This is a genomic window from Peribacillus deserti, from assembly GCF_002863585.1.
GTDB lineage: Bacteria > Bacillota > Bacilli > Bacillales > DSM-1321 > Paraperibacillus > Paraperibacillus deserti_A.
Genome location: NZ_PGUY01000062.1, coordinates 115,344 through 196,112 on the forward strand (window position 1 = coordinate 115,344; position 80,769 = coordinate 196,112).

The 80,769-nt window shown below is 41.3% G+C and carries 72 protein-coding genes, 1 other RNA gene, 2 pseudogenes and 1 riboswitch (1 of these 76 cut by a window edge); of the genes and pseudogenes, 63 read left to right on the plus strand and 12 right to left on the minus strand.

Going from position 1 to position 80,769, the window contains the following annotated elements; genetic code table 11:
* From bshA to CUU66_RS19285, 14 genes are all read left to right on the plus strand, one after another.
* Window positions 1-976: the 3' portion of an N-acetyl-alpha-D-glucosaminyl L-malate synthase BshA gene (gene bshA, locus CUU66_RS19220; RefSeq protein ID WP_101645019.1), read on the plus strand. Its footprint begins 164 nt before the window's first position; only the last 976 of its 1,140 coding nucleotides appear in the window; the start codon falls outside the window, past its left edge; the stop codon is at window positions 974-976.
* Window positions 977-991: 15 nt separating this feature from the next.
* Entirely contained in the window at window positions 992-2,191 is a 1,200-nt protein-coding gene (locus tag CUU66_RS19225; protein WP_101645020.1) for a CCA tRNA nucleotidyltransferase, read from the plus strand.
* A complete protein-coding gene (locus tag CUU66_RS19230) occupies window positions 2,176-3,153 on the plus strand; it encodes a biotin--[acetyl-CoA-carboxylase] ligase (protein ID WP_101645021.1) in 978 nt (325 codons plus the stop codon). The genes CUU66_RS19225 and CUU66_RS19230 overlap by 16 nt, the downstream gene beginning before the upstream one ends.
* Before the next feature lie 364 nt (window positions 3,154-3,517).
* Window positions 3,518-4,354: a 3-methyl-2-oxobutanoate hydroxymethyltransferase gene (gene panB, locus CUU66_RS19235; RefSeq protein WP_101645022.1), complete on the plus strand. Its 837-nt coding sequence runs from the start codon at window positions 3,518-3,520 to the stop codon at window positions 4,352-4,354.
* Window positions 4,351-5,196 carry a pantoate--beta-alanine ligase gene (gene panC / locus CUU66_RS19240; protein ID WP_101645023.1) on the plus strand — a complete coding sequence of 282 codons (846 nt, stop codon included), beginning with the start codon at window positions 4,351-4,353 and terminating at the stop codon, window positions 5,194-5,196. The genes panB and panC overlap by 4 nt, the downstream gene beginning before the upstream one ends.
* Before the next feature lie 26 nt (window positions 5,197-5,222).
* Window positions 5,223-5,606 carry an aspartate 1-decarboxylase gene (gene panD, locus CUU66_RS19245; RefSeq protein WP_101645024.1) on the plus strand — a complete coding sequence of 128 codons (384 nt, stop codon included), beginning with the start codon at window positions 5,223-5,225 and terminating at the stop codon, window positions 5,604-5,606.
* Window positions 5,607-6,171: 565 nt separating this feature from the next.
* Window positions 6,172-8,976, plus strand: a complete 2,805-nt coding sequence (gene dinG, locus CUU66_RS19250) for an ATP-dependent DNA helicase DinG (RefSeq protein WP_101645025.1) — start codon at window positions 6,172-6,174, stop codon at window positions 8,974-8,976.
* A 406-nt stretch (window positions 8,977-9,382) separates the two neighbouring features.
* Window positions 9,383-9,553 carry a YpmA family protein gene (locus CUU66_RS19255; protein WP_101645026.1) on the plus strand — a complete coding sequence of 57 codons (171 nt, stop codon included), beginning with the start codon at window positions 9,383-9,385 and terminating at the stop codon, window positions 9,551-9,553.
* 16 nt (window positions 9,554-9,569) lie between these two features.
* Complete coding sequence (locus tag CUU66_RS19260) at window positions 9,570-10,043, plus strand: cell wall elongation regulator TseB-like domain-containing protein (protein WP_101645027.1); 474 nt, start codon at window positions 9,570-9,572, stop codon at window positions 10,041-10,043.
* Between the two features lie 17 nt (window positions 10,044-10,060).
* Window positions 10,061-11,245: a pyridoxal phosphate-dependent aminotransferase gene (locus tag CUU66_RS19265; protein WP_101645028.1), complete on the plus strand. Its 1,185-nt coding sequence runs from the start codon at window positions 10,061-10,063 to the stop codon at window positions 11,243-11,245.
* A 210-nt stretch (window positions 11,246-11,455) separates the two neighbouring features.
* On the plus strand, window positions 11,456-12,739 hold the full coding sequence (gene asnS, locus CUU66_RS19270; RefSeq protein ID WP_374703016.1) for an asparagine--tRNA ligase: 1,284 nt from the start codon (window positions 11,456-11,458) through the stop codon (window positions 12,737-12,739).
* Window positions 12,740-13,186: 447 nt separating this feature from the next.
* Window positions 13,187-13,888, plus strand: coding sequence for a DnaD domain-containing protein (locus CUU66_RS19275; protein WP_101645030.1), 702 nt, complete (start codon window positions 13,187-13,189; stop codon window positions 13,886-13,888).
* Between the two features lie 51 nt (window positions 13,889-13,939).
* Entirely contained in the window at window positions 13,940-14,596 is a 657-nt protein-coding gene (gene nth / locus CUU66_RS19280) for an endonuclease III (RefSeq protein ID WP_101645031.1), read from the plus strand.
* Window positions 14,593-15,120: a YpoC family protein gene (locus tag CUU66_RS19285; protein WP_101645032.1), complete on the plus strand. Its 528-nt coding sequence runs from the start codon at window positions 14,593-14,595 to the stop codon at window positions 15,118-15,120. The genes nth and CUU66_RS19285 overlap by 4 nt, the downstream gene beginning before the upstream one ends.
* Window positions 15,121-15,219: 99 nt before the next feature.
* Here the strand turns inward: CUU66_RS19285 and CUU66_RS19290 are convergent, their stop codons facing one another.
* Both CUU66_RS19290 and recU read right to left on the minus strand, forming a co-directional pair.
* Entirely contained in the window at window positions 15,220-17,928 is a 2,709-nt protein-coding gene (locus CUU66_RS19290; RefSeq protein ID WP_101645033.1) for a PBP1A family penicillin-binding protein, read from the minus strand.
* A 32-nt stretch (window positions 17,929-17,960) separates the two neighbouring features.
* On the minus strand, window positions 17,961-18,572 hold the full coding sequence (gene recU / locus CUU66_RS19295) for a Holliday junction resolvase RecU (protein WP_101645034.1): 612 nt from the start codon (window positions 18,570-18,572) through the stop codon (window positions 17,961-17,963).
* 119 nt (window positions 18,573-18,691) lie between these two features.
* Here recU and CUU66_RS19300 point away from each other — a divergent pair, with 119 nt between their 5' ends.
* On the plus strand, window positions 18,692-19,675 hold the full coding sequence (locus tag CUU66_RS19300; RefSeq protein ID WP_101645035.1) for a DUF2515 family protein: 984 nt from the start codon (window positions 18,692-18,694) through the stop codon (window positions 19,673-19,675).
* Between the two features lie 70 nt (window positions 19,676-19,745).
* On the opposite strand, the gene CUU66_RS24600 is transcribed toward CUU66_RS19300, so the two are convergent.
* Window positions 19,746-19,850, minus strand: coding sequence for a spore protein (locus CUU66_RS24600; protein ID WP_219622801.1), 105 nt, complete (start codon window positions 19,848-19,850; stop codon window positions 19,746-19,748).
* Window positions 19,851-20,034: 184 nt separating this feature from the next.
* Between CUU66_RS24600 and CUU66_RS19305 the strand changes: the two genes are divergently transcribed.
* From CUU66_RS19305 to CUU66_RS19315, 3 genes are all read left to right on the plus strand, one after another.
* Entirely contained in the window at window positions 20,035-20,304 is a 270-nt protein-coding gene (locus CUU66_RS19305; RefSeq protein WP_101645036.1) for a hypothetical protein, read from the plus strand.
* A gap of 91 nt (window positions 20,305-20,395) precedes the next feature.
* On the plus strand, window positions 20,396-20,764 hold the full coding sequence (locus CUU66_RS19310; protein ID WP_101645037.1) for a YppE family protein: 369 nt from the start codon (window positions 20,396-20,398) through the stop codon (window positions 20,762-20,764).
* Window positions 20,765-20,846: 82 nt separating this feature from the next.
* On the plus strand, window positions 20,847-21,485 hold the full coding sequence (locus tag CUU66_RS19315; RefSeq protein ID WP_257968067.1) for a YppG family protein: 639 nt from the start codon (window positions 20,847-20,849) through the stop codon (window positions 21,483-21,485).
* Window positions 21,486-21,716: 231 nt separating this feature from the next.
* Here the strand turns inward: CUU66_RS19315 and CUU66_RS19320 are convergent, their stop codons facing one another.
* Window positions 21,717-22,187, minus strand: a complete 471-nt coding sequence (locus tag CUU66_RS19320) for an Hsp20/alpha crystallin family protein (RefSeq protein WP_101645038.1) — start codon at window positions 22,185-22,187, stop codon at window positions 21,717-21,719.
* A gap of 166 nt (window positions 22,188-22,353) precedes the next feature.
* Here CUU66_RS19320 and CUU66_RS19325 point away from each other — a divergent pair, with 166 nt between their 5' ends.
* From CUU66_RS19325 to CUU66_RS19395, 16 genes are all read left to right on the plus strand, one after another.
* Window positions 22,354-23,154: an alpha/beta fold hydrolase gene (locus tag CUU66_RS19325; RefSeq protein WP_101645039.1), complete on the plus strand. Its 801-nt coding sequence runs from the start codon at window positions 22,354-22,356 to the stop codon at window positions 23,152-23,154.
* Between the two features lie 323 nt (window positions 23,155-23,477).
* Window positions 23,478-23,621, plus strand: a complete 144-nt coding sequence (locus CUU66_RS24380; protein ID WP_180955356.1) for a hypothetical protein — start codon at window positions 23,478-23,480, stop codon at window positions 23,619-23,621.
* A gap of 1,099 nt (window positions 23,622-24,720) precedes the next feature.
* Window positions 24,721-26,970, plus strand: a complete 2,250-nt coding sequence (locus tag CUU66_RS19330) for a DEAD/DEAH box helicase (protein WP_101645040.1) — start codon at window positions 24,721-24,723, stop codon at window positions 26,968-26,970.
* Between the two features lie 154 nt (window positions 26,971-27,124).
* Window positions 27,125-28,384, plus strand: a complete 1,260-nt coding sequence (locus CUU66_RS19335; protein WP_101645041.1) for a ribonuclease H-like domain-containing protein — start codon at window positions 27,125-27,127, stop codon at window positions 28,382-28,384.
* 290 nt (window positions 28,385-28,674) lie between these two features.
* Complete coding sequence (locus CUU66_RS25050; RefSeq protein ID WP_180955357.1) at window positions 28,675-29,247, plus strand: CotD family spore coat protein; 573 nt, start codon at window positions 28,675-28,677, stop codon at window positions 29,245-29,247.
* A 61-nt stretch (window positions 29,248-29,308) separates the two neighbouring features.
* Window positions 29,309-29,854 (plus strand): DUF1273 domain-containing protein, encoded by a 546-nt coding sequence (locus tag CUU66_RS19345; protein WP_101645093.1) that lies wholly within the window; start codon window positions 29,309-29,311, stop codon window positions 29,852-29,854.
* Window positions 29,855-29,941: 87 nt separating this feature from the next.
* Window positions 29,942-30,253 carry a cell division regulator GpsB gene (gene gpsB / locus CUU66_RS19350; RefSeq protein ID WP_101645042.1) on the plus strand — a complete coding sequence of 104 codons (312 nt, stop codon included), beginning with the start codon at window positions 29,942-29,944 and terminating at the stop codon, window positions 30,251-30,253.
* A 62-nt stretch (window positions 30,254-30,315) separates the two neighbouring features.
* Window positions 30,316-30,718, plus strand: an RNA gene (gene rnpB / locus CUU66_RS19355) — RNase P RNA component class B.
* 240 nt (window positions 30,719-30,958) lie between these two features.
* Window positions 30,959-32,095, plus strand: coding sequence for a THUMP domain-containing class I SAM-dependent RNA methyltransferase (locus CUU66_RS19360; protein ID WP_101645043.1), 1,137 nt, complete (start codon window positions 30,959-30,961; stop codon window positions 32,093-32,095).
* A 77-nt stretch (window positions 32,096-32,172) separates the two neighbouring features.
* Entirely contained in the window at window positions 32,173-32,340 is a 168-nt protein-coding gene (locus tag CUU66_RS24390; RefSeq protein WP_180955358.1) for a hypothetical protein, read from the plus strand.
* Between the two features lie 101 nt (window positions 32,341-32,441).
* Window positions 32,442-34,355: an ATP-dependent DNA helicase gene (locus CUU66_RS19365; RefSeq protein ID WP_101645044.1), complete on the plus strand. Its 1,914-nt coding sequence runs from the start codon at window positions 32,442-32,444 to the stop codon at window positions 34,353-34,355.
* A 1,065-nt stretch (window positions 34,356-35,420) separates the two neighbouring features.
* Window positions 35,421-36,941, plus strand: coding sequence for a carboxypeptidase M32 (locus CUU66_RS19375; RefSeq protein ID WP_101645046.1), 1,521 nt, complete (start codon window positions 35,421-35,423; stop codon window positions 36,939-36,941).
* A gap of 123 nt (window positions 36,942-37,064) precedes the next feature.
* The gene (locus CUU66_RS19380) at window positions 37,065-37,979 is read left to right on the plus strand and encodes a DMT family transporter (protein WP_101645047.1); all 915 of its coding nucleotides are present in this window, start codon (window positions 37,065-37,067) and stop codon (window positions 37,977-37,979) included.
* 728 nt (window positions 37,980-38,707) lie between these two features.
* Window positions 38,708-38,809, plus strand: a riboswitch (purine riboswitch).
* A 305-nt stretch (window positions 38,810-39,114) separates the two neighbouring features.
* Complete coding sequence (locus CUU66_RS19385) at window positions 39,115-39,714, plus strand: xanthine phosphoribosyltransferase (protein ID WP_101645048.1); 600 nt, start codon at window positions 39,115-39,117, stop codon at window positions 39,712-39,714.
* Window positions 39,707-41,020: a nucleobase:cation symporter-2 family protein gene (locus tag CUU66_RS19390; protein WP_101645049.1), complete on the plus strand. Its 1,314-nt coding sequence runs from the start codon at window positions 39,707-39,709 to the stop codon at window positions 41,018-41,020. The genes CUU66_RS19385 and CUU66_RS19390 overlap by 8 nt, the downstream gene beginning before the upstream one ends.
* 132 nt (window positions 41,021-41,152) lie before the next feature.
* A complete protein-coding gene (locus CUU66_RS19395) occupies window positions 41,153-42,367 on the plus strand; it encodes an ISL3 family transposase (protein WP_101645094.1) in 1,215 nt (404 codons plus the stop codon).
* 40 nt (window positions 42,368-42,407) lie between these two features.
* Here CUU66_RS19395 and CUU66_RS19400 read toward each other — a convergent pair whose 3' ends face one another.
* Window positions 42,408-42,833, minus strand: a complete 426-nt coding sequence (locus tag CUU66_RS19400) for a nucleotide excision repair endonuclease (RefSeq protein WP_374703014.1) — start codon at window positions 42,831-42,833, stop codon at window positions 42,408-42,410.
* Window positions 42,834-43,467: 634 nt separating this feature from the next.
* Between CUU66_RS19400 and CUU66_RS19405 the strand changes: the two are divergent.
* The 7 genes and pseudogenes from CUU66_RS19405 to CUU66_RS19430 all read left to right on the plus strand — a co-directional run bounded on the left by CUU66_RS19405 (window position 43,468) and on the right by CUU66_RS19430 (window position 52,366).
* Window positions 43,468-44,240 (plus strand): annotated as a pseudogene (locus tag CUU66_RS19405) (SDR family NAD(P)-dependent oxidoreductase).
* Window positions 44,241-44,384: 144 nt separating this feature from the next.
* Window positions 44,385-45,473 (plus strand): type III polyketide synthase, encoded by a 1,089-nt coding sequence (locus CUU66_RS19410; protein ID WP_101645051.1) that lies wholly within the window; start codon window positions 44,385-44,387, stop codon window positions 45,471-45,473.
* Complete coding sequence (locus CUU66_RS19415; protein ID WP_374703015.1) at window positions 45,470-46,030, plus strand: isoprenylcysteine carboxyl methyltransferase family protein; 561 nt, start codon at window positions 45,470-45,472, stop codon at window positions 46,028-46,030. Before CUU66_RS19410 ends, CUU66_RS19415 begins: the two co-directional genes overlap by 4 nt.
* Window positions 46,031-46,143: 113 nt before the next feature.
* Entirely contained in the window at window positions 46,144-46,302 is a 159-nt protein-coding gene (locus CUU66_RS24395; RefSeq protein WP_180955359.1) for a hypothetical protein, read from the plus strand.
* A gap of 374 nt (window positions 46,303-46,676) precedes the next feature.
* On the plus strand, window positions 46,677-50,360 hold the full coding sequence (locus CUU66_RS19420) for a dynamin family protein (RefSeq protein ID WP_101645053.1): 3,684 nt from the start codon (window positions 46,677-46,679) through the stop codon (window positions 50,358-50,360).
* A 17-nt stretch (window positions 50,361-50,377) separates the two neighbouring features.
* Complete coding sequence (locus CUU66_RS19425) at window positions 50,378-51,214, plus strand: sulfurtransferase (RefSeq protein WP_101645054.1); 837 nt, start codon at window positions 50,378-50,380, stop codon at window positions 51,212-51,214.
* A gap of 252 nt (window positions 51,215-51,466) precedes the next feature.
* Window positions 51,467-52,366: a 5'-3' exonuclease gene (locus CUU66_RS19430; protein ID WP_101645055.1), complete on the plus strand. Its 900-nt coding sequence runs from the start codon at window positions 51,467-51,469 to the stop codon at window positions 52,364-52,366.
* A 44-nt stretch (window positions 52,367-52,410) separates the two neighbouring features.
* On the opposite strand, the gene sspL is transcribed toward CUU66_RS19430, so the two are convergent.
* Entirely contained in the window at window positions 52,411-52,548 is a 138-nt protein-coding gene (sspL, locus tag CUU66_RS19435; protein WP_101645056.1) for a small, acid-soluble spore protein L, read from the minus strand.
* A 98-nt stretch (window positions 52,549-52,646) separates the two neighbouring features.
* Here sspL and CUU66_RS19440 point away from each other — a divergent pair, with 98 nt between their 5' ends.
* Window positions 52,647-52,910, plus strand: coding sequence for a DUF6123 family protein (locus tag CUU66_RS19440; RefSeq protein ID WP_101645057.1), 264 nt, complete (start codon window positions 52,647-52,649; stop codon window positions 52,908-52,910).
* Between the two features lie 704 nt (window positions 52,911-53,614).
* Here the strand turns inward: CUU66_RS19440 and CUU66_RS19450 are convergent.
* Both CUU66_RS19450 and CUU66_RS19455 read right to left on the minus strand, forming a co-directional pair.
* Window positions 53,615-54,559 carry a DMT family transporter gene (locus CUU66_RS19450; protein WP_101645059.1) on the minus strand — a complete coding sequence of 315 codons (945 nt, stop codon included), beginning with the start codon at window positions 54,557-54,559 and terminating at the stop codon, window positions 53,615-53,617.
* Window positions 54,560-54,571: 12 nt separating this feature from the next.
* Complete coding sequence (locus tag CUU66_RS19455; protein WP_101645060.1) at window positions 54,572-54,955, minus strand: reverse transcriptase-like protein; 384 nt, start codon at window positions 54,953-54,955, stop codon at window positions 54,572-54,574.
* Between the two features lie 176 nt (window positions 54,956-55,131).
* On the opposite strand from CUU66_RS19455, the gene CUU66_RS19460 reads away from it, so the two are divergent.
* Window positions 55,132-55,788 carry a ribonuclease H family protein gene (locus CUU66_RS19460; RefSeq protein ID WP_101645061.1) on the plus strand — a complete coding sequence of 219 codons (657 nt, stop codon included), beginning with the start codon at window positions 55,132-55,134 and terminating at the stop codon, window positions 55,786-55,788.
* Between the two features lie 14 nt (window positions 55,789-55,802).
* The gene (locus CUU66_RS19465; RefSeq protein ID WP_101645062.1) at window positions 55,803-55,985 is read left to right on the plus strand and encodes a zinc-finger domain-containing protein; all 183 of its coding nucleotides are present in this window, start codon (window positions 55,803-55,805) and stop codon (window positions 55,983-55,985) included.
* Window positions 55,986-56,063: 78 nt separating this feature from the next.
* Here the strand turns inward: CUU66_RS19465 and CUU66_RS19470 are convergent, their stop codons facing one another.
* On the minus strand, window positions 56,064-56,912 hold the full coding sequence (locus tag CUU66_RS19470) for an MBL fold metallo-hydrolase (protein WP_101645063.1): 849 nt from the start codon (window positions 56,910-56,912) through the stop codon (window positions 56,064-56,066).
* A gap of 212 nt (window positions 56,913-57,124) precedes the next feature.
* Between CUU66_RS19470 and CUU66_RS19475 the strand changes: the two genes are divergently transcribed.
* The 6 genes from CUU66_RS19475 to CUU66_RS19500 all read left to right on the plus strand — a co-directional run bounded on the left by CUU66_RS19475 (window position 57,125) and on the right by CUU66_RS19500 (window position 64,567).
* Window positions 57,125-58,429, plus strand: a complete 1,305-nt coding sequence (locus CUU66_RS19475; RefSeq protein ID WP_101645064.1) for an ABC transporter substrate-binding protein — start codon at window positions 57,125-57,127, stop codon at window positions 58,427-58,429.
* A gap of 61 nt (window positions 58,430-58,490) precedes the next feature.
* Window positions 58,491-59,561, plus strand: a complete 1,071-nt coding sequence (locus CUU66_RS19480) for a carbohydrate ABC transporter permease (RefSeq protein WP_101645065.1) — start codon at window positions 58,491-58,493, stop codon at window positions 59,559-59,561.
* On the plus strand, window positions 59,558-60,430 hold the full coding sequence (locus CUU66_RS19485; protein WP_101645066.1) for a carbohydrate ABC transporter permease: 873 nt from the start codon (window positions 59,558-59,560) through the stop codon (window positions 60,428-60,430). The genes CUU66_RS19480 and CUU66_RS19485 overlap by 4 nt, the downstream gene beginning before the upstream one ends.
* Before the next feature lie 93 nt (window positions 60,431-60,523).
* Entirely contained in the window at window positions 60,524-62,677 is a 2,154-nt protein-coding gene (locus tag CUU66_RS19490) for a type IA DNA topoisomerase (protein WP_101645067.1), read from the plus strand.
* A 712-nt stretch (window positions 62,678-63,389) separates the two neighbouring features.
* The gene (gene mntR / locus CUU66_RS19495; RefSeq protein ID WP_101645068.1) at window positions 63,390-63,818 is read left to right on the plus strand and encodes a transcriptional regulator MntR; all 429 of its coding nucleotides are present in this window, start codon (window positions 63,390-63,392) and stop codon (window positions 63,816-63,818) included.
* 56 nt (window positions 63,819-63,874) lie between these two features.
* Window positions 63,875-64,567 (plus strand): class I SAM-dependent methyltransferase, encoded by a 693-nt coding sequence (locus CUU66_RS19500; protein ID WP_101645069.1) that lies wholly within the window; start codon window positions 63,875-63,877, stop codon window positions 64,565-64,567.
* Window positions 64,568-64,698: 131 nt separating this feature from the next.
* Here the strand turns inward: CUU66_RS19500 and metA are convergent, their stop codons facing one another.
* Window positions 64,699-65,607 (minus strand): homoserine O-acetyltransferase MetA, encoded by a 909-nt coding sequence (gene metA, locus CUU66_RS19505; protein WP_101645070.1) that lies wholly within the window; start codon window positions 65,605-65,607, stop codon window positions 64,699-64,701.
* Between the two features lie 145 nt (window positions 65,608-65,752).
* Between metA and CUU66_RS19510 the strand changes: the two genes are divergently transcribed.
* The 11 genes and pseudogenes from CUU66_RS19510 (at window position 65,753) to CUU66_RS19560 (ending at window position 78,286) form a co-directional block, all read left to right on the plus strand.
* Window positions 65,753-67,444 carry a formate--tetrahydrofolate ligase gene (locus CUU66_RS19510; protein ID WP_101645071.1) on the plus strand — a complete coding sequence of 564 codons (1,692 nt, stop codon included), beginning with the start codon at window positions 65,753-65,755 and terminating at the stop codon, window positions 67,442-67,444.
* 57 nt (window positions 67,445-67,501) lie between these two features.
* On the plus strand, window positions 67,502-68,047 hold the full coding sequence (locus CUU66_RS19515) for a hypothetical protein (RefSeq protein ID WP_101645072.1): 546 nt from the start codon (window positions 67,502-67,504) through the stop codon (window positions 68,045-68,047).
* Between the two features lie 24 nt (window positions 68,048-68,071).
* Complete coding sequence (locus CUU66_RS19520; protein ID WP_257968068.1) at window positions 68,072-68,551, plus strand: glutathione peroxidase; 480 nt, start codon at window positions 68,072-68,074, stop codon at window positions 68,549-68,551.
* Window positions 68,552-68,590: 39 nt separating this feature from the next.
* Window positions 68,591-69,433, plus strand: coding sequence for a DegV family protein (locus CUU66_RS19525; RefSeq protein WP_101645073.1), 843 nt, complete (start codon window positions 68,591-68,593; stop codon window positions 69,431-69,433).
* Window positions 69,434-69,541: 108 nt separating this feature from the next.
* A complete protein-coding gene (locus tag CUU66_RS19530) occupies window positions 69,542-70,183 on the plus strand; it encodes an HD domain-containing protein (RefSeq protein WP_101645074.1) in 642 nt (213 codons plus the stop codon).
* Window position 70,184: 1 nt separating this feature from the next.
* Entirely contained in the window at window positions 70,185-72,074 is a 1,890-nt protein-coding gene (locus CUU66_RS19535) for an ABC-F family ATP-binding cassette domain-containing protein (protein WP_101645075.1), read from the plus strand.
* A gap of 26 nt (window positions 72,075-72,100) precedes the next feature.
* Window positions 72,101-73,225, plus strand: a complete 1,125-nt coding sequence (locus tag CUU66_RS19540; protein WP_101645076.1) for a conserved virulence factor C family protein — start codon at window positions 72,101-72,103, stop codon at window positions 73,223-73,225.
* Between the two features lie 804 nt (window positions 73,226-74,029).
* A pseudogene (ilvD, locus tag CUU66_RS19545) lies at window positions 74,030-75,752 on the plus strand (dihydroxy-acid dehydratase).
* Window positions 75,753-75,823: 71 nt separating this feature from the next.
* Window positions 75,824-76,261 (plus strand): BrxA/BrxB family bacilliredoxin, encoded by a 438-nt coding sequence (locus CUU66_RS19550; protein ID WP_101645077.1) that lies wholly within the window; start codon window positions 75,824-75,826, stop codon window positions 76,259-76,261.
* Window positions 76,262-76,416: 155 nt separating this feature from the next.
* Window positions 76,417-77,190, plus strand: a complete 774-nt coding sequence (locus CUU66_RS19555) for a class I SAM-dependent methyltransferase (RefSeq protein ID WP_101645078.1) — start codon at window positions 76,417-76,419, stop codon at window positions 77,188-77,190.
* A gap of 499 nt (window positions 77,191-77,689) precedes the next feature.
* On the plus strand, window positions 77,690-78,286 hold the full coding sequence (locus tag CUU66_RS19560; RefSeq protein ID WP_101645079.1) for a YpjP family protein: 597 nt from the start codon (window positions 77,690-77,692) through the stop codon (window positions 78,284-78,286).
* Window positions 78,287-78,366: 80 nt separating this feature from the next.
* Here the strand turns inward: CUU66_RS19560 and CUU66_RS19565 are convergent, their stop codons facing one another.
* A complete protein-coding gene (locus tag CUU66_RS19565) occupies window positions 78,367-78,612 on the minus strand; it encodes a hypothetical protein (RefSeq protein WP_101645080.1) in 246 nt (81 codons plus the stop codon).
* Window positions 78,613-78,773: 161 nt separating this feature from the next.
* Between CUU66_RS19565 and CUU66_RS19570 the strand changes: the two genes are divergently transcribed.
* Both CUU66_RS19570 and CUU66_RS19575 read left to right on the plus strand, forming a co-directional pair.
* Window positions 78,774-79,490: an anthrax toxin lethal factor-related metalloendopeptidase gene (locus CUU66_RS19570; protein WP_101645081.1), complete on the plus strand. Its 717-nt coding sequence runs from the start codon at window positions 78,774-78,776 to the stop codon at window positions 79,488-79,490.
* Window positions 79,491-79,573: 83 nt separating this feature from the next.
* Complete coding sequence (locus CUU66_RS19575; RefSeq protein ID WP_101645082.1) at window positions 79,574-80,530, plus strand: thymidylate synthase; 957 nt, start codon at window positions 79,574-79,576, stop codon at window positions 80,528-80,530.
* Window positions 80,531-80,573: 43 nt separating this feature from the next.
* On the opposite strand, the gene CUU66_RS24610 is transcribed toward CUU66_RS19575, so the two are convergent.
* Window positions 80,574-80,769: hypothetical protein (locus CUU66_RS24610; protein WP_219622802.1), on the minus strand; the 196-nt coding region annotated here is incomplete at its 5' end.

Consider the following 80,769-nt stretch of genomic DNA (forward strand, 5'->3'; position numbering starts at 1 on the left):
TCAGGTAGAAGTAAATCAATACTCCGTTTTCCAATATCCTCCTTACGATCTCGCGCTCGCAAGCAAAATGGCAGAAGTTGCTAAGAGAGAACAGCTTGATATATTGCATGTGCATTATGCGATCCCCCATGCTGTATGTGCGATTCTAGCCAGACAGATGGCTGGTACGGATGTAAAGATTGTAACAACTCTTCACGGGACCGATATAACTGTACTGGGCTATGATCCATCTCTAACAGAGAGTATAAAATTCGGAATTGAAAAATCGGATGTAGTTACGGCCGTATCCAGTGCCCTTGTGGATCAAACCTATGCTCTTATCCAGCCAGATAAAGAAATCCAGACGGTTCATAATTTTATAGATGAACGTGTGTACAGAAAAACGGATTCTGCTTATTTAAAACAGGAATATGGAATCGCTGAAGATGAAAAGGTCATCATCCATGTTTCAAACTTCAGAGGTGTAAAAAGGGTCAGTGATGTAGTCCAATCCTTCTATGAAATTCAGAAGCGGATTCCTTCTAAGCTCATGCTTGTTGGGGACGGACCAGAAATGTCTGTAGTATGTAAACTGGCAAGTGAGCTTGGAATAGAGGATAAAATCCTGACACTTGGAAAACAAGACAATCTAGAAGATTTATATTCCATAAGCGATCTCATGCTGTTATTATCCATGAAGGAAAGCTTTGGCCTTGTTCTGATTGAAGCCATGGCCTGCGGTGTACCTTGTATTGGGACTGATGTGGGCGGCATTCCTGAGGTTATAGAGGATGGAGAAACAGGATTTCTTTGTAAGATTGGAGATTATAAGGAAGCAGCAGACAAGGCGCTTCTCTTATTGACCGACGATCGTAAGCATAGGGAATTTTCCGAGGCTGCCCAAAAGACTGTTCACGAGAAATTCCGTGCCTCTTTAATAGTGCTCCAATACGAAGAGATATATGAACGTCTGCTTGCTGGAAAGGAAATTCACTAAAAAGGGAGGGATTTGATGCACAAACTGTTTAACCAGGCAAAGCCGGTTCTTGAAAAGATAGAAAGAGCCGGATTTCAGGCTTATTTTGTAGGCGGGGCAGTAAGAGACTATCTTCTCAATAAACAGATTAGTGATGTAGATATAGCTTCAAGTGCTGTTCCTGCTGAAATAAAGCAAATCTTTGATAAAACGGTGGATGTCGGGATCGAACATGGTACGATACTTGTGATTTTCAAAGGTGTCCCATATGAAGTCACCACCTTCCGCTCAGAAAGTGAATATGCTGATTTTCGCAGGCCTTCCAAAGTTACATTTATCCGGTCTTTGGAAGAAGATTTAAAACGAAGAGATTTTACCATGAATGCCATTGCTATGGATAAAGATCTAACAATCATAGATCCCTTTTCTGGCAGGATTGCAATTGAAAATCAGTTAATCACAACAGTTGGAAGGCCGGAAGACCGGTTCCAAGAGGATGCGCTCCGTATGATGAGAGCGGTCAGGTTTGTAAGCCAGCTCTCCTTTTCCATTGAGTCCGATACATATCAGGGGTTAAAAGATCATGGACATCTGCTTGAAAAAATAGCGGTAGAACGAATCCTCGCTGAATTTAATAAGCTTCTAGCAGGAGAAAACAAATTACAGGCTTTTAACATATTAAGGGATACTGGTTTAAATGAGTTTTTACCGGGGCTGAAAGGGACCGGAAAGGTTCTGGATGAATGGGGGAAACTGGATGTCAGCAGGCTGAAAAATTTAATGGAGAGCTGGGTCCTTTTTGTCTATTTATTAAATCCGGCAGACATTGATTCTTTTCTTAGATCCTGGAAAATGTCCTCTAAACAGATGAAGGAGATTAAAAGATATTTATTTTACCTCAATCTGCGTTTTAAGGGTCCTTTAACTAAATTGAATTTGTTTCATGCTGGAATGGATACGGCTCTTAGTATTGAAAAAGTGTATGGTGTGCTAAAGGATTGCCAGGATGAAGCAGCTGCCAGCCATACAATTGAAAAAGATTATCGTTCATTGCCGATTCACGATCTGCAAGAATTGGCAGTAGGTGGCCGTGATCTTCTTGAGTGGTCAGCCAAGCAAGCAGGTCCATGGGTTAAGGAAACATTGCTGCATGCCTTAGAGGCTGTTTTGGAGCAGCAGGCACCGAATGAAAAAGAAGCTTTAAGGGAGTGGCTGGGCCGATGCAATCTGATTTGAGGAAAAAATTGCTGGAAACGTTCCATGAAGCCAATGGAGAATTTGTTTCCGGACAGAATCTTGCAGACATCATGGGCTGCACAAGAACGGCAGTCTGGAAGCATATTGAAGAACTCCGTAAGGATGGCTACGACATTGAAGCGGTTAGAAAAAAAGGCTATAGAATCAATAAGAGCCCGGACAAGCTTTCAGGCAATTCGATTTTGCTTGGGCTCGAAACAAAAGAAATAGGAAAAAATATTTCCTATCATGAATCCCTCGCCTCTACTCAGAAGCTTGCGCATAAATTGGCTGACAGCGGTGCGGAAGAAGGAACCCTGGTCATTGCGGATGAGCAGACACAAGGGAAAGGACGCTTGCTGCGAACCTGGCATTCAGCTAAAACAGGCATTTGGATGAGCCTGATTTTAAGGCCTAGGATTCCGATGCAGCAGGCACCTCAGCTTACTCTGTTAGCAGCTGTAGCCATTGTACAGGCTATTGAAGATACAACATCTATCTTTCCAACTATAAAGTGGCCGAATGATATCCTGATTAACGGAAAAAAAGTTACCGGAATATTAACCGAAATGCAGGCTGAAGCGGACAGAATTCACTCAGTTATCATTGGCATCGGCATTAACGTAAATCAGAGTCTGGAGGATTTTCCTGATGACATTAAGGAAACTGCCACTTCCTTGGCATTAGAAGAAGGTGAGCCGATTTCCAGGACCTCTGTGATTCAATCTTTTTTAAAACACTTTGAAATTCTTTACACCCTTTTCTTAAAAGAGGGATTCAAACCGATTAAGCTCCTTTGGGAGAGCTACGCAGTCAGTCTTGGGAAAGAAATCAAAGCATCCACCCTGACAGGCGTGCTTTACGGAAAAGCAATCGGAATAACAGATGATGGTGTGCTTTTACTAAAGGACAGCCTCGGTGAGATTCATTCGATTTATTCTGCAGATATAGAAATAAATTAAATGGATATATTATATCTTGATGGGAACGAATGATCTTCCTTCGTTAAAACACTTGGAAAAGCACTGTTTCGCATAAATGATGAAAAACCTTAGAAATAAAGGATAAGATTATGTATAATGTATGTGGGCGGTATCATGGGAAGGGGAATGTCTGCCTCTCCCTAAAAGGAACTGCACCTGATTCATACGTTAGTATTCTTTTAAAATGCATATCTGCCTTGATCCAATGAGATGGACTGGGACAGAGGGATTAATAACTGACATAACAGGATCCTTCTGCCTTTAGAAGGGTCTTTTTTGATTTTATCCTAAATCATTCTGACCCTCGTGATTTCATCTCCTCTAAAAAAAGGAGGAAGTTACAATGAAGTTTTCTGCCAATTTTACTAGGATGAAACAGCAGGGGGAAAAGATTGCTATGCTGACTGCCTATGATTATCCTTCCGCCAGACTTTCAGAAGAGGCCGGAGTGGATATGATATTAGTAGGTGATTCACTGGGCATGGTTGTCCTCGGATATGACTCGACTCTGCCTGTTACGGTGGAGGACATGATCCACCATACTAAAGCTGTGAAACGAGGGGCGCCAAATACGTTTATTGTTACAGATATGCCCTTTATGAGCTATCATCTGTCACTTGATGAGACCTTGAAAAATGCAGCGAGGATTATGCAGCTGGGAAATGCTGATGCTTTAAAGGTTGAAGGAGCGGATGAAGTTGTGGAAAAAATATCTGCTCTTACTAAGGCTGGTATACCGGTAGTTGCCCATCTTGGTTTAACTCCGCAGTCAGTGGGGGTCCTTGGGGGCTATAAGGTTCAGGGGAAGGATGCAGAGGCCGCAAGCCGTCTGATGGAGGATGCCATTGCATGTGAAAAGGCCGGTGCCATAGCGCTTGTTCTAGAATGTGTACCGTACCAGCTGGCGGAGATGATCACAAACGCCCTTTCCATCCCGACTATCGGGATTGGCGCCGGCCAGTTTACAGATGGACAAGTACTTGTGTACCATGATGTTCTTTCTTATGGTGTAGACCGGCTTCCGAAATTCGTAAAAAAATATGGAAATGCGGGTGAATTGGTTAGAGAAGCTTTGGGCCAATATATAAAAGAAGTAAAGGAACAAGCATTTCCTGAGAGAATACATTCTTTTACGATGGCGGAAGAAGAAGTGGAAGCACTATACGGAGGAAAAAAATGAAGATAGTAAGAGAAATCAGTTCGTTGAGAGAATCCCTGAAAGAGAAGCGAAAAAACGGAGCCACTATAGGTTTCGTTCCAACAATGGGCTTTTTACATGAAGGACATCAATCCCTGCTGAAAAAGGCAAGGGAAGAAAACGACATCGTCGTTCTTAGCGTGTTCGTAAACCCTATTCAATTCGGTCCGAATGAAGACTTTGAAACCTATCCAAGGGATATTGAACGTGATGAAAAAGTGGCTGGTGACGCAGGTGTGGACTTTATTTTTTATCCTGCTGTCGAAGAAATGTACCCTAATGAGGCTGCTGTCTCACTTACCGTAAAGGCAAGAACAAATGTACTTTGCGGTGCGAAAAGACCTGGCCATTTCGACGGAGTGGCAGTTGTGTTAACAAAGCTGTTCAACATTGTCCAGCCTGATAAGGCTTATTTTGGACTTAAAGACGCCCAGCAGGTAGCGGTCATTCACAGCTTGGTTGAGGACTTTAACATACCGGTCAATATAGTACCTGTACCCACTGTCAGAGAAGAAGACGGCCTTGCAAAAAGTTCGCGAAACGTGTACCTGACTGAAGAAGAGAGACAGCAGGCGCCTGCCATCTACAAAAGCCTGCAGCACGCTGAACAATTAATAGAGAATGGTGAAAGAAATCCTGAGAACATTCTAGCAAGCATAAGAGAAGAGCTTACCCGCAGCACAGGCGGAGAAATAGATTATGCTGAACTGCTGTCTTACCCTGAACTGAAGAAGATTGAAAACATTCACGGGAAAATAATTATAGCACTTGCAGTAAAATTCAGCGGCGCAAGACTTATTGATAATTTGATAATAGAGATATAATCCATTGAGGAAGAGGAGGAACCAGTGTGTTTCGGACGATGATGAATGCAAAGATTCACAGAGCTCGTGTAACGGAAGCAAATTTAAATTATGTCGGAAGTATTACTATTGATGAAGATATTCTGGATGCCGTAGGAATGGCAGCCAATGAAAAAGTTCATATCGTGAATAATAACAATGGGGCACGCCTTGAGACATACATTATTCCCGGACCAAGAAACAGCGGAGTGATCTGTCTGAATGGAGCTGCGGCCCGAATGGTCCAGCCCGATGATATTGTCATCATCATTTCCTATGCCATGCTGTCAGAGCAAGAAATGGTGAACCATAACCCGCGCGTTGCTATTATGGATGAAAATAATCGTATCAAAGAATTAATCGCACATGAACCAGCAGCCACCATCATGTAAATAGCCCAGCCGGCCGAAGAAAGAACATCTCGGCCGGCTTTTTTATTCAGACTATATTAAAGTTCGTTTTTGATTTTGCCACTGTGTTAATTGGAGCGGATATGCGAGACTCCTGCGGGATAAGTGGTTAATATTTAGCTCCGAACTGACACCTTCGGCCATAAGCCAATCGTCATCAAAAGGAAATAAGCGCCTTTCGAGCCGCTCGTCTTATGTCTGGCTAACGCATAAGGGCGACTATGCTTCTGTCTTCGCTGACGCTCGTCAATCAGCAAGTCTTCTTTATCAGGTGTCTGACTTTCTCTTTGATGTGACGTTTTAAGGCATTAATCAGAACGGTGCCACTCCATGAAAACAATTGGAACCATCATTGAGTATCAAATGATTAGGATGGTCGGTTTAGTTGAAACCTATATAAGCACACACTACTTGTATTTTCTTTTTACAGAGTGGTATGGTATAAAAAATGAGTGAATCTGGGCACTCTATTGCCAGCGTATTTGTGCCGGCATATTTGCTCATGATTCCATATCATTGTAGTCAATGATTTTGAGGTGTACACAAAATGAGGCAACGATTTGTTGTAGTGGATTTAGAAACCACGGGCAACTCACCAAAAAAGGGAGACTCTATCATCCAATTCGCTTGTACAGTGATTGAAAACAAAAGAATTGTGGATGAGTATTCCACTTACATAAAACCAGAAAAAAGTATTCCCCCTTTTATTGTAGAACTGACTGGCATAAGTGACGATATGGTTAAAGACGCACCTCTATTTAGAGAGGTTGCACCAAAAATAAACTCACTGCTTGCTGATGCTGTGTTTGTAGCGCACAATGTACTTTTTGATTTATCTTTTCTTCAGGAAGAGTTAAATCAAGCAGGCTTTGAGGGATTCTATGGATCGACGATTGATACGGTAGAGCTGTCCAAAATTTTATTGCCGACTTCAGACAGCTATAAGCTGTCACAGCTGGCACAAGAAGAAAATATCGAGCATGAAAGGCCTCACCAGGCAGACAGTGATGCACGTGTAACGGCTCTTCTGCTCTTGAAATTAATAAATAAATTATATGATCTTCCAAAAGTCACCCTTAAACAGCTGTACCGGCTTTCTTTTTCCTTGAAAAGCGAAATCTCCGAGTTAATCGGTGATTGCATAGCCGATAAAGAGAAAAAAGCGCTGGAGCCGCTGCATGGTATCGAAATTTTCAGAGGGCTTGCCTTAAGAATTCAGGACCAGCCAAAAACGCTAAAAAATGAAGAAGATAAATTGTTTGAATACGAATACGACGCTGAGGCAAAGTTTCAAGATTTACAGCATGCCTTTCCACATGCAGAAAGAAGAGCAGGACAGCTTGAAATGATGAACAACATTTATGACACATTCATTCAGCAGAAACACAGTATCATAGAAGCTGGGACAGGTATCGGTAAATCTTTAGGGTATTTGCTGCCCTCTGCTTATTTTTCATCTAAATATAAAAAGCAGGTTATTATCAGTACATACACACTTCACCTTCAGGAACAGCTGTTAAAAAAGGAACTTCCTGCTTTGAGCAAAATAGTGCCTTTTCCTATTGAGGCACAAATGATTAAGGGCACGAATAATTACCTTAGTCTTGCGAAGTTTGAAAGAGTTCTAAGGCAGAAAGATGATAACTATGATACTTCTTTAACAAAGATGCAGATATTAGTGTGGCTGACACATACACAGACTGGTGACCGTGATGAATTGAATCTAACCAGCGGCGGGGCAAGTTTTTGGGAAAAGCTTCAAACTTCAGCAGGTCTGCCTCAAAAGCTGCAGGAACCATGGGATAAAAGGGATTTTTACAAAAAGGCAAAAGAAGCGGCGAATCGTGCTGATATTTTAGTGACCAATCATGCTTATTTGATCGAGAATGTGACGGGCGAGAATCCTGTTTTGTCTAGGGGTGCTATCCTTGTTTTAGACGAAGCCCATCATTTCAGCAAGGCTTTCCAGACTAAACTTGGCTTTAAAATCAGTTATCTCACTATACGGACCATGATTAACCGGCTCGGGACATATAATCAAAAAATGGTTTTATACCGGCTGGAAAAAATGATGAAGGAAAAAAACCTGGAGGTTCCGACTGGTTCAAAAGCAATCGAAAATGCAATTCAGGATTTTTTATACGAAAGTGAACAACTATTTTACCTTCTGGCTAAATATGGGGAAAAACTTGCTTTAAGTCCCGGCCGGCAAAAATTATCCATTCATTATGATTCCAGAGGGCAGTCAAGGGATCAGAATAATATAAAAATGCTGGCAGAACGTGTAATTGACTATCTTAGACAGATTCGGGAAGCTGCAGATGAAAGAGTCGCAAGCCTTATGAGAAATGGAGACTCACTCGGTAAAAGCCACTTGTATTATGTTACGGAAGCAGCCGGTCTGCTTGATGAATTAGGGGAGCTGCAGGGGTATTTGCGGACCTTTTTTCTAAGAAACGAAAAAGATACCGTGTACTGGGCGGACATTATAAAAAGCGGGAAAAATACAGCTGTTACTTTACTCTCTCAGCCCCTGGATGCTGGAGGGAGCATTCTGGAAAATTATTTGGGGGGATTTACTTCCATCGTGATGACTTCAGCTACCTTGACAATAAATGGTTCGTTTTCATTTTTTATGGAGCAGCTAGGCCTGAAGAAAGAAACGTTCATAACAAAGTCTTACCCATCGCCATTTAATTACATGGATGCCGTTAAAATCATGGTTCCAGCCTCCATGCCTGATATAAGCATAATCCCCCTGAGTGAATATGCTAGAAATGTTTCGGAACATATAACCGCTGCAGCAGCAGGGTCTAAGGGGCGGATGATGGTTCTCTTTACTTCCCGTGAATTGCTGCGAATGACATATGAATTTTTAAGGGAAGAACAGCAATTGGTTGATTTCACTTTACTTGCCCAGGGGATTACCGGTGGAAGCAAGTGGAAGTTGTTAAAGAATTTCCAGGGATTCAATAAAGGGATATTGCTTGGGAATGCAAGCTTTTGGGATGGAGTGGATGTCCCGGGAGATAAGTTGTCATGCCTGGTGATAGTGAGGCTGCCTTTTTCGGCGCCAGATGAACCGGTTAACGCGGCCAGGAATAGGCAGTTAACGGCAGAAGGGAAGAACCCCTTTTCTCAGTATTCACTGCCCGAGGCTGTACTTAGATTCAAGCAGGGCTTCGGGAGATTAATCAGAGCGGAAAATGATAAAGGTGTCTTACTTGTATTAGACAAGAGAATACAGAATACTTCGTACGGGCATGCCTTTCTGGATGCCATTCCAAAAGTCAGGGTCGAGACAAATCCGCTTTCCCAATTGGAGGAATCCGTACGTAAATGGCTGTCGTAACTTCCTTAAAAGGAAGGATCAATGGGAATTTGGTACTGAGTGAAATTGCTGCAGGAGTCATACCTCCTTACCTGTAAAAGGGCGTTAAGGGAGGCTCCGGGAACGCCCGGCAATAGAGAGTCACCTGCAGCGAAAATCGATAGCGTTTTGAACGAGCTAACACTTATAAATACAAAAGCAGCAGCTTATGAGAAAAGCTGCTGTAAAAGTGTGTGTGAGGACTAGAAGTGTTATTGTTTTGGTAGTAAAAATAATCATTTTCTTGTGGTTTTTTCACTCTTATATTATCCGAATGAAGTCATTACTGTTATAATGGTGTTTGTAAATCTTTACTTGTACTTTTATTATGGCCCTTGACTGGGATAATATGAGTGCGATATTTTGTTTAATGCTGGAGGAATATGAAATGGAAAGCAAGATAGAAGTAATATCAACAGTAAAAGTACAGAATTCCCCTGATTTATATAAAATTGTTGATTCGCTGAACAGAACACTGAAAGAGAAAGATCTAATGTTTGGCCTTGCACTTGATGATACCAATAAAGATAAAGCGGTTTTTACGATTTACCGTACATAATGGAAGAGTGAAATAAGTGAAAAAATGGATCATATTTTCAAGTTTAGCCATCATTTGCCTGTGTGCCCTTTCAGCAGTTGTATATTTCAAGGCGATGGAGCCTAAGAGGTCCGCCTTCCAAAAGGCAGAAAGTGCAGCCATAAAAAAAGGGCTGGCCCAAGCTGAGAGCTTTTATCTATATAATGGGACCGAAACATACTATGTAGCAGTCGGCAGAGCAAAGGATGGCAAAAAGAGGGTATATTGGATCCCTGAAAAAAAAGGGAAAGAGATTATCGCCATGGATTATTCGAGCGGCAAATCGAAGAACGATATAATCCGTCTTGTTAACCAGGAGCTGAAACCCGATAAGATCATCTCAGTTAAACTGGGAATGGAGAATGATGTTCCTCTGTGGGAAGTGGTCTATCAGAATGGGTCAAAACAAATGAATTATGAATACTTTGATTTTGAATCTGGTGAATGGCTTAAATATTACCGAAGTATATGATTGGAGGATAAAAGAGTATGTTGTTAGCAAAAAGAGTGCAGGCTTTAACCCCTTCTACAACGCTGGCTATTACGGCAAAGGCAAAGGAAATGAAATCACAGGGCATTGATGTAATCGGACTGGGAGCAGGTGAACCTGATTTTAATACTCCTCAGCATATTATTGAAGCAGCTTCCGCATCCATGAATGAAGGGCATACTAAGTATACCCCTTCCGCCGGACTTCCCATGCTGAAATCAGCGATTGCCGAAAAGCTGAAGAAAGATCAGGGGCTGGAGTATAGTGCGTCCCAAATCATGGTAGCATCCGGTGCCAAGCATGCGCTCTACACTCTATTCCAGGCTATTTTGGATGAGGATGATGAAGTCATTATCCCGATTCCATATTGGGTTAGTTACCCTGAACAGGTCAAACTAGCAGATGGCCAGCCTGTGTATGTAGAGGGAAAAGAGGATCATTCTTATAAGATGACTGCAGAACAGCTTGAAAAAGCCATTACACCCAAAACAAAGGCACTGATACTTAATTCTCCAAGCAACCCAACAGGTATGATTTATTCCAGGGAAGAGCTTCAGAAACTTGGTGAAGTATGCTTAAAGCATAATATATTAATCATTTCGGATGAAATTTATGAAAAGCTTGTATACGGAAACAATGAACATATATCAATTGCTGAACTTTCGCCTGAACTGAAGGAAAATACGATTATTATTAACGGTGTCTCGAAATCCCACAGCATGACGGGATGGAGGATTGGATATGCAGCCGGAAATGAGGTAATAATCAAAGCTATGACAAACCTGGCGAGCCACAGCACGTCCAATCCCACCACAACCGCTCAGTATGGCGCTATCGCAGCATACGAAGGGCCGCAGGATGATGTGGAAACCATGAGACAGGCTTTCGAGGGCAGATTGGATACTATCTACGAAAAACTAGTGACAATCCCTGGAATTACATGTATTAAACCTCAGGGTGCCTTTTATTTATATCCTAATGTACGAGAAGCCGCAGAGAAAACTGGGTATGAGGATGTAGATGCTTTTGTAAAAGCACTTCTTGAAGAAGCAAGGGTTGCTGTGATACCGGGTTCAGGGTTTGGTTCCCCTGATAATATAAGGCTGTCCTATGCTACATCGATGGAACAATTGGAAAAGGCAATAGAAAGAATCGAAACGTTCGTTATTAATAAGATAGGCTAAAGATTAAGGAGGCACCCGCCCCTCGCGGAAAGTGGCGCTCCGAGCAGCAGGCAGTTTAAATCAAGCTAAAATTCTTAATAATTCTATTACTTTTTAGTATTTTTTATAAGAGAACTTACGCAGATTGCCTGGGAAATGAGTCAAGGGTATAATAAACATAATAATGTCAGTTTGTGTAGATTTTTGGAGGGAAATAAACTCGTGAAAACAATGATTAAAGATGTTAGTAAATATGCAGGAGAAGAAGTTACAATTGGCGGCTGGCTGGCTAACAAACGATCCAGCGGCAAAATTGCTTTCTTGCAGCTCAGGGACGGCAGCGGATTTATCCAGGGAGTCGTAGTAAAAGAGGATGTTGGGGAAGAGGTATTTGCTAAAGCCAAAGGGTTGACCCAGGAATCATCTCTATATGTAATCGGGACTGTCCAAAAAGATGAACGCTCCCCTTTCGGTTATGAATTGGTCGTAAAAGATCTCGAAGTTATCCAAGAGTCTAAGGATTATCCGATTACCCCTAAAGCGCATGGTACAGAGTTCTTGATGGATAACCGCCATTTATGGCTTCGTTCAAAACGGCAGCATGCGGTCATGCAAATCAGAAATGAAATTATCCGCGCTACGTATGAATTCTTTAATGAAAACGGATTTTCCAAGGTGGATCCTCCTATTTTAACAGGAAGTGCACCAGAAGGAACTTCCGAGTTATTCGCAACTAAATATTTCGATGAAGATGCCTATCTATCACAAAGCGGCCAGCTTTACATGGAGGCAGCGGCCATGGCACTTGGGAAAGTCTTCTCATTCGGTCCGACATTCCGTGCCGAAAAGTCTAAAACACGCCGCCATTTAATTGAATTTTGGATGATTGAGCCTGAAATGGCATTCTACGATTTCGAGGACAACCTGGAGGTTCAGGAGCAGTATGTTTCTCACATCGTTCAGTCGGTTTTGAAAAACTGTACACTTCAATTAAATACACTGGGCCGGGATGTGTCTAAGCTTGAAAATATCAAGGCGCCATTCCCAAGAATTACGTATGATGACGCCATCAAATTCCTTCATGAAAAGGGCTTTGACGATATTCAATGGGGCGATGATTTCGGTGCTCCGCATGAAACAGCCATTGCTGAAAGCTACGATAAGCCTGTTTTCATTACACACTATCCTACAGGCATTAAACCTTTTTATATGCAGCCAGATCCTAATCGAAGCGATGTAGTACTTTGTGCGGATTTAATTGCTCCTGAAGGATATGGAGAAATCATTGGAGGATCCCAGCGTATTCATGATTATGACTTCCTTAAGCAAAGAATAGAAGAACATCAATTAGACCTGGATGCTTATAAGTGGTATCTGGAACTAAGACAATATGGTTCAGTTCCTCATTCCGGCTTTGGGCTTGGCCTTGAAAGAACGGTTGCCTGGATCAGTGGTGTGGAACATGTCCGAGAGACCATTCCATTCCCTCGATTATTAAACCGTCTGTATCCATAAGAACCATATACTATCCCTAGATTTCGTTCAAACGGATATTAAGGCAGGGAAAAAACAGCATGCGAAAGAAAAGCTCAATGAACCGTTGAGCTTTTCTTTTTTTACTAGGCTATGTTAAAGGTCATTGTTGCTTTTTGTACGATGCTGATCTGCACTGCAGGTGCGGGACTCCTGCGAAGAAAAGCGAGGCAAGGGCAGCCATTAACGCCGAGGAGCTCGGGACCGCCCCGTTAAAAAGCGAGTGCCTGCTAGCTGCAATCAACAATCATGTTTAACAGAGCTTTTCACTAAGGAAGAAACATCGTGTCATACGAGAAAGGGAAAAAAAAACAAAATGACCATTTTTATTGCAATAGAGCATAGGACATATATGTAAATTTTACCCCGCAGTTATTTTCTCATTTTGGCTGAATCTTTCATGGTATAATAAAGCACGAGGTGTCCTACATGTTAAAAGATAATTTTCTTGCTTGGATGAAGGAAGGCAATATTTCGATTCCTTCTTTTCTTTTGTCACATTATAAACGAATGGGTCTTAACGAACTAGAATTAATGGTTTTGCTTCATATACAGCATTATAATGAGAAAGGAAATTCCTTTCCGACTCCCGATCAAATTTCAGAGAGAATGAGTGTTGACAGTTCCCAGTGTTCAAGCCTTTTAAGAAGGCTCATTCAAAAAGGGTTTCTGCAGATTAAAGAGGAATACCGGGAAGACTCAATCCTTTTTGAAATGTATACTCTAGATCCTATGTATGATAAGCTGCTGCAGTTCTTTTTGAAAGTTCAAAATGAAACCTCATCAGTGCAAGTTGAATTAGAAACTGAAGAAAGTCTTTATACAGTTTTTGAAAAGGAATTCGGAAGGCCGCTTTCGCCGTTTGAATGTGAAACCCTCGCCATGTGGATGGAAGATGAACATCACTTTACAATGATTAAAGCAGCGTTGAAGGAAGCTGTCATATCTGGTAAGTTGAATTTCAGATACATAGACAGGATTCTTTTTGAATGGAAAAAGAATGGCATACGAACTCCAGAGCAGGCTAAAACCCACGGCCAGAAATTCAGGCTTCAAAATAGAAGAGAGAAGAAGCAGGATATACCTCAGGCTAATAAAACAGTTCCGTTTTATAACTGGCTTGAACAATAAAAGATTTTCATATACCATTCGGAAATACTCAGTTCTAAGGAGTAATAGACCATGCTAAATCAAACTCAGATTAATTATTGTCTAGATACGATTGGAAACATGTTTCCGGATGCCCATTGTGAGCTTAATCATTCAAATCCATTTGAGTTGGTAATTGCGGTTGCACTTTCCGCTCAATGTACGGATGCTTTAGTTAACCGGGTCACGAAAACATTGTTTCAGAAATATAAAACCCCAGAAGATTATCTAAATGTCCCGCTTGAGGAATTACAGGAGGATATTAGATCGATTGGTCTTTATCGGAATAAAGCCAAAAACATTCAAAAGCTCTGTCGGATGCTGCTAGACGAATATGCTGGAGAGCTGCCGGCAGACCGTGATGAATTAACCAAATTTCCCGGGGTGGGGCGAAAGACGGCAAATGTAGTAGTATCCGTTGCTTTTGGCATCCCTGCCATTGCTGTCGACACACACGTCGAAAGAGTCAGTAAAAGGCTGGGAATATGCAGGTGGAAAGATAATGTTCTCGAAGTAGAAAGTACACTGATGAGAAAAGTGCCAAAAGAAAAGTGGTCAGACACACATCATCAACTTATATTCTTTGGCCGGTATCATTGCAAGGCCCAGTCGCCGCAATGTGAAATATGTCCGCTTCTCGAGCTTTGCAGAGAGGGAAAAAAGCGCATGAAAAGGCTTCAGGCCACATGACCAATTTGATCCTGACTACTCCCGATATTTTGATTGACTCTATTTTTTCAGCGGAGAAAATAGAGCTGTCGAGAGCAGAAATCAGTGTTTGGACAAAAGAGCTGTTAGTCCATCATTATTTTCCTTATGATACTTGTTTCTATAATGGTATTGAGTGCTTTACACCATGGAATCATGCTGACAGTGTCATACCTGACCTGATATCGGTATGGGGAAGTGAGCGCAAGACTCTTGATGATTTCTTTTCCAATCGGCAGTCACAGAAAGCCCTGATTCATATGAAGAGAGCCATTTCTTTATGGATATCAGCACTTTTCTGGCTGAACGGACGTCCAGCTGGAATTCAAAATTGGCCTAAGCTAGTTTCAGAGTTAACGCTCTTACCTATAAACGCTGTCGAACGTTTGTCCTTTGTACTGGAAAGGCCGGCTTTATTTCATTCATACAAGCAGCTTACGATCCTTTTTAATGAACTAGAAAAAATGTTTTACAAAGAATTAGCCATAAAAAAACGTCTAAGCTGAGTGCTTAGACGTTTTTTTATGGCTATAAATCATCTAGATCATGGCGTGCGATAAAATGCATGCCATGATTCTAAATTTACCCGATTCTAGTTATTCATACTATTGCTCTGCCCTTTGTGAAGAAGGATTGCTGCTTCTTTGGTTTTCTTGCTGGCCAGTACCATTTCCTCCGCCATTCTGATCAGAAGGAGGGGTGGTCCCGTCGTCAGGTGGTGTACCCGGCTGTTCAGGCTGAGAGGGCTGAGAGGGATCCTCTGTATTGGCATCATCTTCACCATTTTGAGGTACTCCATTTTCCCCGCCTTCACCTTGCTGATCATCGCCTTGCTGGGCGTCTTCTTCACCGGTGTCCTCCTGATTTTGACCATTTTCTTGGTCCTGGTTCTGGTTCGGATCTTCTTGGGTGTTATCTTTATTTTCTTCCCCAGGAACGGCAGGATCTTCTTCTGTTTTTGGTATTTGAACGGTTGTAGACGCTGAATCGCTTCTGCTGTCACCCGATATTGCCGAAACGGTAAATTTATACGTTCCGCCTGCTTGAGGGTTTTCCATCTTTAACCCATTCTCTTTAGTGACAGTAAGAACGGAATCGGCTCCATCATTCAGAGCAACTTTAACCTCAAATTCGGGTTTTTTCTCTTCACCGTCATAATCCCATGTAAGTGAGATTTGATTAGAATCAGGATCATAAGAAGCTTGAAGATTTCCTGGTCCTTTTGGTTTTTCATACTCCTTAGAGACCTCTGTCGGCTGGTGTCCGCGGACAAAGTATTCATAGCTGATATTGCTTTCAGGCGTATAATCGCTGGCAAGCTTAGGAGGGTTCGAGCCTTGCTCGACTTTAACCTGCACAACGCTTTTCGGCTGTTTGAAATCAGGTGTTTCTTTATCCTGTGATACATATCCCATTAAGTCCCTGAACATTTTTTGAGCAATTTTTTGGTATTCATTTTCGGCAGGGATATAGTCTTTCTTGCTGCCATATCCAGTCCAAATTGCAGCAGTATAGTTCGTCGTGTAGCCGGCAAACCATGCATCCGGAACTGCTGATTCAGGAATGCCAGACTGAATTTCCTCTTCAGAATAATTTGTTGTTCCTGTTTTTCCTGCCACTGGCAGGTCTGGAACATTTGCATAGGAACCAGTCCCATAAGGCGATTTTACAACGCTTTTAAGCATATCGGTAACCATAAATGCTGTACTTTCTTTCATAGCTACCTTTGGTTCTGGCGCTGTTTTAATCTCAGTATTGTTAACCACAATCTTCGTTATGGCATGCGGCTTATTATAAATACCGTTATTACCGAACGCACTGTATGCACCAGCTAATTGAAGCGGTGATATTCCGGGACTAATTCCACCGATAGAGGCGGATTCAAAGAACTCATCCTTTTTGAAGGGCATTCCTAGTCCGTTTGCAAACTCTCTCGCTTTATCGAGACCAACTGCTTGAAAGGCTTTTAAAGCAGGGATATTTAATGAACGTCCAAGAGCTTCCCTGATGGTCATTTGGCCTCTGAATTGGTCATTATAATTATTGATAGGAGTTCCATTTGAATATTTATACGGTTCATCCACAACCTGCTCATAAGTGGACCAGTTTAAATATTCAATAGCCGGCCCATAATCGACAATAGGCTTAATGGTGGAACCAGGTTGTCTTTGAATTTGTGTAGCGTAATTATAGTTTCGCTCACCTTTAATGTTACGACCGCCGCCTAATGCACGGATTTCACCTGTTTTTGTATCAAGCAGGGTAATACCCGCCTGGAATTTTTCATCAGGGAAATTAAACTGGTCGGAAGACATCATCTCGTACACATGTTCCTGTGCTTTTGGATCCATGGTTGTATAAATTTCTAGACCATCCGTGTATACATTGTAATCTCCCATGTCTTCTACTTCGTTAATGACATGGTCTATAAAGGCGTTATATGGTTCTGTATTCTTTTCTCTTTGTTCTTCTTTCACTACAAGCGTCTTGACAGGGGAAGCTTTCGCTTTAGTCAATTCAGCATTGCTGATATACCCGTGTCTTTCCATAAGCGTCAGCACGACATTTCTGCGTTTTTCTGCTTGGTCCGGGTTGTCAAATGGTGAATAATTACTTGGACTTTGTGGAAGCCCGACTAGGGTGGCAACCTCTGGCAACGTTAAGTCCTTTAGAGGTTTATTAAAGTACGTTTTAGCTGCTGTCGAAATGCCATATGCACCTTCACCATAGTAGATTTTGTTCACATACATTTCAAAGATTTGTTCTTTTGTGTACTTGCGTTCAATCTGCAGCGAAATCCAAAGTTCCTGAACTTTACGTTTTATCGTTTTTTCAGGAGTTAAAAAGGATCTTTTAACTAACTGCTGTGTGATCGTACTTGCACCCTGGGACCCAAATCCATTGGTTATGTTGGCGACTACCGCACTTCCTAGACGGCGGAGGTCTACGCCATGATGCTCGAAGAAGCGTGCATCTTCTGTAGCGATCGTTGCATCTACGACGGACGGAGGAATTTCATCATATGGGATATATTCCCGATTTTCTTTTCCGATCTCTTTAATCAATTTCTTGTTCTTATCATAGATCTTTGAAGATACTGGATCCTTCAGCATACCCTCGCTGAGCTTAGGTGCTGTAGCAGCAAAATAGGCGAATGTTGCGCCTCCAAGTACCATTCCTGTTATACCTAGTGCTATCAATAAAAGGAATACGCGCTTAAACATCCCAGCAGGCTTTGCCTTGCCTTTCTTTTTATTCTTCGCCTGTGTCTGCTGTTTTCGGCGCTCTTCTCTCGTTTTATAATCTTGAGCCATTATAGCTACCTGCCTTTCTATACGGAAAAAAACTAAAAGTATGATGCATATAGCTGTTCTATTATCTTAATATAGTCAATTCTAGGCTGAAAACCAAGCAGAATACTAGAGGAACATGCTTCCACCTCTGGTTTTGCAATGGATTTCCGGCCGCCGGCCAGCATACGCTCCCAGAATTGAATTAAATCCTCTGCTTTCATTAAAAAGATTTCCTCATTCGCCGTAAAGCGGAGAATGACGAAAGCAATTGCCCCCTGATCCATGACTGCCTGCATATGCTCAATCTGGTGGGAATGAAAATTTTTTAAAGGAAAAGAGGAAGGATTTTGTGTTTCTTTTGCTTCAAAATCGATATATCTCCCTCTATACACACCGTTATAATCAGTTGTTGATGTTTGTTTAAAATACGCTTCCTTAATGACAGCCGCACTTCTTTTCGGGTAGTGAACGTCCACGATTTGTACGGGTGTCGGTTTTTTATGAACAACTGCAATTCCATTGGTTAAATAATATTCATTCGATGCATTGATGTCTTCCTCTAAAGTCATTCCCCGATTGCTAAAATTCATTTTTTTTACGGGTGTTTTCACTCCCGCATCCGGCCTTGAAACAAATTTCCGCCCATTCGGATAATTAAAAGCCAATCTGTCCCCTCCTTAACCACTCATAATATAATAGCAAATATTATCTTAAAGGGGTGAATAAAACGTATAAATTCGCTTAAGCTACATAAAAGAATAGCATTTAATTAGATTTAAGGGGGATGTTCTTGAAATATTTAAATAATCCTCCACTCATCCTAAATGAAGACAACATTTTACATGATATTCGAAGTGTTACCGGCTACAAAAATAGGGATAACATATCTCGTACGGCTGCGTACCAGCAATTTTTCAGGGCATATCCTGAAATTAAGTGGTCGTTTCTAGCCAGTATGGTTTCAAGGAATGCTGGATGGAATATGTGTGACCTCGAAGGCTTCTGGCTCCCGAGGGCATTATCTGATGATTATCGGAAAACGTTATTCTTAACTTACGAACGGGCAAACTGGCTGATTTTTGATGATGCATATCCCCAATTGCTGCTCTATCATTATTCGACGAAAATAGGGAAGCCAATGTTTCATTTATGCAGAAAGTTTAATATTTCTGAATATATAGAAAGAGAATGGTTATTCTTTTGGGAGCATCGGGATCAAGAAAGATTGATGACTGCTCTGATCGTAAATGAACAAAACTTGATTGAACAGCCCGTACTTCAACATCCTTATTATAATAACTGGGTATTTAAATCGTTCAGCTTCTTATTTCAGGACTGGCTGCATTTCAGCACGGTTTTATTTCCAACCATGGATGGCAGGCTTTATGGATTAAGTGCTTATAATTTTAGGAACCTTGATTCTAGAATTGAACTAGGAAAGAAGCTTGGTTCTATTCTTTTTTCTAAGGAGCTATATCCACATTTCCTCCATTTCACAGTTTGTACGGAGCATACGGGATCGAGGAACGACTATGAACAATATTTTCCCTATAAAAAAACAAGGGAGACGCCGTTTCTAAGAACCGTTTATCCTGTTATCAATCATCATAGAAACGGGACAGAGTTATGGGATACACATCGAAAAATTAAAAAAAAATGGCTTATTGAACAAAGTGTAGAAAAGGCAGAATTGACACGCTGGTATAAATCAAAGCAGAAGCAATTGGAAGCAGGTGTAGCCGTTTTCAGCCTATTAATGAGGAAGTAATAAGTTTGAAAGGGTATAAATACAACGTAAAAATCCCTGCCGAAATATGGTCAGGGATTTTTCAGTGATCTTATTCCGAAGGACGGTTTGAACCGGTCAGTTTTTTATCTCCATAGCCTGGAGCGTTTTCTTTTGTTTGATTTCCAGATTTTTTATTGGTTTCTTGCTTTTTCATGCCTAACACCTCCTGTTTTTAGCATTTGCAAGGAGACCGTTTTCATTCTTGGATGTCGAAAAGAGGTTGTTGATAGGGCTTTAACACTTTCTTTGGCGATTCACTTCTAGTTTTGTCACTGATGGAGGAAGTTTATTTTTCATACAGAATATTAGGAGTAAAGATAGCCTGGGAGGAATAAAATATGGCTGAAAAATTGGTTTCAAAAGACAAAATCTTAAAGATGCTATTAGAAATTAATGACCAGCTTGAAGTGTTAGAAGACACGCTGGGAATAACTGCTGATAAAGAGAAAGAGGAAATCTGGAGGGATAGCTCTGAAATCATGGATAATGCTCAGAAAATATATAGCGGGACTGCACAACTTCTGCAGAGGATAAACGGATCTAGCAGCAGGGAGCGAAAAACACTGGAAATAGGCTCTGGCTTGGAACCGTATTTAGTAAGGGGCTGACATTGTAGAAACTGAAGTTTAGATCTGGAATCTTTAAACTTCCTTTGCCAAAAGGTATAGTAATAATAAATGGCCGAAGGAGGGTGTTTTTTTGGAGAATAGACGAAATAGGTTAATACAATCAACAGAAGAGCTGCTAGAGCTGACAGATCAAATCGAAACTATATTTAATCAAGTGAAAGAAGATAAACAGGAAAGAGACTTTTTTGAAGAAGTACGGCCTTTTGCAGAAGCAGCAAAAACTCTTACCGATCAATGGATGGAATTGGCTCTGGAATATGTTCGGGAGGAAAATCCAAAGCATATTTACAAGGAACAAATTGAACAGGCTGGAGAGCTGATTTCAACATGTTCAGTCCAGGCTTTTTTTCCATCAACGAGTTTAAAGAGATTTAAAAATCAGCTTCAATCGATCCGTTATACCCTTCAAGCTATACTGCTTCATATAAAAGACAGATAATTAATCTTGATGAATAAGCACAGGGGTACTTCTTCCTGCATAGTTATATATCAGCTAATACCATGAGAAGGGTGGAGCACTCATGATGATAGGATCTCCTTTCAACTATAACAGTCAAGATCCGGGATATATAAGGAATGCAGTACCCCCTGGAAATTATAGCGTGTCAGCCCAAAATTATCTTCCCGTGATGCCGCATTATAACAACCCGATAATGAATTTCCAGGGGAATGCTTATCAGCCTTATTATCAGCATGCAGACAGCAATTTTGGGCAGCCTTATATGAATGAGCCCTATACAGGCCATATGAACCCTTTATATGGACAGCAGCCATACACGGCAGGGATGCAGCAGAATTTCCCAGTTCTGCCTAATTCTTATCAGAGCCACTATCAAGGGAATGTGAATCAGGCACCTTTTGTGACTTCGGCTCAAGCGGCGGTGAATCCCTTTGAAAACCCGCTGAATGTACAGCAGGGTAACAATTATGGGCCTGCAAAACAAACGGCCCCAATACCGGCCAATCCATACCCGACGCAAAACTTTATGCAAAAGCAGCAGAAGCAGGGGATGTCATCCATCCTAAATCAATTTAAAACCCAAGATGGGTCGCTGGACATTAATAAGATGATGTCCACAGCAGGTCAGATGATGAATACCATGAATCAAGTTTCTTCTATTGTAAAAGGGTTCGGAGGAATGTTTAAGGTTTCAACCTGATATGATTTTATCAGACCTAGAGCTGTGGAGCATCCACGGCTTTTTTGCTGTGCAGGATAAAGGATTGATACCTGGAAAGGCAGCTGGGAACATAAAGAAGCCTGTTTGATAAATCAAACAGGCTCTTGTTATTTGCTGTCAGAGACTTTCGTTAAAGGGTCTAGCTATTTAAAGAATGGTTCCCATGTATTATCGCTATTTCTGTGTGCATGGGCTTTTGATCGGTCCAGCTTACTCATTAATCGAGATTCTTTTCCCTTTAATTTTGGGGATGATTATTACAAGAAGCCCGTCTTTGTGATTGGCTGTAATATCTTTTTCGTTGATCGGTTTATGAAATGAAACAGTTCTAGACAATTTCTTAAGAGACTGTTCACGATGTATACTAGTGGTCTTGTCATTTTTTTTCTCAAGCTCTGCATGATGGGTAACTGTAATAATGAGAGACTGTTTAAGCATTTCAATATCGATCTGCTGGCGCGAAATTCCAGGAAGCTTGGCAGTAACCAAATAGTGTTCATCAGCTTCCTGAACTTCCAGCGGGAAAGAACGTTCAGAAAAAGAAAGTGTAAATAATTCATCCATGGATTGTAAGATGCCTTTTATCGGTTTTTCTGAAAAGAATGCATCAAAAGCACCCCTCAGCTCTGAGAACTTTTCTTTTCCCTGTGGCTTCGGGGATGAGTTTTCCGGCGGTAACATTTATTTTTCTCCTTTCTTAGACAGCATATCTGCTGAAGTTAATCCCAGCATTTCATTTTTATATCAGGCTATGAAGAAACCCCATGTCCTGTGACCAGATATATCTGTTTATAAAAATCATCGGAAGGGAAAAGTATTTCAAAAAACAGAACTGAGGTGCTGGCAAATGTCTGAAACGCAACCCATAAGAAAGAGCGGTTTATCATATATAAAAGAAGGAAAAGGGGATGTACTGATATTCCTTCACGGATTTTGCGGCAGTGCTCATTACTGGGATGAACTTATACCATTATTAAGTGACGATTTTACCGTCATTTGTGTAAATTTAAGGGGGCATGGGGGAAACCAAGCAGAAGACACCGCTTTTGAGATTACAGATATGGCGCGGGATTTGTATCATTTTATCTCTGAAAACAGCTTGGACCAAGTGTATATGTTCGGGCATTCCCTCAGCGGCTATATCTCCCTGGCATTCGCAGAGCTTTTCCCTTCAAAGCTCAAAGGATTCGGACTCATCCATTCAACAGCTTACCCAGATACAGACGAAGCCAAAGAGGCAAGAATTGAAAATATAAATCTTATTGATGAAAGAGGACTCGAAGCCTTCGTTGATCGATTGATCCCTAATCTTTTCTCTAAAGACTCCCTCGCCCAGTTGAAAGACAAGGTAAGCAAAGTAAAAGAAATCGGCTATGCAACAGATGTAAATGGCGCGAAGGGAGCGCTGATGGCTATGAGAAACCGTCCGGATCGAAACTATGTTCTACGCGAAACATCCAGACCGGTTTTACTGGTTGCCGGCGAAAAAGATAAAGTGGCTCCCCCCGAGAAGGTTTTTTCAGTTGAAGACAGCCACATTAAAACAGAGCTGCTGCCTAAAGCCGGTCATATGGGGATGCTGGAGACACCGGAAGAACTGGCTCGTATCATTAAAAATTGGATCAAACTAACTGAGCTTAAGAAATAAAGCAGCATGAACTCCCGATGGATACGGGAGTTTTTTTACAGGAGGGTTAAAGGTCATTTTAGTCGAGTGGCTGGCGTTATGTGTAAATATTCGCACCAGTCGGGGGACCTTCGGGAAATGCAGGGAAAGGGCGACCGCGTAGGCGTGCAGTGTGCCCGGACGAAAAGCGATAGCACTTCGCTGTACCTGACGGCCAAGTTTAATAGCGAAGTGGGAACTCAAAAATTCAGGAGAACCAAGGGACTATGATGAACACAGACACAAACAGTGGAGAAATACGAGTCAATTTGAGGAAATAAGCACATCTAGTAAAAGATAAGCATATGGAAGAAAAGTTAAACATATATGGCTTGAGAGTAGCATTTAGAGAGGAGTTTAGTATAGATGGCATTAGAGAAGAATTTGGACAAAAGTATGGCCTGAGAGAAGCACTTGGAGGCAGACTAAGCATATATGTCATGAGATAAGCTTTGGAGGAAAGTATATATACCAAAGAGAAGCCTCTTAATGAAAGGCTCTTTTCTAAAAGATTGTTGTTTTTTAATAAGTTTTGTTGCATCACCTTTAAATCAGGTTTATTGGAGCGTAAAGATGCTAGACTCCTGCGGGAGCACCGGGACAGGTGAGAGGAGGCTCACCGCCCGCCCCGCGGAAAGCGATCATGCCCTTTCGCTTCAATCGACCTCTTGTACCATAGAAACAAAGTTTGCGAAAACAGCCTAAGAAAAGATAAGCATATATGGCAAGTGAGAAGCATATGGTCGAAAAGAGAAGCATAGGCTGGCAGCACATAAGCATAAAACTACAAAACATAAGCATATAAGTATTAAACACAATCATAAGCATCCTTAACTTAAGCATAAACATTAAAAACATAAGCATAAGGCATTGAGCAAGTCTCTGAATCTAAACAAAATTAAGTTAAATCCTTAAAATCCCTGTAAAATACTCTAGCAAATTAAATGAGAATCCCGAAAAGCGGTGCCTAGAGGACGAAAGCACTGCTTTTTTAGCGTTTTTTCGATAAAAAAGATTCAAAATTTATTAAAATGGAGCTTTTCTTAATCATTATGAATCCAAGGCGGTGTTATAAGCGGGCGGACATGAAAGGCGGTGCATTCCAGATATTAAAAGCCCGATGAAATAGCATTCCGAAGATTGTATGAAGTATGACAAAAAGATTAGAGATCATCGAATTATAAAAAGTCCCTATTACATTACATCTATCTGTTATTCCCCTTGTTTTCCCCCTTATTAAATTCTAGGCTCCCTTTAAATCGTAAATATTTATACCCAAACCGAGCAATTCTAAAGAAAGAGAAATATACTCTAATGAAGCTGAGGTCATCAGAATTACTAAAGCCTATACTTACATTGCAGCCGGACATACAGGAGCGTAAAAGATGACATCATTCTGGATAAGTGTCTTGGTCTTCTGCAGTATGCAGCCTCTTTGTTTTGTACTCTATTAAAGCACCAAACCAATAGTTTCCAATCTTTGTTAATACGAACAGCTAGTCAGCCAAACAAATATTCGGTAAACTATAGGTATAAAGAGGTGGAACGATGTTTAGAAAAAAATCACTTTCCGAATTAATAGAAGGCTTGAGAAAGAATGAAAATATAATTAATTGGCATGAAATAGAGCCTCAGGAAGCAAAAACAAGGGAAATGCCTGAAAAAGTAGATAAAAGAATCAGTGCTGCCCTCCAAAAAAGGGGGATCAATGAGCTGTACAGCCATCAATATACAGCCTTTCAAACCCTTCAACAAGGAGAAAATATTGTTGCAGTGACCCCTACAGCTTCTGGAAAAACTCTGTGTTATAACCTTCCTGTCCTTCAATCCATTGCTGAGAATGACGCCAACCGCGCTTTATACATATTTCCGACAAAAGCTTTAGCCCAAGACCAGAAGAGTGAATTAAATGAAATCATCGACGAGATGGGAATAGATATCAAAAGCTATACCTACGACGGAGATACATCGCCAGCAATAAGGCAGGTGGTCAGAAAGGCTGGACATATCGTTATTACGAACCCTGATATGCTTCATTCGGCCATCCTTCCGCATCATACCAAGTGGGTAAGTTTGTTTGAAAATCTTAAATATGTTGTAATCGACGAATTGCATACGTACCGAGGGGTCTTTGGGAGCCATGTAGCGAATGTGATCAGAAGGCTGAAAAGAATCTGTAAGTTTTATGGGAGCAGTCCTATTTTTATCTGTACTTCCGCAACGATCGCCAATCCAAAGGAATTAGCAGAACAGCTCACAGGTAATCCTATGCGCCTGATTGATGACAATGGGGCACCGAGAGGGCGGAAACATTTTGTGTTTTATAATCCCCCAATTGTCAACAAGCCGCTGAATATAAGAAAAAGTGCAACGGTTGAGGTCAATCAACTGGCCAAAGAATTCCTTAAAAATAAGATACAGACAATCGTATTTGCCAGAAGCAGGGTGAGAGTCGAAATTATACTCAGCCACATACAGGAACTGGTGAAAGACCAGCTGGGGGCAAAATCCATTAGAGGATACAGGGGCGGTTATCTTCCTAAGCAGCGAAGGGAAATAGAACGGGGCTTGCGGGAAGGAGAAATACTAGGAGTAGTCAGTACGAATGCATTGGAATTAGGAGTGGATATTGGCCAGCTGCAGGTCTGTGTGATGACCGGTTACCCAGGCAGCGTGGCAAGTACCTGGCAGCAGGCAGGCCGCGCCGGAAGAAGACATGGTGAAGCTCTCATATTAATGGTAGCCAGTTCGACACCGATTGATCAATATATTGTTCAGAATCCTGAGTACTTTTTCGAACGATCGCCGGAGTCAGCCAGGATCAATCCTGAGAACTTGATCATCTTAGTGGATCACTTGAAATGTGCAGCCTATGAACTTCCATTTAAGGAAAATGAAGAATTTGGCCCGCTGGACGTCAAAGAGATCATGGAATATCTGGTTGAAGAGAGAATCCTTCACCACAATGGAGAAACATTCTATTGGGCAAACCAATCGTTCCCGGCTGGTAATATCAGTCTTCGTTCAGCTTCTCAGGAAAATGTTGTAATCATTGACCAGTCAGAAACAGCAAATGTAAAAATCATTGGTGAAATGGATCGGTTCAGTGCCATGACACTTCTTCATGACGAAGCAATCTACTTGCATGAAGGCGTACAGTACCAAGTGGAAAAGCTGGATTGGGACCACAAAAAAGCTTATGTCAGAGAAGTCGATGTAGAATATTACACAGATGCAAACCTTGCAGTACAGCTTAAGGTTCTAGAAATAGATAAAACCATAAGCCGTCAGAACACCTCTGTTCACTATGGCGATGTCACTATTAATATTTTACCAAGCATTTTCAAAAAAATTAAATTGACTACATTCGAGAACATTGGCTCCGGCCCGATATATCTGCCGGAAGAAGAACTTCATACAAGTGCAGCCTGGATGGAATTAAAGCAATCCGATCCAACGCTCGGTGAAAAGACACTGGAACAGCTGTTAATGGGAATAGCAAATGTACTTCAGCATGTGGTCCCGGTACATGTAATGTGCGACCGAAATGATATTCACGTTGTATCACAAATCAAAGCAAACCACACAGGCCTTCCAACAATATTTTTATATGACCATTACCCTGGAGGCATCGGACTGGCGGAGGATGTTTATAAACGCTTTGAAGATGTTAAGGCTGCTGCAAAAAACCTCATTGAAAAGTGCCGGTGCCAGGATGGCTGCCCTTCCTGCATAGGAACTGAAATTGAAGGGATCAAGGCGAAGAAGAGAAGTATTGAGCTTTTAGACCAATTTTAAAAGATTACTAGTATTCATAAGAATGAGCTGCCATGAAAAAGGCGTACCTCCAGTCAAGGAACAGTTTGCTTATCTTATATTCTAGGTATCCAAGAGATAAAAAATCGACGAGAAGATACCCTGGCGAATAAAGTTTGAAAAGTGAGTGGATTAGATGTCATTAAAAGCTAAACTTGGCCGTTTAAAGGGGCATATGAACCTGCCGCAGGAAGAGCATCCCCTTCCTGTGGCAGAACAGCAAGTCATACAGACAGAACCCCTGGAGATTCCTTTTCTGGAAAAATGGACTGAGAATGATACCCATGTATATAAAATGGAAGATGAGTATTGTTTTATTAGAGAAGTTCACTATGATATGGATCATCAGCACGGGATTTATACATTACACGATGCAAAGAAGGCGGTCGAAGCCTGGAACGAGGTCGATTACAGCCATCCTCTGTCTTCAAAGGGCATCCAGGCAGAGGAAATGTTCTTTTTTGATACCGAAACCACTGGCCTTGGTGGAGGAACGGGAAATACCATTTTTATTCTTGGATACGCCTTTTTCACAGACCGCGGGGTAACGGTAAGGCAGCACATTCTTCCTAACCCAGGTGCGGAAATTCCTCTCTATCAGAGCTTCTTGGAAAAAGTAAATTACAATACACTGGTCACATATAACGGAAAAGCGTTTGATTGGCCTCAGCTTAAGACCAGGCATACGCTGATCAGGGAGCATGTTCCTAAACTGCCCCAGTATGGTCATTTTGATTTATACCACGCCTCACGAAGGCTGTGGAAAAACGACCTGGAGAAAGTTAAATTAATAAACGTGGAGAAAAATATTCTGGGTATTGAGCGGCAGGACGATATGCCTGGATACCTGGCCCCATATATATATTTTGATTATCTAGAGAGAAAAGATCCTAAAGGTTTATTTGGCATTATGAAACATAATGAAATAGATGTGCTTACTCTTATTACTCTATATACCCATCTTTCCGTGCAGCTGCTGCAAAAAGAAGGCTCAGACCTTTCATCCTATGAAGTAGCCAGATGGTATCTAGGACTCGGGGAGAAAGAAACAGCCATCAAAGCGTACAATAAGGTGTTAGAGGCAGACAATGCTGTGCAGCGCATATCAGCCCTCCATGCCCTCGCATTTCAATGGAAGAAAAACAGGGAGGAAGAGAAGGCGCTGAATGCATGGCATAAGGTTGCCGAGGAGGGTATTTTAAAGGAGCAAATCGAAGCTTGTATTGAACTGGCGAAGATCTACGAACATTCACAAAAGAACTATGTCAAGGCTATCCAGGTAACTCAGAATGCGTTGTCTCTTTTTCCTCCAGACCAAAAGGAAAAAAAGGCTGCTGCAGACTTGAAATGGAGACTGGTCAGGCTTTCTAAAAAAGCTGGCCATACTAAGGAATAACCGCATGTAAATATCTTCACAAAATCCCAAAAAGTAATTGTCGCAATTTGTTAAAGTGTGTAAAATATAAACGAAAATATACTCATTCATCAAGCGGGGGCTATCATGTATAAAGCGATCTTAGTTTTGTTTTTTGTTGTTGTTTGTTTAACGGCGGTTGTATTTTCCACTCTGAAGGATAACTTCTACTCATTTTTGCTTTAAAATAGGGCAATTAACCAGTACACGAACGTCCTGTTCATCATAATCTGTAATTGTAAGTTAAACTTTATGATGAAAGGGGAAGCTTTATGGAAAAGAAATATCCGACCCAAGTAAGCCCTGCATACCAGCCGCCCGCTCCAGGACCAATGGGGCCAATGGGACCACAAGGACCGATGGGACCCCCAGGACCAATGGGACCGATGGGGCATATGGGGCCTGCAGGACCAGCGGGATCCCCAGGACCAATGGGGCAAATGGGTCCAATGGGACCACAAGGCCCGATGGGACCAATGGGGCCACAAGGACCACAAGGACCTCCAGGACCGGCAGTGTTACCTGCTCAGGTGAGTCCAGCTCAAGTAGGCCCGACACAAGTGGAAGCTCCAGTTGTCAGCCCGACGCAGCAAAATGTTCAAGAAAATATCATTAACCATATTGTTCCGCATATTCACCCGTCAAATACTACTATTGTGAATACACATGTATTCAAACACCAGCATTTTTTCCCGCATACGACAAATGTCGTGAACCAGGCAGTGAATCAGGAGTTTATCTGCGGACCAGGTCCTGTGGCGCCAGCAATATTGCCGGCATGCCCGCCGCCATGCCCGCCTCCGTGCCCGCCGCCTTGTCCGCCAAGACCTAGATGCTGGTTTTAATAATTAAGGGCTGAAAAGCCCTTAATTTTTTATATTCCCACAAAGAGAAGAGGCTGCTATGATAAAAAATATCTTTATTACTGGCTATAAGGGATTTGAATTGGGGATATTTAAAAGAGAGCATCAAGGCGTCGATTACATAAAAAAAGCAATTAGAAACCATCTGCTGAGTCTAATTGAAGAAGGTCTGGAATGGGTGCTGATTTCAGGACAGCTGGGAACCGAATTATGGGCAGCCGAAGCTGTCTTTGAGCTGCAGGAGGAATATACAAACTTAAAAATTGCGGTGCTGACCCCGTATCTTGATCAAGAGGCGAACTGGAATGAAACCAATAAGGAATACTACGAATCCATATTGGCCCAGTCCGATTTTGTAGACTCTATTTCTAAAAAACCATATGAAAGTCCGCAACAGCTAAAAACAAAAAACCATTTCTGCATAAAAAAAAGTGATGCATTGCTAATATTTTACGACGAGGAACGTGAAGGCTCTCCTAAATTCATTTATGAGGATGCCAGGGCTTATGCTGATTCACATCCATACCCAATTTACCAGATCACTTTTGACGACCTGCAGCAGATTGCTGAAGAGGATCAGTGGGAGTAATTTAAATATTAAAATTGACAAATCCCTATATTTTTGAAAAAATAAAGTAAAATTAAATGCTTCGTGAAAGTTCTGAGGTGAAGTCTTATGCTATCTGATAAGATCAAATTAACAGCAAAAGATATTCTTGAAAAAGATTTTAAAACGGCAATGCGCGGATATAAGCCGGAAGATGTAGATCAATTTCTGGATCTGATTATAAAGGATTACGAAACCTTTCATCATGAAATTGAAGAATTGAGGCAGGAAAACCTGCGGCTGAAAAAACAGACGGAGGATACATCGAGAAGACCTGTTGCACCAGCACCGGCCCCCGGACCTGGTACAACCAACTTTGATATCCTGAAGCGGCTGTCTAATTTAGAAAAACATGTATTTGGGAATAAACTGTTCGATTAAGATTATTTTACCATTGCAGTAGTGACTTATATTGTATATAATAACTATTGTCATGTTCGATGACGTTCGGGTAATCGCTGCAGCAGCTTATGCTACGCTGTAGAGGAAAGTCCATGCTCGCACAGGCTGCGATGCCTGTAGTGTTCGTGCCTAGCGAAGTCATAAGCTAGGGCAGCTGGGTGTATACTCGGCTGACGGCTGGGAAAGCACCTAAGTCAGTTTCCTGATATGGTGCCGGTACCTGTAAAAGTGCCACAGTGACGTAGCCTTTCTAGAAATGGAAAGGGTGGAACGAGGGTAAACCCCACGAGCGAGAAACCCAAATTTAGGTAGGGGAACCTTCTCAATTGGAAATGAACAAAGAGAAGGACGGATATATTTATATCCGTAGATAGATGATTGCCGCCCTGGTACGAGACATTTTTGTCGTTATTAGTACCTAGGAACAAAACATGGCTTACAGAACGTTATCAAACTGCTTTATTTTTTGAATTATAAATGCTGCATACAGAGCTCTCCTGTCTAAGGGAGAGTTTTTTTATGGTACATAGGGAAAGTACATAGAGACCTTTTATTTTAGCTGGAAAGAAGCATATTAATAACCAGGAAGAACATTGGAATTTATGATCTTGGATATTACATGCCCTTCGCAAGAGAAGCGTTGAAAAGGAAGTGCTCTGATTATTATTCTAGGTGGGTGGATCAATGAGTAAATTTACATTAGCTGCCACTGCGGCAATGGGTTTAGAATCCCTCGTAGCGAATGAACTAAAGGATCTTGGCTATGAATGTCAAGCTGAAAATGGACGTGTTCTTTTTAAAGGTGATGAAAAAGCCATCGCGCGAACAAATTTATGGCTTCGCACGGCAGACAGAGTCAAGATAATAGTAGGTGAATTCCCGGCAAAAAGTTTCGAGGAGCTGTTTGAAAACACAAAAAGATTAAATTGGGAAGATTATCTGCCTGAAGACGCAGAATTTCCTGTGTCCGGCAAATCGGTTAAATCTGAATTGTTCAGCGTGTCCGACTGCCAGGCAATTGTAAAAAAAGCAATTGTGGAAAGACTTAAAAGCCGCTATAAGACTGTGTCATGGTTTCAGGAAACAGGACCTCTTTTTAAAATTGAGGTTTCTTTATTGAAAGATAAAGCTACTTTGACCATCGATACCAGCGGTGCAGGCCTTCATCGCAGGGGTTATAGGGCCGGGCAGGGTGAGGCACCTATCAAGGAAACATTGGCTGCTTCTTTGATTAAGCTGACTAACTGGCACCCTGACCGTCCTTTTGTTGATCCATTCTGCGGGTCTGGGACCATCCCGATCGAAGCTGCAATGATCGGCCAAAATATAGCACCGGGCTTCAACCGGGAGTTTGTGTCAGAATCATGGGGATGGATCTCACCAGATATTTGGGAAGACGTACGCATGGAAGCTGAAGATACCGCTAAATATGGTCAACCTCTCGATATAAGTGGTTTCGATATTGATCACAAAATGGTGGAAATCGCGAAGCAAAACAGTATGGAGGCTGGGTTTGGCGAGCTGCTGGAATTCAAGCAGATGCAGGTAAAGGATTTCACGACAAAAAAAGAATATGGCGTTATAGTTGGAAATCCTCCATATGGAGAACGTCTGGGAGATAAACCCGCAGTTGAACACATGTACCGTGAAATGGGAAAAGCATTCAGCAGGCTCGATACCTGGTCCGTGTATATGATCACCTCTCATCCAGACTTCGAGAAACATTACGGGAAACAGGCAACAAAGAAAAGGAAATTGTTCAATGGTTTCATCCGTACAGACTATTATCAATTTTTTGGCCCGAGACCGCCAAGAAAATGAGTTAGAATGGAATAGAGCAGTATCATCCTGCATAAAATGAGAATATCGTTCATTTTACCTGCAGAGGAGTGCTGGCCTTGCAAGAACAATATATTAATTTTGAATTAATATCAAAAGCGATCCAAACCACTTTTGATAAGCTGAAAGAAGAAGAGCCGTACAATCACAGGAGCCTTACTGACTTGATGGAAGCGGAGAGAAATTTAAATCAAGCTTTATCCTTTCATCTTCAAGCAAAAATATAAGTAAGATGAGTGCGCTTTTGGGCGCATTTTTCTTTTGATACAAGTGTTTCATTTACTTGATTTGTGTAACAAACAGAACAGGGAGTAAAAGGAGAGTACTAATGGCACAATCATTTCCATTCGCTATAACGAAGACCGACTCATTCTACGATAAACTGTCAGAGTGGATTGGCGATGTTTTTTACGATATCCTTCCAGAAAAAGGATTTGAGCTGAGGGATGAACAGGTTTTTATGGCCTTTCAGCTTGAGAAAGCTTTTAAAGAGAAAAAAATAATGTTCGCTGAAGCGGGAGTAGGCACTGGTAAAACCATCAGCTATCTTTTATATGCCATCTTTTATGCCCGATATTTTAATAAACCAGCCATCATTTCATGTGCAGACGAAACTCTCATCGAGCAGCTGGTAAAAAAAGAAGGCGATATTTCCAAACTGGAGAAAGCATTGGGGATTGAGGTGGATGTAAGACTAGCAAAATCTCATGAGCAATACTTATGCCTCAATAAGCTCGACCTTGCTGTAAATCATGTAGACTCAGAAGCCATTGACCAGGTATTCGAAGAACTGCCTAAATTTGTTCATCAAGGTTCTTCCATGGCAGCCTACGCTCCATATGGAGACCGTAAAATGTACTCTTATGTGAATGACGAAGAATGGAGCAAGATTAACTGGGACAGCCTCCAAAGCTGTTTTACTTGTGAACAGCGCCACCGTTGCGGCCAAACGCTTTCACGTGATTTCTACCGGAAATCGAGTGACTTAATCATTTGTTCCCATGATTTCTTTATGGAGCATGTCTGGACTAAAGAGTCCAGAAAAAGAGAAGGACAGCTTCCGCTTCTGCCCGAATACAGCTGTGTGGTATTTGATGAAGGGCATTTGCTTGAGTTTTCTGCCCAAAAAGCCCTTACTTATAGAATTGCTGAGAATACCATTTCGTCCGTACTCGACAGACTCTCCGCAAATGATATAAGAGATGAAACTCTCTATGTCATCGATGAGATATTAGAAATTAATCAGAAGTTTTTCAGCGAACTCAACCAGCAGGCAACCGAAGTAAAGGGTTCTAATAGACTGCAGATTGACTTGAATCCATCCATCATTTCTCTAGCCAGCCATTTCAATGAGAAAATACAGGAGCTTGAAGACAATCTAGTATTTGATGCTGAAATGTATACCATTAATGATTATCAGCTTAAAGTAACTGAGGAGTATCTAGAAGGACTTTCCTATTCACTCTCTTTGCTGTTAAAAGAAAGACAGGCTGTTGTCTGGTTTGAGCAGGAAGGGATTTCGAGAACATTGGTAATCATGCCAAGGCTCGTTAAAGATATATTAAGTGAACAGGTATTTTCACAAAAAGTACCATTTATATTTTCTTCGGCTACGCTATCAGACAATAAATCTTTTGATTATATTGCAGAAAGTCTGGGAATCCAAGAATATCTAAGTTTCTCAGTGGCTTCTCCTTTCGACTATGAAGAGGTGATGAAGATTTCAACACCGGTAATTCAGACGAACGAGGAAAAGCTTGTATATACGATGAAAGCTTTAGGAGAATCGGGAGGGTCGTCCCTGGTATTATTTAACTCTAAAGAAGAACTCCTATGGTTTAAGGAAAATGTACACAAAGATCTGCCCTTTAATATCTATTATGAAGGGGATGCTGAGATCAGCGATCTAGTTCGTACCTTTCAGAAAGAGGAAACGTCTGTTCTTTGCTCATTCCATCTCTGGGAAGGACTTGATATTCCAGGACCTTCACTGTCCAATGTTGTGATCTTCTCATTGCCTTATCCTCCAAAAGATCCAGTTTTTGAGGCAAAAAGACAGGCTGTAAAAAATCCATACCTTCAGGTGGATCTTCCTTATATGCTCTTGAGGCTGAGACAGGGGATCGGCAGACTGATAAGGACCACGGATGATAGGGGCACAGTGCATATCCTCCTGCCTGCTGAATTGAATGAAGCTGCAAGGAGCAAGATAGAGGAAATCCTCCCTGTCACCCCAAGTTAAATAAAAGGTAAGGCCAATAATCCGGCAGTAAGGGAGATAAAATAAATATGATTTTATCTCCTTTTTTCTGTCGAGATAATCTCGGCGACTATTTTTCCGGATATAAACAAATCAATACAGCGCTGGCCGATAATCTGCACTGTATAGGCGAGCCCTGCATGGTTTTCTGTAATAGGTCAAAGCGCTGACATTAAAAAGGGGATTCCCGCTCGGCGATAAGCATATTCCTTAAAAGAAAAGCATAAAGACTGCTGGATAAGCATAAAGCACTAAACATAAGCATAGGAAGAAGACAGATAATCATAAACAGTGAAAACATAAGCATAAACCCGCGAAACCTAAGCATAAGTCTTCAATATATAAGCATATCTCCATAGAAGGTAAGCATAAACCCTATTCCGTGGTTCTAAATCCTTTACTTTTAATTAAAACCCCATCCAAAAACCCTGTTTTTCCAGAGCTGGGGAGACAAGCTGCAAAAAAGTTACTTAGATTGATGTTTTATCAGCAAAAATACATATTTATTGGAAAAAACGACCACATTTTCCCCAGTGTTCTGAGTGTTAGTTCAACGGCAGCTGAGTACGCAAAACTGAATAAGAAATACTAAATTCGATTTTAAAAAAAGAATTGTAAACGGTCCATTTATAATCTATTTAATCATGGGTTCTCTTTCCTAAAGAATCAGTTTCAACATAGAATTCCTTTTTTCACAAGCTGGGAGATAAAAATACTATTTTATCTCCTTTTCTTCGTCGCTGCCTTTAAGTTCTGAGCATGTATAACACAGCAACTCTGATTTATTATTGATGACACCATCCAGAAAGCCGTCACGGCAGTATATATTTTTGCCGCAGCTAGAACATCTGCCAGCCAATTCCATAATTCCAGTCTCCTTCGAGTTTTTAGAAAATACATTTTATTCTTACATTACAGTTAAGTATAAAATAAAAATATGATAAAATACATTAGGAACCGATGCGAGGGGAATCGCTCCGCGTAAATGGCTTTACAGCTGCTCGAGTACATATAAAAAAAGAAGCAGCAAATGAAGGGGGAAAAGAAATGACTGAAAGTACACAGAAATTAGAACAGGACTTTCTGGAATATGTAAAAAAAGTATCTGCATATAATGAAGCGCTTGGACTGATCTTTTGGGATTTGCGGACTGGTGCTCCTAAAAAAGCTGTAGAACAGCGTTCACAGGTGATCGGCATTTTATCTTCCGAAGTGTTTGCTATGTCAACAAGTGAGCAGATGGCTGCCTTTATAGCAAGGCTTTCAGAGGCAGAAGTATTTAGATCCTTGAGCACAAGCACACAGAAAATCCTTCTTGAATGCAAAAAGGATTACGAACGAAATAAGAAAATACCGGCAGCGGAATACAAAGAGTATGTTGTCCTTCAATCAAAAGCTGAGTCCGTATGGGAAGAAGCGAAAGCAAAATCTGATTGGGAATTATTTAAGCCATACTTAAAGAAGATTGTAGACTTTAATAGACGTTTTGTTACATATTGGGGATATGAGGGCAATCCATACAATACATTGCTGGATATGTATGAGCCCGGGGTGACAGTGGAGGTTCTGGATCAGGTATTTGGGGAATTGAGAAAAACGATTGTACCGCTTGTTAAGGAAATAGCCGAATCAGATCATAAGCCGGAAACCAACTTCTTATATAACTTCTTTTCAAAAGAAGACCAAAAGGCGTTCAGTCTCGATGTCTTAAGGGAGCTTGGCTATGATTTCGAGGCTGGCCGGCTTGATGAGACCGTTCATCCATTTGCGATTGGCTTGAATCCCGGCGATGTAAGGGTGACAACCAAATATGATGAAAATGATTTTAGAACGGCTATCTTTGGTACCATACATGAGTGCGGACATGCCATATATGAGCAGAATATCTCAAGCGACTTAATTGGCACCCCTCTAGCTGATGGTACATCAATGGGTATTCATGAATCTCAGTCGCTTTTCTTTGAAAGCTTTATTGGCCGAAATTTTTCTTTCTGGAAAAAACAGTACCCGCTTCTTCAAGAATATGCGGAAACTCAATTTAAACATATTGAGCTGGAAGATTTTTATCGTGCGATTCACGAATCCAAGCCTTCCCTAATTAGAATTGAAGCGGATGAGTTAACATACCCGCTTCATATTATGGTGCGTTACGAAATCGAAAAGGCTTTATTCAATAATGAATTAGAAGTAGAGCAGCTTCCAGAAGTGTGGAATCAAAAATACGAAGAATATCTCGGAATACGCCCTGATCAAGATGCCAATGGCGTACTACAGGATGTACATTGGGCAGGAGGAAGTTTCGGTTATTTCCCATCGTACGCTTTAGGATATATGTATGCAGCCCAAATAAAGAATGCCATGCTTAAGGATCTTCCAAACTTTGATGAGCTATTGGAACAGGGTGGAATTCAGCCTATTAAAAATTGGCTCACTGAGAATATCCACCAATATGGAAAAATGAAACAACCATTGGAAATTCTTCAGGATACAACAGGAGAAGGCCTGAACGCAAGCTATTTAATAAATTATTTAACAGAGAAATACGGTAAAGTATATCAGCTGGCCTGAGTCTTTAAACCCTTGAAGCATAAGAAAGAGGAGTATCAGTAACTGCTCCTCTTTTTCATTATTAAAATTGCCGGACCAATGGATACGACCGTCAGCCGAGGGAAGGAGAGGATTAAAATAAGAATGCATCTTGCTTCTATCTCTGTTCTTCTAGCAGGCATACTCTGGGGATTAATCGGCATTTTTGTAAAGGGGCTCCATGGATTGGGTCTATCCGCAATGGATATTGTCGCCGTTCGGTCGGCCGCAGCCTTTTTGATCCTTCTGCTTGGAGAGCTTATGTTCAAGCCGAAAGAACTGCTGATAAGACCCAAAGATATCTATTTATTTATTGGGACGGGTATCTTAAGCATGGTGTTTTTTAACTGGTGTTATTTTACGGCTATGCAGATGCTGGGCATATCCCTTGCGGTGATCCTGCTGTATACGGCGCCGGCATTTGTTCTCCTTTTATCGAGTATCTTTTTAAAAGAAAGCTTTACTAAATCGAAGCTTCTGCTGATTATCGGTACTTTGATCGGCTGTACCCTTGTTGCCGGAGCGAACATAGGCACATCGGACATGTCTATAGCTGGCATTATAATCGGGCTCGGTTCTGGATTAGGGTATGCCCTTTATAGTATCTTCGGCAAATTAGCCTTAAAAAGATACAGCTCATACACGATAAGTCTATACACATTTTTCTTTGCCTCAATCCCCCTGGTACCTCTCACAACATTTTGGACAGATCTTCCGGGAGGACAAATGATCACCTTTTCAATATATACGGCGGGGCTTGGAGCAATTTCGACCGTCCTTGCTTATCTATTGTATACGAACGGCTTAAAAAGGATGGAAAGCAGTAAAGCTTCACTTCTTGCAGCCATCGAACCGGTTACGGCCATGTTTATAGGCCTCTTCCTATTCGGAGAACAAGTAACTTTGTTGCAGATAGCAGGTTCCATGATCATATTGCTTTCGGTTTCTGCGCTGAGTGTCAGCCAGGACAGGTTAAAGCGGGTGGTATCGCGAAGGGAGCCTTTTTTTAAAAAGCTATAAATTTGAGTGGAGATCCTTGTGTCAGAGGATCTTTTTTCTATTCTAGGCCTTTTTCTAATGGCTGTTTTCGCAAACTTTGTTGCTATAGTACAAGGGGTTGATTTCCGCTCCAGGATGCTCGCTTTCCGCGGGGCGGGCGGTGAGCATCCTCGTCTTCGCCTGCGGAGTCTCACCTGTCCCGCTGCTCCCGCAGGAGTCTCGCACCTTACGCTCCAATCAACCTGATTTAACAATAGGTGATGCAACAAAACTTATTAAAAAACAACAATCTTTTAGAAAAGAGCCTTTCTAATAGATTATTGTTTTTTATTAAGTTCTGTGAACCAGTCCTATTGTTAAACAGGCTGATTGGGACGTAAAGAATTTTTCAATAACAATAAAGTTTGAGAGAAACGCCTTTTTTTAGAGTAATTTGTTAAGAAATCTTCGTCTCTAATCCGGAGCTGCTTCTAAATAAGGCCTCTGGCTTTATTATTCCTATTTGGTTAAGGTACTCTTATAGGGATCAGCTTAACTCCCCTGCATAAAACCCAAGTGTGAATTTACTCTATCTCATTGCTTAGATGGTCTATCATCCTTAAGAGAAGGGCTTTTATCTATCCTGCATGTGATCCTCATTCACCATAAAGACCCTCTTATCCGAACGATAATATGAAAAAATAACAAAAGGTTCGCTTTTTTAATAAAAATCCTTGTAATCCTTTCGATAAGTGGTATAATTCAACTATCAATCAAATATGTAACACCCTCATATAATAGCGGGAATATGGCCCGCGAGTCTCTACCAGGTTACCGTAAATGACCTGACTATGAGCGGGCAATACAGATATTTTATCTGGAGCTTATTTATTATGGCTTAAGTGTATTGCTTCACTCTTGTGAAGCAATACACTTAAGCCTTTTTTTTGTTTTTTCGGCTATGTTAAAGTTCGTTGTTGAATTTGGCACTAAGTTGATTGTAGCGGACAAGCGTGACTCCTGCGGGAAAGCGGGTATTGTCTAGCTACGGATTGACACCTTCGGTCATGAGATAATCGCCATCAAAAGGCCAAAAGCGTCATTCGTTGGTGGAAATCAACAGGCAAGTGTAACAGAGCTGTTCTTTAAAAGGAAGTACATCGGGGAGGAACTAATTGTGAAGCTGTTAAAGGAAAAAATGCTCAAGGAAGGGATCGTTTTATCTGATTCCGTGTTAAAAGTGGATTCTTTTTTAAATCATCAAATGGATCCACAGTTAATAAATGAGATCGGCAGAGAGTTTGCCAATAGATTTGAGTCAGAGTCAATAACGAAAGTCCTTACCATTGAGTCTTCGGGAATTGGACCCGGGATTTTGGCAGCAATGTACCTTCAGGTTCCACTTGTTTTCGCAAGAAAAAGGAAATCGCTGACACTTACCGATAACCTTTTGACATCTTCTGTTTATTCGTTTACGAAGCAAGAGAACTACGAAATATCGGTTTCCAATCGATTCTTAAGCTCACAGGACAAAGTGTTGATTATCGACGATTTTCTGGCAAATGGACAGGCTGCACTAGGTTTGATCGACTTGATTCAAAAAGCGGGATCCGATTTAGCGGGCGTGGGGATCGTAATTGAAAAAGGCTTCCAAGACGGTGGAAAAGTGCTCAGGGAGCGGGGCATTAGAGTAGAATCACTGGCGATCATTCATTCGCTGAAAGAAGGAAACATACAATTTGCAGAACAGGCAATGGAGGGAGCTATACATGAATAATTCAGTATTTAAATTAACATCGTTAGGTATTCAGCATGTTCTTGCCATGTATGCCGGTGCAGTTATCGTGCCTCTTATCGTAGGCGGGGCAATGGGGCTTACAGGGAATGATTTAACATATCTTGTTTCTGTTGATATCTTAATGTGCGGATTAGCTACTTTACTGCAGGTCTGGCAGAATCGTTTCTTTGGAATAGGCCTCCCTGTCGTTCTGGGATGTACGTTTACAGCGGTTGGGCCAATGATTGCCATCAGCGGAGAACATGGGTTATCAGCTATTTACGGTGCAGTTATTGCATCTGGATTATTTGTTATATTAATCAGCGGATTTTTTGGAAAGATGGTGAGGTTTTTTCCTCCTGTTGTGACCGGGTCTGTTGTAACAATTATTGGGATCACATTAATTCCTGTTGCGATGAATAATCTTGCTGGCGGTCAGGGAGCAAAAGATTTCGGATCTTTATCAAATATTGCATTAGGATTTGGGACTTTATTTCTTATTATTGTATTGTATAAATTTTTTACAGGGTTTATCAGAGCTATTTCAATTTTAATTGGATTAGTTGTGGGAACGGTGGCTGCCGCTTTAATGGGGAAAGTTAATTTCAGCGCAGTAGAAACGGCTTCCTGGTTTCATGTGGTAGAGCCTTTCCATTTTGCAGCTCCTGTATTTCAATTCACACCGATTCTAACGATGTGCCTTGTGGCTGCCGTAAGCTTAGTCGAATCTTCAGGAACGTATTTTGCTTTGGGCGATATAACCAATACGAAAATATCTGAAGAAAAACTGTCAAAAGGATATAGGGCGGAAGGACTTGCAAGTGTAATTGGCGGAATTTTCAATGCTTTTCCATACACTACATTTTCTCAAAATGTCGGCTTGATTCAAATGTCAGGAATTAAAACAAAAAAAGTGATTTATCTGACTGGTTTTATGCTTATATTCCTTGGACTCGTGCCCAAAATTGGAGCTCTTACAACCATCATTCCTTCTTCCGTACTGGGCGGGGCTATGGTAGCTATGTTTGGAATGGTCATCGCATCAGGAATCAAGATGCTTAGCCGGATTGAATTCGCCAAGCAGGAGAACCTGCTGATCATTGCCTGTTCAATAGGCATGGGAATGGGGGTAACAGCTGTACCGGACCTTTTTGCCCATATGCCTGCAAACGTGAAGATTTTTACAGACAGCGGTATTGTTTCAGGGAGCTTGACGGCGATCCTATTAAATATTATTTTTAACCTGCTGCCTGGTAATCAGAAACATCTGTCAGTTAATGCGTTAAAGGAACAGAAGGCATCATAGATCAAAAAAATCGGCTCTATAATATTTGTTGGGGTCGAGGGAAAATTTCCGGGCATAAAAAAACACGCAAACTTCCATTTCTTTTATACTTGAATTGTCGAGAAACAAGTAAAGGAATGAAGTTGCGTGCAAATGAATTTTATCATGAATATTCCGGGATTAAAAGGGGTTATACCAACTAGATTTGAAGATGTGGGAGGAGTAATCCGGATTTATGTAGAGGTGGAACGGAAGGTGCATCGGTGTCCTAGTTGTCAAAATAGAACAAGTCGTGTCCACGACTACCGTATTCAAAAAATCCATCACTTAAAATGGTTCGAGAGGCAGACCCAAATCTTTTATAAACGTAGGCGTTATGCGTGTAGCTGCGGCAAAAGATTTTCAGAGAAGAATCCAATTGTTCAGCGCTACCAGCGTACTTCCATTGAATGGAATCAGGCTGTAATAATTCGGGCTGTAAAAGGAAAGACCTTTAAGGAAACAGGTGAAAACTATGGTGTATCAGCTACCACGATTGTTCGTCGGTTTGACCAGTTGGCACGATGTGAAATTCGACCTGTGGAAGACTTACCTTCGGTCATTGCCATAGATGAGTACAAAGGGGATACACGCGAAGGAAAGTATCAGCTGATCATTGCAGACGCTGTTACTCGAAAACCGATTGACATTCTTCCTAATCGTTATAAAAAGACGATTAAGCACTATCTTCAAAAACATGGCAGCCAGGTACAGATGGTTGTCATGGATATGAGCCAGTCCTTCAAGGCAGCTGTCCAGTCCGCGTTAGGACGTCCGGTTATCATTGCCGACCGGTTTCACTTCTGCCGATATATCCATTGGGCACTTGATGGAGTAAGGAGACGGTGCCAGCAGTCCTTTCATGATTATGATCGTAAAAAGTGTAAACGGATGAAGCACGTATTCCATAAATCAAGTACCAAGCTCAATGAAGAGGAACGATGGCATTTACAGCGTTATTTAGAGATGTCTGAAGAGCTCAGAAGAGCCTATGAATTAAAAGAAGCCTATCAGACTTGGTTTTCACATGCCAAGGAAAAAGGGACCCACCTAATGGGAGAAGTAAAAGAGGAATTATACGAGTTTTATGAACTGGTAAGAAGATCAGAAATTCCTGAAATGAATAAGGCGATAAAAACCTTGCAGAATTGGCAGACTGAAATCTTGAACAGCTTTATTTATCCCTATTCCAATGGGTTTTTAGAAGGTATAAATAACTCAACTAAGGTGCTGAAACGGAATGCGTTTGGTTTTAGAAGTTTCGACCGTTTTAGGGCTAAAATATTATTAACACATCAGTATAAAGGAATTGGGGTTCACATTGGATAGGGGTGACGACTCAAGTCATCACCCCAACATTTTTTGCTTTTTATCTGAAAAAAGCTTTATCAATATTGTACTTTGACTTCAGCTCATTAATAATGTATGTTTCATAAATTTCCCGGTCTACTGGTTCTTCTACATAACAGATATCAATGGTATACACTTCATCTCTGTGCTGTTTAATTGGAGAAACGGTATCCTCAAAATGCTTCTTGATTCTTTGTCTAAGTTTACGTGCTTTCCCGACGAACAACAGTTCATCATTTATATTATAAAACATAAAGATCCCGCCTTTGTCCCTGGGGATTCGGTGGAAATCCTCAAATCCGTTGATATTGCTCAGTTCGGGATTGGGTTTATTCGGTTTAGTGATAGAAAGATCGGGAGCTGGTATTTCTATTTTAATCACGGTATACACTTCCTTCTTATTATGTAAAGATAAATGGTAACATAAGTTGCAAACAAATTCCATTTAGTTCTGCGATTAGTGTAAGATAGATCTATTTTCCCCAGCTTAGGGATTTTTATGGCCAGGGAATTTTTTATATCAAAAGGAAAAAACTGTGCAACTTCCCAGATGAACTGAATACAATATTATAATTACTCGTATGAAAGATGGGAAGCACTTGAAAAAGCAATATTGCGTTCACTGTAAATCTATCTTTGATGAAGCTGAAGTCTGTAGAAACTGTGGCAATAAAGATCTTAAACCCATCATTATTGAAGTTCAATATCAAAAAGATTCTAAGGAGTAGGGGTCAGGCCTATTACATAATATAGCATGTCCGCTCCTTATTAACCTCATGGAATTTCATGAGGTTTTTATTTTTCGGAAAACAATTTTTCAAGTTTAAAGTTCTTTAGACCATTTTAGACCTAATGTATAACAAGGCTGGGAATGGATAAGTGGCAAGGAAGACCATTTGAGTTTCTCTCACCGATGAGGCTGCTGGAGGCACACGCTAAAAAAGCGAGTGTCTCTGTCAGCGATCAAAAGCGGTAAACAAGTTAAATTTTCTGTATTTAAGAACACTCTTTTTGATAAAAATGTAAATCTATCGTATGGTAAAAATAGAAAAATTTTATATGTAAAAGGGGTCCTAGAAATGTTTTTACCATCGTTTAATCTTGACGGAAAAACGGCTATCGTAACAGGAGCAGGCCGTGGAATCGGCAGAGCCATAGCCATTGGCTTTGCGGAAGCGGGTGCTGATGTAGCTCTTCTAGCCAGAACAAAAGCAGACCTAGAAGATACAGCCGGCATCATCGAAGGCCTGGGGCAGAGAGCTTTGCCCATCGTGACAGATCTTACAGACGCGGAACAGATTAAAAGGGCGGCAGAAATCGTCCATCAGGAAGAAAAAAAATTGATATCTTGGTTAATAACGCTGGAATGAATATCAGGTCCAAGGCGCTTGACGTTACTGAGGAAGAATGGAAGCAAATCATGGATACCAACTTAAAGTCCGCGTTTATGATGTCCAGAGAAATAGGCAAGTATATGGTCCAGGCTGAACAGGGGGGATCCATTATTTCGGTTTCATCTGTAGCAGGTCATGTTGCCTTACGAACCGGAGTTGTTTATGCTGCCACCAAGGCTGCATTAATACAAATGACAAAGGTGCTTGCTTACGAGTGGGGAAAGCATAACATCCGGGTGAACAGCCTAGGGCCATGGTATTTTAAAACACCACTGACGGAGAAGCTTCTACAAGATCAAGAGTATGTTCAAGAAATCTTGAATGTCACACCTTTAAATCGGATTGGGGAACTTGAAGAACTAGTGGGTCCTGCAGTATTTCTTGCTTCAGATGCTTCCAATTACATAACGGGCCAGACTTTGTTCGTGGATGGGGGAATGACCATCCAAGGGTTTTAAAAGAGAAGGAAAAGGGGTAAATCAAAAGGCACTGATGCCTGATGGTTTACCCCCCTTTTACTTTTATGGACCTTGAGCGCAGCATGGAATACTTGTGCCAGGTTTTGGACAAGTTACATACCATGGACTAAGAAAGGTGATACTATGGCCAATATTATATCCGTTTCAGATATTCAGCTTCCTTATGAGATTAATCAGTCTACAGTTATGGACTTTGCACGTGAAATGTTTGGCTCGTCTTTCAGGGATATAGACAGACTCCTGAAAGTCTTTGTTAATGGCCAGATTGAAAAGAGGCATTTTGCCTGCGATTTGGATTGGTTTCGCCAGGAACATACTTTTGAGGAAAAAAATAATACATACATAGAGCAGGCCGTCCGTTTTGGTTCAGAAGCCATTCAGGATTGTTTAAATCAAAAAGAATTCCTAAACCGGACAATCAGTGAAGAAGAAATTGACGCGGTCATATTCATTTCCAGTACTGGACTATCTACACCTTCTATAGATGCAAGAATCATGAATATTCTCCCGTTTGGTTCTCACACGAAGAGGATTCCCATTTGGGGCTTAGGCTGTGCAGGCGGAGCTGCCGGACTTTCCAGAGCCTTTGATTATTGTAAAGCGTACCCAAAGGCTAATGTGCTGGTTTTGTCGATCGAGTTCTGTGGTTTAACCTTCCAAAAAAATGATGTTTCCAAAAGCAATTTAATCGGCACATCCATTTTTGCAGATGGAGTGGCCTGCGCCCTTTTGTGTGGAGATGAATCCAGCCTCCTAAAGGAGAGAAGACTACAGGCTGTTCCACAGATTGAAGCGGTTCAGTCTACCCTGCTTAAAGATTCGCTGAATGTTATGGGCTGGGATGTAAAGAACGACGGCCTGTTTGTTATCTTTTCGAAAGATATTCCGACACTCATCTCTGGGTGGCTTAAGCCGAATGTTGAGGAGTTCTTAACAAATGCTGGATATTCCCTCAGTGACATCACCCACTTCATCGCCCACCCTGGCGGTAAAAAAGTCATAGAAGCTTATGAAGAAGCACTTGGTTTTTCTGATGAGAAAACAGCACTTTCATTGCAGGTATTGAAAGAATATGGCAATATGTCTTCCGCAACAATTCTCTATGTGCTAAAAAGGTTTATGCAGGGAGATGCAGTAAGCGGTGACAGAGGTCTTGCGGCTGCACTTGGGCCAGGTTTTTCCTCCGAGCTTCTATTGATGAGGTGGAAATGATGTATTTTGCCGTATTTATTGTACTGGTAATCTTGCAGCGGCTTGGAGAGCTGGTTATTGCCAAACGAAATGAAGCCTGGATGAAACGGCAGGGAGCAATCGAGTTTGGTGCTTCGCATTATTCCTGGATGGTTGCCATGCATGCTTCATTTTTCGTTTGCATGATATTTGAAGTGACTCTCACTGATAGAGGTGCTAGTGATTTCTGGATCCCTTTATTCATTATCTTTCTGATCCTGCAGGCCGGAAGGATTTGGGCCCTCACCTCACTGGGGAGATTCTGGAATACTAAGATCCTCGTTGTCCCGAAGGCTAGGGTAGTGGAGAGAGGACCTTACAAATATGTAAAACATCCAAACTATATGATTGTCGCGATGGAGCTTGCAGTCATTCCGCTTCTTTTCAATGCCTATTTTACTTTGATATTATTTACGATACTGAATATATTAATGATGTATAAGCGCATACCCGCAGAAGAGGAAGCATTGCAGAAATTCACAGATTATCATGATGTTTTTAAAGCGAAAGCAGCTCCCATCCCTAAAAATATAAAATAATCTGAAAATATGATTGAAAATGATTATCATTCGTGATACACTCTAATTGAGTTTGAAAATTATTCTCATTTAAAGAAGATAATCATACAATCTAATGTGAGGTGCTGACAAGGATGATCTGGTTATTTATTATAGCGATTATATGTACATATTCCCTCGTGATGAAATACGTGCTGAGCAGCATACAAAAACCCTATAAGCAGGGGAAAGCTCCATCGATTGCAACTGAAAAAAACAGCGGTGCTTTTATAGCTGCCCATTCAACCAGGTGAAAATCACCTGGTTTTTTTATTTTAGGCCCAAATTAAAAATCTTTGTTAATTTAGGCAAACGCAAATCACGGTAAGTAAACCTCGCAGGCGAGACGCATAAGTATTCTCGGACTCACCGGGTAATAGCGGGTGCCTCATAAGGTGGCTTGTATGAACCTGTAAGTATGACTATGGTTCTGTCATTTTCGCTAACGCGCTCACCTATTTAGAAGTCTGCTTGTTTTCGGAACATTCTCCGCATTTCCTGCCGAAATCTACAGGCATATTTTAATAGAGCTTTATCAAAATATTGAAATATTGCTTCCTTTCTCGTCGATATCGATTAAAATAATACTGAGTTGTTTGAAAAGCCAAGCTGACAAGGGGAACTAACTATGAATCATACCATTACAGACCAAAAAGGACTTCTTGAGTCGTTAGGTGAATTGTATCTGCGCATATCGGCTTCAAAAGACGAATTACATGCAGGTAAAATAAAAGGATTGATCAATAAGGTTAGGAAGGAAGAAAAATTAATTGCCTTTTGCGGACATTTTTCTGCAGGGAAGTCAAGTATGATTAATGCGCTGCTTGGCCATGATCTGCTTCCATCCAGCCCGATTCCGACCAGTGCCAATATTGTTAAAGTCAAAAAGGGAGAAGAATATGCAAAAGTGTTTTTCCGCGAAGGAAAGCCATATCTGTATCCCGCTCCCTATAATTATGACCTGGTAAAAAGCTTCTGTAAGGATGGTGACAGCATCTCCGGGATAGAGATAAGCACCGGGCGCTTTCCGCTTGAAAATAATTGTGCTGTAATGGATACACCTGGCATCGATTCTGCTGATGACGCGCATCGTATATCGACAGAGGAAGCGCTTCATCTGGCGGATATCGTATTTTACGTGATGGATTACAATCATGTCCAGTCCGAAGTGAACTTTTTGTTTACAAAGGAACTGCAGGCTGCCAATAAAAAATTGTATCTTATTGTAAATCAAATTGATAAACATGATGAAACTGAATTAAAGTTCTCACAATTTAAAGAATCTGTGGAAGAAGGATTTCTTAATTGGGAAGTAAAACCAGAAGATATTTTCTATACATCTGTTAGATATCCTGAGCTGCCGCATAATGACTTTGCAAAAGTGGGACAGATAATTTCTGATTTTTCCAAACTAGATCAGAAGATGTACACAGAATCTGCTTATCATTCCGCGCTGAAGATTTTACATGAGCACTTAAGATGGCAGGAAAACCGAATGGCAGAGGAAAATGGTAAGTATTACAGTTTAATAGAGAGGTATAATCACGAAGACCGGCTGGATATGCTAGCAAAATTAAAGTCCCTGGAGAATGAAAAAAACAGTATTCTTGCATACCCTGAAAAAATGAGGGACTATTTCACTGCGAAATTAGACATGATCTTAAAAAATGCTTATTTAATGCCTGCAGAAACCAGGGATCTCGCCAAAGAGTACCTGGATACAACCAGGCGGGATTTTAAGGTTGGACTGTTGTTTTCGAAAGGCAAAACGGAGCAGGCACGTTCGGAACGGTTTAATAAATTGAAGCAGGATCTGGAAGAAAAGCTGGCATCACAACTGGAACGACATATAAGGGAGCTTTCTATCTCCATATTGAATGAAAGCCAGCTTACTGATGAGTCTCTTGAGGCTGACGTTAGGGGGCTGACTCTGGAACTGCAGGACAGCCAGATTTCGGATATTGTTAAACCACAGGTAAGCATAACTGGTGAGTACGTCCTTAGTTTTACAAATGAATTAGCGGATGTTTTAAGAAAAATTGCCAAAAAAGCCGGATTGGAATTCCTGGAGAAATTCAACGCTAAGCTGTTAGAACGCCAGGAATATCTGCTCTCACAGAGAATCGATGAATTGGAAACTATCACAGCATTTAAAGAGGCTTTACAAAAAATAGAAGCTTCCAAGGTGTTTCTGGAGCGGGAGGAAGCTGATTTAAGCAGGGTTCTGGATGAGAATGCTGGTGCTGGCACTAAGGGAAGCCTTAGAAAGCTTCTCCAGAAATGGGACGGGGAAGAAAATGACTATAAAGTAATCATTTCCGATGATCTAGAAACTATCATAAATGAGGCGGAAAAACAGTCAGAAAATGAACAGAATGCAGTTCAGGCTAAGAAAGAGCGTTCAAGGGAACAAGGCAAGGTTCAAATGAAGGATCAGGCTGGCATGCTTGCATCTGCATCTGAATTGTTAAAGGACATAAAAGGTTTCCGATATCTGTCTGAGGATATGAAGGCAAGTGCCGGGCGGCTTGATAATCAAACCTTCACTATTGCACTTTTCGGTGCATTCAGTGCGGGGAAATCTTCTTTTGCCAATGCCATTCTTGGGGAAAGGGTGCTCCCTGTATCTCCTAACCCTACAACAGCTGCCATTAATAAAATCTGTCCGCCGGATGAACGCAATCCTCATGCGACCGCACGGGTAAAGCTAAAAACAGAGGAAATGCTTCTGGAAGATGTGTTATTAGCCTTGGCTGCTTTTAGTATGAAGGCAGCTTCATTGGAGGAAGCGTATCAGCATGCAGGAAGGCTGTTGGGAAAATCATCAGTAAATGGGAAACAGAATGCCCAGCTTTCTTTTCTCAGGGCATTTCATGAAGGTCTGCCGCATTTTCAAGCACAGCTGGGAACGGAAATAATAGCTGATTTGGAGGAATTCAGGAAATTTGCTGCATCTGAGCAAAGATCCTGTCTGGTTGATTGGATAGAGCTTTATTATGATTGCGAGGTAACAAGAAAAGGAGTCGTCCTTGTCGACACTCCTGGAGCAGATTCCATCAATGCAAGGCATACAGGCACAGCCTTCGAGTATATAAAAAATTCAGATGCTGTCTTGTTCGTCACCTATTATAACCATCCGTTTTCTAAGGCAGATAGAGAATTTTTAATTCAGCTTGGAAGAGTCAAAGATTCATTCGCTATGGATAAAATGTTCTTTATGATCAATGCTGTAGATCTTGCGGCAAATGAGAAAGAGCTTTCGGAAGTTATGATGTACATGGAGGAACAGCTTGCTAATTTCCAAATCCGTTCACCTAAACTTTATCCAATATCAAGCAAAGCCGCGCTGGAGGAAAAGCTTGGCCACCCTGTCTTAGAAGAACATTTTCTGCCTGACAGTGGACTTAAGTCCTTTGAAACTGATTTCAATGACTTTTTAGAACATGATTTAGCTGAAATGGTGATGGCTTCATCGCGTGCTTTATTAGTCAGGGCAGAAAGAATGCTGAGAGAAGTCATTGCAGCATCGAAGCTTGATGAAGAAAGCAAGCGGAAGCAGAAAATCCAGCTGAAAAATGAACTGATTGAAATGAAGTCATTTATAAATAAGGGTCCATTGGAAATGGATTTACACAGATTAAAGTCTGAAATAGAAGAGCTGTCTTACTATAGTAAACAACGCGTATTCCTGCGCTTCAGTGATTTCTTCAAAGAATCCTTTAATCCGGCTGCTTTAAGAGATGATGGGAGAGACATGAAGCAGGCATTGAAGGCGGCGCTGAAAGAGCTGCTGCAATCGCTGGGCTTTGATTTTTCTCAGGAGATGCGGGCTACTTCCCTCAGGACCGAAAATTATATGAATAAACTGCTGAGTGAAAATTATGGTAAATGGGATTCACGGATAAAAGAAATCAGGCAGGCGGTGGAAACGGCTGCATTCAGTCCATCTTCCTTTGATGTATTGGAATTTAAGCCTGCATTTGAAGGGTTAGAAGGCAACTTTAAGAAAGAACTGACTTACTTTAAGAATCCGAAGAGCTTTTTTGAAAAAAATGAAAAAACAAAAATGAACGATGCCATCCGTCAGTCACTTGACGATCCTGCCTCTCTGTACATAAAGGCACAAGGGAGCAGAATGTTTGATTATTACGGAAAGAAGTTCGAGCAAGAATTTGAAAGTGTAAGGCAGAAGCTTATAACAGAGCTGGAAGATATTTATAACGGGTACGAGGAAGCGTTAGACGACACCGGGAATGCTTCAGCCTATGAAGAATGCTTGGCTCGTCTCCTCCAAATTACGAATGCTGATTAAACTTAGGGGGAATACGAATGAAGTTTTTTATGGAGACCAAGGAGCTTTTTGACAAGCTGAATGATCCTGGAATAAGGATAGCCGACTGCCGATTTACTCTAGGTAATCCGGATCAAGGTGAGTCTGCATACAAACTTGGCCATATCCCGGGAAGTGTCTACTTTCACCTGGAAAGGGATTTGTCAGGGGAAGTAAAAGAACATGGAGGCCGTCATCCGCTGCCAGATATGAAGCTATTTGCAGAAAAACTGAAGAAAGCCGGGATAGGCAATGAGGAGACACTGGTTGTCTACGATGATGGTGATTATGCATTTGCTTCACGGTTTTATTGGATGATGAAATACGCTGGCCATGAGAACGTGTACCTGCTGAGCGGCGGATATCAGGCATGGGTGCAGGCTGGGTATCCGATTACTTCAGTCATACCAAAGAATGAGGACAAAGAGTATGCGCTCGATCTTAAGGAAGACCTGCTGACAGATTACATCACAATTAAACAATTCACTGAAAACAAAGCAGAGTTTGTATTAATTGATTCCAGAGAAGAAAAAAGATATCTGGGAATAGAAGAGAAAATTGATAAAGCTGCCGGTCATATTCCTGGAGCGATTAATAAAGTGTGGATGGATGGAATTGCCAACGGGCGATTTAAATCCGCTGAAGAGCAGCTAGCGAGATTTAGTGATATAGATAAAGATCAAAAGGTTGTTGTATACTGCGGATCTGGAGTAACGGCGGCACCTAATTATCTGGCTTTGAAAATGGCAGGCTACGAGAATGTAAGTGTGTATATTGGAAGCTTTAGCGACTACATCTCTTATGAAGGAAATTCAATAGAAACGGTCAGGAAATAGGGATGAATAGCAGGCTCTCAGGTAAGATATATTCTTCGGTTGGTTATCTCCTAAGCCTCGGGTAGCAATGAGAAATGTTTATGCGCACGCAAGGCGGACAGTTCCGATATGTGAAAATTATCTCCTTTTTGAAGCTGTTTTATGTTAAAATAAGTATGGCTTGTCTATATTTAAACATAACCAAACTGCCAGGATTCCATCGTACACGATGGAATCCTGACAGTTTTTACAATTCATAAAGAGGTGAAAGGGATGGAACTCCGTTCTATTGAAATAGAATCGCAAGAAAAGCTGCCTTCCCTAATGCTGGTGGATGGAATGGCCTTGTTGTTCCGTGCTTTTTATGCAACGGCCATGAGCGGACAATTCATGATCAATTCTAAGGGAATGCCTACAAACGCAATTCAGGGCTTTTTAAAGCATCTTTTGACAGCTGTTAACCATTTTGAGCCTTCCCATGTTGCAGTGTGCTGGGATATGGGCAGCAAAACGTTTCGTTCTGAAATTTTCACTGAGTATAAAGCAAACCGTCCGGAAGCCCCTGTAGAGCTGCTTCCGCAGTTTGATGCAGTCAAAGAGGCTGTACAGGCTTTTGATATTCCTAACATAGGGCTGCACGGATATGAAGCAGATGACTGCATCGGGACCATTGCAAAGGAAGCAAAGGCTTCAAGCAGAGTATTTATTCTTACGGGGGATCAAGATCTTCTGCAGCTGATTGAAGAAAATATTTCAGTAGTCTTGCTAAAAAAAGGCTTTGGCAACTATGAAGTACACGATACTCAGTCATTCCTTGATTGGAAAGGTATATCCCCAAGGCAGATGATCGATTTAAAAGCCTTGATGGGCGATCCTTCAGACAACTATCCAGGCGTAAAAGGGATCGGTGAGAAAACGGCGCTGAAACTTCTTCAAGCTTACGATAACATAGAGGGCATCTTAGAAAACCTGCTTTCCCTTACAAGAGCCCAGCGCGAAAAAATTGAAGCAGCTGTCGAGATGCTTCATCTATCCAGACAGCTTGCAGAAATAAAATGTGATGTTCCTGTTGCATGCACGCTTGACCAGGCTAAATGGGAATATAACAAATCAGCAGTATCCGAGATGTTAAATGAATATGAAATTAGAGGTTTGCAAAGATATTTAGCATAAACACACCAAAGCAGGGTTGATGCTTATCAGCCCTGCGTGCTGTGTTATATTCTAGTGTTGTCTTTTTTGGCAGCGTTCTCAAGCTTTGTCTTAGGATCATGGGCTCTTTCGTCCTCTGCATAGCCCTGAGGAGTAACGCCAAGACTGGCTTTTCCACGGTTTTTATTATTTTTTTTGGTCATCTAAATCCACCTCCTGAACTTATTTATTCCTTAATTTGCACTGATTTATGATTAGATAGTGGAGCTGGTATATTATTCTCGAAGGGATTCACTGCAGGATGAAAACAGTAGAAGAGTACTTATATGATCTAGAGGCAAAGGGATTCAGCTTTGCCGAAGACGCAATTGGTTTTATTTACTTTGGCAAACAATATACAAATGCAAGTGATACGATTGTAAACATAGCCATTGAAATTACACTTAAAGCACAAAAAGATTTTGATGGGAGCTTTTATATCTCCCTGCTCGAATCACTGGTCCAAAATAACATCACATCTAAGAAAAGGGCCACGCACTTCGCTCTGGAACGTAACTTAATTTAATACATAAACAAAAACCGGGAATTTGGAATTCCCGGCCAGGCTGTCGAGAAAGGTCTCGGCGGCCTTTTCTGTCTTGATATACACGTATTCGGTCCAGCCCAGCGAGTTTATCTGGTTTCTTACAAGAAGGCAGCCCGAGATTCGTCGAAGCGCCGCCATATGCAGAAAAACTCCCGCTCGGCGGTATGCATATTCTACAAAAGAAAAGCATAAAGCACCAAACATAAGCATAGGAAGAAGATAGATAATCATAAACATGGAAAACATAAGCATAAAACCAAGAAACTTAAGCATAAGCCTTCAATAAATAAGCATATCTCCATTGAAGGTAAGCATAAACCCATTGGGTGGTTGTGCTTCCTTAACATTTCGTAATAATCTCTTCCAAAAAGCCTTTTTTTCGGAGCTGGGGAGTCCAGCTGCAAAAAAGTTAGAAAGATTTAGAGTTAATCTGTGAAAAATAACCGTATTTTGTTAAAAAATTTCCCGGAATTTCCTTTGTACTTGTGCAGGATCATAAGTTCACACGGGCAGTGGAAAACCCATTAAACATAATGAAAAATACTAAGTTTTACAAGAATATGATCTAAGGCAGGTAAAAGCCTATCATGGCCGCATAAGAAATCCCCATATAATATGAAGCTTGTTTCCTGCCCTTGGCAAAAATTATGTACATGAAGCCGCTCAAATGGATAAGGAACGGCCTATATATTTTTCCCATTCCGTTTTTGCTCATTACCCGCCAGCACAGCTGTCTCGACGTTCTTCTTTTTTATCGGCAGCTCTGATAAGATGATCCCTAAAAAAATCAGAATACAGCCTGTAACTGCATAGGGGGAAAGTATCTCATGTATCCATAAATAAGAAGTAATAGCTGCAAAAACCGGTTCAGTTGCAAGTATTAGTGCAACTCTTGCCGAAGAAGTGAACTTTTGGGAATAGGTCTGTACAAGAAAGGCTGCCGCTGTTGCAAAGATACTCGTTATCAACAGTGCAAGCCAAACCTCTGGACGAAAGAGAACGGCAGAACTAAAATTGTGTGCCGGTTTTTCAACGATCAAAGCGCATACGAGTGACAGCAGAGCTACAACCGAGAGCTGGACAATGGTTAGTGGCAATGCCGGGTGATTTTTTGCAAAGGCACCAGTCGTCACAACATGCATAGCGAAGCTGAATGAAGCGATCAATATCAGCATATCGCTGTTCGTGAAGCTGGATTCCCCTAGCATGGTCATCATATATAATCCGGCAGTAGCCGCTATAACTCCAATGACCGTGTTAATTGAAGGCATGTGCTTCATGAGGATCAGGGATAGGATTGGGACGATGACAATACTAAGGCCGGTAATAAATCCTGCTTTTGCAGGGGACGTGTACAGCAGGCCGATAGTTTGGAGAGCGTAGCCCAAGAAAAGCCAGAAACCAATTTTTATCCCGGCTAAAAGCAGGTCTTTGGTATATAAACTTTTTATATGCTGGTTTTTGAACAGCTGCCAAAGGATAAGGAATATGGCTGCGGTTAGAAACCTTAATGCGTTAAAACTGAAGGGCTCAAGGTGGCTGATTGCATTTTGAACCATTACGAAAGAAACTCCCCAGATCAGCGCAACCAGCAAAAGGGAAATATCGGCGTATAGCGACTTTTTCATGGTGGGATTCCTCTAATTCTCTAGGATGGCTTTACGTGATAATGAATCGGCTTTATTTTCACTTCGCGGGACCCATTTTATAAAAAATAAATCGAGCTGTTTAGACAGAGCTAATGCTTTTTCAAGCAGCCCTGCATATTTTTTGTTCTTAACAAACTCCTTTTCCATCGACCGAAAGATAAGATCAGAGTCGGTTCTGAAAGAAACAAGGCTGTAATTTCGCTGGATGCAGATTTCCAGCCCTTTAATCAATGCCCAGTATTCAGCTTCGTGATTTTCCATTATTCCAAGGGGGAAGGAGTACGTTTCTGTCTGCCCCTCATTCTTTATAAAAATACCTGCTCCACTTGGGCCAGGATTTCCTGCACTTGCTCCATCAATATAAATTTCAACCAATGCGAGTCATCTCCTATGTCAAATCTGATTAGAGTGTAACATAATAGGTGTATGAATGACATTTCTTGATTATAGAAATGATTTCTTTTTAAAAGGGTTAAATTAATAGAAATGGTGATATATAAAATAGATGCGAAACAGCTCTGTTAATCGTCCCTCACTTAAGGAGGCCTACTATGAAAGTTATTATTCATTGGAATTATAAGCACCCGAAAAAAGGAAGCGCCATTTTTCATTCAGATTATTTGGGAGCAGATGAAGCACTGCTCATCTCTGAGGATCTTGAGAAGAGTGGAAGGGCTTTTGAACTTGAATTTGAGGATGAAGCTGGAACGGTATGGACAAAAAAGGAACTGAAAAAACTGATGGAAGAGATAGAAGATGAACCGCAGGACATCACGGTTTATTTTGATGGAGGTTTTTTAAAGGAAGAAGGTTTAGCTGGTGCTGGTGTAGTCATATACTTTACACAGAGCAGAAAAAAGTGGAGAATAAGGGCCAACAAGATACTTGAAGTCCTTGACTCTAATAATGAAGCCGAGTATGCAGCTCTTTATTATTCACTGCAGGAGCTCCAGAATTTGGGAGTCCATAATATGCCATGTACATTTATAGGGGATTCGCAGGTTGTACTCAACCAGCTTTCAGGAGAATGGCCATGCTTTGAAGAGAGTTTGAACAGGTGGCTGGACCGGATTGAGCAAAAGATAAACGAACTAGGAATTCATCCAACATATACTGTAATAGGAAGAAAGGAAAACCAGGAAGCTGATAAGCTGGCCACCCAGGCACTTGGCCGCACGTTCATTTCAAGTAAAATCGAGGTTATTTAATAAGGAGATATATTATGGACCGGAAACAAATTTTTTCTGAGGTAGATGAGATACTGGAATCTTACTGTGCCGGATGTTTTTTAAAATCCCATCACCGAAAAGAGAAGGGCAAAGCCTTTGCCCATAAATTCTGTATTTCTCAATGCACGGTGGGGGAAAAGCTGAAAGAGGCTGGCCGTAAGCTTTCTACAACTTAATAATTAACAACCCGTCTGGGGCATGGGGGAAGAAAAAATGGCTTCTGCATATAAATGCGGAAGCCGTTTTTCTTTTCCTTAGTCTTTTTCACCGTCTACGTATTTTCCGTACGATGGTACTGCTAACTGGTCGAACTTGTCTGCAAGTTCCTTTAACCCCGTTTTCAGTTCTTCGCCGAACACAGGCATGCCATGTCCTGTGACAGCCGTTTCGGGATTTAGTTCCGCTAGGATTTTGACCGATTGTTTTGCTGCTTCCCAATCCGTCGTCAAATATCTCGGCGGCCCTGTAATTTCTTTCTTCTGCGTTAATACCTTATAAAGCTCGTCCTGTCGTACGGTAACGAAGGCATCTCCCGCTATCAGAGTACGGTCTGACTCTCTGAAAAGGGAAATATGTCCGGGGGCATGCCCAGGCGTATGAATCCATCTCCATTCTGGGAGTTCAGGAACGCTCCCATCCTCCGGTAGCACCTGAACCTTCCCGGTTAAATCTATAGCCTGATTGGGGAACATCCCAGACATTTTAGCAACCATGCCGCCTTCGACAGTAGTATCTGGTTTAGGATAATCCTGGGCGCCGGTTAAAAAGGGCAGCTCAAGACTATGCGCATAAACGGGCACATCCCACTCGTCTAGCAGCTCCCCAAGCCCTCCTACATGGTCGAAATGGCCATGTGTAAGAATGATTGCCCTTGGCATGGTCTCTTCTCCAAATAACTCGCGCGCTGTCTTTTTAATTTCATCGCCGGACCTTGGCATGCCCGCATCAACCAGGACCCAATCTGGGGCGGAAGCTTCTGCTTTAATGAAAAATAGGTTAACAACCTGGTTTGTATAAGAAAACACGTCAGGCAGTACGGACTCAATCGTCCCGCTGGATATGGATGTTACTGGGATAAATCTTTTCAACGGTTCATCGGTCATAAAAGCTCCTCCTTATATAGAAACCATATATACAATTTCCCTATTTTTTAAGGAGTTATGCAGAGAATCACCCCAAGCGAGAAATTTTTATGATTTTTTACATAAATCGCAAAAATTGAGGTTTATCTACAAAAATCGCGGGTATTTAACATGTAGGCACACGCGTGCGTAAAAAAAGAAATTCAAATTTATCGTTGGGGGTTTTTGGGAAGATGAAGAAGAAAAAGACGTTATCCTTGCTTTTATCTTTAATTATGTTATTCAGCTTAATTCTAGCTGGCTGTTCGGGTCAGAATTCTTCTGGGTCAGCAGAGGACAGCGGCGGTAAAGTAACCTTAAAGTTCTGGTCTTTCTGGGGATCTGAAACGAGAAGGCCCGTAATTGAAAAGATGATTGACGATTATAATAAATCCCAGGATAAAGTGGTAGTTAAGCACACCTTTGTTCCTTGGGGTGATATTTGGACGAAAAACCTTGCGGCTGTTGCAGCAGGCAATCCTGCTGACGTAGTGGTTACTGATATAAATGATGTTTCACACAGGGCAAAGAATAACCAGAGTACAGATTTATCCCAATATTTTGATGACAATATGAAAGACAGGTTTTATCCTCACTTATGGGAAACCGTTCTATATGACGGCAAGCCTTATGCAGCCCCATTTAATACTGATACCCGTCTTCTTTACTATAATAAAAAAGCGTTTAAAGAGGCAGGCCTTGACCCAAATAAGCCGCCAACAACTTGGAAAGAACTTGAAGAGTATGCTAAGAAGCTGGATGTTAAAAAAGGCAGCACCTACGAAAGAATCGGTTTCTATCCTCTTTGGGGCGGTTATGGAGCTCCAAGCTGGATGAGAAATGCGGATGAAGGCAAAAACTTCTTAGAAGGCAATAAGATCGCCATAGATACTCCGGCCAAGGCGGATGCCCTTAGCTGGCTTGCTGACTGGAAAAAACGATATGGCAAAAAAACGATCGAAAAATGGGATGCGGAATTTGCAAACGGACAGACCAACCCATTTGTAGCTGAAAAAGTAGCCATGTATACGGATACAGGTACTTTCTATACTCAAATCCGTGATTCTGGCAAGGATTTAGATTTCGGTGTTGCTCCGATTCCTGCTTATAAAGAAGGAGGAAGAAACTGGAGTGACGGCGGCGGTTTCGTGCTTGAAGTTCCAAAGGGTTCCAAGCATCCAAAAGAAGCAGCCGACTTTATTAAATACATGACAGATGTAAAAGCTCAAAAGTACTGGGCAGAAAAGAACTATGACAATGTAGCCAATAAAGAGGCAGCAGAAAGTGCAGCTAAAGGAATGGACGGGCAGGAGAAAATGGTGTATCAGGCTTCTATTGATAACCTGAAAGACACACAATTAGCGCCTATTCCAATTCAGTATCCTGATTTTATGAGCAGGATTAATCCGCAGATTGATGCTGTTATGCTTGGTAAAGCAAAAGCCAAGGATGCATTGAAAAAAGCTGAGGCAGACGTTAAGAAGATAAAGAGAAAATAATAAGAAGGAGGGGAAGCTTTGAAGGCTTCTCTTCTTTTTAAAAAATTAGGGGGGAAACCAAATGCATCAGCAAAGACCTAGGGAAAACGTGCTGCACGGAATTGACAGTGGAACGGAAACCATTTCCGGAAAGCCGGTGCCGGTAGCTTTAAAAAAGTCCAAGACTGCTGGAAAACAGCGGACAGAGAATGTAAATCATGTCCAAAAAACGGTAACTAAATCAAGCTGGTTAAAGTCAAAGTCCCTCAGAGAAAACCTCGCAGGATATGGATTTATATCCCCGTGGCTCATAGGATTCTTCCTGCTGACTGCAGGGCCGCTTCTATTCTCCCTCATTGTTAGCTTCTCGGATTATAACATTACTTCCGAAATGACTTTTACGGGACTTGATAATTACAAAAAGATGTTTACAGCGGACGATTTATTTTGGACTTCGCTTTGGAATACTTTGTATTTTGTATTATTTTCTGTACCGCTGACAACTGCAGGAGCTATTTTCATTGCAGTTCTCCTTAATTCAAAGATCAAAGGGATGAAAATCTTCCGTACGATCTATTATCTGCCAGCTGTATTATCCGGGGTAGCTGTTTATTTTCTCTGGATGCAGCTCTTAAGCCCTGGGACTGGACTTATTAATCTAGTTCTAAGCTGGGTAGGTGTCGAAGGTCCGGCATGGCTTTTTGACCCGAATTGGACAAAACCCGCATTGATTTTCATGAAGCTTTGGAGTGTGGGCGGAGGTATGCTTTTATATCTTGCCAGCTTACAGGGAGTCTCTAACACTTTATACGAAGCAGCTGATTTGGATGGAGCGAACATTTTTCAAAAGTTCTTCCATATTACTCTGCCAATGATTACACCTATTATTTTCTTTGATATCATCACCAGTACAATTGGTGCATTTCAGATCTTCCAGGAAGCCTATGTTATGACTAAAGACGGTGACGGAGGACCTGCCCATTCACTTCTTTTCTATAATCTTCATATGTGGAATAATGCGTTTGAAGTGTTTGATATGGGTTATGCATCTGCCATGGCCTGGATGTTATTCATCATCATCATGATTCTTACTGCATTCAACTTGAAGTTCAGTAAACGCTGGGTGCATTATGAGGGAGGGGACAACAAGTGAAGACAGCAGCACAGCAGCCTAAATTCTATCAAACCATGAAATTTAGACGGAACCTTAAACATAGCATCATTCTATTTTTCCTAATAGCAGGGAGTATAGCTTTACTCACTCCTTTATGGTGGATGATTTCAATGTCCCTGAAATCACCGGAGGAAATAGCGCAATTCCCGCCAACATTTATTCCGGAGAAATTCCATTTCTCTAATTATATAGAAGCATGGTCCACTGGCCCATTCACTCGCTGGGCATTAAATTCTGTTTTCCTCGCTGTTGTGGGGACAATCGGAAGCGTATTTGTCAACTCCCTGGTAGCTTACGGCTTTGCCAAGTTAAAATTTAAAGGGCGGAATTTCTGGTTTGTTGTAGTATTAGCTACTATGCTTCTACCAGGGTTTGTAACTATGGTACCGCAATATATGCTATTCTCTAAACTTGGCTGGATTAACACGTATCTGCCGCTGTTAGTACCATCGTTCCTTGGAAGTGCGTTTTTCATATTCCTTTTAAGACAGTTTATGATGACTATTCCAAATGAATTTATTGAAGCAGCAGTTATGGATGGTGCGGGTCACTTGAAAATTTGGTGGCATATCATGCTTCCACTTACAAAGCCAGCCCTTATTACGGTAGCCATCTTTGCATTTAATGGATCATGGAACGACCTCTTAGGGCCGCTGCTTTATTTGAATGAGGAACACCTATACACCATTCAGCTAGGGCTGCAGACATTTAAAGGTTCCGTACAAACACAATGGAACTACCTCATGGCCATGTCGGTTATGATCTTACTGCCGACCGTGCTTATTTTCTTCTTATTCCAGAAGTTCTTTATCGAAGGCTCTAATATATCATCAGGTACAAAAGGATAAGGAAACCGAAAAAAACGGAGTTCAACGACTCCGTTTTTTTTATTTGATGTTAAAATAGATAAAGATTAAGTAAGAGAAACAGGAAGTGCTTGAATGAAAAAAGTAATTATAGCGGAAAAACCATCGGTCGCAAAAAACATTGCCGATGCTTTAAGAATCAAAACACGGAATGACGGGTACTATGAAGGCTCTGATTACATTATTACCTGGGCATTTGGACATTTGCTCCAGCTTTATGATGCGAAGGATTATGACAGTAAAATGACTCGCTGGAAAATGGAAAACTTTCCTTTCATTCCCGGCCGTTTTCAATATAAAGTAAAATCGAGTCCGAAGAATAGGGACTATAAGGATCCTGGCGCGGTAAAACAAATCAAGATTATCAGCAGTCTGGTTAAGAGGAATGATGTAGATGCCGTGATATCTGCCTGTGACTTTGACCGGGAAGGACAAATTATTGGCGACACGATAATTGATTCTATTTCTGCAAAAAAGAAGGTATATCGGCTTCTGCTGAATGAATGGACACAGGAAGAAGTAATAAAAGGGTTAAACAGCGTTATTTTAAATACAGAGATGAAACCCCTGAGGGATGCCGGGATCAGCAGACAGTGGGCCGACTGGATTATCGGGATTAATTTAACATCTGTAGCAACTCTTAAGTACCAATCAGGAAGAGGACAAGCCCTGAATGTGGGAAGAGTATTAATGCCTACCTTAAAAATTATTTATGATAGAGACAAGGAAATTGAGAGTTTTGTTCCAGAAATATATTTTAAGCTGGGTGCAGTGTTTGGAACACAAAAAGGTCAAGTGTATGAAGGCTCTTATTATGAAAAGGGCGAAGACAAATTCAAAAGTGATGAACAGCTCAAGGCTATTGTAAAATTACTTAAATCGCAAACTGGATTTGTGGCTGATAAGAAAGTTGAGAAGAAGAAAGAATACCCTCCCTATCTCTTTAATCTTACCGGGCTTCAGGGTTATATAACGAGTAAATATAAAGGCTGGACATCTGATAAGGTCCTTCGTACAGCGCAGTCTCTCTATGAAAAAAAGTTTATCACCTATCCAAGGACTTCGAGCACTGCCCTGGAAGAAAGTCTGAAAGGGAGAACCGCCAAAGTTTTAGATGCCATGAAAAAAGGACTTCCATTTGAGGGAGAAATTAAATTTACAGCCTCTAAAAGAATCTTTGATAATTCGAAAGTTGAAAGCCACAGTGCTATAATTCCGACCTATATGGTGCCAAAGAAATTGACAGGCGATGAACAGCTTGTCTACACAGCCATCAAGAATCGTTTTCTTATGCAGTTTATGCCTGTTGCTGAATATGAAGAAACCAAAATAACAACGAAAATCCACTCAGATGAAATAAAAGGTGAATTTCTTTCTAAAGGAAAAGTACAGCTTGTTGAAGGGTGGAAAAAACTCGAAAATTCAGAGACAAAAGAAGTGATCCTGCCGCAGGTTGGTATCGGTGAAGATGTGGCTATACAGGATGCAAAGATATCTCAGCATAAAACAACACCGCCTAAACAGCATACTGAAAGAACACTTCTGCGTGTGATGGAAACATGCGGACGGAAGCTGGATGGCAAGGATGAAGAACGGGTAAATGCGGTTTTAAGCGGATACAGCATCGGTACACCAGCAACAAGGGCGGATACCATTAAAAAACTGAAGGATATTGGCTATATCGAATATCAAAATAAAAATTTAGTCTGTACAGAGCTCGGCAGAAATGTAGTTGAAACCCTGCCGGTGAGCGAATTGTTTGATCTGGACTTCACCGGCAAGATCGAAAAGAAACTGTATGATATTGAAAAGCGGAGATACTCGAGTGAAGAATTCTTAGAGTTTATTAGGAACTTTATCTTCGCTGCCGTCCATAAATTAAAGTCCGAGGAGACAGTAGTACTCAAAAAAGTGGAGGCTGTAAAAAAAGAGACGGAAGTATTAGGAAAATGCCCTGTCTGCGGCCATCCTATCATTGAAGGGCAAAAAGGATTTGGGTGCTCCAACTGGAAGAGCGGATGCAAATTCGTTATCTGGAAAAATGATAAGTATCTCGCTGCCATGAAGAAAAAGCCGACAAAAACCATGGTGAAGGCACTTTTGAAAAATGGCCAGGCCACTGTAAAAGGGCTTACCAGCAAGAAAGGGAAGAAATTCAACGCCATATTAAAATATGAGAAAAATCCCGACAACTCATACTTTACATGGAAGATGGAGTTTGCGGATTAATCGAAGCATAGACTTCCAGATATCATATTATGATTCAAACAAAGCAATGCAATGCCTTCTTAATGAATGAACTTTGTATCTTACAGGACGGCAGACTCCAGTTAAAGAAGACTCGCTGATTGATGAGGGAATGCGAAAACAAAGCGTATACAAATAACAAAAGGAGATGCCAGCTGGCATCTCCTTTTGTTATTTGTTATAACCATAAAAAGACCTGTGCTATCGGGGTTTGATCGTAGTAATTGAATGAGAGGCATCTGCTTCTGGCCATATTCCAGGTGTAAAAGTGGATATTGGTGGATTTAACGCTGCAGGCGACCCCGCATAGTTTGCGTCTCGCTGGAGAATGCGCCTTGGCGTAAACAACTATCAGCACCATTATGGAGCAATCATCCTTGGGGAACAGCGGACAAACGTCCTATTTTAAGGGTTCGCGCAATAGTTTTAATAGGTGGTGGAATTATTTTGTTATACGATACAAAAATTATATAGGATGGAATAATTTTGTTATCCGTTGCAATTCATTTTTTTTGAGAACCCTGCTTGCCAGCCCAATAGCTAGGATCCCTTTCTTTGGAGGTAGCGAAACAGCTGATGGCTGAAGGAGGTAACACGCTACGAAAATTAAAACCCTAGCTTCTTTTCCTTGTACCTCCCTGAGAGGTATAGTAAAATTTTAATGATATGTGTGTTTGATTTGGGAGGATTATGAATGCCTACACCGAGCATGGAAGATTACATAGAAATCATATATAAGTTAATAGAAGAAAAAGGATATGCACGGGTATCAGATATCGCCGAAATGCTGGCTGTCCATCCTTCCTCTGTTACAAAAATGGTGCAGAAGCTGGATCATGAAGGATATTTAATATATGAGAAATATAGAGGCCTTATATTAACCTCAAAAGGTAAGAAAATTGGGAAGACATTAGTGTACAGGCACGATCTACTTGAACAGCTATTGCGGATGATAGGGGTTAAAGAAGAAAATATTTATATAGATGTTGAAGGAATTGAGCACCATTTAAGCTGGGACTCAATCGATAGAATTGGAGATCTAGTACAGCTGTTTGAGGAAAATCCTAAAATTCTTACTGAACTAAAAGGAATTCAAAACAAAAATGAAGAACTAAACAATTAAGCTGCGACTGGCAGCTTTTTTGTTTATCTAAACAGGAAGAACAGGGAGGCTGAACCATGGATTCCGCTGAGTGGAATAAACAATTAGAAACAAGCTGGGACGCATTCTCTGACAGCTGGAGCAAGGATGCAGAAAAGATGTGGGAAGAGGGAAGCAGAAAGAAAATTATCCCCTTTATCAAGCAGTACCTTCAGGAGCGGGGGAAACTATGCGATCTTGGCTGTGGAGAAGGATATGGCTCATGGAAACTGTGCCTAGAGGGCTTTCAAGTTACTGGAGTCGATATTTCGCAGGAAATGATTTTTAAAGCAAACACAAAGACAAAGAATTTAAGCCACCTGAACTTTCTTCAGGCGGATATAAACAGTCTTCCGTTTAGAGACGAAGAGTTTGATGCCATTATGGCTATCAATTCCTTAGAGTGGAGTAAATCGCCGCTGGAAGCCCTTAATGAGTCCAGGAGGGTTTTAAAGCCCGGCGGTTACGCCATCATCGGTATTCTCGGCCCCACTGCCGCTCCGAGACAGACGCATAGCTATAGACGGCTGTATGGAGAACCGGTAATCATGAACAGTATGCTTCCTTGGGAATTTGACAGGCTTGCATCAGAAAACGGATGGAATAGACTTGCGGAAATAGGTGTTGAAAAAAAGGGGGCTGATTTAGAAAAGCTCGGCTTTTTATCGCGCGAACTCAAGCAAGCGCTTTCATTTATGTGGGTTTTTCTCCTTGAAAAAAACTCTGTATAATTTTTTATGAAAACACATGGTCCAGGGGAAACTATTTACGGGGCTGGATCATCTAGTGTGAAAAACTTCCAAGGCGAAATAAAGCATGAAAAAAGTCCCTCAAAAAAAGGAGGGACATGGTGTATGCGGGATTAATCCCATCGATAGGGAGTTTCCTGATAAACGTAATAATTGAGCCAGTTAGAAAATAATAGATTTGCGTGGCTCCTCCAGCTTTGAACCGGCTTATTGTCAGGATTGTCCTGGGGAAAATAGTTTTTTGGAATCTCAATTGGCATTCCTTTATTTCGATCCCGGCTGTATTCTATGGCCAGTGTATCTGCATCATATTCAGGATGTCCAGTTATAAATATCTGTCTGCCATCCCTAGATGCCGAAAGGAAAATTCCTGCTTCCTCAGAGTGAGATAATACCAGTAGTTCCGGGTGGTTTTTCATTTTTTCTGCTTCAATATCCGTATGTCTGGAATGAGGGGCAAAAAATACATCATCAAAACCCCTAACCAATTTTTCGGTTTTATGCAGCAGGTTGTGAGAAAATACACCAAAGCATTTTTTAGGCAATTCAAGCTTGCCGATTCCATAGTGAAAGAACAAGCCGGCTTGGGCTCCCCAGCATATATGGAGACAGGATGTAACATTTTTATGGGACCACGCCATGATCTCTTTTAATTCTTCCCAATAATCTACATCCTCGAAGGGAAGATGTTCGACAGGGGCACCGGTAATAATTAAACCATCGAATTTCTTGTCCTGTATTTCACGGAACGTTGTATAAAATTGATCTAAATGATATTTGCTTGTATTCTTCGCTTCATGGGTTGCCATTGTGAGGAAGGATACATTGACCTGCAGGGGCGTATTTCCCAGTAAGCGCAGGAGCTGAGCTTCCGTTTTTTCTTTTTCGGGCATTAAATTTAAGATCAGTATATTTAGAGGACGTATATCCTGCTGATTCGCCCTTTCCAAATCCATAACAAATATATTTTCGCTTTCTAGTATCTCAGCAGCCGGCAACTGCCGGGGAATTTTAATAGGCATTTACTTCCTCCTTAAAAAAATGAATATTTACATTATAAAAATAATTTTGTATTTACTGCAATATATTTTCAAATTGAGAAGAAAAAACTTAGAATGAATAAAGGTGTTACAATCTTAAAAAGATTTTCAACTAGGAGGACTTCTTGTGGATACTGAAACAAAAAAGGTGAAAAGCGACATAGAAATCGCTAATGATGCATACATAAAACCAATTACGGAGATTGCAGCCGAGCTAGACATTTCAGATAATGAAATAGAATTATATGGTAAATATAAAGCGAAATTGTCGCTGGATATTCTAAACAGATTAGATCAGTCAGAGGACGGAAAATTAATCTTGGTCACAGCCATTAACCCTACAAAAGCAGGTGAAGGCAAAACAACTGTTACAGTGGGCCTTGCAGATGCCTTTACTGCTTTAGGAGAAAAAGCAATGATAGCAATGAGGGAGCCTTCATTAGGTCCTGTAATGGGTATCAAAGGAGGGGCTGCCGGCGGCGGATATTCGCAGGTCCTGCCAATGACGGAAATCAATCTTCATTTTAATGGTGATATACATGCTATAACGGCTGCCAATAATACATTGGCAGCTCTGATCGATAATCACCTTCATCAAGGCAACCATCTGTGTATCGATCCTAGAAAAATTGTCTGGAAAAGAGTAGTGGATATTAATGACCGTGCACTGCGTAATGTAGTGGTCGGCCTTGGAGGACCTATGCAGGGTATTCCAAGGGAAGATGGCTTTGATATAACAGTTGCTTCCGAAATTATGGCTGTTGTATGCCTGGCTCAAGATCTGGATGATATGAAAGAAAGACTCTCAAGAATGGTTGTGGCCTGGACGTATAATGATGAGCCGGTAACGGTTCAGGATTTAGGTGTTGAAGGTGCACTTGCCCTGCTGCTTAAAGATGCCATAAAACCAAATATCGTTCAGACAATCGCCCATACACCCGCTCTTATACATGGAGGGCCGTTTGCAAATATTGCTCATGGGTGCAACAGTGCAATAGCCACAAGGACTGCACTTAAGCTGGCAGACTATGTAGTAACAGAAGCAGGATTCGGAGCAGACCTTGGAGCTGAAAAGTTCTTGAATATTAAATCAAGAATGGCAGGCTTAAAGCCCGATGCGGTTGTTATTGTAGCAACTATACGTGCTCTAAAAATGCATGGGGGAGTCGACAAAAATGAGCTTGGAACAGAAGACATCGGCGCCTTAAAGAAAGGGATCGAAAACTTAAAGAAACATGGTGAGACCATCTCTTCATTTGGCCTTCCCTTTGTCATAGCGTTAAATCGCTTTGTCACGGATACTCATTTAGAGCTGGAAGTGTTTAAGGGACTTATGGAACAAGAAAACATTCCTTATGCGCTGACGGAAGTTTGGGAAAAAGGCGGTGCTGGCGGAACAGCCCTGGCTGAATCCATTAAGCAGATTATAGACGAAAAAGAAAATCATTATGCCCCACTGTATGAATTAACTCATAGTATCGAAGATAAAATCACTATTATTGCAAAGAAGGTCTACGGAGCAGAGGGAGTGGACTTTACACCGCAAGCCCGGAAAAAGTTAGAGAAGTTTAAAGAACAAGGCTGGGATTCACTTCCTGTTTGTATGGCCAAAACCCAATATTCCCTTAGTGATAACCCAAATGCTCTCGGCAGGCCATCTGGGTTCACCATTACAATAAGGGACTTGAAGCCGTCGATTGGAGCTGGATTTATAGTTGCGTTAACCGGAGACATTATGACGATGCCGGGACTCCCTAAACATCCGGCGGCATTGAACATGGATGTCACGGAAGATGGAAAGGCTATAGGTTTATTTTAAAGCCTCTTTTTTGAACATTCGCTATTGAAGCTAACCCTTAATGAATCAGGTGATTGCATGTTTGACCCAACTGCTTTTGATAACATGAAAGTGGTCCTTGAAGGACTAATCTATGACCGGGATTTCGATGGGACGATTTTGGTCACAGACCGCAGCGAAACCGTAAATTTAGCCGCTTTGTCCCGGTCATTCCAAATGGAAATGCAGGTTAGAGAAACAAATCCAAACCGGAACTTAGATATCAAATGCCGGATTTCGCTGACGGCTTCCTTAGAGAATCTAAGTGCCGAACTTCTTGCCCAAAATGAAGGAATGGCTGGGTGCCAGGTAGAAATCTCATACCACATCCTATTAAATAAAGAAGCCGATCCATACATTGTCAGTTTATTTCATACCCTATTAAATATCTGGGGAGAAAACCGGGAAATTGAAATCAGGGAGCAGCGTATTTACAAGACACCTGAACAATTCAAAAAGGAGATAGAAGCGCGCGTATTGTTTGGACGGCTGGTAAGCGAGGATCAGATTTCGGATTTCAAGGGCTTGGTTGATCATACGGTATTTTCCATTGACCAGCTCCAAAATTTTTATAAAAACAACTAAATTTAGGTAGTGGGAGTGATACGTTTGGAAAACATCTACAGCTATGAAGCAAAAAGTATTACCGGAGAAACCATCTCAATGGAAAAATTTCAAAACCAGGCTCTGCTTATAGTGAATACGGCCAGTAAATGCGGCTTCACTCCTCAGTTCTCGGAATTGGAACATCTTTACAAAACATATAAAGACCAGGGATTTTCTGTCCTGGGCTTCCCATGCAATCAATTCATGAGCCAAGAACCCGGTGACGAACTGGAAATCCAATCTTTTTGCAAGCTGACGTATGGCGTAAGTTTTCCTATGTTTGCAAAAGTTGATGTAAAAGGAGAAAATGCGCTTCCTTTGTTTACATTCCTTACTGAGCAGGCACCGGGAGTCCTTGGGTCAAAAGCAGTTAAATGGAATTTTACTAAATTTCTTGTGAGTAAAGACGGACAAGTGGTTAAAAGATATGCACCTCAAACAAAACCTGCAGAAATAGAAGAGGATATTAAGAAACTGCTTTAGAAATTGTGTTAGCAGAGAGATATGGCCGGGGGGATTTCTATGAAAATAGCTTGGGTTACCGATAGTACAGTAAGCCTTGATGAAGAGCTCTTAAGCTGCAAGGATCTTTATACTGTTCCGCTTCATGTCCTTGTATCTGGAAAAGAGTATCTTGATGGAATTGATCTATCACCTTCAGAGCTATTTGCCTTGATGAAAACAAAAGGGGTAGCAGCGACGACATCCCAACCTTCGATTGGAACTTTCATAGAATTGTATAATGATTTAAAAGATAAATATGACTATATTATCAGCTTCCATGTTTCCAGTGCATTGAGCGGGACGTATTCCGCAAGTCTTCAGGCAAGTCAAATGGTGGATGCCAGAATACATGTGATTGATTCGTTGATCCTCACATATCCAATGGCAGCGCTTATTAAGAAAGCAATGGAAATGGCTGCTGAAGGTATCGAAATCAGTAATATCATACAGAGAATTGATACGATTAAAGAATCCAACCATACTTATGTTTTAATCGGGAGTCTAGAACAGCTGCACAGAAGCGGGCGGATGAGCGGTTCCCAATATTATTTAGGGAGCATGCTCAATATCAAGCTGATTATTTCCATTGAAAATGGAAAACTTCTGGTAAAGGAAAAAGTGCGGAGTGAAAAAAGGGCTAAACAAAAGATTCTTTCCTATCTACAGGCAGATCTTAAGAAGCATCCTATTAAAGAAGTCTATATATTATATGGTCTGCATCAGGAAGCATCCGATTCTTTTAGAGAAGAAGTAAGCCGCTTGTACCCAGAACTCACGATAAAGTCCTATCCTCTTGGAACCACGATCGGAGTCCATGCGGGTGAGAATACAATTGGGGTCAGCTGGTTTAATAATTTGTAACAAAGAAACTAGTGAAAGCTAGTTTTTTTGCGTTAGGGGGTGCGAAGACTTTGATTTAAGCTTGAGCGGGTTTCATGTTAAACTAGTAGAATAGAAAAAGGAGATCCAATGATGAACCAATTGATTCAAGAATGTGAAGCTTTTGTGAAAGAAGAATTGAGACATGACGCTTCCGGTCATGACTGGCATCATATCCAGAGAGTACGGAGTCTTTCCGTTCAGATTGCTAAAAATGAACAATCGGGAGATTTATACTTAATAGAGCTTGCTTCTCTTTTGCACGATATTCCAGATGAGAAGCTGAACGGGAGTGAAGAAGCTGGGTACGAAAAGTTAAAGGGCTGGTTCAGGGAGAAAAAGGTTCCGCAGGATTTGGCCGGCCAGCTCGAGGGGATAATCCGGGCTATTCCTTTTAAGGGAGGAAATAATACAGGGATTTTATCACAGGAGGCCAAAATTGTTCAGGATGCTGACAGGCTTGATGCAATCGGAGCTATTGGAATTGCTAGGACTTTTGCGTATGGCGGAAAGAAAGGCCAGCCTCTTTATGATCCGGAACTTTCCATTAGAGCTGATATGACCCTTGAAGAGTATCGCAGCGGTAAATCGTCCTCTCTTCATCATTTTTATGAGAAACTACTAAAACTAAAAGATCTTCTCCATACAGAAACCGCCAGGAATTTAGCTATAGAACGGCAGATTTTTATGGAAGCTTTTCTAAAGCAATTTTATAAAGAATGGAATGTATAACATGAAGGTGTATACTTATACAGGATTAACAAAACAACAGGGAGAAAAACTCCTTTTTTCAGATATAAACTTTTCCATTTCCCAGGGAGAAAAAATCGGGGTAATCGGTGTGAATGGGACAGGGAAATCTACACTGCTCCATATTATCGGGGGTACCGAAGAAGGGGACAGCGGAGCTAAGGAACATCCAAATGATTATAGAATTTCTCTATTGGAACAGGACCCTGTTTTTGATGAAAATACAGGCCTGCTGGATTATATGTACAGCAGTCCATCCGAAGTTTTTTCTTTGATCCGTGATTATGAAAAAGCACTGGAACGGCTTCAGACTTCACCAAATGATGGGGCTATCCAGGATAGGCTGATGTCGCTTCAGCAAAAAATGGATGCAATGGATGCTTGGGATGTGAGTGCCAATTCAAAGGCGATTCTATCTAAGCTGGGTTTAAATGACTTTAATAAAAAATTAGGAGAATTATCGGGCGGGCAAAAAAAGCGGGCTGCACTGGCACGTACTCTTATAGAAAATCCAGATCTGCTGATCTTGGATGAGCCTACCAACCATCTTGATTATCAAAGTATCCGCTGGCTTGAAGATTATCTGGCAAAATATCAAGGAGCGGTTCTTTTTGTAACACACGACCGCTACTTCCTTGATCGAGTGTCATCTAAAATCTGGGAGCTGTCAGGCGGGAGCTTGTTCGAATACCTAGGGAATTATTCCAGCTTCCTTGAAGGAAAAGCATTAAGGGAAGAAAACGAAAGTGCGCAGGCAGCGAAAAATCAAAATCTCTACAGAAAAGAGCTAGCCTGGATCAGAAGGGGTGCCAAGGCCAGGTCAACCAAACAAAAAGCTAGAATCCAGCGCTTTGAAGAATTGGAAGGTGCTGTAAATAAAAACACACAGCAGAGCTCGTTAACCATGGATCTCACTGGAACGAGGCTTGGGAAAAAAGTGATAGAGCTCACTGATGTTGATAAAGCATATGGAACACATACCATTTTGAAGGATTTTTCCTTCTTGTTTAAACCTGGTGACCGCATTGGGATTGTTGGTAAAAACGGAACTGGAAAATCCACTCTTCTGAATATGCTTAACGGCCAAATCCAACCCGATTCTGGGACTATAGAAACGGGACAGACAGTAAAAATTGGCTATTATAAACAGGAAAACGAAGATATGGACGAGAATATGAGGATGATCGCGTATCTCCGTGACACGGCTGAAGTGATCTCTTTAAAAGACGGTTCTACTATATCTGCAGCACAAATGCTCGAAAGATTTTTATTCCCAATGAATACACATGGCACACTTATTAGAAAACTATCTGGTGGAGAAAAGAGAAGGCTTTACCTTTTGAAAATATTGATGTCTTCTCCAAATCTTTTGCTCATGGATGAGCCTACAAATGATCTGGATACCCAGACATTGACTGTACTCGAGGATTTTATTGATAATTTCTCAGGAGTTGTCATCACCGTGTCCCATGACAGGTACTTCCTGGACAAATGTGCGGAGCAATTATTTGTTTTCCAAGGGGAAGGCAGAGTTGACAAATATTACGGTACCTACAGTGAATACCTTGAAGAAGAAGCTGGGCAAAAAGCGAAGCCCCAGCCCTCTGTTCCTGGACCTGTTCAAGAGACGAAGCCAAAGCCGAAGAAAAAGAAATTAACTTATGCGGAACAAAAAGAGTGGGACGGGATAGAAGAACGAATGAATGACCTTGAAAATCGCATTTCTGAAGTTCAAAAGGCCATGGCAGGAACTGGAAGTGACTTTGAAAAAGCTAACGAATTACTGAGAGAGGAACAAACTCTAAATCAGGAACTCGAAGATACGATAGAAAGATGGACCGAGCTATCTGAAAAGCTGGAAGGAAACGAATAAATAAATAAATAAAGGAGGTTTCAGCATTGAAAATTAAATCCATTGAACCAACTCCAAGTCCTAACACCATGAAAATCATCCTCGATGAAGAACTGCCATTCGGGAAGAGCAATAATTATAAAGAAAGTAATACTGGTGATGCACCTGAAATTATCCAGCAGATTCTGAAAGTCGAGGGAGTAAAAGGGGTCTATCATGTAGCTGACTTCCTGGCACTTGAACGGAATGCAAAATTTGACTGGAGAGACATTCTGCAAAATGTCCGGAACGTGTTTGGCGAAAGCGATAACCGGGCAGAGAATCAGGGGATCGCTGCGGGATTTGGCGAAGTGGCAGTTCAGGTACAAATGTTTAAAGAGATTCCCATGCAGGTTAAATTAAAGGATGCCTTCACGGAAAAGCGCTTTGGTCTCCCTGAACAATTTGGCAGGGCCTTGTCATCTGCCCAAACAGAAGAGGATAATGTAGTCCTGCTCCGAAAATGGAAGGATTTTGGCACAAGATATGGAGAGCTGGATGAGATCGGAAAAGAAGTAGTCGATGAGCTGGTTTCTTCTTATACAGAGGCTAGATTAAAAGAATTAGCCGAAATCGCTAAAAATCCGGAAAAGAAAGCGGACATCCAAAATAAACGAAGCAAAAAGAAACTCACAATCGAAGATCTTAACCATCCGGAATGGGAATATAGATACCGTGCACTCGAAGCGATGGATGATCCATCGGTTGAGGATATCCCACTGCTTGAAAAGGCTTTGCAGGATGAAAAGGTGTCCGTCCGCAGACTCGCTGTGGTCTACTTGGGCATGATTGAAGATAAGCAGGTACTTCCGGCCTTATATCAGGCTCTGAAAGACAAAACTGTAACAGTCAGAAGAACAGCCGGAGACTGTCTATCAGATCTAGGGTTCCCAGAAGCGATGAATGAAATGGCCGAAGCCCTGACAGATAAAAATAAACTAGTCAGATGGAGAGCTGCCATGTTCCTCTATGAAACCGGAGATCAGAGTGTCCTTCCAGCGTTAAAACGCGCGGAAAATGATCCTGAGTTTGAAGTCGACCTGCAGGTAAGGATGGCTATAGAACGTATTGAAAATGGAGAAGAAGCCAAAGGATCGGTCTGGAAGCAGATGACCGAGGCGCGGAATAAGTAGCTATTAGCTGTTCAGCAGGGAAACGAGGATAGATAGGGCAAATGCCTTATCTATCCTTTTTATTTGAATGTTTTTTCTAAACACGTCTGCTTGATATGAAAATAGAGGCAGGCGGAAAAACTACTGTTCATTTGCAGTATACTTCGCCTCTCGAGCATAAATTAAGCGATACTTTCATAACGTACTGTTCCCATTGCAAACCACCCCGGTGAATTGGCAGGAATTCGAGATTATGGGCACTCATAAAAAATACTCTTAAATAAGGATTTCTGCTCTTAAATTTAGAATTTCACTCTTAAATCTAGATTTTCGCTCTTAAACTAAAAATGTCGCTCTTAAATTTAGAATTTCGCTCTTAAGTAAAACAGCGTTTTTAATTTTAATTTTCGCTCATAGACTATAAGTGTCGCTCCTAAAATTTAGTTTCTCCCTCTTTTAAAAAAATCGCTCTTAAATTTTAACTTCCGCCCTTAAACTAAAAATTTTGCTCTTAATCTTTAATCTTCACTCTTAAAATCAAATCTTCACTCTTAAATCCGGAATCTCACTCTTACATTTAATACACATTTACTTACCAACCTTTTTATACTCACCGGCTACATTCGGAAGCCCTCAACAAATAGATCGTCTGGACAAAAATCTAATTTTCTGGTGATTTAGAGTGTCAGCCAAGTATTTTTTTCATCAGAGAACGGACAAAAAAATTAAATAATTAAATAAAAGTAATCAAAATTATATGAAAATTATTGAAATTTCCTCCGACTAATACTATAGTGATAAGAAAACATAGAAGGGGAGACAAACATGCCAAAAGATTTGAGAATTCGAAGCAAAGTTTTTAGTGAAAGTGAAACCAAGATGCCGAATAGGGCGATGCTGAGGGCTGTTGGTTTTTCCGATGAAGATTTTAAAAAGCCTATGATTGGAATTGCGAGCACATGGAGTGAGGTTACTCCTTGTAATATACATATTGATGAATTAGCAAGGCAGGCTAAGCAGGGTGCAAGGGATGCTGGCGGCGCACCGATGATCTTTAATACGATTACTGTTTCTGATGGGATTTCAATGGGGACAGATGGGATGAGGTATTCATTGCCAAGCCGGGATTTAATAGCGGATTCCATTGAGACTGTTGTTGGCGGGGAAAGTCTGGATGGTTTTGTGGCCATTGGGGGCTGTGATAAAAATATGCCAGGCTGCATGATGGCAATTGCCCGTATAAATCTTCCTGCTGTCTTTGTTTATGGAGGCACCATTAAGCCGGGTAAATTAAAAGGCGAAGACATTGATATTGTGTCAGCCTTTGAAGGAGTAGGGCAATATAACAGCGGCACCCTTAACAAGGATGGCCTGCATAAGATTGAGTGCCATGCATGTCCTGGTTCTGGTTCCTGCGGCGGAATGTATACGGCCAACACTATGGCAAGCGCCATTGAAGCGCTGGGAATGAGCCTTCCCGGCAGTTCATCCAATCCAGCTGAAACGCCTGAGAAGCAAAAAGACTGCTTTGAAGCGGGACAAGCTGTTTATAAGCTGCTGGAAAAGGACATTTATCCAAGAGATATTCTTACAAAAGAGGCCTTTGAGAATGCCATTACGGTTGTTATGGCTTTGGGCGGGTCGACTAATGCCATCCTTCATCTGATGGCCATCGCTCATTCGGCTGAGGTTGATTTATCTCTTGACGATTTTAACAGGCTGCAAAAAAAAGGTGCCGCATATTGCCGACTTAAAACCGAGCGGCAGATATGTCATGCAGGATCTGCATGAGGCAGGTGGAGTTTCAGCAGTCATGAAGGAATTATTAAAAGCGGGTCTGCTGCACGGTCACTGTATGACGGTGACTGGGAAAACCCTGGCGGAAAATCTTGAAGAGTCACCATCACTGAAGGAAGGGCAGAAAGTCATCCTTCCGATTGATGCTCCTCTTCGTGAAACGGGACATCTGGTTGTTCTGAAAGGAAACCTGGCACCAGCCGGAGCGGTAGCCAAGGTATCTGGATTGAAGGTAACTAATATGACTGGTCCTGCCAAGGTATTTGATGATGAGCCAAGTGCAACCGAAGCTATTTTAACCGGGCATATCCAGGCGGGTGATATATTGGTCATCCGTTATGAGGGGCCAAAAGGCGGTCCGGGGATGCCGGAAATGCTCTCCATTTCAGGCATGTTAGTCGGAAAAGGACTTGGAGAATCGGTTGCATTATTAACAGACGGGCGTTTCTCAGGTGGATCGCACGGATTTGTAATTGGCCATATCGCCCCTGAAGCCCAGGTTGGAGGTCCGATTGCCCTTATAAAAACCGGCGATATTATCACGATTGACAGCGAGACTCAAGAACTTTCGGTAAATATTTCGGAAGAGGAATTTGCTGTGAGACGATCTGAATGGACGGCGCCGCCGCTTGCGGCACGAGGAGCTCTTGCCAAATATGCAAGGCAGGTATCATGTTCGTCCATTGGAGCGGTTACCGACCATTTTGAGGAGCAAAGAGTGTCTGAACCTCAAGTGACTGTAAAGTCATAAATTCGATTCATTGATATCCCTGCCTGGAATATAGTATCCTAAGGATATTATCATTCCAGGAGGGATTTATTATGTCTATGGCATACGAAGAATATATGAAACAGCTGGTCAAACCGATGCGTGAAGAACTTAGCAGCCAGGGATTCAAGGAATTGCTGACTCCCGAACAAGTGGAAGGTTTTATGAATCAAAATGAAGGCACTGCCCTTATCGTAGTTAACTCGGTCTGCGGGTGTGCCGCAGGGCTTGCTAGACCGTCAGCCGTACAGGCAATAGCACAGTCAGAAAAGAAACCTGAAATGCTTGCAACAGTATTTGCAGGACAGGATAAAGAGGCTACAGCGGCAATGCGTGAGTATTTCTCTGGAATTGAGCCTTCTTCTCCGTCCATGGCACTTGTAAAAGGAAAAGAAGTTCTGCACTTTATTCCCCGTCATGATATTGAGGATCATTCAGTAGAAGAAATTATGGATAATTTATTGGGTGCTTTTGACAAATACTGTAACTAAAAAGAATGCTCAGCATTCTTTTTTTTAGGCTCTTTTCTAAAAGATTGTTGTTTTTTAATAGTTCGTCAACCCCTCATTCAATAACAACAAAGTTTGCGAAAATAGCCTAATATAAAGATCATCCCTTGTTAAGGGATTCTTAAGGAGCTTTTACTATGCTGGTTACAACAGGTGGCAGGACAGATAAGGAATGGGTGGAAAAGGCCAGGGGGATCGCTGAGGAACTAAGGGTTCCTTATGTTCCGAGAAGGAAGAGATCCATTGCCGGATTGCAGCAGGAATATAAGGAAGACTGTCTGGTAGTGGGAAAGAATAGAATAGAATTGTATGAAAGGAATCAAGCTTCTCCATTTTTCTTCCATCCTAATGCGGCAATGCTCCGATTAAAGCGGATAAAGAAGGGAGAAAGCGATCCGCTTATTGAAGCTGCGGATTTCAAAAGGGGTATGAGTTTCCTAGACTGCACACTTGGTTTGGCCTCTGATTCCATTGTCGCAAGCTTTATAGCAGGTGAAACAGGAAAGGTAACAGGAATTGAGGCAAACCCTTACCTGGCTTATATTGTTAAACAGGGTCTGCTGCAATGGGATAGTGGAAGCATTGAATATAATCAGGCAATGAGACGGATCCATATTCAGAGCGGCAGCCATTTGGAAATTCTTCAATCACTGGATAGTAATAGTGTGGATGTCATCTATTTTGATCCCATGTTTGAAGAAACGATACCAGAATCAAGCGGGATACAGGCTCTTTCCGGTTTTGCTCTGCACGAGACACTATCAAGTGAAGCCGTTAAGGAAGCGATGAGAGTTGGCAATAAACGAGTGGTATTGAAGGATCATTATAAGAGCGGTCGTTTCTATGAATTTGGCTTTACCGTCTTGAGAAGAAAGACTTCCAAATTTCATTTCGGTGTAATTGAACTTTAACTAATTCAAACTAATTCATGAAAAATCCCTGCTACATCGGTGGCAGGGAAGATCACTTTCAATGAATTAATCAGTAACCGCTAAGAAACAGAAATATAGCAGCATGAGTAAACCCAACGCACCACTTGCAAACTCCATGTACATCCTCCTGACTGGCAAACTAAATATGTATTTTAATTGAACAAACCCTGCAGCCTTTTCTTCTTTTTAACCATTTTTTAAATTTTTAAAACCCTTTTTTCTCTATCTTCGTTTATAATACAGTTATCTTTTAAAAGTTATTACAGTTATTGTACTTACAAAATCCAAAATCATTATCGTTCATTGTTGATTTTTGACTGAAGTGTTCTTGATGCGGGTGCGGTCTTCAGCACAGAAAAGGTTCCGGCTTGTGGAACCGTTAAAGCAGGCACTCAGACCGCCAGCGGAAAGCGGGCGCCCTTCACGGTAATCAACAGGCAAGTTTAAGAGAGTAAAAAATAATAAAAGGAGATTCTGTATGCAGTTGAAAAAATGGATAAAAAAGAGTCTTGTCATCCTTATTTCGATGCTTACGTTTGGCATGATTACCCCGGCGGAATTTCATTGGCTGGACGAAGCGAGCGCTAACAAGAAACAGGATAATGATACGTTTGCTGCTCATAGTAAAAGTAAAACAGTGTCAGAATCTCCTGTTTACACCAGAGATCAAATTCTCCAATCATTTAATGGACAGGCTGAAGAGGTGAGCTACCAGAAATTTGGAGATAAAATCCGGCCGAAGATTGAAAAGGAATTCAAAGAAGTGATTCTTCCCAAGATGGAAGAGGCAATTGGGCAGCTTTCCCTGACTCTTTCTGACGAGGAACTGAGTCAGCTTGAAGTGACTGAAAATCCTGCAGGAGGCAATGGTGAAAGGATTTTTAACATTACCAATAAAGTGACCGGTAAGCCAGTGATTAAATTTCATGTACGTAGAGAACAGCCGCCACTTGAAGGGTTTTGGTTTAACTTCCATTACCATACTGCTGCCGATCAATTCATGACGCATCACGATCTCGGGAAAATATATTGGGATAAAAATACTCCTCCTAATTGGAAGACTTCTATCCATTAAAAAGGGATATATGCCTAACCGCATGTATCCCTTCTTTTTTTGCACCCTGAATCTGATGCCCCGGTTTCATATAGGAAGTATCAGGTATGCTGGCGGTCTTTGGTCAGAATAAATTTATAAATAGAGGTAAACGCAATAAAGAATATGCAAGGCACACCTATACTCACATATATTGGCCGGCCTGTGGTAAGCAGCATAAGACTAAACAGCACAGAAAACATCATTAAATCCAGATATATGAAAATATTTGATTCCCATACACCAAAAACTTCTCTGATTAAATCAGGGTGGCGCTGCAGCAGCTCTTGTTTGTTATATATTCTCATTTTTATCACCTTTATTTGTCGAGTATTCAAGTATATGAAAAACAGGGTCAGGGTGACACAATGAAAACGGTTCTGGATTTCCTGCCAATTATTTCAGCCTGTGATCTGCAGCACGCTGGCATGGTATAATCCTTTTAAAAGTCATCCAGGGGGTGGGGTTCATGAGGAAATTTCATACAGCTGCTGCTGTTTTCATCATATTTTTTGTTGTAATCAGTACGGCTCTTTATGTAAGGGCTGCTGGCACGGAGAGCGGGAGAACGTGGTTGGAACTTGCAGATCATATTGAAATGAAATTTAGTGAACCCTTGAACTCTGCTGCAAGCTTAAAAGAAATCTTTTTGTTTCCTGAGGGTAAGTTTAATAGTAAGGAAGCAGCGTCGATCATCGAGCGGGTGGATCATCTTCCAAAGGGTTTACTTGAAAAAATAGCTCAGCACCAAATTAAGATAAAGCTTTTCACTGGAAAATTAACGGATAATCGAACAGCTGCCGATCTAAAAGGAAAATCTCCGAGAGGATACGAACACAAAGTCACTTGGGACGATATACCCGGTGTAGGCGGTTCAAGAAATGTCTTGATCAAAATAGGTTCTAGTGAACCGGGTAATAACCACGGGTCCGTGAACTTAGAGCTGCATGAGCTGGCCCATTCCGTGGATGCAATTGTCTATGGGAAGATAAGTGAAGACGATGAGTTTAGAAGGATCTGGAAAAAAGAACGCAGTATGCTTTTTCCCGTCAGCCGCTATCTTAACACCTATGCTGAAGAGTACTTCGCTGAAGCTTTTGCCATGTTTTATACCAGCAAAGACACGAATACAATTCTTAAACGTGATGCACCATTAACCTATGCCTATATAAAACGATTAACCTAGTATGACAGGATTACTAGTATGTTAAAATAATATAAAAAAAGGGAAATGTTGAATTTCCCTTTTGATCTAAGAAGGAGAAGCATATGAGCGAGAGTGAAAAAGTCTATTTGGATTTATGCAGATACATATTGGAAAACGGAGTGAAGAAAGAGGATCGGACAGGAACCGGAACTATTTCCACATTTGGTTATCAAATGAGGTTTGACCTTGAAAAGGGCTTTCCGTTATTGACAACAAAGAGAATACCTTTCAGGCTTATTGCAAGTGAGCTTCTCTGGTTCATAAAAGGGGATACAAACATTCAATACCTTCTTAAGCACAACAATAATATATGGAATGAATGGGCATTTAAAAGTTGGGTTGAAAGTGATGAATATACAGGACCCGATATGACCGATTTTGGATTAAGGGCAGAAGACGACGGTGAATTTAAGCTGCTGTACCAGGAACAAATGGAACTGTTCAAGAAACGGATCCTGGAAGATCAAGATTTTGCAGCCCGCTTTGGGGAACTTGGCAATGTCTATGGCAAGCAGTGGAGAGATTGGGCAGCTTCCAATGGACAATCCATTGATCAGTTAAAGGATGTTATTGAAACAATCAAGAAAAATCCTTCGTCGCGCAGACTTATTGTTTCTGCATGGAATCCGGAGGATCTGCCAGCCATGGCTCTTCCTCCCTGCCATACTATGTTTCAGTTCTATGTAATAGAAGGAAGGCTTTCCTGCCAGCTTTATCAGCGCAGTGGGGATGTTTTTCTAGGGATCCCTTTCAATATTGCGAGTTATGCTCTATTAACACATCTGATTGCCCATGAATGCGGCTTAAAGCCTGGTGAATTTATTCATACACTAGGTGACGCCCATATTTATCTCAATCATGTAAATCAAGTTAAAGAGCAGCTGAGCCGGACACCTAACGCCCTGCCAGATCTTTCGCTGAATAATAGTGTAACTTCGGTGTTTGATTTTGAAATGGATGATATTAAGATAGAAAATTATAATCCGCATCCTGCCATAAAAGCACCGGTAGCTGTTTAATCTTAATCTTTATAAAAGGTCTTTCTAAAAGATTGTTGAATTTTTAATAGTTCTGTAAACCAACCCTATTGATAAACAGGTTGATTGGAACGTAAGGTGCGAGACTCCTGCGGGAACAGCGGGTATGTCCAGATCCGGACTGACACCGCGGGTCTAGCCAATCGCCATTAAAAGGCAAAATCGGCCTTTTACTGCCGCTAGTCTTATGCCGGGCTAACGCACGAAGCACAGGATGTGCG

What these genes read in the sequence shown, in the direction of transcription:
- CUU66_RS25050 (WP_180955357.1), top strand. Translation starts at nt 28,675, where the DNA reads ATGGAAAAGAAATATCCGACCCAAGTAAGCCCTGCATACCAGCCGCCC.
- CUU66_RS24395 (WP_180955359.1), top strand. Translation starts at nt 46,144, where the DNA reads ATGATCTGGTTATTTATTATAGCGATTATATGTACATATTCCCTCGTG.
- CUU66_RS19330 (WP_101645040.1), top strand. Translation starts at nt 24,721, where the DNA reads ATGTTTAGAAAAAAATCACTTTCCGAATTAATAGAAGGCTTGAGAAAG.
- CUU66_RS24380 (WP_180955356.1), top strand. Translation starts at nt 23,478, where the DNA reads ATGGAAGAAAAGTTAAACATATATGGCTTGAGAGTAGCATTTAGAGAG.
- CUU66_RS19525 (WP_101645073.1), top strand. Translation starts at nt 68,591, where the DNA reads ATGAAAATAGCTTGGGTTACCGATAGTACAGTAAGCCTTGATGAAGAG.
- asnS (WP_374703016.1), top strand. Translation starts at nt 11,456, where the DNA reads ATGATTAAAGATGTTAGTAAATATGCAGGAGAAGAAGTTACAATTGGC.
- CUU66_RS19450 (WP_101645059.1), bottom strand. Translation starts at nt 54,559, where the DNA reads ATGAAAAAGTCGCTATACGCCGATATTTCCCTTTTGCTGGTTGCGCTG.
- CUU66_RS19560 (WP_101645079.1), top strand. Translation starts at nt 77,690, where the DNA reads ATGCAGTTGAAAAAATGGATAAAAAAGAGTCTTGTCATCCTTATTTCG.
- CUU66_RS19490 (WP_101645067.1), top strand. Translation starts at nt 60,524, where the DNA reads ATGAAAAAAGTAATTATAGCGGAAAAACCATCGGTCGCAAAAAACATT.
- CUU66_RS19305 (WP_101645036.1), top strand. Translation starts at nt 20,035, where the DNA reads ATGGCTGAAAAATTGGTTTCAAAAGACAAAATCTTAAAGATGCTATTA.
- CUU66_RS19500 (WP_101645069.1), top strand. Translation starts at nt 63,875, where the DNA reads ATGGATTCCGCTGAGTGGAATAAACAATTAGAAACAAGCTGGGACGCA.
- gpsB (WP_101645042.1), top strand. Translation starts at nt 29,942, where the DNA reads ATGCTATCTGATAAGATCAAATTAACAGCAAAAGATATTCTTGAAAAA.
- nth (WP_101645031.1), top strand. Translation starts at nt 13,940, where the DNA reads ATGCTAAATCAAACTCAGATTAATTATTGTCTAGATACGATTGGAAAC.
- CUU66_RS19380 (WP_101645047.1), top strand. Translation starts at nt 37,065, where the DNA reads ATGCATCTTGCTTCTATCTCTGTTCTTCTAGCAGGCATACTCTGGGGA.
- panC (WP_101645023.1), top strand. Translation starts at nt 4,351, where the DNA reads ATGAAGATAGTAAGAGAAATCAGTTCGTTGAGAGAATCCCTGAAAGAG.
- CUU66_RS24600 (WP_219622801.1), bottom strand. Translation starts at nt 19,850, where the DNA reads ATGAAAAAGCAAGAAACCAATAAAAAATCTGGAAATCAAACAAAAGAA.
- CUU66_RS19565 (WP_101645080.1), bottom strand. Translation starts at nt 78,612, where the DNA reads ATGAGAATATATAACAAACAAGAGCTGCTGCAGCGCCACCCTGATTTA.
- CUU66_RS19255 (WP_101645026.1), top strand. Translation starts at nt 9,383, where the DNA reads ATGGAAAGCAAGATAGAAGTAATATCAACAGTAAAAGTACAGAATTCC.
- CUU66_RS19275 (WP_101645030.1), top strand. Translation starts at nt 13,187, where the DNA reads ATGTTAAAAGATAATTTTCTTGCTTGGATGAAGGAAGGCAATATTTCG.
- CUU66_RS19320 (WP_101645038.1), bottom strand. Translation starts at nt 22,187, where the DNA reads ATGTTACCGCCGGAAAACTCATCCCCGAAGCCACAGGGAAAAGAAAAG.
- CUU66_RS19420 (WP_101645053.1), top strand. Translation starts at nt 46,677, where the DNA reads ATGAATCATACCATTACAGACCAAAAAGGACTTCTTGAGTCGTTAGGT.
- sspL (WP_101645056.1), bottom strand. Translation starts at nt 52,548, where the DNA reads ATGACCAAAAAAAATAATAAAAACCGTGGAAAAGCCAGTCTTGGCGTT.
- CUU66_RS19375 (WP_101645046.1), top strand. Translation starts at nt 35,421, where the DNA reads ATGACTGAAAGTACACAGAAATTAGAACAGGACTTTCTGGAATATGTA.
- CUU66_RS19325 (WP_101645039.1), top strand. Translation starts at nt 22,354, where the DNA reads ATGTCTGAAACGCAACCCATAAGAAAGAGCGGTTTATCATATATAAAA.
- CUU66_RS19570 (WP_101645081.1), top strand. Translation starts at nt 78,774, where the DNA reads ATGAGGAAATTTCATACAGCTGCTGCTGTTTTCATCATATTTTTTGTT.
- CUU66_RS19430 (WP_101645055.1), top strand. Translation starts at nt 51,467, where the DNA reads ATGGAACTCCGTTCTATTGAAATAGAATCGCAAGAAAAGCTGCCTTCC.
- CUU66_RS19515 (WP_101645072.1), top strand. Translation starts at nt 67,502, where the DNA reads ATGTTTGACCCAACTGCTTTTGATAACATGAAAGTGGTCCTTGAAGGA.
- CUU66_RS19400 (WP_374703014.1), bottom strand. Translation starts at nt 42,833, where the DNA reads ATGGAATTTGTTTGCAACTTATGTTACCATTTATCTTTACATAATAAG.
- CUU66_RS19225 (WP_101645020.1), top strand. Translation starts at nt 992, where the DNA reads ATGCACAAACTGTTTAACCAGGCAAAGCCGGTTCTTGAAAAGATAGAA.
- CUU66_RS19460 (WP_101645061.1), top strand. Translation starts at nt 55,132, where the DNA reads ATGAAAGTTATTATTCATTGGAATTATAAGCACCCGAAAAAAGGAAGC.
- CUU66_RS19415 (WP_374703015.1), top strand. Translation starts at nt 45,470, where the DNA reads ATGATGTATTTTGCCGTATTTATTGTACTGGTAATCTTGCAGCGGCTT.
- mntR (WP_101645068.1), top strand. Translation starts at nt 63,390, where the DNA reads ATGCCTACACCGAGCATGGAAGATTACATAGAAATCATATATAAGTTA.
- CUU66_RS19440 (WP_101645057.1), top strand. Translation starts at nt 52,647, where the DNA reads ATGAAAACAGTAGAAGAGTACTTATATGATCTAGAGGCAAAGGGATTC.
- CUU66_RS19315 (WP_257968067.1), top strand. Translation starts at nt 20,847, where the DNA reads ATGATGATAGGATCTCCTTTCAACTATAACAGTCAAGATCCGGGATAT.
- CUU66_RS19285 (WP_101645032.1), top strand. Translation starts at nt 14,593, where the DNA reads ATGACCAATTTGATCCTGACTACTCCCGATATTTTGATTGACTCTATT.
- CUU66_RS19365 (WP_101645044.1), top strand. Translation starts at nt 32,442, where the DNA reads ATGGCACAATCATTTCCATTCGCTATAACGAAGACCGACTCATTCTAC.
- panB (WP_101645022.1), top strand. Translation starts at nt 3,518, where the DNA reads ATGAAGTTTTCTGCCAATTTTACTAGGATGAAACAGCAGGGGGAAAAG.
- CUU66_RS19335 (WP_101645041.1), top strand. Translation starts at nt 27,125, where the DNA reads ATGTCATTAAAAGCTAAACTTGGCCGTTTAAAGGGGCATATGAACCTG.
- CUU66_RS19550 (WP_101645077.1), top strand. Translation starts at nt 75,824, where the DNA reads ATGTCTATGGCATACGAAGAATATATGAAACAGCTGGTCAAACCGATG.
- CUU66_RS19575 (WP_101645082.1), top strand. Translation starts at nt 79,574, where the DNA reads ATGAGCGAGAGTGAAAAAGTCTATTTGGATTTATGCAGATACATATTG.
- dinG (WP_101645025.1), top strand. Translation starts at nt 6,172, where the DNA reads ATGAGGCAACGATTTGTTGTAGTGGATTTAGAAACCACGGGCAACTCA.
- CUU66_RS19425 (WP_101645054.1), top strand. Translation starts at nt 50,378, where the DNA reads ATGAAGTTTTTTATGGAGACCAAGGAGCTTTTTGACAAGCTGAATGAT.
- CUU66_RS19535 (WP_101645075.1), top strand. Translation starts at nt 70,185, where the DNA reads ATGAAGGTGTATACTTATACAGGATTAACAAAACAACAGGGAGAAAAA.
- CUU66_RS19230 (WP_101645021.1), top strand. Translation starts at nt 2,176, where the DNA reads ATGCAATCTGATTTGAGGAAAAAATTGCTGGAAACGTTCCATGAAGCC.
- CUU66_RS19390 (WP_101645049.1), top strand. Translation starts at nt 39,707, where the DNA reads ATGAATAATTCAGTATTTAAATTAACATCGTTAGGTATTCAGCATGTT.
- CUU66_RS19410 (WP_101645051.1), top strand. Translation starts at nt 44,385, where the DNA reads ATGGCCAATATTATATCCGTTTCAGATATTCAGCTTCCTTATGAGATT.
- metA (WP_101645070.1), bottom strand. Translation starts at nt 65,607, where the DNA reads ATGCCTATTAAAATTCCCCGGCAGTTGCCGGCTGCTGAGATACTAGAA.
- CUU66_RS19465 (WP_101645062.1), top strand. Translation starts at nt 55,803, where the DNA reads ATGGACCGGAAACAAATTTTTTCTGAGGTAGATGAGATACTGGAATCT.
- CUU66_RS19265 (WP_101645028.1), top strand. Translation starts at nt 10,061, where the DNA reads ATGTTGTTAGCAAAAAGAGTGCAGGCTTTAACCCCTTCTACAACGCTG.
- CUU66_RS19480 (WP_101645065.1), top strand. Translation starts at nt 58,491, where the DNA reads ATGCATCAGCAAAGACCTAGGGAAAACGTGCTGCACGGAATTGACAGT.
- CUU66_RS19290 (WP_101645033.1), bottom strand. Translation starts at nt 17,928, where the DNA reads ATGGCTCAAGATTATAAAACGAGAGAAGAGCGCCGAAAACAGCAGACA.
- CUU66_RS19475 (WP_101645064.1), top strand. Translation starts at nt 57,125, where the DNA reads ATGAAGAAGAAAAAGACGTTATCCTTGCTTTTATCTTTAATTATGTTA.
- CUU66_RS19555 (WP_101645078.1), top strand. Translation starts at nt 76,417, where the DNA reads ATGCTGGTTACAACAGGTGGCAGGACAGATAAGGAATGGGTGGAAAAG.
- CUU66_RS19530 (WP_101645074.1), top strand. Translation starts at nt 69,542, where the DNA reads ATGATGAACCAATTGATTCAAGAATGTGAAGCTTTTGTGAAAGAAGAA.
- CUU66_RS19360 (WP_101645043.1), top strand. Translation starts at nt 30,959, where the DNA reads ATGAGTAAATTTACATTAGCTGCCACTGCGGCAATGGGTTTAGAATCC.
- CUU66_RS19470 (WP_101645063.1), bottom strand. Translation starts at nt 56,912, where the DNA reads ATGACCGATGAACCGTTGAAAAGATTTATCCCAGTAACATCCATATCC.
- CUU66_RS19300 (WP_101645035.1), top strand. Translation starts at nt 18,692, where the DNA reads ATGTTCTTGAAATATTTAAATAATCCTCCACTCATCCTAAATGAAGAC.
- CUU66_RS19395 (WP_101645094.1), top strand. Translation starts at nt 41,153, where the DNA reads ATGAATTTTATCATGAATATTCCGGGATTAAAAGGGGTTATACCAACT.